Origin of the sequence: Leptospira terpstrae serovar Hualin str. LT 11-33 = ATCC 700639 (assembly GCF_000332495.1) — a bacterium.
In the GTDB taxonomy this organism is placed as follows: domain Bacteria; phylum Spirochaetota; class Leptospiria; order Leptospirales; family Leptospiraceae; genus Leptospira_A; species Leptospira_A terpstrae.
Window position 1 is genome coordinate 857,384 of the sequence record NZ_AOGW02000010.1, and the last position, 115,343, is coordinate 972,726.

Below are 115,343 nucleotides of genomic sequence, written 5' to 3' on the forward strand. Positions count from 1 at the left end.
TGGCAATGTGCATAGTTTCATTATTGATCCCGATCACTGACTGGGAAATTTGTTCAATCGCCCGTTTTTGTTCGTCGATGGCCCCACGAATGGACTCAGATTCACGACCCACTTCGGCGGAACGTTCATCGACTTCCTGGTTGTAGTTCAGTTGAGACTTGGTTGCCTCCGAAAGGCGTTTCATCACACTTTCTACTTCTGCAATGTCTCGGATGATGAGATTGAGTAATTCCACAGAGGAACGAATTCCCTTGGCCCCTTCCTCAAGTTCCTTACTGTTTTTTCCAATCATATCCTCTATGGCCTGGATGGAATGCGCTGTTTTGTCGGAAAGTTTCGAGATCTCCTCGGCAACAATGGCAAACCCTCGCCCCGCCTCTCCTGCTCTTGCGGCTTCAATGGCAGCATTCAATGCAAGTAAACTGGTTTGGTCAGAGATTTCATCAATGATGCCAATGACTTCTTTCATTTCAGAGGAAGACTCTAAGATGACATTAATCACTTCCTTCATTTGGTTTAAGGACTCACCACCGAGTTTTGCTTGTTTGGTAATATTTTCTGTATTGGCGAGAGCGGCCTTGGTATCCTTTTCAATTTGAATGGCTCCTTTAGAAAGCTCTAAAATCTTTTGGTTAAATTCCAAAATATTGTCGTGTTGTTTGACAGTGGAAGCAGCTGTAGTTTCCATACTGGCTACTACTTCCTCTGTGGTGGCGGAGATCTCTTCTGCCGATGCAGCCGTTCCTTGGGCCATATCAGAAAAACTAGCAGAAGACTCACGTAATCCCTCAGCAGAAGAGGCAATCTCTTCAGCCACCGTTTGGATTTCGCCAAGAGAGTTTCTGATGCTTTTTACGAAACCATCCAGTGCCAAATTCATTTGTCCAATTTCATCATGGTTTGTGAGTGTAAATGATTCTGTTAAATCACCGGCAGCCATTTTATCTAAAATAGCTACAGAGGATTCTAAAGGGAATAGACGTTTTTTAAGAAACCGAAAGATTCCAAAGACAACAAGGGCTGTAATCAAAAACACAACGACAAGAGCAGTGACAGCTACCTGAATGAATCCTGAATTCATATCGGACTTAGGAAGCACCACTCCGATAATGGTATTCCACTCTTCCAACCGTTTGATGAGAAAAGCAAAATCTTTTCCATTTTCTGTATATTCAAAGTAGGCTCCATCTTTGGCTTCGAGTATGGGCCTTCCTTCTGGAATTTTACTTAAATCCATTTTTAGAATTTTTGATTTATCGGGACCAGCAAAAACAACTCCCTTCGTTGTAATGGCAGTTACATAACCATTGGCACCAACGTGGATCCCTTCTCCCATACGTTTCGATACCTGTTCTAAATTCAAAGCGATCCATAAAATCCCGACAAGTCTACCTTGGTCTTCAATAGGAAATGAAACTAGACTCACAGGCAAACCAGTGATAGGTGACTCCTGGACAGAGCCAATTAAAAACTTTTTCTTTAATGCAACAACCACATGGTCACCAGTTTTTGACTCTTCTAATTGGTAACCTATTGAACGGGGAATCCCAGCTGCAAATATCTTAGCATTTTGGATGGGAGCAGATAAAAAGATATTTTCGTATTCGCCATTCGCATCTTGCATAATTCCCACAAGGAGATTGGTGGCAAATTCGGACTTTCCTGATTGGAAGGATTCTACGATCTCTCTTTGTTTGGAAAGTAAACCTGCAATCCGCAGTTGTGATTTATAATAATTAGAAAGTTCGGCACCGGCACTTTTGCCCGCGTTTTCCATTTCCCCTCGGTAAACTTTGACAAGAAGTCCCCAATTCAAATACAAGATGAGAGTAGATACAACCGCAGATAAGATGAGGATGGATAGGAATGTATAGAGACCGAGGATGTATTTTAAACTTTTCATATGGCACCGTATGTGACGTGTCATTACACCGAGTTTTTAAAAAATGGAAAGGATTTCTTGGAAAAATATTTCTAAATTTGTGATTGGGAAGGAGTTAAGAATCGAGTCATAAGTAGTATAAACTTAGTACAAGTCTCTAATATTCAAAATCTCTGGAAAATGGATAGGGCAAAAAAAAAGGCCCTGATTTGACATCGAAGGGCCCTAAAAACCAGACTTACACAATTTAGCCTAGTTATACTTTCGAATTTTTAGAAGATTTCCCCTGAATTTTTTTTAGCCAAATCAAAGAAATTTTCTTTGTGACGAGGCCCCTTGTCTCTTTTTTCAAAAAACCGATGGTGGGTGTGGCTACTTTGAAGGATTCACGTTCCAAAACGGGCTCAATGCTGTATCCCGGACCCGCAAGTTCCTGCAGTTGGCCGAGTTTTTCGGAAGGTAGGATAAGAAGTCTTTCTGGTTTTTCTGACCAAAGTTTGTCTAGTTTATCTCGATCATAGACGTTTCTAAAGTTTCTTTCCGCATAAAAACCATAGGAACGTTTGGAATTGGACAACCAAAAGGTATACACCACGGGTTCGTTTGGTTCAAGTTCTTTAATTTTGGCTCCAAATTCTTTAGCAGGTTGGAAACTGGTTAGGAGTGGATAAAACTGTAAACTAATCGCACTGAAAAACAAGGTGGCACCCACAAGAGTCACTAACACTTCCAAAGGAATGAGTTGCGCCGACAACATGATAAAAAGGATTCCAATGGCACCAAATACATAGTAAAGAATTCCGACATCTGCCACAAAAACGGGAATGAGAAAGTAGCCAACTAAATAGACAAGACCTGCAATTAAGAAGGAAGGACGAAGGCGCTCCACACTAGAACGAAACAAACTTTCTTCGGCAATTTTTCCGAAATACAAGGCTGCCCCTGGCAATACCCAATAAGTGTATTGTGGGAGGGGAAACCTGGAAAAAGAAATTAAGAATAAAAAGAGAAATACCCAAAACGGAATCACAAAATCGATTTCTTTGTATTCGTTTGCTCGAATTTTACGAAGGATTTCCTTCCATCCCAAAGATTTAATATAGTTGTAAGTGCGAAATGCGATGTAAATAATCATCGGCACCACTCCACTAAAGAAAGCCCAAGAAAAAGATTTATAAAAGTAGAATGGATCAAACTTCACATCATACATCTCTTTGTAAAAACGACCAAAGGACTGGATCCACAAAAAGAAGGATGGGCCATAAGAATTAAAACTTTTATAAAGTAAAACACACCAAAAGGCAGGAAGAGATGCGAGGACAAAAATCCCCGTGGGAACTCTCATCGATAATAACAACTTCCAATCCCTGCGAAATAGAATGTCCCCGCCAATAGATAAAGCAGGAATCACAACAGAGATTGGACCTTTGGTGATAAATCCCATGGACATCATAAGATACATTAAATAAAAATAATTAGGATTTTTCTTTCTTCCTAAATAGTAAAAGTGATAGGTAAAAACCAAATAAGCAGTGAGATAAACATCGATTTTGGGATCCACAATCATGGCATAAAAACCAGGAGCTAGTAGATACGCAAAAGATGCCAGATAACCTTGTCTTTCCTTTCCGCCTGTTAAAATCGTAATGCGATAGATAGAAAAAACAGAAAGTAAACTGAGAAGAATTGCAGGAATCCGAAATGCAATATTACTAATTCCGAATAGAGAAAAGGATGTGGCTATTGTCCAAAAGGTAAGGATGGGTTTGTCTAAATAACGCCTTCCATTATCGAACAAGGTAAAAAAATCACCAGATAACACTAGTTCACGACTAATGCTAGCATACTGAGAACTATCGATATCGATTACATCCAACGGAAGTGTAAATAAAACAGGAAGGGATGCGAGAAGTAAAAGAATTCGATAAAAAATTCTTTCGGAGGGAGCAAGGTTTTCTTTCATTCTAAAGCACCAATTTGTAAGAGGCATTGTCCAAATCCTTTACAGGAATTGGGTTCTTGGTCATAACATTGAAGGATATCACTATTGTGTGTGGTACATCCATCCATACATTGGATTCGGCCAGTACGTTTGACATCTGGTGCTAAGGTAAGTTTCAGTTCTTCCTCAGTGCAAGTGACAAAGACTTCACATGCCGCTTGGCATTTTTTTTCTACGATATCTTGGCAATTCCCAAACAAGATAGCTATCGCAAGAGTTAAGATCCATTTACCGTGTTTCACTTCGAATTCCTTTTAGAGCTAACATTCCGCAAGCACCATTAATGTCCCGGCCAGGACTTCTACGGTTGAGAATGGGGGCTGTTGTTTTTGCTTTGAGATGCATGACAAAATCTTTGACCTCATCGTCTGTGGGTCTCCGCCATCCTGTAAAATCAGTATTCAGAGGAATTACATTGATTTTACATTTATTGACCGAACGTGCAATTTTTGCCAGGCGCTCCGCATTGTCACGACCCATATTCACATCTGGGATCATTACATATTCAAATGTAATGGCACGGTCAAGTTCCTTAGTGAATCTTTTAGCCGATTCAACTAGTTTGTCTAACGGATGTTTATCGTTTACATCCATGATCGAGGAACGGGAATTAGGGTTGGGATGATTGAGAGAGATGGCAAAATTAAAGGGTTCTTTGTTTTCGATAAATCGATTGATTCCTGTTGTCACACCTGCAGTGGAAATAGTGATTCGGAGTGCACCAAGACCAAAACCTTCTTTGTCACGGAGGATATGGGCTGCCTTCATCACAGAGAAGTAGTTATGCATAGGTTCCCCCATTCCCATAAATACGATGTTTGTGGCTCGGTCTCCCACAAGTCGTTCCACTTGCAAAATTTGGTCTAGGATTTGCCATGTATGAAGGTTGCCTTTGTATTCCAAAAGTCCTGTGGCACAGAATTTACAATTGAGAGTACATCCAATTTGGGAAGAGATACAAATGGTTTTACGACCCCCATCTCCTGAAGGAATCCAAACGGCTTCGATCTCTTTGTTTTCACCTACATAAAAAGTAAATTTACGAGTTCCGTCTTCTTTGGACGCAAGGTCCCTTCCAAGTTCAATTTCAGGAAAGGAAGTATGTTGTTTTAATTTTTCGCGAGCTTCTTTGGATAGGGTGGTGAACTGGTCTAAGTTCGTATAACGGCTCTTATAGATACCTGTATAAATTTGTGCTGCTCGGTATTTTTCCAGACCTAAGGAAACACATAACTCTTCTAGTTCTTTTTTGGTTTTCCCTTTGAGAACCGGTATTTCCTCTTTCATTTGTTTGGATGATCCACCTTTAGCCAATCTTTTCTGCGCCCCCCGTAGGGACAAGGATTTCCGGCAATTCTCTAATTCATACTCCAGATTCGGCTACGGAACAAGTCTAAAACGGAAATCTTGGCCACTTCTTAGTGAAATTACTGAGGCCAAATGGACATTGACTTACATACATTGATTCAAAAGCCTAGTATCTAGTGAGGAAAAATTACGAATGAATAGCGACGCCTTTATGGAATATGCCTTTATCGTCATGGTCGCGCTGATAGGAATCGAGATATTTGTTTCCTACATCAAAGGAAAACAATATTACCGATTGAATGTTCTCATTGCAGACGTGAGTACTGGTGTGATCTTTGCATTGATTGGAGTGGTCATCCTCCTCGGTGCCTTGTATGTATATGACCAAGTGGAAAGAAACTTTTCTCTCTCAACGCTTGGGTACAATTTTTTTCCACTGGAAAGCCCATTTCGTTTTTCGCCAAGTTTTTCTGTAAACTGGAAGGCTCTCGGAGCTTGGAGTTTTGCAGTTGTCTTTGCTGATTTTATCTATTACTGGTTTCATAGACATTGCCACGAAATCAATTTATTTTGGGCCACCCATGTCACCCACCACTCCACACAAGAAATGAATTTATCTGTGGCTTTTCGTGGAAACGGGTTACAAAGAATATTCGAATATATTTATTTTCTATCTATGGCAGTCCTTGGAATTCCCTGGCCAATGTTTTTACTCAGTCATAGAATTCTAAAAGTTTACCAATTTGTGGTCCACACTCGTTTTGTTGGGAAGTTAGGATTTTTAGAAGAGTTTATGGTGACTCCTTCCAACCACAGAGTTCACCATGGAATCCAACCAAAATACATTGACCGCAACCATGGTGGTATCTTTATCGTTTGGGATCGGATGTTTGGATCTTTTGAATGGGAAGCGGAAGAACCTATCTATGGTTTGACAAAACCAGTGAATTCTTTTAACCCCATCACGGTAAACCTACATGTATTCAAAGATATGTTCTTTCAAATTCTGAAATGTAAATCTTTGGGTGATGTATTGAAAACGGTATTTGGACCTCCTGGTTGGAAACCAACATACTTAATTACACCTGCGGATGCAGCTCCCGAACCGAACAAAGTGGTCAAATATGATCCAAAACCTCCGATGGGAGTTATGATTTATGTGGCACTCCAAGCGGCTGTACTTATGGCAGTGGGTCTTGTGATTTGGAAGGTAGCAAAAATCAATTTAGAAAAGGACATGGTGACATTGGGAATATTATCCATCGTGATCGTCTTTAGTCTGTTTTCTATCGATAGGACAATGGAAATGAAACGATGGTCGAGAAGGACAGAAGTAGTTCGAAACGTTCTCTTTATTCTAGCTTTTGTTGCGGCACTGTTTTATTCCAATATTCCAAATATTGAGATCTTTGCCATTCCACTCATTGGCCTCTCGTTTGTATCCTTAGTTTGGATAGTCATCAAACGAAAGACCTTCTTTGATTTGAGTAATATTTCTAATACTTGGTATTAGATTTAATTTCTTTAAGAACGGACTCCGAAGGGAACAAATGGTTCGACTTCAGGAGTTCGTCTCCTAAATTTAAAAAAGCTTTCGTTTTATCCCCATGTTTTTTGCATAAATTGATATCTCTGTAACAAAGCCCGATGTCCACAAACGGTGGTTTGATGGTCTTTGTTTCCCCCTGTCCACCAGACACTGACTGGTAATACAAAAAGTCATCTTCAATCCATCCAAATATATTCCCATAGGCAAAATAAGCAGACTGTCCTTTCACTTTCCTTAAATCCCGACCCATCACACTAAAATAAACTTCCCTTTCCATAAAACCAAGGATCGTAGGAATTAAATCCAACTGGGAAGTGATGTCTTCTCTCAGTTCCGGTTTGATTTTACCCGGGGCATAGATCAGTAGAGGAACATTGCGATCTTCGTAATAGTTGAGAAAGCGGTGGTGGCTATGGTCTGAAACAAAAAAGAAAATAGTATCCTTAAAGTAAGGAGCTTTTTTTGCTTTTTCCATATATTCATGCAGAGCAAAGTCTGCATAGTGGAGAACGTTTAAGTATTCACTGTCTTGAGTAGTCGATTCAAACAATCGATACTTTTCATCTGGCACTTTGTATGGATAGTGAGTGGTTCCTGTATGAATGACAGAGACAATTGGTTTACTAGGCTTTACCTCTAACAACCTTCGATGCATGGCGTCTAGTGAAGCTTCATCCAAATAACTCCAAGGCCCCGTTTTGTATTCTGGATTTTTTTCTAACTCACTTTTGCCGACGAGAGTATCAAATCCCCAATGGTACATGATACTTCCTTTATTGTTAAAACTGAGATCAGTTCCCGTAACAAAAAGAGTTTCATAACCGATTGTTTTTGCAATATTTCCAAGCCCTGAAAAACGATTGAGGATTTGCGGGGTGCGAACCGCCGTGAGGCCTGGTCTGTCGGGAATTCCTCCCATAAGAGCCATAAGTCCATTGGTAGTCCTTCCCCCACTCGCAAAAAAATTCTTAAAGAACATCCCTTGCCGAATGAGTTGGTTAAAATACGGTGTGACTACTTTTCCTTCGACTTGGCCAGTTCCAATGATATCAATAAACTTTCCTGTCCAACCTTCCAAAACAATCACAACAATATGTGGTAAGGGTTTCGTTGTATTGAGAGTGTTTTTCCGAAGTAAAGGATATTCTTCACTCACAAAAATAGAACCAGGATAAGCTACTTCCTTTTGGACGATGGCACTGGCATCATTCAATTTCATAAAATGACGGTCGTCCACTTTGGTCATTTTTAAGTCGGTGATCACAGTAAAACCTGGGTTAAGGACTAAATCGTTGATGATGGTTTCTTTGGTGATGATGGCATCACTTGTCCTTAGAGGACTCGTTTGAATTCCTCCGCGAATCCCAAGAATAAGAAGTGCCAATACTACCAGAAATTGGAGCCCCGCCCACTTATAGTGTAAATTTACATGCGAATAAGGAAACTTAGATTGGATTTTATAAATTCCAAAACTAATGCCACCTATGACAAACAGGCCAAGTAAAAACAAAAAAGGGTTTTGAGAAAAAGCAGATCCCACAAGAGGCAACATTTCAAAACCCAGATATGCAAAAGCTTCGTATCCTAAATGTTTGTTTCCATTCTCATAATAAATCAAATCCGCAATGAGAAGAAAAAGAAGTAGGATGATTAAAATGACGGGGAAAGTTCTCCATACAGCCCGATAAATACGGTTACGGTTGAGAAAGTGTAAAGAAGAATACAACAAGCTCGCGCCAAGTAACACACATAAGACGGAAATATCAAACCGTGCGCCTTTTAAAAATGCTTTGAATAAAATCCAAATGGATTTGTCATGGATCCGGTAAGAATACATGGTAAAAAAAGCGACCCGGTAAATAGTAAGGAATACAATCCCAAGTCCCGCCAAAAGCAAATGAAACCGAATGTAAAACGGCAGTTTTGAAAATAGTTTTTTCATAAATAAAAATTAAGAAACGTCCATAAAGTTAATTCAGTATAATGGTTAGTGCCAATTTTGGTTAAGGTTTTACCACTTTATATATGGTTCCTGATTGGTAGTCTGCTACAAAGATTTCTCCATCATTGTCCCGTCCAAAAGTCGGAATGAGTAAGTTCCATTTTCCAAGTGCAACGGTTTCCGTTACCCTAACATTCTCTCCCGGTTTTGGAACAGGAATAGCCCAAATTTTTCCTTGGATAAAATCACCAAACACATACATTCCTTTCAAACTGGGAATGGCAGAACCTGTATACACATATCCACCAGTGATGGATTGGCCTTCGTCTCTACCATATTCATAAAAAGGAGGTTGGTAAAGTGCCGTATTACAGCCGTCAGTAAAACAATGAAAACCTTCCGTTTGGTTCCAACCGTAATTTTTACCAGAAAGGATGATATCTACTTCTTCATAGGCATCTTGGCCCACATCAGCCACAAGCAAACGTCCGTCAGGTGAAAAACTCATTCGCCAAGGATTACGTATCCCATAGGCAAAAATTTCCGATGCGTAACCGGATTTTCCGACAAAGGGATTGTCTGAAGGTATGGAATAAGGTTTTTTAGATTCTTTGTCAGCGGTCACACTGATTCTTAAAATGGATCCAAGTAAGGTATTTGGATTTTGTCCATGGTTTTTGGGATCGGCTCTCCACCCTCCATCCCCAAGTCCAATGTACAAATGACTGTCCGGGCCAAACGCCAATTGTCCCCCATTATGATTAGGATAAGGTTGTTCCACTTGCAATAACACACGTTCGTTTACGAGTTTCATAGTCTCGTAATTGGTTGGGTTTTCCACTTCCCATTCGGAAACAATCGTGATGTCTTTGTTTGCAATCGACTTAACATAATTGGTATATAGTTTTGGTTGTTTGGAAAACTGTGGATGGAAAGTAAGACCAAGAAGACCTTCTTCGCTATCCGTAATGACTGGAAATTTTGCAAGCACTCGGCTTGTCTTTTTTTCTCTGTGAAAGAGTATAAGGTTCCCTGCTTTTTCTAAAACAAAAAGAAAGGGTGTGTCCCCTGGGGGAAACTGGATGTCCGTGGGTTCTTTTACCTTCACGACTTCTTGTAGTGAGATAGCAACTTGTTTGCGTTTGGCATCCAGGCCGATAAAGAGGGGTTTTGATCCGAGGACTTGGCCATCGGTTTCATACTTCTTATTGAAGTTTTTTAAAACGGTCCTGCCTAAATCATCACAAGAAATGGAGACAGACAAAAAGGAAAATAAAACAAAGATTTGGATTTTCATAGTACTTAAGGTTCCAGTCATAAGATAATTGACTTGGATTTGTGTCCGCAATCAAAAAACTTAGGTGAGATCTATGAAACTCTTTCGAATTCTTTGTATCCCTATCTTCCTCTACTTTGCTTATTTGCAATTGAATGACCCTGACCCTTACCTTTGGTTCCCTATTTACGCTATTGTGGCAATCATAGCGCTTGTTGGATTCTATCGTATGGTGCCCAAGTTCGTTGGGTGGATTCTTATACCAATTTATTTAGTTTTAGCCGTATATTTTTACACACAAGCTCCCTACTTTGGAATGGAAGTGGAAGAAGTCAGAGAGTATTTAGGGCTTTTGATTGCAAGTGCTGCAGTGGCAGTTCTTGTCTTTAAACGGTAGAAACTACCGCCTTTTACGAAAAGTTACAAAATACTTTGTATCAGGAAAACTAAGGAAAGTGAGTAGAGAATGAATTTGCCGACTATTTTTCGGCAATGACCTTTCCGTCTTCCAAAATCATTTTGATGAGTTTTGTCATCTCGACAGAGTATTCCACATCTAAATGTTTGGTGACTCCTTCGCAAAATCCGTTGATAATGAGTAACTTGGCATCGTCTTCGGACATACCCCTAGATTGTAAGTAAAACAATTGGTCATCATCAATTTTGGATACCGTGGCTTCGTAGTTTAGAGTTCCCTCTTCCCCAGAAACATCGTTGTAGGGGTAAGCATGCGACTGAGAGCGGTTGTCCATCATAAGCCCATCACATTTGATATGACTGTAAGATCCTTTACTCGATGGTTCAAACTTAACAAGCCCACGGTAGGAATTGATTCCCCCATCGAGTGCCACTCCTTTGGCAAGGATATTGGAACGAGTATTTTTTCCCACATGGATGATCCGAGCACCAGTATCTTGCACTTGCCCACTTCCAGCAAATGCTAAGGATAAAACATCCCCAGTGGAATGATCACCTTTTAAGATGATCCCTGGATATTTGATGGTATTGGCTCCAATATTACAATCGGTCCAAGTGATGTGAGCTGCTTCTTCGCAGATCCCCCGTTTCACGGTCCAATTGTACATATTCTTTTTCCAATTTTGTATGGTGGTATAAAATATCTTAGAGTCTTTTTTGGCAACGAGCTCTACGACGGCAGTATGAAAATTGGTTCCTTTGTCCTGAACCGAAGTACATCCTTCGCTGTATTCCAAATGAGCTCCTTCATCAGCGATGAGGAGTGTGCGTTCATATTGTCCGGAACTAGCAGCTGTTACTTTAAAATATGCTTGAAGAGGCATGGGAGTTTTAACTCCCTTAGGAATATAGGCAAATGATCCACCACTAAAAACTGCTGAGTTAAGGGCAGAGAATTTATTATCCCCAATGGTAACTACGGTTCCCAAATACTCACGAACGAGTTCCGGATATTCTTTGATGGCAGTGTCAATGTCGCAGAAAATAATTCCGAGATCAGTAAGTTCTTTTTTTACGTTCGCATAAATGGTTTCGGAATCATTCATGGTTTCGATTCCGGCCAGGTATTTCCTTTCGTGTTCAGGAATTCCTAATTTTTCAAAACTACGTAGGATTTCTGGATCCACTTCGTCCCAAGATTTTTTTTTCTTTTGGTTGGAACCTACATAATGTACATAGTCATCGATATTAATATGAAACTGAGGTATGAATCCCCAAGTAGGCATTGGTTTTTGTTCATAGACTTCGAAAGCCTTCAAACGAAATTCAGCAAGCCAACTTGGTTCGTTTTTGATATGGGAGATAGATTCTACAACCTTACGAGTGAGGCCCTTTGGAAAATTATCAGGTTTATAAAATTCAAAAGGTGCCTTGTCTAAACTGGCTGTAGTTTCCATACATTCTCCCTTCTCTATTTCAGAGAATCTTTAATTAATTTACGGAAGCGAAGTAAGCCTTAGACCCAGTAGGATCTGCTTTCATCGTTTTCTTTCCTTCGTCCCAGTTTGCAGGGCAAACTTCACCGTGTTTTTCCACAAATTGGAAAGCTTTGATGAGGCGCACTGCTTCTTCAATGTTACGTCCTACAGGAAGGTCGTTAACAGTTGCTTGGCGAATGATACCCGCAGGATCAATGATAAAGGTCCCGCGAAGGGCAACCCCAGCATCAGGGCCTGACTCGATCAAAACTCCAAAGGATTTTGCGATCTCTTTTGTTTTGTCAGCGATGAGTGGGTATTTGATCTCACCAATACCACCTTCTTTTCGGGCTGTTTTTTTCCAAGCTAAGTGCGAAAATTCGCTATCAACGGAAACTCCCAAAACTTCGGCTCCGATCTTTTTAAAATCTTCGAGTTTCGCATCGTATTCAATAATTTCTGTCGGGCAAACAAATGTAAAATCGAGTGGGTAGAAAAATAGAACCACCCATTTTCCTTTGTAATCGGACAATTTGATTTCTTTAAAACTATCCCCGATCACTGCTGTTGCTTTAAAATCTGGGGCATGTGATGTCACTTGTGGCATAAAGTCACTCCTTAGAATTATTCTAAGTACAATCCTTAGATTCTGTCTAGATGTTTTTGGACGAGCGACAGGTTTTCCAATGACCATTCTTCCCAAGTGATAGATTCGACAAACCGCCTATCATGGCTAACCACCACCAATGCGGTTTGGAGGGTCTTAAGTGAGCACTCGAGTGCCTCTAAAGAATTTATATCCAAATGGTTGGTTGGTTCGTCTAAGAGAAGAATTTCTGGGCTCTCTTCCAGGTGAAGAGATAAATATAACTTTTTTATTTCTCCCGGACTAAAACTTTCTGACTCTGCAAAACGTTTTGGATCTGTTCCCAACCGGTGGATTCCCGAAAGGACCTTCGCTTTTGCGTCCGCTGGAAGGTTTTGAAATTTCCACTGCAAACTTTGGACCTCTTCTTTCGAAAACTCTTGGGGTAAATACAAATAAGGAATTTGTTTTTCTTCGCATTGATTTGCTAAAAACCGAAGGAGTGTAGATTTACCAGTTCCGTTTTTTCCAGTGATCGAAATTTTTGATTCAGGTTGGATTTGAATATGAGTATTCAAGTTTAGTTTCATAAATCCAAAATCAAAACAATCTTCTTCCCATAAAAACAAATGTTTCCTTTTGGAAATTTCCGTTTTCCAAGTTATCCCCAAATTTTCTTTTTCAGGAAGGTTTACAAAGATTTCATTTTCTTTTCGTTCGGATTGTTCGTATCTTTTTTCTAACTGATTTTTGAGTCGGCCAGCTTGACCATCTTTTCCACTCACACGCGCTAAGTTCTTTTTAGAACGACCATCATGATCATGAAGATCCAAACCTTTTTTGGATCTATGTTTGTGGGAAAGACTCGCCTCTTCTCTTCTACGTTTGAGTTCTGCATCTAGTTTTTTTCTTTCTTTCCGCCTAATTCCCCAATCGTGAACTCTCTTCTCGGCTTCTCTTTTCATTTCCCTTTTGCCTTCGGAATAATTTCCTGGCCGTTGCGAATAAAAATTCTTTTCTAAAAACACACAAGAAGTTGTAAGATCATCTAACAAAGATCTGTCGTGGCTAATGAGGATTCCAATTCCTTGGTAATGTTTCATAGCACCCTGAATGATCTGGATACTTTCAAAATCTAAATGGTTTGTGGGTTCATCCAAAATCAAACTCGCAGGTCCATAGGACAAAGCCATAGCAAGGAGGATCCTTCGTTTTTCTCCAAAACTCAAATGATCATATTCTTCTAAAGATTTGATTTTGACCTTCAAAAGATTTTTATATTTTCCTGATTCTTTGGAATTGTCATAAAGAAAATCTGATAGTTCTTCTTTGGAAAGATCTGTATCTTGGGAAAGGTAATAGACAGTTTCATTTCCAACCACAGTTCCTGAATTTGGTACCAGTAAACCTGCAATGATTTTGGCAAGAGTGGATTTTCCACTCCCGTTTTTGCCAACAATTCCCGTCCAACCTACACTAAAATGAAGGTTTAGACCTTGGAATAAAAGCTCGGATTGAGAATCGTAGAAATAATTTAAATTGTGAATGGTGATATGTTGGGACATGCGACAAGCTCCTTTGGTTTCCATTGGGGAAATAAGCAAACAAGTCTTGTCCTAACGAGTTAGGAGAAAGATGGATTTAGTATTTTAATATTTGTTTGCCTATTTTTGTGTTCGCAATCTCATCGGTTTGCACCTCTCTTATCTATGTTAGACTGTGAAAAAAGAAAAAGTTGTCAAGAGTTTAGTTTCCCTTAGCCATAAGGAATTTTTCCATAAACTCTGTGATGTCGCGAATGTTACGATTGATCATCTTACGAAGTTCTGGAGGAATATTTTGTGATTTGATCACTCGGTAGTAGTTCAAAGCATTTTTTAACATCTTACGACGAGCAAACTCTTGTGCTTTCATAAGCATAGGTTTGTATTTATAATACGAATATTCCATAATGGAATAGTTCTTCGACAATCGAAATGCATGGGGAATCTTTCCAAAATCATAAGTCAGTGTTAAAAAGGGCGCGTCATCTGCTTCGGGGGGTTTTAGTTCCAAAACCCCGTGGATGATTTTTTCTGGTTCGTCCTCTGTGGCTTTTTCGGCCATTTCATCCAGAGGAATGGGCGATTCTTCATCCGCAATCTCGCCTAAGTTTCCATCAACGATTTCAATTTCAGGAGCCTCTGCGTCTTCCAGAGTGGGCCCGTCGCCCGCACCTGCATCTTCTTTAAGTTTGCGGTCCCGAAAGACTTCATCTGCATCGGGAAGTCCTATCCTTAAGTCTTCACTAGTTAACGGCCGATTGGTGAGTTCTACTTGGATCGGTAGATCGGTTTCAATGATGGTCTCTGACTTTTGTTTGTTTGGATCTACCGCTTCTGGCAGGTCAGTCTTTGGAGAAATGAGTTTCTCTGTTTGTGGATCAATTGGATCAGGTAACTCTAATTCTTTCCGTAAAGCATCTGTTGTTGATTCTAACCAATTGGGTTCCTCATCCGTTCGACCCTTTTCTTGTGGATGAAGAAGAGGTTCTTTTTCATCCCTACGCAAATCATTTGGATCAGGAAGATTAATGGGTTCAAGACCCCAATCCTCTGGAAGTTTTAAGTTTGGTTGGTCAGGAAAGTAGGGTTTTAGTAAATCATTAAGAGAGGCTTCCTCTCCTTTGGCTTCTAGTTCCTTGGCTTTCTTTTCGATCTTCTTTAAAGCTTGGTTCTTTAAAAAGTCTTCTCGCTCCTGAAAGCGGTCTTTTTTCCTTCTGTCTTCACCAGACCGTCTGTCTTTTCTTCCTGCAAGATTGGTTCGCCTGTCCGCATTCTTTCTACGTTCGTCACCAGACCTTCTGTCTACAAGGGGAAGGTCTTTGAATTGTTTCCAATCATTGGAAAAGAAAGTATCTTCAGGAAGGTCAAGCTCCGATACATCCTTTTTTGAAATCTGGTCAGCAAGCGTCTGTAAGTCGAGAGGTTGGCGCGGTCCTGCCGGAGTATTTGGACTTCCCAATCCACTTGGGATTCCAGGCATATCCGGAGGAACATAAAAGGGTCCAACAATTCCTGATCCCGGTGGTGCCATGGGAGCCCCAGGCATTCCACCGGCAAGTCCTCCCGTCGTCAAACCTTGGTTTAACGATTGTAAAAGTTGGTCTTGATTTTGAATGACCTTGGGATCAAAACCGGGTGCCTGAGGGGAGGATTGTAAAAACTGGTATACAATCGGATGGACCAATTGGTTTCCACCTGCCACATTTTGGTTAACCTGGGGACTAGAGATGGAAGCGTCAGAAGGTAAAGAAGGTTTTCCTTGAGGATATGGCGTATCTACCGTGTTTGGTGGCAAAGGAGGCGGAGGTAAAGCGGAGCTCTGTTGTGGAGAAGATTGTGGCGCTTGTGGAAAGTTAGGTGGAGGCGAATTTTGGGCAAATTGGATGGCACGAGCAATCGATTCGGCAAAAAGTTCAGATACTTCCTTTAGAGCACCTACAAGATCTGTAAGGTCTTTGTCAGGTTTTGGACTCACACCAGGTTTTGGTTCTTTTTTCTTTGCCTTTTCTTTTCCTAGCGGATCCTGTTTGGATTTGTCTTCCTTTCCTGGATCTCCTTGTTTTCCAGAAGAAGGATTGTCTTCTAAAAACTCTTCTAAGTCCTGAATGTTTTTCTTAATTTTTTCTTTGATCTCTTGGTCAGGAATGCGGTTTCCTGTCCGCTCAAAGATCTCAATTGCTTCCTCTACTTGTTCTGCTTCAACAAGAGCCTCTGCATTGAGGAGTGGTCTTCTATGAAAGGAATACTTTGAATTTTTGGAAATGATATCATCAGCGGAAAAACTAATATCAGGTGTTTCACGTCTTGGTCTATCTCCAGAAGAGGAAGATTCTGAACCTTCTTCCCCAAATTCACCTAACGGTAGATCGCTGAGAGACTTAGGCTGTTTTTGTTTTTCACGCCTACCACCTCTTCCGGACTTTGGTTCTTTCCCAGAACTAGGCTTCCCAGGTTCTCCTGGTTCTTCATCGCTATCCGATTCTAAATCAGATAATCTTTCCGAGAGGGGTTTTGGTTTCGATTTAGGTTCTTTGGAATCTGTTTGAAAATTTAATTCTTCTCCGCGCCCACCGGAATTTGATCTTTCTTTTTTTGGAGATTTTGATCGTGGCTGTGTTTCCTGAGCTTCTACCGATTGTCTTTGTTTTTGTCTTCGTTTTTGGCGTGGACTTAAATCAGTTTCGGACCTGCCTCCCCCCTCGCTCCCAGCGATATCATTGAGGTCGGCACCTGCGCCGGAAAGACCGAGTAACATCATGAGGGTGGTTAACATAAAAGGGTACTACTCTATATTTTCGAGGTTTCCTATACAGTAACTTAAGGTCGAATCAAAGAATATTCAATTTCCTAGCATTTTACGCACGTCTTTAGGCCAAAATGACTGCAAGTTCTTTTTCTGCTTGACACAAGAGAAATTCTTGCGTTCCATGGTGGCATGAAATCCGTTGCGAAAAAAAATCTCAGCTTTGCCTCCTCACCGGACAATGCAGACGGGTTGCAGTTGAAAATCACATTTGACGAAGACACAAAAACTGCCTTTGGTGATTACACCTGCCCCGAAAAATACCAGGGTTTACCGGATCAAATCCACCCAGGAATTATATCCACTATCCTAGATGAAATCATGGTTAAGATCAATGAAGCGATGAATTTTGAAACCACTACAGGTGAATTAACCATACGTTTCCTTCAACCTGCGAAAGTGAATGAACCATTACACTTACGTGGATGGTTTGTGAAAAAGAACAAAAAAATCATAGAAAACAGGGCTGAAATAGAAAATGAGATCGGCAAAATAGTGGCCCGCGGAAAAGGTAAATATATCGAAGCTGAAGACTGATTTATGCCGGTGTGGTGGAATTGGTAGACGCAGTGGATTCAAAATCCACCGATGGTAACATCATGCCGGTTCGATTCCGGCCATCGGTACCAACAGTAATTTAGTTCGAATCTCTCTCGCAAGCCTTTTGATAAAAATCTTCTTCGATGGTATCAATGGCTTGTAAGATTAGGGAGATTTCTTCTTCTTTCATCTGATCAAAGATAGCTCTTCCCTCTTTTAGAATCGAAACTCCCAGTGTAATTCCTTTTTTATCTTCCACTGTATACAAATTTCCCTTTGATTGCATCTTTATTAAGATATCTTCCATGATCAGTATGATTTTGCGAACAAGGTCTGCATCCGAAAATACTTTGAAGAGGGCACCAATGTCTTTACGAAAGGCATCGGCTTTCTGTTTTTCTACTTTTGCTATGAGGGAATCCATGGCAAATTCAGATTCCAATAACCTTAACTTGTTTTCCCTTCTATCCAGTTCCATCACAAGCTCTTCTTCAAACTGATGAGCTGTCACATAAGAATGGAGAGCAGCAAGCCCCGCTTTTAATGCCAAAGGAAAATGTTTTCCAAAACGAAAGATAGACATAGCTAAGTTACCAAGGATTCCCCAAATTTTTGTGGGATGGTTTACGAAGCCAGATAACGCATCAAAGGCGGCATCCAATTCCTTTCTTTTAGAATATTCGGGATAAAGGTATTCTAAAAAAAAATGGAGTAACCTATCGATTGTATTACGAGGAATGGATCGAAACTCTGGATACAGTTTTAAATTCTCTTCTGAATATCTCTTTTGGAGAGATTTTTGGTACATAACTATAAGCTCTTGAAAGAGAGGGTGGTCGAGAACTTTCGAAGATTCTTTTTTTGGTTTCATAGATCGTATTTATTTATAGTACATCATCAAAATAAGTTTCATACCGTTCCCAATTTACTTTTTTACCTTTTGGATTGTAAGGCAAATTGGAATTTTTTTTCACATCCAGACCAACAAACAAAGAGTAGATACCGACTGCTAAAGAAATGGCAGTTTCTTTTTTGTTTTGAGTAAGGTATTTCATATCACGACTTCGATTGACATATCCAATTTCAATAAAGGCACAAAGAGCATTGGTATAAGTAGGAAGGCTATAGGTAGAAATATAAGGTTTCTGGATCGGACCAAGTTCTGGATACGGCGAGTCTTTTTCTTTCAATTGGATAGGAAGTCCATATTGGACAAAACGCATCAGTTCCTTGGTTACATAGTGGTTGTCACCACCAAACCCTTCCTTTCCCCCTTCCCTTCTCCACTCCTCTTTTTTTCCCTTCTCTCTTTCCCAAAACTTTCCTGTTTCCAAAAAGTCTTCATGATTTGTGGCATAAGGGCCTGGTTTCCCAATTTGTTTTTCCCAATTGGGATCATCGGCATAGCGCCAACTCACCATATTTTGGCGGTATCCTTCAAACTTAGAAATATCCGTTTCTTTCCCGTTTTTTTTCGACCAATACCCATGCAAGTAAATCCAAGTATCTGCCATGGCATTCTCTAATTTGGACCAGCCCGATTGGAAAATGAGCCAGTCCGACCAAGGACCATTCAAAAAGGTATTTTGCGATTTTTTCTTTTCTGAGATTTTTTTGATTTGGGAGAATGTTTTGAACCCAGGAGTCAGGACGGCACCCATTCCCCCGGTTTGGCCCTTACTTGCAGGATTCAAATGGAGAGACAATACTAGGTGAGGTTTTGATTCATTGATTTTAGACAATCTACCTTTTCGACGAACACCCGTTTTTGGGTCTGGAAAGTCATACAACCGATAGGTTGCATTCGGATCGTCTGAAGCCGAATCTTCATCAAAGGATGTTTCCCGTGTGAGTTTACTTTCCAAGGTAACTCGAGTAAATTCTGATTTTTTTGAAAATAGCTGCAGGTACCCTTCAAATTCTTTCCATCCTGCCTCTGTCTCGGTAAGTTTTAGGATTCTATGCACTTCCTTAGCTAAGTTAAGGACTACCTTTCTTTCCGTTAGGTTTCCGTGTTCTGTTCCTTGTTTGTATGTTTCTAAGTAAGTTTGTGTGACACTGTCATATTTGTCTCCGTGTTGTGCCTTGGGATCTTTGGCGATACCACCATGTCCTGGATCCACAACAATACGAAAGACAGGCACCGCTCCCAAAGAAAAGGAAACGAACCCAAAACCTAATATGAGGAGAAATCTACGGAACAATAAGGAAGATAAAGAAAGCACGATGAGTCATTCTCCGCACCCAGGGGAGCGGAGAAAAGAAAAAGTTTAAAGTTCTATTTTGTTTGTTGGCTAAAGATTTGGTTTCTGTTATCGCTTAAGTCTTTGCTGTATTTATCAGTGATTGCTTTTTTATCCGCCTCTGCTTCTTTGAAATCAGACAGGATTTTGATTCCATAGTCCTTGGCAATTCGGTAATGGACGATTGCATCGTAGAACCTGTCATCGCGGGACATGTCAGTTGCCAAACCCATTTGACCATATGCGATACGAAGTTTTTGTTGTCCTTCCGCAATCTCACGGTAAGGAACCACAACCTTCGATCCTTCTTGTGAAGTTTCCACCAACTGCGATTGTTCTTGGCCTGTGATTAAATCCGCACATTCCGCAAGTAAGTTCTGTGTTTTGGTATCATAGTTTTTTGAAAACTTACCAAGTAGAGTGGATATATCTTTTTCCAAAGCGACCATCGCTTTTCCCGAAGCAATGTAAGCTCGTCTGTAGTAATAACGTAAAACAACTTGGTAATCTTTTTTGATTTTGTCTAGTGCTGTTTTGGAATCAGGAACTTCATCACCAAAGTTTGCAGTGACAATCGTTAGTAGTTTGATAGCATTGATGACACGGTCTTTGTTATTTTCGGAAATGTTCTTATATTGTTTACGTTCTAAGTTGTTCCCTTGGTCTAATTTGTCGAGTTCCTCAAAGGACTCTTTCCCTTTTTCGGGCGCCCCGGACTCTTGTGCTGACACCGACAAACATACGAAACAAAACGAAAGGATGATGAAACTATTTTTTAACACGAAACTGACTCTCCTTAAACCAAGGAGCAGAATAGCCGAGATTACAAGGGTTTGACTACTATTTTTTATCCTTTTGGAAAAAGAGTAACCCATCACCTACAGGATACAAAGTATAATGAGAAACTTGGGATTTCACCTCATCCCAAAGAGCCATGACGGCCAAATCGGATGGTTTCTTTGGATCAGGTTGGAGGACTCGACCATGCCATAACATATTATCGAATAAAAAACAAGCTCCTGGGTTGGCACTTCTCCAAAGGATTCGGAAAATATCCAGGTAGGTAATTTTATCACAATCTACAAAAAAAAGATCTGAATTCTTCCATTCCTCTGTTTGTTCTTCTAAGTATTCCATCACCGAGGCAGTGACCCGCTTAACATGGATTTGTTCCCAGATCCCCATCTTTTTAGCATACTCATCCAGAAGGGCTGCCTGTGCTTCGTGGCGGTCTACTGTCACAAACTGACTTCCTGGAGAACCGGTAGCCATCCAAAGAGTAGAATACCCAAGACCAGTACCTAATTCTAAAACTTGATTTGGTTTCAGTAGGGATAAGAGATGAGATAACACAGCTCCCGTGGCCGCAGTCACAATGGGTATGTTTTTCTCTTTGGCATAATTTTCCATTTCCGAAAAAACTGAGTTAGGTTTATAGACCAAAGTAGAATCTATAAAAGATTCCAATTCGGGGATATAGATACTGGGTCGTGGTTTCATGTTTTGGGAGGTAAAAAAAGAGAAAGGCGGTCTTTTAAAATGGCTGGAACTTTTTTACGAACTAAATCGTTTAACTCACGATAACTGTAACGTTTAGAAGGATGGATAAGTACAATGGCTTCATTTTCGAAAGCTGAGGCATGTTCTATGATTTCATCGAAATGAGTGTGCCCCCATTCCCTTGCCCGACTCACATCCCTTTTTTCACAATAATAGGTGCATTCCATAAAGAGAATTTTACTCTTACGAACATCTTCATTTTCCAATACGTATTCAATTTTTGTATCCCCAGAAAAGGAAACAAAGGGAACTGAAATTTCTTCTGTTGGGTCTTCCCCCAAATCCTTTTTATTCCGAATTTCTTCAGAACTGAGACTAGTCCATTCTTTCTTTAACTTTCGTTTGGTTTCATAAACCGTATAACCTTGAGAAGGAACTCTATGAAAACTTTGCCATGGCTTAAAAAAATACCCAGGTTTTAAATCCACCCTGTCCCCGAAGTTAAGACCAATCAATTCGCAATCATATTCAAAATCTTCAATTTCCGAATATAATTTTAGAATTTGTGACATCTTAGGTTCTAAAGATTTAGGAAGATAAATTTTAGGAACAGGGAGTTTACGAAGGCTCCTTTGTGACACATAGTAAGGGATTCCGCAAGAATGGTCTAGATGGGCATGTGTTAATAAAATTTTTCCAATATGAATTTTGTCAGGATTGATAAATCCAAAATCAAACATGAAGTCAAGGGAAGGACAAATGATTGATGTCCGAATCCCTCCTTCGGACAATCCTTCAAATTTGGTTCCTTTGTATTCGAAACTAGCAGTTAACATTAATCTTCCGGATTGATCACTTTGACAGATCCCTGAAAGGAGGATTCCAAAGTTTTGGGACCTACAATAGTCACTAATAATTTGTTTGATTGGAAGTACAGTTTGCCCACTCTTTTTAAGTCGGCTAGAGTTAAGCGGTCGATTTCCTTTCTAAAGTTTTGTAAATATCCTTCAGGCATTTTGTGGTCACGTCTTCTCACTTCACTGGCAAGAGTTCGTTTATCATCTTCAAATTGAAATACAAACTGGTTGATAATGGCGTTTTTGGCCCGAATTAGTTCTTCTTCGGTTAAGGAATCAATGAGTTTTGGTTGGATGAGTTCTCGCATAAGGGAAAGTACTTCTTTTGCAGATTCTGTTTTTGTCATTGCAAAGAACTGAATGGTTCCATAGTTTTCCTGAAACTCAGTATTACTTCCTGCAGAATAAGCAAGGCCTCTATTATTTCTGATTTCTCTCATATAATAGGAATTAAACCCTCCGGCGCCAATGATATAATTCAAAACTTGGACGGCATAAAAATCAGGATGTTTGTGTTCAGGAAGGACACCTATCATAGAAATAAAAGTTTGGTTTACATCTTTTGCTACCAAACGAATTTCCTTTCCTTCTTTTTTTACATTTTCAGATAATAGAGAAGGAGTGATCTGTTCAGATTCCAGTGCTTTCGATCCTTCCAACAATTTAGGAAAAAAATTGTCCCATGACTTCAAATCAAAATCACCAGTCACAAGAAATCTACGTTTGGGTTCACTCAAAATTTCTTTTTGGAACTGGACGAGGTCAGTGAGTTTTAGAGATTCCAAGGAAGTAAGTTGCATGGAAGAACCTGCAATGGTTCCACGAAACAAAGCTTCCTTTGCCTTTCTAGATCCAAGTGCCGTAGGGTTATCATTTCTACGTTTGATCTCCTCACCTAACTTTCCCTTTGTGGTAGAAATCAATGATTCATCTAAATTTGGTTCGGCAAAAAAAGACTGTAAAACAGGAAGGACTTCCTTCTCGGTGGATTTAAGATAAGAGATACTAAAAACAGTTTTTTCGTAATCGATTGAAACAGAAAAAGAAGCTCCATAAAACTCCAGTGTTTCTAAAAACTTCTCTTTTGGATACTTAGCAGATCCCGACAATTCCCAACTATCTTCTAATAACCTGGCAATTTCGACAGACCTTTTGCCTAAATGTTTTTTACCGTGGTAAACATAAATATCTGCATACACAATAGGAAATTCCGCATTTTTTAAAGAGAACACCTCAACACCGGAAGGTTGGTCTACGGAGGTGATTTTCGGAACTTCGAACTCCAATGGTTTGAATTTTAGATCCCGAACAAATTCTCCCATCTCACGGGCAGCAAGTGCAGAAAAACTAAGAGCTAATAATACTAAAAAAATACGTTTCATTCTGATTTTTTCCTTACATCTTCCAAAACACCGACAACAACTTTATCTTTAGAGAGATAAGTGGGAATGAGGGTTTGGATATCATTGGATGAAGTTTTCATGATAGCTGAATATTGGCGGAAAAGCCCAGTCCAACTTCCATATAACAACTGATAGTAACTAAGTAGATCGGCAATACTTCCATTTTCATCTAAAGTTTTGATAAAGTCTGAAACCATTTGGTTTTTTACTTTGTCCAACTCCTCTTGGGGAATTCCATTTTCTTTTATCTTTGCTAATTCTTCCCAAATGATTTTTTCGATCAGTTCTGGTTTGGCATCCTCTTTAGGTTTGATAAAGAATACAAAATAATTTTGGTATCTTTCACCCGGATAACCGTTGGCAGCTCCTACACTCACTGCTATCTTTTCTTCCAAAACTAATCGTTTGTACAACCTCGATCCCGTTCCTGAAGTCAGAATAGTGGATAATACATCAAAAGAGGAATTATCTTTATGAGGATAGGGAGGTTTTAGCCATCCAACCATCATCTGACTTCCGGAAGGATGATAGACTTTGAATCGTTTTTCTCCAGGGAAAGATTTTTCTTCCACTTTATATGTAGATCTTGGTTTGCCTGGTTTTAGATCCGAAAAATATTTACGAATTATAGATTCTGTTTCTTCAAAATCAAACTGTCCAACTATGGAGATGACCATTCTATCGGGAGTGTAGTGTTTTTGAAAGAATGCTTTAGTATCATCTATTTTTAAAAAGGGAAGGCCTGTGGAATAACCAATCACAGGTTTTCGATAAGGATGGCTTTCAAATGCTAAAGAAAAAAACTTTTCCCGCAAAACACCTGCTCCACTATCGTCAGTGCGCATCCGACGTTCTTCAATCACAACGTCCCTTTCCGTATAATATTCTCTTAAGATAGGATTTTTTAACCTGTCTGATTCAATCTTTGCCCAAACTTCAATTCGATTGTTGGGAAGTTGGATTTGGTAGTTTGTAACATCTTGTGAAGTATAGGCATTGAAACCAACTTCACCATTTTGTTCATAAATATAGGAATCTTCATTTTTTACGATAAAGGCATCTTGGAGTTGGATGAGATTTTTTAACCTGCGATTTACGGTTTCCGCTTCCTCTTGCAAAGTAGAAGGAATGGTTTCTCCCCTTGTCGTAAGGTCACGAATTTTTAGTTTCAGATCATCCAGTTCTGTTCCCCAAACTTCGATTTGTTTTTGGTATTTTTCTTCTTTTTCGAAGTCGGTAGTTCCCACTGTTTTTGTTCCCTTAAAGAGCATATGTTCCAAAAGGTGGGCGGTCCCTGCTTCTTCGGGAGTTTCGTCGACTGCTCCCACTAGAAATTTGATGTAGAGGGCTACGGTAGGCGAAGTTCCCCTCTTCATCAGCACAACAGTCAGACCATTGTCCAAATGAATGGTTTTTATCTTTTCGCGAAATTGGGATTCAGAGGTTCCAAAGAATTGGTCCTGGGAAAAAAGAGGTAAAAATTGTAGAGAGAAACAAAGGAAAAAGATTCGTAATTTCGACATCATCTACTAGTCTTGAAGGTGGAAATGGTTCGTAAACTTCTAATTTTAAGCCTCTTTTGTTCCTGCCGCCTCTTTACCATTGCCGATCCCAGTTATGTGGAACGTGCACTCCAGAATGAAACCGATGTCGGTTTTATCTCCCGCGAATTCTTTCAAATCAAAGTGGAAATCCCTGTGACTTACAAAGAAGTTTCTGGTGTAGACAGAAGGAAGGATTGTAAACAAAGAGCTTTTGTGGAAAGAGAGACATTGAGTTTGCCTTACCTTCTTCAAGTCCAAAGGCAAAAACATAAATTCGGAGAAGGGATAGAAGAATATTCGAAATCGCTGGAAGGGAAAGACAGACAAACAAGACTTGTCGCCAACGCCCCTCAAATCACAACAGCAACAGGCAGTCAAACAGCAGCCACACCTACTGCTACGACAGCGCAACAAAACCCACAATCCACCCAAGGCCAAACCACTACAAATCCATCACAAACCCAAACCTTGGGCCAGGGCCTAGGCGAAGTTAGGGGGAATCCCCAAGGCCAAAAAGACAACCCTGTAGAGAACTTACACAACTTTGCTTGGTTCTTCGATGGTCTTACCCTATACAAAGAAGATTACTCTGATCGTACAAAATGTGCTTTCCTATTCCGCAACATCCAACCTAAATTAATGGAACGTGTGGAGAAAACTCCCATTTCTGAACCTAGGAAATTGTAAATGAACAAAACTTTAACAAGGATTATCCTTTCTTTCGCTATTGCTATTCTCGTTTGGAATTGTAAATCCAAAGAAACCAAAGAAGTTGTGCCACAGGCCAAAGATACAGAAAACGAAGTAATTCTAGAGTTTACGAAAGCAAAGGAAGGATTTATTTCTGAAACTTTGTTTCAAGTTGCAGTGTCTAGTGTTTTGGAATCAGAATCTGCAAGGGCTGAAGAAGCAAAAACCATTGCCGAACAAAAGTCTCTTAACTTATTAAAAACATATACCATTCCCAATCTTTCCGATAAGGGAAGGAAAGAACTCCGTGAAATTTCGAAAGAAGGAAAGATTGTGGATAAAAACGTTTCTATTGGTGGAAGGTATTTTTTCTTATACCAAATTCAAAAAACCAATTTGAAACGTCTCGTTACTAAAGACTTAGAATGATTTAGAACTTAAATAGAAAACGATTTGTTTACTTTAGCAGGTATACAAATGTTTTTCACAAAGTTACAATAAAACAACTTCGCATCTAGTTGTAACTTACCCTTACCTTCTACTTGGAAGGTTAAGGGTTTTAAGTATTCAAAGTATTCTGGTTTTTTGTGGTGCACTGGCCCCTTTAGTTTTAAATCTGCATTCAAAACTTTAAGACCCTCAGTCCCGGATAAAAATATCCGATGCGGTGCTTCCATTTGGAACCCGAAGTCTTTTGGCAAAAACAATTCTAATTCGAACTTACCAGGTGATTTCTGTTTGATTGAAATTTCGATCGGGTGAGTTTCTAATGGATCTGCCGTAAGCTCATTCGTCCCAAAATTACTACTGGCAAACCCCAAAAGAGAAATTACAAAAAGAAATCGAATTTGTTTCATACAACGATTAGACTTATAAAACTTTCCGTAAAACCACACAACGATTGGAATTTGTACCTTTTTCGTTATTGGAAACTTGCCAACAATTCGAAAGTTTTGTGAAACTCTGCGTATGAACATAGGTTTTGTTCCAAACAAGACCTGTCCCTTCCGCCATCCGAACCACATCCTCATCCAAATACAGAATAGAATTTCCTTTTTTGACTTCCCCTACTTCCATCACCATGTAAGCACCTTTTTTAAGAACTCTTGCTGACTCTTTTAAGGTAGATCGAATGAACTCATTCCAATCATTCAAATTACTGAAGATGCTGAGTTTTCTATCTTTTGACTTGCTAATGTCCAAAAACCAATGCCTCAACCAATTGTCACCTTCATAGTCCACCTTATCTAGAAAAGGTGGGGAAGTCACAATCAAATCTACAGATTCAGAATCTAAGTTAGGAACAGAGTTTGCTGAATTCAGTGAGTATAAATTATTCTTAGAGAATTCATGGTAAAACGGTGGAATGGGAAGAGCCAAATCACGTTTCATCTTTTGATAGATTCTTGGTTTGATTGGCCGGTATTCTGGAGTTTGGCCACGTTTGATATTATTTTTTGCCTGCGCTTCCGGAGGAATCGACACTTGAGGAAAAGTGTATACAGAAAAAAATCCAGTGCTATGTCCATGTAACCGAGACAAGGCGATTAGAGAAATGAATTTCATTTCTACTGACGGATCTTCTGCCATACATTTTTTTAGGTTTTTGATCTCCTTAAGAGTACGCGGATGGAAAAAAGGTAAGAGATTTACATCAAAAGGATCATCCTCTACTTCCGCTTCTAAATTCAATGAATTTAACTTCTTTTCTAAATCTTCGAGTTTAGGTACGTATTGCCTAGCACTCGCAAGAAAAATAGACAAAGGATGGATGTCATTATGTACTGCCACATGCCCTTCAATATTAGCTTGAATCGCAGTAGTCCCTCTACCACCAAACGGATCATATACGACTCTGTTTTTCTTTTTTAAGAATTCCTTCATAAAGAAAGAAGGAAGTTCCGGTTTAAATGATGCTCTATAACTTACAGTATGATGAATTGGATGTCCTTGGCGTTGTTTTGCAGTCCAAAACTCACCAAATACAATCTTATCGGAATCCTTTAATAGTCTGCCTGCTCCTGCCATCCTTTGCAAAAGCCTCCTCTCTCTTTATAGAAAGATCGGAGGAAAGGCGTTCTTTACGTTGGATTTTTATTAAAACCTATGGGACATAGTCTTTGTAATTTGGGAAGAAGGATTCTATCTCTGCCAGTGGTTTTGATTTGATCAGGATTTCTTTCCCAATTCGATCATCCATATAACTTATGCTATGTGCATGTAATAATTGACGATCAAACCCAAGTTCTGCAAGTAAGGAATCAGTAAGTCCTGAATTTACAAAATCCAAAAACATTGTCTCTCTTGGTCCATACAATTTATCCCCAAGGATCGGAAATCCTAAGAAAAGTAGACTGGCTCGAATTTGGTGGATCCTACCTGTAATTGGTCTGACAAGCACCAAGCTAATATTTTGCGATTCGTTGTATTTCAAAGGAAGGAAATTTGTTGATACTGACTTGGCTTCTTCAAATTCCAATGGAGAAAATTTCATTTTTTTGCGAATCGCCGAATCCAAATCACGACCAATAAAACCCTTAAGGACAACTTCCTTTGGAAACAAACCTCGAACGACTGCAAGGTATTCTTTTTTTACAGTTCTTGATTCAAATTTCTTTTGGAGCCAAGTGCGGCCCGCTTCCGTTTTGGAAAAGATCACAATCCCTGAGGTTTCCCGGTCAAGCCTATGTACAGGAATCGCTATAGGATAAACCTTCTCCAAAAGATTGAGTAATGTCTTTGTCCGGTATCTTCCCGCTGGATGTATGGGTAAGTTTCCTGGTTTGTCTACAAAAAGAAAGTCCTCTGTTTCCTCTAGAATGGAATAGTTCGTATCAACATCGGGTTCCTCGATTCGACCAGGTATCGGTTCATAGGTTAAAGTATCGCCTTCTTTCAGAACCAATTGAGACGGAGCAATGATGTCTTGGACTTTGACCCGACCTGCTTCTAGTAAATAATTCCATTCTTCCGGGTCGTGGTAGGGAAATTTTGTGGTGAGAAATTCAAAGACAGTCTTACCCGTATACGGATAACGAATCAATGACTTGTAAGTAGTCATTCCTTAAGATTCAGAGATGGGTTCATCCGAAGAAAAATCGGCATCCATGGCACCACCAAAAGGATCCCCTGGTTCATCCACAGCTCCCACGGAGGTAGACTCCGTTGTTTCTTCAACTAATTCAGACGACTCTGCAGTTAGTGGTTCCAAAGGAGCGTTAGCCAATTCTTCTGCTTTTTCTGCATCTAAAAAGGCACCAAGAATATCTAAATCTTTTTCTGTTAGGTTGTAGAACTGGCAACCGACTCGAAAATTTGTTTCTTGGTTACGGATGTTTTTTATGATTCCGCGGATTGTAACACGTTTGCCTTCTTCTAAGTTTAAATCGAAAAGAATGGTACCATTTAAAGTCACAGACCTTGAAAAAGAACGGGAGGGAGCATGGATAAAACTAATACCACCCATACTTAAGTCCATTACCTGACAAACATCCCTGGATTCCTGGAATACTCCCGTACTAATAATATCTCGACTCACAGCATTCGCGAAAGTTTGAATTTGTTTGTAAATTTCAAAGTCGAGAGGTTTTTCTGCTAAAACCTGGACATAACCTAAATGGACATAACCTTTATATTTAATAGGAACGCAGATTTCTGAAGTGTATGTATCTGGAATTTTAGAACTATCGAAAATTCTTAAATACTCATCAAATGGAAAAAAATCAGCTGAGGCAGTTGATTTCTCCTTACGATCAATGATAAAAATATCTTTATCATAATGATGCATGAGTCTCAATCGGTTGTCCATACGACCGGCAAAAAAAATAGAAGATAATGGAAATGCTTTTGTTAGTTTTGCTCGGTATGCCAAAAGAATAGTATCCACTTTTTTATCATCAAATCCAATAGCTTTGGAAACATCATTTACGTTAATGATATTCGATACAACCATTCCTGTTTGGATTTGGCTTGCTTCTACCCTGGCACCCTGTCTTGATGCGGCTGTAATTTTAATCTTAACAGGTGTTAAAATTTCGATTTCATTTCCATCGCCACCAGCGACAATAAAATGTGCTAAAAACTTACTGCCATTATGAACCACTGTTAAGACGCGGTCCCGACTGGGGAATTTAAGATTGGTGCGAATGATGAGAGCTTTATTTTTTAAGGCAATGATCTTTACTGGATATTCTTTTTCAGAATTAATAATATAGGCAGGAAGTTTACCGAAAAGTGCAGTAATTACCTTTAAAATACCATCGGGGTCTTTGATTTCCTTATCCATAGTCAACCGTGAAGTTTATGAAGCAACATAGATCGCTTAATGTCCACCAAAGTTTTGGCTCCGGTAACACTCATTGATTGTTTTAGTTCTTCCGAATATTTTTGTAAAAGAAAACGAATTCCCGCATCCTCACCACCAACTAGGGAAATGGCTACAGGTCGTCCAAGAAGAACCGCATCGGCACCAAGCGCTAACATTTTAAAAACATCCATACCCGAACGAATTCCACCATCTACAAGGAGAGGAATTTTTCCTTTTACCACTTCGGCAATTTTCGGAAGCACACGAGCGGTTCCCGGCATTCCATCCAAAACTCTACCTCCATGATTTGAAACAACAATGGCAGAAAAACCACCTTCTACTGCCAATTTTGCATCTTCCGGATTCATGATTCCTTTAAGAATGAAAGGAAGTTTTGTTTTTTCTTTCAAACGAACCAATCGGTCCAAAGGTCTTGTAATGCTAGATAAATTCTTTTGCACCATCGTTTTGAAGTTTACTGCATCAATGTCCATCCCAAGAGCGAACACTCCGTCCGCTTCAGCTTCAGAAAAACGATCGATTAACATTGATTCATCTTCCCTTGGTTTACAAATTAAAACCCCTTTTCCAGAAGACTTCTTTAAAGCCTCCAACATAATTTTGTATTTATCAGGAGAAGCTCCATCACCAAGCCAAGCAAGACTTCCATTTTGAACAAACGAACGAACAACTAAATTTGCATAATCCGCATCGGTCATGACAAAGTTCATATTGGTTCCTACTCCCGTCATAGGAGCCGCCATAATCGGAGTTTTTAAATCAAACCCCAAAAACTTAGTTTGGATTTCGGGCACAACATGATCACGTATATAACCAGGTAAGATAGAGTATTCCAAAAGAGCTTCGCTATTGTCATGGAAGGTTTCCATTCGACCCACTCCACCCATTCCTGGGATTCCGGAGGCACAATTACTACCATCACATTGTTTACAAACCCAACAAATATCTTTACCAAACCGAATCCTTGCTTGGTCACCTATTTCTTTTTCTGTGATTGAAAATTGTTCATCTACTTCGAAACGAATGGTTTCTTTTACCTTTTCAAAAACAAGTTCAGCATCTTTTAAGTTATCTGCAACAATGATGACATGCCCCGACTTATCGATATTATTTGTGGGTTCTTTTATGATATCACCGGGTTTGGATTGGATAAAAACCTCAGAAACTCCATCAATTTTTTTAGTTTCTTCGACTCCTCCAATTGAAATCAGTTTACCCGGTTTTGAAAGTAACGACCGTTCGATGGAAATGCGTGAAAAAACAGGATCTAAGTTATCCGGGGTTTCTCCAAGTGAAATCAAAAGGGCAGCGCGGTTTAAATTCACACCTGTGGACAATGGGTAAGTAAAGGCTGACATAAATCCGCCGGAAAGCCTAGCTGCAATTTCACCAATTTTTACGCCATCTTTTGTGACTTTGATATCACCTTTCCCTGCTCCTAGATGAATTCCGAGAGCTCTCATCCCCCCAGCCATCACTCGTTCCACTTCATCCAATATCTCTTTGGACATCGCAGAAGGCATGTTATGCCCTACTTCAATAAAATATGGTTCTCTTTCGATGATTCGATCGGCAATCCCAGTCATTCGGATTTGGCCTTGAAAGGCCAAGGCATCGACGGAAAGTTCGGGACCTTCCATATACTCTTCTAAAATTAATTCCCCTGTAGGACAAAATCTTTTCGCATGACGAAAGGCAGTCGGAAGGTCATCTTTGTTATTGACTTTGATTACGCCACGGGCCCCCATATTGTCAGCAGGTTTCATTACCAAAGGAAAAGTTAATGAGTCAAGTGCATCTTTGGCATCTTGCAATGACCAAACAGGCGCAAAACGAGGGATAGGCATACCGAATTCTTTTAATCTTTGGCGCATCTTCACTTTGTTCGATGCCGCTTCTGCATCCACAAACCGAATACCGGGAAGTTGTAAAGCAGAAGCCACAGCAGCGACTGTCATACTGGCATCCGTGCCAGCAGTGATCACACCATGAATGGAAGAATTTTGTGCAAACTTTTTCGACTCCCGAACCATTCCCTCTACATCTTTTGTGGACATAACGATGGCTTCATCAGCGATTTGAAAACCAATGGATGCGGGATTCATATCGGCAACCACTGTATGCAGTCGCATGGTTTTTGCAGTTTGGATGATGGGGACTTGTAACAATCCCCCACCGATGATAAGGATTGTTTTTCCTTCTACCGATTTCAAATGGTAACACTCTCCGCCAAAGCAACAACAGTGCTCTTTTTTACCTTACGAGTGATGGAACCTTTTTGTATAATTCCACCTGCAAATAGGTAATCACCATTTGTTGGATAAAATGTTGCCGACTGGCCAGGAGTGACACTTTTTACATCCTCTAAAAATTCCACTTTCCAAGTATTTCCAAGTGAAGTCACCAAACAATAAACAGGTGCACTTCGGTAACGGATTTGGACTTTCATTTCTTTGGATTCGCCCACTTCCATAGGGTTTAGTGCTTGGTAGGTAATTTCTTCTAATACAAAAGATTCTGATACGGTTTCTTCTTCTTCGCCAAGAACCACAGTTCCATCATCTTCAATTGCGAGAACATACAATGGATTTTTCCAAGCAATGCCAAGACCTTTTCTTTGGCCAATTGTAAAACCTTCTTTTCCTTGGTGTTTGCCAATGATTTGGCCAGAAGCCAATTTAAAAAAGCCAGGAGTGAACTCCATCCCCTTCTTCTTTAAAAAAGAGCGATAATCATTTTCAGGGATAAAACAAATTTCTTGTGATTCTGGTTTTTCCGCAACAGGAAGACCCATCCGTTTTGCTATTTCACGTACTTCTGATTTATCCATCTCCCCTAAAGGAAAAACTGTATTTTTTATATTTTCTTGAGACAAACCGTACAAGTAGTACGTTTGATTTTTTTTCATGTCCACTGCATTTCGAATGGCGTAACGTCCATCCACTTCAATCACACGGGCATAATGTCCCGTTGCAATCTTTTCTATACCTAAAGTTTTTGCTTGTTCAAAAAGAGCACCAAACTTGACGAAGGTGTTGCATTCCACACATGGGTTGGGAGTCCTTCCATCTTTATAATCATTAATAAAACGATCGATCACTCGTTCTCCAAACACCTTTTCCATTTTGATTACATAAAAAGGAATGTTTAAAGAAAGTCCGACATCCCGTGCATCACGAATGTCTTCTGGAGAACAACAGGATTTTTTAGTGGTATCGCAGGCAGGAGCCTCGTATTCCCAAGTACGTAGGTTCACACCGATCACGTCATAACCCGCTTCCATAAGAAGTCCTGCAGCTACTGCGCTATCTACCCCACCACTCATCGCCACTATGATTTTTTCTTTTTCTTTCACCTTAGTTTTTGGTATGAACAATTCCCACACGACCCCGAGTGAAGTCCCAGAACAAAGGACGTGTCCGAAGTATGTCAAGACCGATCACCCAAACCTCTTCCTTATCCTTGTCCCCCGGCAAATGGAAATTCTCAAGTGAAATTCCTGTGAGAAACTGGGCTTGTTTGTATTCTTCTCGAAATCCGGATTTAGAAAGTAAAACGAGAGGCTCCGCTGCCTCCCAATGGCTCAAGGTAAGAATTTGGTTTCCAGGCAGAAATACCCTTTTTTCACCGATGTATTGGTCATTCTCCCCTTTCGGTAGGAAATTTAAGGAAGCTCCTGTATCCATATGGGCATAAGAAGTGAATGCTTTGGGGTATTCGAACTTCACATATATGTGTTCTTGCTTCTGTTTCGTGGAAAGAATTTTTAAATTAGTTCCTAAATAAGCATCTGGGTGAGAACAAAATGGAGAATCACCAGGAAACCAAAACATCTCAGTACCAAAGTAAAATAGACAAGTTCCTTGAAATACATCCAGACCTAGCAAACCTTGGATCCCTTTCGGTAAAATTCCTTCCCCTCTTCGAATATCGATTTTCCTTTCCCCTATTTGGAATTCCGAAGAATAAGACCCATCCTCATTTTCATAAAAGCTGATATCGGAACCTGTGTCCCAAAGAAACGAAACGTTGGAATCTCCCCTTTGAAATCCGTGGAGGATTAAGGCAATTCCAGTATCTAACACTTGTATTTTGGTATGAGGAGGAAGGGTAATAGGAAAGGGAAACGTCGAAGGCGAATGCAGTTGGTTACGTATTGGTGTCTGGTTTGGCGAACAAACACCTAAACTAAATAGAATACAAACTAAACCAACTTTTTGATACAACGAGAATTGGGGCATCTTGTGTAATCTACAATACAATCACGGTATTCAATCCCCGTAATTGTATCCTTTGTCTTGTATTCGATAAAACAAGAATAAGGTTTGAAATTGTACGAAGAAAGACCCAAGGCACGATTGCGAATGGATTCATATACATCGGAAGGAACCGATGGTGAGAGGTCGTTGAGTAGGTATGCCGGCTCTGCCATACTCTACCCATCGGCAAAATTCCTAATCTTTATAACAAATTGTGCGGTTTCGACCAGAATGTTTCGCCTGGTATAAGGCTTTATCTGCCCTTTCAATCAGATCCTTGTTGTTTCTGTCGGTCGTACGGAAGCTGGAAACACCTACAGACAAAGTGACCTTAAGATCAGCTCCGTCATTGGGATTTTTGACAACCATGGATTCCACTGCTTTTCGGATCTCTTCTCCTTTTAGCATTGCTTCTTCTTCGGAAGCACCTGGCATGACTAGACAAAACTCTTCCCCGCCGTATCTTGCCGGAATGTGGTGGCGCTGGGCTGCACCGATTACTTGTTTGGCGACCTCGATAAGAACTACATCACCAGCTTGGTGGCCATAAGTATCATTAAAACGTTTGAAATGATCCACGTCAGTAAAAAGTAAACATAACTTAGTTCCCTTTTTACGACAACGATCCATTTCTTCTTTGAGTTTGGTTTGGAAATAGTGATGGATTTTTAATCCCGTCATCATATCTACAGTGGCCAATTCATACAAACGAGCATTGTCCACTGCAATCCCTGCGAGGTTAGCAAGGGTAGTCATAAATTCTTTTTCATCTTCCAAAAATTCTTCGGAAGTCATTTTGTCCCCGAGAACAAGAAGGCCATTGACTTTTCCTTTGGCATTCAGAGGCACAAGGATTTCTGCACCCATCTTACGTAGATAAGTAATGTCAGGGATAGACTTGAGTGATTCCATCTGCAGGATTTGGTCCATAGTGATGGCTTTTGGTTTTTCTTCAAAATAATGAATGAGGGGACTATCAATTTTGATTTCGTAGTTTTGTTCTTCCGAGCTTAACTCAAAACCTTTGATAGATTGTGGTTCTAATTTAAACAACCCCAAGTCAATTTCAGGCTCTAAATACATAGCTGCATGAAGAGTCTGCAACTGCGCCAAACAAATATTTAGAATGGCATCAATTAAATATTTATAGTCTAGCGTGGAATTCAGGGCACGAGAGATTTCCAGTAGTTGTTTTTGGTCGTAGATTTTTTTTTCGTAATGCTCAAAAACGATATCAGTGTTTTCTTTAAAAGACAAAACGCACCGCCAGAATTCTGTATAAGATAGGAATCATTCGTCTTTTTTGACTACTGTAAAGTAAGATTTTGGCGGAAATCGATAAATTTCCGATCGGAAGAAAATAGCAAAGTTTTCATATCGTTTACGTTGACAATTTACCAATCTTTAAAATAATGGTTTTATACCGCGCGGTGGAGCAGCTGGTAGCTCGTTGGGCTCATAACCCAAAGGCCACAGGTTCGAATCCTGTCCGCGCAACCGTTATTATCCTTTCCCCAATTCCTTACTTCTCTCCGTCGCTCGTTTGATAGCATCTCTTACGGCGGTTGAGAATCCTCCCCTTTCCAAGGCATCTAAACCATGAATGGTGGTTCCTCCGGGCGAAGTCACCCAATTTCTTACTTCCATCGGATGAATGTTCTTATCTTCCCCGCGTAAAGACTTAAAATACACTAATGTTCCTTCGATTGTTTCCATAGCCAAGGACAAAGACTCTTCATAACTCAAACCTTCTTGTAACCCCCCTTCTGCCATTGCTTGCAAAAAGGTTAATACATAAGCCGGACCAGAACCGGAAAGACCAGTGACTGCATCCATTAACGATTCTTTTGCAACCCGAATCGTTGTTCCCATTCCATAAAACAATCGTTCTACGCTTTGTGCTGCAGAATCTTCACAAAAGTACGCCAAAGCCCCTCGTTCAGATACCAGTGGTAGGTTTGGCATCACTCGCACCGAGTGAGATCCTTTCGGAGCCGCTTCAGAGATTTGCAAAAAAGAAATCCCTGCAGCTATGGAAACAAAGGTAGAAGGTTTAGAAAATTCTTTTAGAACCGGAACCACAAGATTAGGTTTTACTGCGATGACTACTACTTCCGCCTCTTTACTGAGTACTTCGATTGTATTCACGAGAGTCACTCCTGAAACAGGGGATTCCTTTAAGTTCGGATCAAATCCAACGACTTTGGTTCCTTTTTTTACAAGAGCTGCGGCAATCGCCGCTCCCATCTTTCCAAGACCCACAATTCCTACAGTTTCAAATGGATTCCTTTGCATAATTCCTTTCTCCAAAAATCTTTGATCCGATTCGCAAATAGTCAGATCCTAACTCGGCGGCAAGTTCATAATCACCACTCATCCCCATAGAGAGTTTTTTCTCCGGGAAGTAAGAATCTCGTAATTCCTGAAGCATAGAAAATACTTCCCGGGTTTCTGCCCAGTCTCCCGTAGACGGACCCATTCCCATAAACCCTTCCCAAATACAATATTCATTTTGGTAACTTGCCAGTGTACCTTTCATGGACCGAAGAGTTTCAAATCCCATCCCATGTTTTGTGTTTTCTTCCGTGAGGTTGGTTTGAATCAAATAACGGATTGTTTTTTTTTCTTTTTCGGCACGTTTGAGAAGTTCCTTTAAAGTTGAGATACTCCCTACTCCATGAGTGTGAGAAAAAACACCAAATAACTTCCGCAAGGTTCCTGATTGGACAGGTCCAATATGATGTAAATGAACGGAACCTTCAGACTCAGGAAACTCTTCCCTTAGTTTTGTGAATTTAGATATCGCTTCCGGGATATAGTTTTCACCGAATTCGCGGATGCCTTGTAAATAGGCTTCTCTCACCACTTCGTAAGGTTTGGTTTTGGAGACAGCAATGACTAAAGGAGATCTCTTAGGGTATAAATCCCTTAGAGAGTTTTGAATGGAGAAATACAAAGAACCGTAATCGGACACGATTACTTAGCTAACGCTTTTTCTAAAGACTCAATGCGACGTTCGATCTCAATAAACCGTTTTTCGTTTCGATCGTTTTGCGTTGAAAGTTTTTGTTCTACAGTGCGCATCCGAACTTCCATGGTGGAAGATCCAGTTTCCTCATATTGGTTCTTTTGGGTTTTTTGAGAATAGGATGTCTTTTTAGATTTGGTTCCTTGTCGCTTTTCAGAAACGGAACTATACTTTTTTGTGCGATTTTGTTGTGGGTTAGTCTTAGATGTTTTGGGTATTTTTGAATCTGTTTTTTTTGTCAGTTTTACTGAATCCTTCGTATCGACTTTTGGTTGTTTGGTGGTGGAAGTAGAATCCATTCCTTCAGAGACTTGGTCTTCTTTAGGAGATGGTTTCTTTGTTTTTTTAGTTTCTTCTTTGGGAGAAAAAGACTCTTCCACTTGGTCTAACTTTTCTTGCAAACTTGAAGATGGATTTGTCTTTTCTTTTGTTTTGGTGGATGCAGCAACAGATACCGAACGCGGACGTTCTGTATCTGGTTCCATATCGTCTAAACTAGGTAATTCGGGAAGTTTGGAACGGTCTTCTGCGGAGTCTTTGCCATCATTTTTTGCAAAGTCTTCTTTGGGTGCAGGGATTCCAGGAGATTCTCTTTCGATTTGCCGATCCACCATCTCCACATCTCTATTTTTTCCGATGGTTTGGAGCTTTTGGTAAATTTCGTTTCTATAGATAAATGCAAAAATGAACGATGAAAGAAGTAGGACCACTAGAATGGCAGTTGTGAGTATTTTCAAATTGTCGCGGCGGCCCATGACGTGCGGATTCCTTTCCTTTGATAAGAATAGAGTACACGTTTTTGGTCTTTCGAAAAGTGAGAAATCATGAAAACTGCAAAAAAATTCACTTTCTCTTTGGGTTTCCTACTCATGATTTCCAGTCTTTTGTCTCTTCCGAGGCCCCATGATCCGGATGAAGCAGGCCGAGTCCAAATTTTAAAATCCGCACTCACCATCGATTCCAGTTACCTCCTCTTCCTTGTGGAAGATTTTGAAGGAGAAAGGCCTTGGGATTTTTACCGAGTTGATTCCTTTTTGGCAGTGACTCAGTTTGCCGCTTCCGTTCCCAAATCCGAAGCATTTTTACAAGAAACAAAAATCTTAAAAGAATCAGGATACCCGAACCTCCAAAACCAAACCAGTTTCCTTCTGCAAAGTTATGTAGAAAATCCAAGACTGGACCACTGGGAGGTTCGGCCCAAAGAACCCATTCTTTTGCCATTGGGAATGCCCATCCAAGGAATCCTTTGGGTGTATTCGGAAGGCCATCATATCAATTTAAGTATGGGTCTTTCTCAAAAAAAATCTAAGGATTTGTATTTTGATTTGGGCACTTTGAATTTTGTAGGCTGGAGGCGATTGGAATTTACGATTAGCCTTCCCAAAGAAAACACGAGACTCATCCAGTCCATGTCATTTCCGATTTCTTTTGCCTCCTTTCGATTGAAAAGCCTTGCTTCACAAAAGAAAGGAGAGTTTCATTTATACTTTGACAATTTGAGTTTTGTCATAGATAAAAGAACTTTCATCTACCCTGGTTCGGAAGTAAACGATACATGGGGTAACAAACGCTAAATGGTATATTTTTTTTACAACATCCTTGTTTTTATTTTATATTCTGTCCTAAAGTTTCTTTCTCTATTTGTAAAGCCAGTAAGGGAGGAACTAGAAAAAAGAAAACGTTCCTTAAATGAAATTTTTTCAAAATCTGCGAATGGAAAATTTGTAGTTTGGCTCCATGCTGCCAGCGTCGGAGAACTAGACCAGGCGCGCGCACTCACGGAAACCATTCGTAAAAAACATAAAAATGTATTTATCATCCAATCGGTTTTCTCTTCTTCTGTGAAAGAAATATCCTTTAACGATCCCTTGGCCGATTTGTATTTTTATCTCCCACTGGATAGGCCACATGCCTACGACAGAATCTTTACTTTTTTCCAACCAAAAGTCCTACTCGTGATGGCTTGGGATACTTGGCCCAATCTTTTAAAATCAGCCTCTCGGAATGGAACCAAATCATATCTTTGTTGTGCCAGTTTGTCCCAAGAGTCTTCTAGAAAAAATCCATTTGTGCGAACTCTAACAAAAACATCCTTCCAATACCTATCAGGAATTTATCCAAGTCATGAACTGATGGCAAAAGAATTTTCTGGCCTCATTTCCAAAAACACAGACTTTACCGTATTAGGTGATACTCGATTCGAATCGGTTCTTGGAAAGTTAGAAACAAAATCCCCGAACCCAGTGTTTACTCAGTTTGTTTCTGAACAAAAAGATTTTTTAAACGAAAACAAACCTGTCATCCTCGGTTCTACTTATGGAATCTGTGAAGACCATTTTACGAGTTATTTGAAAAGCAATACAGATGATTTCTATTACTGGATTTTTCCTCATAAATGGGAGAAGGATCGTATGGAAGATTGGATTCCTACTTTAAAACAGTATGGAACTGTGGGTGTGTTTTCCAAACGAACGAAAGGGGAAGTAATGCCCAAATTCCTTCTTTTTGATCTTATGGGAATCCTGGCTTTTGCTTATCAATATGGAAGTTTTGCCTATGTGGGTGGGGCTTTTACCCACCGTGTCCACAATACCATTGAACCTGCAGCCCTTGGCCTACCCATAATCACCGGTCCAAAAATCTCCAATGCTCCGGAAGCCATCGTTATGCAAGAATTAGGTGGACTATTCAAAGCGGAATCAAAGGATAAATTGATCCAAAAATTTTCACTTTTAGTCAAAGACAAAACCTTAAGAGAAAAGATGGGAAGTGAGAATCGAAACTTTGTTGTAGAAAATAGAGGTGCGTCGGATAAGATTTATAACCGAGTTTTCTCTAATGTCCAAAATTAAAATTGCCGCCGTTACCCTGAATACAACCCCCCTGGACTTTCAAGGGAATTATGAATCCATCGCCAAGGCAATCACAAGTCCAGAAGCTAAAAATGCTGATTGTCTTCTTTTTCCTGAGCTTTGTATTTCTGGGTATGGATGTGAAGATGCCTTTTACAAACCTTATGTTTGGACAAGGTCCGAGGACATCTTAAGAGAACTTAAAACACTTGTCCCCCACCAAATTGTAATGGTTGGTCTCCCTGTCTTTGTGGACTCATTTTTATATAATTGTATGGCTGTTCTTTATGGTGGCAAGGTGGTAGCCCTTGTCCCAAAACTCAATTTAGCAAATACTGGCGTACACTATGAACGGAGATGGTTTCATTCCGAATCAGAATTTATAAACAAAACCATAACCTATTCCGGAGAACAAGTTCCCTTTGGCCATTTCATCTTCCAAACTCAAAACTGGAACTTCGGAGTCGAGATTTGTGAAGACAGTTGGTCTGTACAAAAACCTGCCTCATCATACAGCCTCCAAGGAATTGATGTATTATTTTCCCCTGGGGCATCTCATTTTGCCATGGGAAAACAAAACATCCGTAGACAAATTTTTACGGAATCTAGTCGAAACCAGTGCAATTTACAAGTGTTTACCAATCTTACAGGAAACGAATCGGGTAGGATCATCTTTGAAGGCGGGGCCATTTTTGCCTCTCTTGGAAACTTAGTAAAAGAAGGACCAAGACTTACCTTCACTCAATTCCATGTCACCTCTTACTCGTTTGATCCTATGGAGATTCGTGCGGCCAAAGCTCGTTCCTTTCGAGACCCCAAACCAAAATTACAAGTAGGTGAGTTTACAAAAATCAATCTAGTTACGGTCACACAGGCAATCGGGAAAGATTCCCTTGGCTTTTCTGTCTTGGACAAAAGAAAAGAAACGGAAACAAATGCGGACGAAAATAGTAATTTCATTCATCTATCATCCTTTGAAGAATTCACAAGAGCCGTTTGTTTGGGACTTTTTGATTATTTAAAAAAATCCAGAACCAAAGGGTTTACCCTCTCGCTATCGGGAGGAGCGGATAGTGCCACTTGCGCCCTACTTGTCACAGCCATGAAAGAAATCGCCAAACAGGAAAATGGTGGTTCTATTTTTTCTTCTCTAGGAATTGAAGAAAAAAACCTACTTGTCACTATCTACCAAAAAACGGAAAACAATTCTTCTTTAACCGAAGAGATAGCAAAGACACTTTCGGAAGAGCTGGGTTGTTCATTTTATTCCATCTCTATTGACCGCGCTGTCGAAACTTCAGTGGAACTAATTGAATCGGTTCTTGGCAAAACTCTAAACTGGAAAGAACACGATTTACCTTTACAAAACATCCAAGCAAGAGTTCGTTCTCCCCTAGTTTGGTTACTTGCTAACTTAAACGGACATTTACTTTTATCCACAGGAAATCGTAGTGAGGCCTCTGTCGGTTATACAACCATGGATGGAGATTCTTCGGGTTCCATTGCTCCACTAGCAGGCGTTAGTAAGGAATTTTTACTGGACTGGTTGGATGATATCCAGAATGGAAATAACCGTTTCCTTTCACCGAAAGAATCTATCCGCACTTTACGAAATACAAAACCCACAGCAGAATTAAAACCATTGTCCGAACACCAAGAAGATGAAAAGGATCTTATGCCATATCCGATCCTACAATCAATCGAAAGAAAACTTGTTTTTTTGGCACAAACGGAAGAAGATTGTTTGGAAAATTTAAATCAAGAATTCCCTTGGGAAACTTCAGAAAACCTATCTGGGTACCTAAAGAAATTTAAAAAATTATTTGGCATCTCCCAATGGAAACGAGAGAGGCTTCCCCCCTCGTTTCATTTGGACGAGTACGGCCTAGATCCAAAATCTAGTTACCGTTATCCCATCCTTTCGAAAGAAACTTAATTCGGTGCAGGAAGTCCCGCTTTGGCAAAAGCGCCAGCGGCTTCCTTTTCCACTTGTTCGTTTTGGTATTGGATATTTTTTAAAATCTCTTGGAACTTTTTATCCATTTCAGGATCATCTCCTCCTTGGGATTCTATCAAGTAGTTGATAATTTCCAATCGGTCTTTTCCTTGTTTTCGAACATGATTGTAATACAAAGAAATATCGGTTGCATTTGGTGTTCCACCAAACACTGAGTTTGTGGCTCTCGATAATTTTTGGTTAAATTCCGATTGTTTCTTTTTGTCCTCTGGGGTCAAACGTTTCGGAATCAAATCATTATCCGGAAATTGTTCCCGAAGTTCATCAAAGGCTTGCATGGCCTCTGGCGGATAAGGTTTTCCTGTTTGCGGATTGATAGGCATCTCACCTGCTTCCGATCCTGCGAGGTTGCCATCTTCTTCATAACGCATCCCACCTGCATTGTAATAATCGGAATCGAAGATGGATCCGGAGTCTTCTCCACGCACCCCCAAACGATTGGTTCCTTTTGGATTGTTCGATCCTCCCCCAAATAGGGCAAGAGCCTGCGAACTTCTTTCTTTTTTACGGCGAGCTTCTTCCTCATCCTCCCCACCCATTACGAGTAGGATCAGAAAAAAAAGCCCAATGAGTGAAATGGAGACGAAGAGTAATTTTTTTTGGATTCCCATAGATTGAATTCCTGAAAACTTGGAAGGGAAACGAGAAATAGAATGCGTTTTCCCTCTTTACATCCAATTTACTTAATCTGCATATCTTTTCTCTCCTTTTTTCAATGCGGAATCAATACAGATACGCCTGTAGCTCCGTTTGTTTTTTTGGTTCCGCCGAATGTTCCGCAAATCCTTTCCGTTGTGGCTATAAATAGTAATATCACCAACGACTACCAAACGGATTTTTTAAACTTTAATGCGGATCCAAGACCGGAGTTCCTCCTTCGGTATTATGTAACCAACAGAGAACCTCAATTTTTAGGTTATAATCTTTATGTGACCACAGCCTTTCCGGGGATCATCCAGACCATCCAAGGGGAATGGTTGGAAGATGGGGTCCAACCAAGTTTTCCTCACCTACCTTATGAGGCCTCCACCTCGTCTTCCAAGGTAGTGACCAAACGGATTCGTTTTGCTGTCCCACCTCCAGGGGCAGAATTCTTTCAAAAATGCCAAATCTATAACTTTACCTTACGTTCGATGCTTACGGGTGGCCTGATCTCCAACCCGTCCACTCCCACAAGCACCTGTGCCATTCCCAATAGAGTCAATGATATCCAAACTCTCTGTGCAACTGGGGCCGGCTGTAATACCACATTTTGTGCCAATGCGGCTTGCGGCACACCCAGTTCCTGTGCCCTAGGTACCGCATGCAATCCTTGCACCAAAGGAAATAATGAACTCGGCTGCACTTGTCCTGCAGGTCAATCTCCTCCAGGATGCCAATACGTTGGCCCATAAACGCGAACCAGGCTCTCTCTATGTTGTGGCCACTCCCATTGGAAATTTGGGAGACATTACTCTACGTGCCATAGAAATCTTTAAGGAAGTGGATTTGATTCTTTGCGAATCAGCAAAGGAAACCCGCTCCCTTTTATCTCGGTTGGAAATCTCCACCCCAGTCCTTGCTCTCTACAAAGATAGCTCAGAGTCTCCCTATTCCAGTGTCCTCGACCAACTGGCACAGGGAAAGTCGATGGCCCTGGTCTCTGATGCAGGAACCCCAGGTGTTTCCGATCCTGGTAGCCAAATGGTTCGAACGGCTCGTGAAAAAGGAATTCGAATTGTTCCCGTTCCCGGTGCTTCGGCACTCACTGCTTTACTATCTGTTTCTGGATTTCAGGTCAATCCCACGTATTTTTTGGGGTTCCTCTCTGAAAAACCGAGTAAAAAACGCCGAGAATTAGAAAGAGCCTCTGAAATTGATGGGCTCGTAGTTTTCTACGAATCGGTCCATAAACTTCCAAGGCTATACCCAATGCTTGCCGAGTTCTTTCCAGAAACGGAAGTGCTTGTGGGAAGGGAGTTGACAAAGACCTTTGAAGAGGTAATTTACTACGCAAATCCTAGGGATCTGCTAGCAAATCCGCCCAACGCCAAAGGCGAGTTTGTTTTTCTCTTAAATCATCGAAAAAAAACACTTAAGGGAAATTCAGATTCCACCGATATGTGATGTAGGAAGAGGACTAAATATATGAACGTCGACAAAGTAGGACGAGTTGGTGGTTACGGGTACGAACCAAAAAAACCACAAGGGCCAAGGGAAACAGAAGCACAAGCTCCTGTAGATACGATTTCTATCTCTGATGCTGCCAAAAAAATTGCATCGGAAGCGAAGCTCCAAGCAGAAGTAAAACAAATCGCAAAACAAATTGTACAAGCTCCTCCAGAAGAAGATCGTACAGAAAAAATTAAAGCGATCAAAGAACGATTGAAAAACGGTGACTATGACAACCTCTCCACAGAGATGTTGGATAAAATCTCCGACCAAATCGCGTCAACTTTTCTCGGACAGCAGTAAAAAGGACGGGTGGTGAGGGATCCTTTTTTATTGTCCTCTCCGAGGATTTCTCTTACTCCGTTTATTCATAATTAGGGGATCGTATGCCAGTCCTCCCCGAATGGATCAATTTTCAATTTCCTCCTAAAATTCACTTCGAAATCGATTGTGGATACAAACTCGGATCTTTTGTAAAAAACATTGGATCTCGAGTGGTTCTTATCACCACACAGAAAGAACTAGAAAACGCCGAAGAACTTTCCATTATCAAAACTAGTCTCGAAAAACACGCGGAAGGTGTAATCATCTATGATGATATTGTAGACCGAGTTCATTTTAAAGATTTAGATTCCTGTGCCCACTTCCTAAGAATTTCCAATGCTGATTGTGTTGTAGCTTATGGTTCTTTTGAATCAGTAAACGCTGGTAAGGCGGCTTCTCTCCTGGCGACCAATGATTTGTTTGCTGAAGAATTATTGATAGGGAAAAAACAACCAAAGAAAAAAGGTCTGCCCTTAATCGTTGTTCCAACAAAACCCCTACTCGGGAACGAATGTTCTCCTTTCTTTTCTATCGTAGATGACAAAGATAAAAATAGAAAGTATTTCGCACATGAATGGGCATTCCCAGAACTCATTGTCTCCGATCCAAAAATTGGTGCGGGTATGTCTAGTTCTGAAACAGCAAAAACAGGAATTTCCATTCTGTCGGCTGCTGTGGACAGTATCCTTTCAAAATATGCGAATGAAATCACCTCTTCCACTGCCTTACGTGCCATTGAACTTATCTCCAAAAACATAGTGCCTGCCATCCGCGAACCAAGAAACTTAGGACCGAAGAACTCTATTTATGCGGCAAGTTTACTTGCAGGGATTGCACAATCTACAAGTAGTCTTGGACTATGTTATGCCCTTTCTCTTGCAGTGACTACAGTAACCAATTTAGATATTTTTCAAAGTATGTCGATCCTACTCCCACACGTTATGGAATACAATCTCACCTCCTCTGCTGGTAAGTATGTAATGATTGCCAGAGCCCTTGATGAAGATGTGACCAATATCTCTGTCATCGAAGCTGCGATCAAAGCTGTGGAAGGAATTCGTAAAATCTATTTAGAATTAAGAATTCCGCAAAGGTTGTCTGAATACGAAGTGAAAAAAATCGACTTACCTGGGATTGCAACACTTGCAGCAACTTACTCGTTTCTTGATTGTCTTCCTAGAGAACTCCCCAAAAATGAAATCGAAACCATCCTTGTGGCTGCGTTTTAGGTTCCCTTGATCCAACTAACGGAATTCGAGAAAAAATTATTAGAAACTTTTGCACTCAGTGATCGTGATGCGAGACGATTGCAAAGGGTCATCCAAGACCTTTCTATCGTTGTGGGGATGGAACATGAAGAGATTTATGACTTCATGCGTTTTGGAGTCGAAAATGAGTTGGAAATTTTAAAATCTGATTATAATTGGGAGCACTTTAGAATTAGAATTCAGAAAAAACTGAAAAAATCCCCTCCCCTTTGATTTACAGACAAGGAAACAATTACCATTTTTTCTTAAGTACAGCGGACTCTGTTGCTAGATTCCAATCGACCATTCAACCTTTTTATCCGATACCCCTGAAAAAAATACCGGAACTCCCATCGGTAACAACAGACCCCATTCTCATTCCTCAGTTTCTATATTCCTTACAGTACAATAGACAATCCTTTCCTCCGATCCCTGTAGTAACACCTACTTACCTAGGAAGTAAAAAACCTCTAAAAGAGGTAGAAACCAAACAAATACAGGGTTTTGGATCCTCCATTTCAGAAATTGGGGGAATCAAAAATTCTCCGTCTTGTCTCTTTCGCACCAAAAGAGACAAGTTCCAATCCGCAAAGTATCTTTCACTCCGAGACATCATCAATCCCGAACTATCAGAAACTTTAGTGTCTGAAAAAATAGGAACTCTCTACTTCGATGCTAAAAGTAAAACTTACCTCTTTCGCTTGGTATCCATTTTATTTTCAGGAACTCCCAAAGAAGAAGAAACCATTGTCGCCAATTTGTTTCGTCATGAACCAGAGTTTGCCAAATTCTTAAACAAACAGATGTTTACTATAGAAATGGTTCCTTTAATCCATGGACCCTTTTTACAAGAAATCTTACGTCATCATGAGGAAAGGTATATCAAATTCATTTTGCCAAAACTTTCCAAACCTGTTTTAGAAGTAGTACGATCTTCAATCTCCAAAAACAAAATGAAACATATTTTAAATGGTCCCTCACAAAAACCACCGGAAGGAGAAGATTTGATTAAAGTCATTGAAACGGAAACTTTCAAACGTTTTGCAAGAAACATTTACTACGAAAAAGGTTCCATTTTTACTTATAAAGAAAAAGGAGAAGAGGAATTCAAAGAAGTGATACCATTTACAAATGCAGAAAAAATCAACTTTTTTGTCTTAGGATCTTCTCTTAGTTTTTATGGGAAAACAGAGACAAAACTTTTCTTTAAAACAAAAGATTGGATCGAATGTTTACGATTTGATTTTTTTTTGTCACGTAAAGAAATCGAAACTTCCGAGTTCCATAGACTCCCACCGGAATTAATCATTGAAATTCCTTACTATTCTACAGGAATTTTTCTTGTCGGTGGTGGTATTACAAAAGAAAGAAAACCTTTTGAATTTTCCCTTTTGTGGTTTGATTACTGAAGTGGACTTTAGAGGTTCTAATTTTAACTCGACTTTGAATTCTTGATTTTCTAAAATCAACACATGCCAGAGAGAACAAACCAAAACTTTTTCAAACAGGGATTTCCATTCTTCATCGCTAGTTTGTTATTTGCTACTTACTATATTTTTTTGTATCTTGTTCCTACGCCACCATTTGAGACTTCTCAATTATTTACCTGGATAACAGAATGGAAGATTTATATTCAAATCGCCGATGAAATTTTAATTTTTGCCACCCTCTCTTTACTTCCTTGTATTTACACTTTAATTAATCCCTTAAAAGAGAACCACTCGCCTAGTGCTTTATTTGCCTCTGCTTTATTTTTTTTACTTCTCGTTCCTATGTTAGTTCTAGTGGATTTACTTCTTGGACGACTTGTGTATCCTGTGAACAATTATCCAATGTCAGTTGACACGATTGTTTTTACTTTAAGTTTGATCACAGGAACCATGCATATGATCTCTCTTGTTTTGGCCTTAGCGATTTTATTGTATGGGTTTTCTTTTAGAAAAAAACCATGGGGTGGTTTGTTTTTTTTATTGGGGATTTACGGATTTGTATTTCAAATCATCGCAAGTTACCCCTGGCTCATTTCACCAGGGGTTCTTCTTTTTTGCCAACTCAGTTTTCCTATTTGGCTCCTTTCCTTCGGTTTTTATTTTCTAATGAACGAAAACAAACTTCCAAAAAAGAATCAAACGGACCTTAGCTAAATTGTAATGTTACTAATTTTCGGTTTGTTTAATTTCCCGTTTTGACTCGAGTGATGGCCCAGTTCCATTTATCAATTTCTTCTTTTCTTTCACTTTCTTTCATCTTAGGAACAAACTGAGTGGTTTTCGTTTCTTCTTTTCTGAGACTTGCCACCGATTTAAAAAATCCTCTTTCTAATCCAGCAAGGTAGGCGGCACCAAGAACCGTAGTATCAACGTTTTGTGGCCGGATCACTTTTGTTCCAAGAATATCTGCTTGGAATTGCATAAGCCAAGCATTGGAAGTGGCTCCCCCATCGACTCGCAAGAATTTCAATGGTTTACCCGTTTCTTTTTCCATAGCATTGGCAAGTTCATAGGATTGTAAAGCAATGGCTTTTAGAGCAGCTCTAGTGATCTGGGCTGGTGTTGTGTCACGAGAAAGTCCGAAGATAGCACCGCGTGCTTCCTGGTCCCAATGAGGAGCCCCAAGTCCAGCGAAGGCAGGAACAAAGACAATATCATCTTTTGTTTTGATAGCTTTGACCAATTTTTCCGAATCTTTGGAATATTTAAAAAATTCTAAATTGTCCCGGAGAAACTGAACGACAGCCCCACCAATAAAAACGGATCCTTCTAAACAATACACTGTTTTTCCCTCTGGACCTAACGCTAGTGTGGTGATAAGGCCTTGGTTGGAAATTCTAAATTCATCACCCACATTGAAGAGTAAAAAACAACCAGTCCCGTATGTGTTTTTTGCTTCTCCAGGTTCTGTACAAAGTTGACCAAAAAGAGCCCCTTGTTGGTCACCCACAAGAGAAGAAATTGGAATTCCATCAGGTAAGGATTTTACTTGAGAGGTGAAACCAAATAGATTTTTGGAATTATATGCTTTAGGCAACATTGACATAGGAACTCGTAAAATATTACAAAGTTCTTCATCCCATTCTTTGGTTTGGATATTAAAAAGGAGAGTTCTTGAGGCATTGGTATGATCAGTTTTATGTTCTTTGTGGCCTGTTAGTTTGTATAAAAGCCATGTGTCGATAGTTCCAAACAACAACTCTCCCTTCTCTGCTTTCGCACGAGCACCTTTTACGTTATCCAGAATCCATTGGATTTTGGTTCCTGAAAAATAGGCATCAAGAACAAGTCCTGTTTTGTTTCGAAAGTTAGAATCTAAACTTTGTTTTTTTAATTCCTTACAGATATCTGAGGTTCTTCGGCATTGCCATACAATAGCGTTGTAAACAGGTTTGCCTGTCTTTTTATCCCAAACCACAGACGTTTCTCTTTGGTTTGTAATTCCAATGGCAACAGCATCTTTTGGATTTAGTTTTCCATTTTTTATGGCAGCAACAATAAGTTTCTGTGTTTTTTCCCAAATCTCTTCTGGGTCATGTTCTACCCAACCAGGTTTTGGATAGAATTGTTTGAATTCTTGGTAAGCAGAAGAAATTACTTTTCCATTGTCGTTAAAACAAAAGGTACGAATCCCTGTAGTGCCTGCATCAATTCCGATAATATAATTTTTTTTTGCCATCTTAAACCTCTATCTCCAAACCTTCATAAGCCATAATGATTTCTAATTTACCATGAGGATCAAACATCTCTTTGTATTTGAGAGCACGCAAATAAACCAAATCCAACTTTTCATCGTCGTAGGATGGATCATGATGAAACATGACTAGTTTTTTTACCTTAGCACGAAGGGCAATGTCTGTAGCAATGGATGCCGAACTATGACCCCAATCAATTTTTTGTAAAGATTCTTCAAACGTGTATTGTGTATCAAAAACAAGTACATCCGCATCGCGGAAATAATCGATATAAGTATCAATATTTTCCATCTCTTCTAAATTGAATTCCGCATCGGAGGCAAAGATGATTGCCTTTCCCTCTTCCATAAACCGATAAGAAAAACTTCCGCCCGGATGACGTACGGCTTTACTGAAAGCCTGGATATGTGGGCCTAGAGCGATTGTCTCTCCTTCTTCTAAGTATTGGAAGGTTTTTTTAGCCGCATAATGATCAAAGGATACTGGGAAATGTGTGAATACAAATTGGTGTTCTAATCTTTTTTCTGCATCGTTCATACAAGAAATAAATTCAAAATGATTTCCTGGTAAAAAGAGAGGAACAAAAAATGGAATTCCTTGGATATGATCCCAATGTGTATGTGTTAAAATCCAATAGGCATGGCCAGTGCCTTTTCCGAAATCAGAAGCCATAATTTGATTTCCCAGTTCCCTAAGACCAGTTCCCCCATCAATGATGATCAGGTTTCCTTCTTTGTCGCGAATTTCAACGCAAGTCGTATTACCACCGTAAGTTGATGAGGAAGAAAAACTTAAAGAATCTAGAAAACTATGGATACTCTGTTCGTTTTGAATGTCAGTAGGACTTGCCAAAGAAAGAATTTTTTCTATTTTATGTTTAACACTTTCAGGCCGAATGGGTGAACCAATGGAACCGCGGACACCCCAAAACTTGATTTTCATTGCTCTTTTTCTAGAGTCCTTTTTTGAAAAATCAAACGTTTTTTGATTGTATTTGACTCTTTCAGATGTTGTCTTAACTGAAGTTATGTTTCAGTATGAAATCAATCGAGAAAACGATAAGGCCATCGTCCATTTGAATGGATCCTTGTCCCTAAGAGACACTCCGAAATTTCGAACCGATTTAAAAACACTGATTGATTCACCGGAAGTCCAAGAGCTGGTCTTAGACTTTAAAAATTTGAGTTATCTAGATTCATCCGGAATCGGAATCCTACTCCATTCTTACAGTTGGACAAAAGAAAAAAAGAAACAGGTTCGCATCATCCATTTATCCGCTGAAGTTCGAACCATATTTACTGTTGCCAATTTACTGGATATCTTCCAGCTAAAAGAAGAAACCTAAACTCGGTAATCTTGTATCGTTTGAATGAGAAACGAAACAATCCCAGAAAACACATAAAACCCAACTGCTCCATACATTACATAGGGCCAACGGTAAAAACCGATAGCGAGCAATAAAAGTCCAAGACCTACAATACTAATCCCTAGTTTTTTCCAAGAAAAAAGTCCCCGGATGGCCACTTGTGGTTTGCTGTATCTTAATGTGGAAACCATAAGAAGAGCTGTAATCACAAAAAACAATACTGCCGTCCATAATGGAACTTGAGATACAGAAAATACTAAAGGAAAAATTCCGATGACAACTCCGGCTACAGGAGAAGGAAGTCCATTGAATGATTTTGGATCGTGAGCTACATTAAAACGTGCCAACCGATAAGCCGCACAGATCGGATACAAAGCGGCAATAAACATCCCCAAAGGAAAATAGTCAGGTTTGTCAAAGATATCCAATTTGATATCATAAAAGAACATTTTGTATGACAAAAATCCGGGCGCAATTCCGAAAGTGGTTAGATCTGCTAAACTATCTAAATCAGCACCAAGTTCACTTGTACAGTTAAGCGCACGCGCAGCCATCCCATCAAATCCATCGAATAACGCAGCTAAGATGATAAACACTCCTGCTAGCGTATAAAGTTCATGGGAATTTGGTTGCGATGGATTTGTTTCGGCAACAAGTAACATAGAAACAAACCCTAAGGTTAAGTTTCCGAGAGTGAGTGTATTTGGAATCCAGGTAAGTTTTAGTTTCATATTATTTGTTCAAAGTTTCGCTTGGGGCTTACCTTAAAGTCGAGCCCCACAAAAGATTTTTGTTTCCAAAGGTGGTATCCAAGACATGCCACCATCGCTCCGTTATCTGTGCAGTAAATTTTTTTGCCAGGATAAAATAGGTCAAATTTAGACCTGTTTTTTTCCGCTTCCAAACACTCCCGAAGGGTCCCGTTCGCAAGTACCCCTCCGGCTGCCACTACAGTCCGAATTCCCGTTTTTTGAATGGCTTTGCGGATATTGCGAGTGACCAATTCAAAAGCAGTCTTTTGGAAAAAGTAGGAAATTTTTTCCACAGGAGGGGCTATGGAATTTGCCTTCAAGTAGTAGAGAACAGCAGTCTTAAGCCCACTATAAGAAAACCGAATCCGATCTTCCCCATCTTCCTTTAAAAGTTTAGGAAAAGGATTCACTTCCGCCTTGTCTACTTGGTAGGCATTAGCTTTGGCCTCTAGATAGGGACCACCGGGATAAGGAAGGTTTAGAACTGCACTCACCTTATCGAAGGCTTCTCCGAGAGAATCGTCCTCCGTGTCCGCAAGGATTTGTAAATCACCAAACCCCCTGTATAAATAAATAGAAGAATTTCCGCCAGAAAGAAGTACTCCAAGCCAAGGAAATGGAGGAAGTTCTCTTTCCAAACCAATCACAGCCAAATGTGCCTCGAGATGGTTGACTGCAACAATCGGAACATTATGAACCAATGAAATACAACGTGCGAGTTGTGCCCCAATCATCAGAGACCCAACTAACCCCGGATAGCTGGTAACTGCTACGTATTCCAAATCAGAAAATTCAACGCCTGCCTCTTCCATGGATACAGATAGTATTGAATTGATTTTTTCTAAATGGGCTCGGGAAGCAATCTCTGGAACCACTCCCCGGTAAGGGGAATGGGAATCAATTTGGCTATATACTTTTAGGGAAAGTAGTTCCCTACCATCACGAACGATGGCAACGGAAGTTTCATCACAGCTAGATTCAATTCCTAACCCGTAGGCCATTACTTCAAAACGCGAATGGCTTCCGCAAGTTGGGTATCTAAATCCAATCGAGGTTTTGAATTGGAAGAACCAGCTCTCATTTCATTGAATAAAAAAATACGGCAAACCGAATCCGAAATCGTAAGATTTTCTTTTTTTAAAATCGCTGCAAAATCAGATAAAGCAACGTCGTTGTATTCAGCATGTGTTTCTAAAAATGGGCGAATTAAATTCTTTTTAAAAAGTTTTTCTAAAGCATACTTTTCATCTTCACTAGCGGCAATCGGATTTATGATATAGTCAGGTGTGATTCCTTTTCCGTGAATGGACACACCGGATGGAGTGTAGTATTTTTGAATGGTAATCGCAACTCCCGTTCCCCCAGAAAGCGGAAAAATCGACTGCACACTTCCCTTTCCAAAACTTTGGGTACCTACAACCACAGCGCGTTTCTGATCTTTTAACGCACCTGCTAAGATTTCAGAAGCACTGGCAGACCCGCCATTCACAAGAATAGCAATAGGAATGTCTAAAAACTTTTTCTCTTTTTTATCTGCTTTATAACTTTTGACGAGTACACCACCGCGACCTTTCACAGATACAATCTCTGCCTCAGGTGGTAAAAAAAGATCAGCTAGATCAATTGCCAAATCCAAAAGCCCACCAGGATTCATTCTTAAATCAATCACTAGTTTTTTGGCACCAGCTTCCTTCAAATTGGTAACTGCTGTTGCAAATTCTTTGGCTGTGGTTTCTTTACCCATAAACTGAACAAGTTTGATATAACCTGTTTCTGCCTCAGGCAAATAATGGGATCTTACATAACGGATTTGGATCAGTTCTCTAACTAAGTTTACAACAAAAGGATCTTTGATTCCCTTTCTTTCTATTTTCATAGATATGGAAGATCCAACTTCTCCTCTCATCATTGCGATAGATTCCGATAGAGAAACAGATTTGGTGCTTTTACCGTTGATCTCGGTGATTTTGTCTTGGGGTTGAAGACCGGCTTTCCATGCAGGAGTTCCTTCAATAGGTGCAACAATGATAAAGGCATTTTCTTGGAAACTAATCTCAACACCAATTCCACCAAAACTTCCTTTGGTTTCATTTTGTAATTCACCGAATTCATCGGTATCTAAAAATCGAGTATGAGGATCACCTAAACTCTGTAAGGCTCCAAGGATTGCCCCAGTATAGATTTTTTTCTCTTCTTGTGGGTCCACATAATCATTTTCAATATAAGATACAACTTCATGAAGAATTTGTAAGTATTTTTCCCCATCAGTGGAAATGGCCTTTACTTTCTCTGTGCTAACAACAAAAACAAGTGTCACCAAACAGAGGGTAATACTTCCCCAAACCAAACGTTCGGATATTTTGATTTTATTCATTTCCATAAATTGACTCGTATAGGGCTTTGTTTTCTTTTTTTAACATTTCTTTTGCTTCTGGGATGGACAACCGGTAAACTTCACAAGCTTCTTCGAAAAGTGCAATGTCTGTAGGAGTGGGTCTTTTGGTATCAGCCATAAGTCCTGTTTGGATTCGATTTTGAGCAAACCGTTCCAAGACACGTTTTAAATCATAGGCATCAATTTCTTGTTTTTTGGGTGCGCAAGAGAGGATAAGGGAAAGAAGGAGAAATGTTGGGAAAGAGAAGAGATGTTTCGACATCCCTTCTAAACTCACTCCCAACCAAGGTTTGGTCAATCAGTAAATGCGATAGAGTCCGATTAGTTTCCCAATTATCGTAGCCTTTTTGGTACGAATGGGTTTTAGTTTCACGTTTCTTGGTTCCAGACGGATCATATCTGGTTCTTTATAAAACACTTTCAGGGTAGCTTCGTTCTCAATCATGGCAACTACGATTTCCCCATTCCTCGCTGTGTCTTTTTTTTGGATGATCGCAATGTCTCCATCACTGATACCAGCTTCCACCATAGAATCTCCTTTCACTCGTAAAGCAAAGGTTCCCGGTTTGGTCGCGAGATCTTCTGGAACTGCAATGTATTCTTCGATATTTTCTTCGGCAAGGATGGGAGATCCCGCTGCCACTTGGCCAAGGAGGGGAATACCCGAAGCACGAACGAGAAGTGCCTCTTCCCCATTTCCTTTCAGTAGTTCAATGGCACGGCTTTGGTTTTTAGAAGTACGAATATAACCTTTTTTTTCAATCGCCTTTAAGTGGTCATAGGCCCCTTTGGCGGTGATTCCGAACTGGTCCCCAATCTCACGGATGGTGGGAGGGAAACCCTTCTCGCGGACCGTGTCCGATATATATTGTAGGACAAATTCTTGTTTTTCCGTGAGGTCTTTCATACTAAACAGATAACTAGGAAATGGGCGTTATGTCAACAAAAAACTAGGAGTTATAACTTTAAATACTCACTTTTCAAAACAAAACTTCCCTCTTCTACGATGGCTTCCCCTGATTCCACTCCATTAGTAATCTCAACCCAATTGTCATAGATTTTTCCCACGCCAATTTTTTTGGCAGAAAAAGAACCGTCAGTGTTACGAACAAAGATATAATTTTCACCTTCAATTTTATGGATACAATCAGCAGGGATCACCTTCGCTTTGTTTACCGAAGATTCTACCATAGCACCTACAACAGTTGCAGTTACACTTTGACCTGGACGTAACCTTCCTTTTGAATTTCTTACTTCCAATCGAATCTCTGCTGTTTTTTTGATCGGATCAATCACATCTCCCACATGGGAAACCACGGCTTTTAATGATTCATCTTTTGAACCTATGGGAATTACTTTTGCTTCATTGCCAACACGAATGGAGGCTAAATCTTTTTCATAAACTTCTAAATTGATCCAAAGTACAGATAAATCAGCAACTGTGAATAAATTGTCACGAGCATTGACCGCCTGACCAATGATAGCTTCCCTCACTGTAACTGTTCCAGATATAGGAGTTCTAATGTATAGATTTTTAGAATTATATTTCCCTGCTTCTAAGTTAGTAATTTCTGCATCATTCAGACCTAAGTTTTCCAAAGCATTTCTGGATGTTTCCATTTCCGCTTTGACAGACTTATAATCCATTAAAGAGATTTCATATTCTTTGGCAGAGGTTACCTTTCTTTCATATAAATCTTTCGCTCGGTCCGCTTGGACTTTTAAAGCTTCTAGTCTTGCTCTGGCTTTTAAATAATTTGCTTCTGTGGTTCCGAGTTCAACCGATTGGATGGAAGCAAGAGCCGTGCTTTTTTTCACATGTTCCCCTTCCTTCACAAACACCTGATTGATTCGACCACTCACACGGGAACCAACTTTAGCCACACTATTCATATCATAAGAAACAGTTCCCGGAAGTTGGAGTTCCTCTTCGAGAGCTTTTTCAGCCAAATAAACCAACGAAAATGGATGATTCTTTTGGATTTCCTGAGAGATCATGAATTTTGATTTATCATCAGTCAGTGCTTCTGTTTTTTTACCGGCACCAAAAAACTTGGAATAGCCGAAGTAAGCCAAACTTCCCACGAGCACAAGTATGCTTAAGGATCTAATATTCTTAAAATTGAATTCTGTTTTCATATAAATTTAAAACTCCGAGCTATCCATCTTTCCGATAGAAGCCTTGTATCCTTCCAACGCATTGTAATAGAGGTAAATGATTTCATAATAACTACGAAGGACACTGAGATAGTTTTTCTCAGCTTCTAAAAACGTAACTAAATTGGATGCACCTCTAATGTATGCAAGCCTTGACTTTTCCTGAACTTCTTTGTTTTTTTCTAGAAGTCCCATTTTTTGGTAATCCAATAATTGAGATTCCCGTGCCTGTAACTCTTTGATCGCAGCAGAGATTTCCGAAACGATTTCATTTCGTTTGGCATCTACATCAAATCCTAGTTTTTTGTAAGATTCTTCGGACTTTAGAATTTCCCCTTGTTTGCGATCAAACAAAGGAAGTGGTGTTGCTGCATATACGCCCGTTACATTTTCATTTCCTTTGTTTAAAAACTCGATACCAAGTGTTAAAGGTGGGATGATTTCACGTTTTTTTAATTCGATATTCATTCGTTCTTTTTGTTGGCGAATTTTTAAAGCCACTAAGTCGGGTCTTTCTTCAATATCAAAATCATTTAAATCAATTCCAAACTCTCGTGTGGAAATAAACTCCAACCTTCCTTTGATACTTAGTGGAGAATTTACATCTGAAATTCCAATAAGGATCCTTAGGTTTTTTACCACTTGGGCTCGTAAGATACGGGCATTTCTGTATTCCCGTTCAATTTGAACGCGTTCCAAAGCCAAACGGTCATATTCTAAAAATGAAATGTCTCCCTTTTCTGCCCTTAGTTTTGTAAGGTCCAAAAGGTCTTGGTAATTTTCCAAAAATTCTTTTTGGTAATTGATCTGCTCTGTTACATAGAGGTAAGTCCAAAAGTTTTGTCTAAGGCGCAACCGAAACAATCGGTCAAAGTCCCGAAAACTAGCAATGGTTCCTAAAAACTCTTGTTTGGCGACCTTTTCTCTTTGAGGAATCACCCCGCTCATGTCAAAAGGTTGGTTATAAATAAAGGAAGTTTCTGGTCTTCCGGTGGCTGCGTTGGCAGAGGCCCCCATAAACTGCTGTTGCATATTGACAATGGGATTATAATACAAACTTGCAGTAATGATATCACCCCGAGCCATACCAATGTTTTGTTTTTCCCTTAAATAAAGAGGATTGCTCGTGACAGCAAAATTTTCTAATTCATCCAGGTTCCATTTTTCTTTCGAATCTTGGGCTCTAGAATCTTCTCCTAAGAAAAACAATTCATCTTTCGAATGGAGTTCATACACTGCCTTTTCTTTTGGAAATACAGCAAAAGACTGAATCGCCAAAAGAGATAGGATCAAAAACTTCCTTATTTGTTTCATACAGTTACAAATTTCTTTATATAATCTTCGATTCCAAACTGGATGACTTTAATCGCTTCTGCTCTATCATACACTTCTGTAATTTCTACAGTGCCTGTGGAAGGAGAATTAGGATCCAATTTGTAAGTCAAAAAGTAATGGTGGAGTTTGTTGATGAGAGCTTTCGGAACTTCTGAGATATCTTTGATTTGACCGAACACTTCGTCCCCTTTGAGAACAGCGACGATTTTGTCATCAGCTTCACCTTTATCAATCATCCGAAGTCCCCCAATGGGAATCACAGTCAAAATCATATTTCCATGTGTGATTGGATTTACACTCAGAACACAAATATCAATAGGATCTCCATCACCAATGATATCTGGCCTACCAACTACATCAGAACAATGTTTTCCAGAAGCTTCTCCAGAAAATGTTCTAGGGATAAATCCATATAGAGTCGGCGAACGGTTGCTATATTTTTGTGGTCTATCGACACGAATGAAACCTGAAGCTTTATCAATCTCATATTTTACAGTGTCTTGTGGGGTGAGTTCAATAAATACATCCAACTCATCGGGAGCTTTGGGTCCCAGTTCCAAACCGTGCCAAGGGTGTGCTACGTAATAATTCGGTTTCATTTAAGTCCTCTTTCTTTTAGATTTCTGATTTTGTTTGTTTGTTTTGGAATCATCTTCGTTTTGGGACGAATGATCTTCCACTTCTGTGTAATGATGAGAATGCCCATGGGAATCATGGATTTCTGAAGCTTTGTATTTTTTCATTTCTTCTACAAAGTAATCATTCATCTTACGTTCTCGTTCCATTTGTCGGATTTCTTGTCTTTGCGCCAGTTTCACTAAAAACTCAAAGGCAATCGGTAAAAGAAACCTAGAAAGGATGGTTGCGACAAGAACACCACCCATAACCACCGTTGCCAGCGGTCTTTGCACTTCTGCACCCGCGCTGGAAGCAATGGCCATTGGTAAAAATCCAATGATTGCCACAAGTTCTGTTGTAGCTACTGCTCTAAGAGTATACACAGCAGCTTCCACTACCGCTTTAGACGGATCTCTTGTGACTTTCAATTGGTCTTTTAATGCAGATGCATACACAACCCCGTTTAACACCGATATACCGGCAGCAGCGATAAATCCTACCCCTGCTGGAATGGAAAAAGGAAGACCCCGGATCACAAGAGAAAGTATTCCCCCTGAAAGGGATAATGGCACTAAGATAAAAACTCCCAATGCATAATAAACACTTCCAAAAGCAATAAAGAGCATTGCAAAAATGATGGCACCTGCAATAGGGATTACAACGGCCAATCGGTTTTTGGCACGAGTGAAGTTTTCGAACTGCCCACCCCAATCCACATAATACCCTTGCGGAAGGTTAGATTCAATAGACTGAGTGGCAGCTTGTACATCATTCACAAATCCTATCATATCTCTCCCTCGAACGTTTACTTCGACAAGAATCCTACGTTTGAGACCTTCGTGATAAAGAGCCGCAGGCCCTTCTGTCATCATAATGTCTGTTACCTGAGCTAGCGGAACAGTCCCACCGAGCTCTGTCATTACGGGAACATTTTCAATGACTCCGATATCGGTTACATCCGCATCCAAACGCACAATGAGATCAAATCGTTTGTATCCTTCATAAACTTTTCCTGCATTAGCACCTACACGTAACGTTTCAATGGTTGTGAGGACTTCTTCTGCTCGAACCCCATAACGAGCCATATTTCCCCGGTTCATTTTGATCTCGAGTAAGGGAAGGCCGAGGAGTTTTTGAACTCTTAAATCGGCAGCACCTTGGATTTTTTTGATTTTGGAGGCATAGTTGTCAGCAATCGATTTCAGAGTTTTTAAATCGTCACCATAAATTTTGATTACGATATCCGCTTTGGAACCAGATAACAAGGCATTGACGCGGTTTTCAATTGGCTGCGACAAACTGATGTAGGAGGAAGGAACATTTTTGTTCACCGAATTTTTCATGAGTTCCATGAGTTCTTCGCGGTCTTTGGCAGAAACCCACTCCTTACGGGGTTTCAGTTTTACCATCATCTCCCCTTCTTCCGATCCAATTGGTTCAGCGGCCGACTCACCTCGACCTTGCCTTGAAACAACACTTACCGCTTCAGGAAATTTCAGAATCACCTTCTCCATTTCCAAATTCAAGTCACGTGAATGGTTGATGGCAGTGGAAGGCAACCTTTTGATATCAATCGCAATTTCTCCTTCGTCAATCCTAGGCAAAAATTCCGAACCGAGAGTGGAGGCTAAAGCAAAAGAGAGCAGTACAACACCAATACCTGCATAGGTAAATTGACGTTTGAATTTCATTCCATAAGTAAGAACTTCCGCATACTTAGTTTGGAATTTTTCCCAAAAAGCAGACTCATGTAAAATCGGTTTTTTATAGATATAAGACATGAGTGCAGGAAAGGTTGTGATCGAGTAAAGAAGTGCTGCACCTAATGCGAAAGCTACGGTAATCGCCATGGGACGAAACATCCGACCTTCCACCCCTTCCAGAGTCATCAATGGCAAGTATACGAGTAAAATAATTCCCACACTAAAAGCCGAAGCCCTGACCACTTTGATACAAGACTCCATGATCACTTCTTCCATCCCATCTTCCATGTCTTGGGCTGATGTCTTTGATAGAAGGAAACTTTTGCGAAGTAAAAATCCATGAAGAGTGGACTCCAACATCACAATGGAACCATCCACAAGAAGTCCAAAGTCAAGTGCTCCCAAAGACATTAAGTTTCCGACAATGCCAAAAGCATTCATAAGAATGGTGGCAATCATCATAGAAACAGGAATGGCAAGAGCTACCGCAAAGGCACCCTTCACTGTTCCCAATGTTAAAATAAGACATACAAGAACAATAATAGCCGCTTCTACTAAATTGGTAAATACAGTTGAGAGAGTTCGACCAATGAATTCAGAACGATCATAATACACTTGAATCTTCATCCCAGGAGGAAGTCGGGATTCAATTTCTTTCATCTTTTCTTTGACTCGGCTTACCACTTGGAGAGAGTTGCTACCAAGTAACATCATTGCCGTTCCACCCACCACTTCTCGTTTTCCGTTCATAGTGCTCAGACCAAAACGTAAAGCTGGCCCTGTTTCCACTTTGGCAATTTGGCCAAGAGTAAGTGGAATACCATCTCTTGAAGTGCGAACCGAAAGTCTTGAGATATCATCAATGGATTTAAATTGGCTTTCCCCCCGAATCACAAACTGCTCTTCGCCTTTTTGGATGTATCCACCACCAAGGTTGACGTTGGCACCTTCCAGAGCTTCTGTAATATGAGAAAGAGTTAAATTATGAGATAACAAACGTTTGGGGTCAATTTTGATTTGAAACTGTTTGGCGTCTCCCCCGACAACGTTGACATCAATGATTCCTTTGACAGAACGAAGTTGTCTTGCTACTTCCCATTCCATCACAGTTCGGAGTTCTTCTGGAGTATGGCTTTCGGAAACTAATGCAAATTCATAAATATCTCCAAGACCAGTTGCAATCGGCGAAAGTTCCGGCCTTCCATAGGATTTGGGGATAAAGTTCTCTGCTTGTTTTAATCTTTCGTTTACAAGTTGCCTTGCAAAATAGATATCCGTTCCATCTTCAAAGATAACAGTAACAGAACTTACACCTGTTCTTGAAATGGAACGAATTTCAGTCACTTTCGGCATCCCGTTAAACTCAAGTTCGATGGGATAAGTGATAAATTGTTCCACTTCCAATGGAGAAAGGCCAGGAACCGAAGTCACTGCTGACACCTGGACGTTAGTTACATCGGGAATGGCATCAATAGAGAGATGAAGTGCATTATAAAAACCAACGATGGTGAGTGCTGCTGTCAAAACGAGTACAGTGGCTCGTTTGTGAATGGAAAACTTAATGATTTTTTCTAACATAATTCCTATTTGAAATTCAATACATTGCAGAGACCAAATTTGGACTCTACTTCTAGACTAATCTACATGCAACGATTAAGCCAAAAAAGGTGGTGGGAGGTAAAGAAAGTGAAATAAGATAGGAATTTCAGTAAAAAAGACAGGTTCTGTAGAAATTGTAGACCAACGGATGACAGAAATCTTCACAAGGGACTGTTCCCTACGGGAAGGAACTAATTTCAAAACTTGGTTGGATTCTTTAGAAGATGTAAGAACACGAGTCGTTTCTTCCAACTCGTAGGATTGGTATTGAAAGTCCAAATCTTCGAGTGGGGAAACAAACCGGTCATCGACCAGATTCAGATTGATGAAAACCGCTAAAAGCAGGATGAACCCTGACTTCCAGAAGCGCCTAATTTTCACTATTTTTTCCTACACTTGAGACCCAGGTTCAAGAATTGAAGTAGGGACACAAGAGAAAACACTGAAAATATGAACTTTTTTCCATTTCCTTTTCGTTACAAAAACGATAGAGTTGCCAAAACTTAACTGTCAAACAAGACTATCCCTACCGATGAAAGACGAATCTATAGACACCATCATTAGCGACGACATCACGTTTCGCGGAACCCTTTCCTTCAACCAAACATTAAAAATCAAAGGTCAATTCAAAGGCACGATCACATCCCAAGGTAAACTCATCATTGATGAAACTGGTGATGTAGAAGCCGATGTGGAAGTAGGAAGCCTTGTAGTCCACGGAAACCTCAAAGGAAACGTAGACGCAAAAGAAAAAGTGGAACTTAAAAAAAATGGTAAGGTCGTTGGGGACATCAAAACACCGGGACTCGAAGTAGAATTCGGTTCCAAAATTATCGGCAATTGCATCATGTAACCAAGGTTCACTTCGGACCATTACTTGCCGAAGTAAGAACCAAAGTTGATTCTAAAAGGCCCCTATTACGTTACTTAGTCGATAAACGAGAGGGCCTTCGTAACATCCATCCCAAGGAACTTCTTTGTTCCGACTTTTCTTGTTTGCACTCTCCCTTTTCTCTTCCTGATCTATTCGATGCGGTAGAACTTTTACTCCAGTTTGCTCGCGGTGGCAAAAAAATTCTTTTGTATGGAGACCGTGATTCGGATGGAGTGAGTTCCACTTGTCTCCTTGCTTTCTTTTTAAGATCCCATCCAGAATTTTCTCACTGTAACTTAGAAGTGATGGTATCTTCCGAAAGTGATCCATATGGCCTTTGCAAAGAAGCTCTAGTCAAAATCAAAAAAGTAAAACCGGACCTTCTTGTCACACTTGATTTTGGTTCGAGTCAGGCCGATGAAATTGAGGAATTGACGGGCATCGGGATTCGTGTGATAGTACTCGACCACCATGAAGTGCCTGTGCGAATTCCCACTAACTGTGCTTTGGTGAACCCAAGAAGATTGGACTCCATCTATCCAGAAAAAAAAATTTGCACGGCGGTTTTGTCGTTTAAATTAGTTTCTGCGATTCTTTTCCGTCTGAGTGAAGAGTTTGGTCGAATCTATGCGAAAACAGTAACAGATTCAGATTCAAAAACAAAAGATACTATCTATTTCCAAAATGGTTTATCCATCCCTAAAGAATCTATAGATAATTCAAAGATTACAGAGAATTCCATCCTACCTTATCCTGAAGATTTTTCGATGAACATTCCTGTGGATGAGGAAAGAAAACTATTCTACTACCAATGTTCGAAAATTCCTGATTTTTTTGCCGGGCTGGAAGAAGAAACAGACCTGGCCGGAATTGGAACCATTACCGATATGATGCCCCTCACGGGCGAAAACCGACATTTTGTAAAATTGGCCTTACAATCTCTCACCAAACTCTATGTAGGTGATAAAAAACGAAAAGGATTATCCGAACTCTTAAAGGAACTAAAACTAAATCCTCACGGAATCACTACCAAGGATTTAGGTTGGTCCATTGGTCCTGTTCTCAATTCTGCGGGAAGGATGGGAAAAACAGAAGAAGCTGTCTCTTTACTTCTTTCAGAAACAACAACAGAAGCCAAAACAAAGGCCAAACAACTTCTTTCCCTCAATGAAGAACGAAAAGAAAGAACCAAAAGAAATATGGACCGAGTGGAACGGTATTTTGCACGGAAAGCAGAACGAACTACAAATGAAATTGTTTTTTGTTACGAACCCGATATGGAACCAGGTGTCAGTGGAATTGTTGCCACAAGAATGGTAGATACCTATAAAAAACCTGCCATCTTTTTAGCACCTGACAATGGAGATGCGAGAGGAAGCATTCGTTCCTATGGTCGAGAAAACGTTCTGGAACTTTTAGAATCACTTTCCAACCATTTTTTACATTTTGGTGGCCACCCGGAAGCTGGTGGATTTTCTATCAAACTCGAAAATATACCCGCATTCGAATCTGCTTTGTATCCTACTGCAAAAGAGTGGTTAGCAAAGGATAAGGAAAGATCCACAGTTCATACAATTGAAACTGATTTTACAGTTCTAACAGAAGAAATGGGTGAAAAACTTCTGAAAGAGTGGAAGGACCTTGAACCCTTTGGACAAGGGAACCCCGATATCAAACTTGCAATTCGAAATGCCAAAGCTATCCACCTAACACCACTCAGTGCAGGAAAACATGTACGGTTTCATTTGATTGGGAGTGGCTCTTTAAAGTATATGGTTTGGAATAAGGGAGATGAGTTCCAAAAATTTATGTCAGAACATGGAAGTTTTGATCTTGTGGGGTGTTTGGAAGAAAACTTTTACCAGGGAAGGACCACCCTCCAATTCATTGTCGAGTGGTTTGGAATTGCGGCAGAAAACTCTGCCGTCTCATAGAATCAAAATTAATTCGAACGAGCTTCTCCTAACAAAAACTTTGTATTAGGCGTTAATCAAAACTTTAGACTCGTCTACGTAGACGGGAGTCCAACCTGAATTGTCTTTGAAGTAACGAACTGCTTTGATTCTTAAATTTTTGTCGAGAGTAAACCAGTGGTTGGTATTGGCAGGGATGGAAAGGAAATCTCCCTTACTGACATGAACTTCAAATCTCTCTCCATCGATAATAAATCCAAAAATTCCACTGCCATCAATGATATAACGCACTTCTTCATCCGTATGGATATGAAGTTTATCAAACTTTGCTAACATATCCTGAATTCCAGGAACTTCATCATGAAGGACCACGAGATCATTGGCCTTATAGCCATGTTCTTTTTTCAATTGGTCAAATCGGTATTCTAATCCAGAAAGGACTTCGTTTTTTTCGGCATCGTTTAGGCCCTTTTGTCCGAGGATCAAATCCAAAGACTCTGGTGTTTTATAGAATTCATACACAAGTCCCTTGGAAACAAGGAACGCCTTGATCGCATCTGCATCTTGGAGAGTTTCTGTCTTTCTTTGAATGGTTGCCATATGAAATTACCTACTTATGGACTACCCTCTAGATCCCGGCAAATGGATCAATCTGTTTTTCGCTATCCTGGAACTATTTCTGCTATAGCAGATTTATATTAAGGCACCTGGCTGGAAGAAGAGCCAACCCACGGTAAAAAACAAACTAAGTAAAAATACCAGAAATCCTAAGGTCGGCATCGCGGGAAGATCCCGAACCCCAGCCACGGAACCTGTTTCCTGTTTCATATAGGATTGGATCGTGATTTTCATGTAGTAATAAAACGCCACACAGGAGTTTGCTACAGCCCCAAAGAGGAGAATCCTGTTGAATAACAAATCCGATTCTGCAATCTTTTGCAAAAGGAAAAGTTTGGTCCAAAATCCAATGAGGGGAGGAAAACCGGCAAAGGATAAAAAGATAATCGAAAGTGAAAGTGCCGTTAGCGGGTGTTCGCCACTCAAATGAGCAATTCCATTGACAGTCACTTCATGTTTCCCCTGTTCTAAATAGGAGATAATGGCAAAGGCAGCTAAATTCAAAAGTGAATAAGAAAAGAGGTAATACAATGCCTCAAGGCCAGCCCCACAGGTGATTCCGGCTACAATATAACCAGCATGGGATATTGAAGAATAGGCTAACATCCGTTTGAGATTCTCTTGTTTTAGAGCTACAATGTTTCCCCAAGTCATGGAAACCAAAGCAATGACACCCATGAGGTATTGCCATGAGTTTCCCATTTCACCCAAAGGGATATGGTTGAATAAAACGATAAAAAGCCCAAGAGCCGAAGCTTTACCTGCACTTGCCATAAAACCAGTGATAGGTGTTTGTGCTCCTTCATATACATCAGGTGTCCAGGAGTGAAAAGGAACAAGAGCAGCCTTAAATGAAACTCCCACTAAAAAGAGTCCAAATCCTAATTTAGAAAAATTGGACTCATACCCTTTTAAAAAAAGTCCTCGAAGGGCACTATCTAAGTTAGTTGTACCGGATCCTCCGTATAAAAAAGCAATTCCAAGTAACATAAACCCAGAGCTAAAGGTTCCGAGTAAAAAATACTTCATTGCACTTTCTAAAGAGGAAACAGAAGTTCTCGCCATTCCAATCATTATATAAAGGCAAAGCGAAAGAATTTCTAAACCCACAAAGATGACGATGAAATCATATCCTGAAGTTAAAAACATCATTCCAGATAAACAAAAAAGTAAAAGAGGAAAAAACTCTGGAAATAAGGTTTTATGCTGCGATAAAAAGGGAGGAGCAATGAGAAGAGTGATGAGCCCAGCGATCAAATAGATTCCACTAAGCCATACAGTCAAAGGACTGATCGATATTTGTGATCCAAAAAACTTACCGTAACCTGGAGAGCTAGTCGTATGATACAAAGCATACATAGCGCCAAGAATTCCGAGAACAGAAAGAACCCATAAGGGTTTAGAGTCTTCTTCTTTTGGAACAAGGAACTGAACTACAAGAGATAGTAAAGCCACTCCGCAAAGAATGAGCATGGGAGAAATTGCGATTAGGTCATTGGAAGAAGGAGTATATGACATGGGTTAGTTTCCTATTGACTCTTTCGGTGTTGGTTCCAATTCAAAATCAGACTCAATGGATTTTTCCAAATTGTCTAAATTTTCATTCAAATTTGGTGGATTTGTTTTTAAGGAAACAAATGAAGGAAGTGCATATTTCGATTGGAAAGGTCCAAGTCTTTCTTCAAATGAAAGTGGTTCTTTTCCCAAACTAGAATAATCAGAAAATTGCCTAGTCGCTGTTCCACCAAGAAAATCTTTTTGGCTGTCTTTTCTTTCTGCAATGGACTGAATCGAAGCAGAATTCAAATAAACATTTGATGAGGATTGTAAAATTTCTAAAAAAGGTTTTGGATAGATTCCAATCCAAAAGATAAAAACAACGAGAGGGGAAAGAATCCCTACTTCACGAAAACTTAAATCTTTGTATGGTTTTGCTTGGATGGTTTTACTTACACCGAACAAGAATCGTTTCACAAACCAGAGAAGATAGAGGGCACCAAGGACTACTCCTGTGGCAGCGATTCCACCTAACCAAACATTGGATTTAATTGCTCCCATAAGGATCAGAAACTCACCTACAAATCCATTGGTTCCAGGAAGGCCAACGGAAGACAAAACTGCGATGAGAAAGAAAGTGGAAAACACAGGCATTTGTTTGGCAAGCCCACCAAACTCAGCAATGTTTCTAGTATGAGCTCTTTCATAGACCATACCAATCATAAGAAAGATCATACCCGTGGAAACACCATGGGATACCATCTGTAACATTCCACCCACAACACCTTCATTTGTGAAAGAGAAGAGTCCCAAAATACAAAAACCTAAATGGGATAAAGAACTATAGGCTATGATTCGTTTGATATCTGTTTGGACAAGAGCTGCCATGGAACCATAAACAATACCAATGACAGAAAGGATTTGAATCCAATTTTGTGAGAACAAACTTTGTTCTGGAAAAAAAGGAATACAAAAGCGAATGAAACCATAAGCTCCAATCTTAAGTAATACTCCTGCCAAGTCTACCGAACCAACAGTAGGTGCTTGGGTGTGGACATCGGGCATCCAAGTATGAAAAGGAAAAAGAGGAATTTTTATCGCAAAAGCCAAAAAGAAACTAAAAAACAAAAACCATTGCAAGGGTTCCGAATAGAGGCCAAGACTTGCTGTCGCTAAGGATTCGATTGACGTTTTTCCCGTTTTGAAGTAAAGGGTGAGAATCCCACCTAACATAAACAGTGAGCCGGCCATGGAGAATAAAAAGTATTTGAGAGCAGCTTTCGTTCTTTCTTCCCCACCCCAAATTCCAATCATAAGGACCATCGGTAAAACCATTAGTTCCCAAAATACATAATAAAGAACCAAGTTGCCAGAAGCAAAAACTCCAAGAACTGCAGTTTCTAATACAAGAAGGCAAATATGAAACTCTTTGATTTTTTTCGGAATATTCGACCAAGAGGCGATACTCGAAAGAAAGAACATAAAAGCAGTGAGTGCAAAAAGTAAAAGGGAGATACCATCAAGTCCCACATGGTAATCCACACTGAGTTTCCCAGATAAAATCCAATCGGGAATCCAATGGACAAATTGTAATCCTGACTGGAAAGGATCAAAAAAGAAAAACAGTCCCACAGAAAGAATGGTTGTGAATGCAGAAGAAAGAGCAGAAATCACTACCACAGTCCCTACTCGTTTCTGGAATACGATGAGTAGTGAGGATACAATCGGTAAGAAGATAATAATTGAAAGAATTTGTTCCGGCATCTTACACCCCCCTCGTTAATAAATACACTAAAATACAGAATGTACCAATGACTACATACAATGCATAATCACCAATAAAACCTGATTGGAGACGGCGAAGGCCATTGGCAATGATACCAAAACTTCCTCCGATACCTAAGAAAAATCGATCGATTACTTTGATATCCACAAAGAAAGCAACCCCCCTGGAAAGAAAAAGAAAGGGGCGAACAAAAACAAAATCATAGATTTCATCGATATAGTATTTATGAAATAGAATCTTACGAAATCCAGTGTGGTCTTCGGAAACTGGGGATCCTTTTCTTTGGTAAAGAAAATAAGCAAGGATAAGTCCAACAGTTCCAATGGCTACAGAAAAACCAGCAAGGGAAAGTTCCACTTCGTGTATTAAAGATTTATGATCGGCAAGGCTTCCCTGCTCTGATGCCAATTCATACCCTTTGTTCAATACAGGAGCAAAAAATCTTTCTAAAGTATCAATATGTAAAAAGAAGTGAGGAGTTTGTAAAAACCCAACAAATACCGCACCCAGTGCTAAAACAACTAAAGGTAAAGTCATAGTCCAAGGAGATTCATGAACTTTGTGGTGTGGGTCCGTATTGTCTTTACCAAAGAATACAACGAATACTAGACGGAACATATAAAACGAAGTAAAAAAGGCAGCTACAATTCCCATAGTCCAAAGGATAGAACCATAGGCTCCATAAGTGTAAGCTTTTTCTAAAATCAAATCTTTGGAGAAAAATCCAGAGAAAGGAAAAAAACCGGCAATGGCTAAGGTTCCTAGTAAAAAAGTAAAGGAAGTGATTTTGATTTTACCAAAGAGCCCACCCATGTGTTTGATATTCTGCTCATGGTGAAGTGCATGAATCACAGAACCAGCACCCAAAAATAACAATGCTTTGAAGAAGGCATGGGTCATTAAATGAAATAAACCCGCTACATAACTCATACTTCCCATTGCAAGAAACATAAAACCAAGTTGTGAAACCGTCGAGTATGCCAGGATCTTTTTGATATCGTTTTGTAAAGTACCAATCGTTGCTGCAAATAGCGCTGTTATCGCACCAATGATAGCAATAAAAAGTGAAGTCTCTGGTGCGAGTAAAAATACAAAATTGAGTCTTGCGATTAGAAAAATCCCGGCAGTCACCATGGTTGCCGCATGGATCAGAGCCGACACTGGTGTAGGACCAGCCATTGCATCCGGAAGCCATACATAAAGTGGGATCTGAGCCGATTTTCCCATGGCAGCAATAAAGAAAAACAAGGCCACAATATTAGCGTAATTTGCAAACTCACTCATCTCACTTAAGTTAGTTTGTAATTGTAGGTATTGTAAACTTCCACCAATCCAAAAAAGAAATCCGGTTCCCAAAATAAAACCAACATCTCCAATTCGGTTAAGGATGAATGCCTTCATACCAGCTTCTGCCGCCGAACTCTTGTCATAGTCAAACCCAATGAGTAAGTAAGAAGAAAGCCCTACTCCTTCCCAACCAAGAAAGGTAAGCACTAAGTTATCACTGAGTACGAGGTTTAACATACAAAAAATGAATAAATTCAAATAAGCAAAAAATCGGTTGTATCCCAAGTTCCCTTTCATATAACCCATCGAATACAAGTGGATGAGAGACCCAATGCCGGTAATGATGAGAGTCATATAAAGAGAGAGTTGGTCGATTTGGTATCCAAAAGAAGATTTAAAATTTCCAACAACGATCCAATCAAAAACTGGAACCAAATGGGGGGCAGTTCTTTCCATTGGTCGGAATTCGTTAAACGCACCTAAGGTGATAAGGAATGGCAGAAATACCGCCAAAGTTCCAATGGAGCCTGCAAACCGATGAGGAATTCGATCCTTCAACAGACCATTATGCAAAAAACCAAGGAGAGGAAGAAGAACAACTAACGGAAATAAATCTAACATAGGATTACCATCTCATCGATTGGAGTTCATCCACATTGGTGGATTTTTTATGCCGAAAAATGGCAATGACAAGTGCAAGTCCAACCGCTGCCTCAGCCGCAGCAATTGCCATTACAAAGAATACAATCGTTTCACCAGAAATATGGGAAAGAGCTTTTGAAAATGTAACAAACACTAAATTTACCGAATTTAGAATCAGTTCCACAGACATAAAAATGATTACAATGTTTCTGCGAATGAGGACACCGAGAACCCCAATGGAAAACAATATTCCAGCAAGTCCAAGGATATAGGAAATGGGGATGCCGTTTACGAATTGGTTCATAGGACTGTATCCTTAGTTTGTTCTACTTCCGTTAATCGTTTTTTGGCGAGGATCACCGCACCAAGGACTGCCACAAGTAAGAGTATGGAGATCATTTCAAAAGGGAGAATATAATCTAAATAAGTGGAGGCACCAACTGTTGCCACATTCCCTTTCGCATTCACAGTGCCTGTTCCTTGGATGGGATAGGAATACTCAGTGAGTGCATATCCCTTTCCCATTTGGTCCGAATGAGGGACACCTGTGGTAAGAGCCGAATACAATAAAAAGAAAAAACCAAAAGCAAATATTGAAAGTAAAACCAAACGAATGGGGTGTTTTCTGTAACGCGATAAGGTTTCTGCTCTTTGTGATAGTAACATCAAAACAAAAACAATTAACACCATAATGGCACCTGCATACACTAACACCTGCATGGTGGCAATGAAAAGGGCTCCCATAATCCCATAAATCCCCGCAAGGGCAAAGAAGGTAAAGACAAGGGAAACCGCAGACACAACTGGATTTTTTTGGAAAACAACACTAAGCGCTGTAATCACAGTGACCGTTCCAAAAAAGATAAATAATAAAAAGGATGGGGAAGATTCTAGGTTCATATAAATAATTTCATCCATCCTTCTTTCCAATATACCGTATAAATTGCTGCAAACATAACAGCAAATAGGCCCCAAGGAATCATCTTCTTCCAACCCAGTTTCATGAGTTGGTCATAACGAAAACGCGGAAGAGTCCAACGAACCCAAATAAATAGAAAGGCAAAAAATAAAACTTTCAAAATGAAAAAGCCAAGTCCAATAAAAGCTTGGTAATGGGAACCCGCACCTAGATGGAAAGGAACATTGTATCCGCCAAAAAAAAGTAAGGTGGTAAGGCAAGACATGGTAATCATGTTCATATACTCAGCCAAAAAGAAGAGGGCAAACTTAAAGGCACCATATTCCGTATGAAAACCCACAACCAGTTCTGATTCGGCTTCCGCTAAATCAAAAGGAAGGCGATTGGTTTCTGCAAACATAGCAGTCACATATATAAAAAAGGCTACAAAACCTGGTGGAGACAAAATGTTCCACATATCTTTTTGAGAATCACTAATGTCTGTTAATTTTAATGACCCAGTCATAATGACAATCACAACTATGGAAAGGCCCATCGGAAGTTCGTAACTAATCATTTGCGCTGTAGAACGAACCCCACCTAACAATGAATATTTATTATTACTTGACCAACCTGCAATCATTATCCCATACACAGATAAGGAAGAAATTGCCAACATATACAAAACACCGGAATCGGGATTGGCTATTTGTAAATCTATTGTAGCCACACCTGTCAGTGCCGTGAGCCATTCGGGTGCAGGAAGAGTTCCACCAAAAGGAATCACAGCCCAGGCCATAATGGCACAAGTCATCGAGATTGTGGGAGCCAAAAGATACATACCCTTGGAGACATTTTTAGGGAAAATTTCTTCTTTTGCGATGAATTTGATTCCATCGGCAAGAGGTTGGAATAGTCCAAATATTCCGGCTCGGTTGGGACCAGGACGATCCTGAATGAATCCAGCAAACTTCCGTTCGGCGAGAGTATAATAAGCCACACCGGTTAGGATTACAAAAAATAATGAGAGGATTTTAATTCCCCAAGCAAGTAATAGAGCCCAGTCCATAATGTTTCGGTGACCTTTAGTGAGAGACGCTCACTTCCTTTTTCAATCGAGCCGAGAACTCTCCTTTAAACTTTGTCATGGTTGGTCGAACAGCCATCACACATGCATCTGCTAACGGACAAATGGTGGTTCCACCTTCCATATTTCTAGACAAAGAAAAAATGAGTTCTACATCTTTTTCAGTTCCTTCTCCAGTTTTGATTTTATGGAGAAGGTCTTTCACCCAATGTGTACCTTCACGGCAAGGTGTACATTGGCCGCAAGATTCATGAGAATAAAATTCTGCCAAACGGTATGTCGTTTCCACAAGATCTGCAACTTCAGAAAGAATAATCACAGCACCGGAACCTAACATCGATTTTAAAGAAGCAATCGATTCATAATCCATAGTGGCTGACATTGCTTCTTCGGCAGTGAGAATAGGAGAAGAACTTCCTCCGGGAATCACTGCTTTTAAAGTTTTATCATTTTTAATTCCACCACAAATATCATAAATGAGTTCCTTCATAGGAGTTCCCATTTCTACTTCATAAATTCCTGGCTTTTTCACATGTCCACTGACAGCAAATAGTCTAGTTCCTGGCGATTTTTCTGTTCCAATCTTTTTGTATTCTTCACCCGTCATACGGATGATATGCGGAACGTTACAAAACGTTTCCACATTGTTCACCACTGTGGGGCAAGAATATAGACCGGAAACTGCTGGGAAGGGAGGTTTGAGGCGTGGATGGCCCCTCCTACCCTCAAGGGAATTGATTAGAGCCGATTCTTCCCCACAGATATAAGCACCCGCTCCGGAATACACCGCCAAATCAAAGTCATACCCGAGACCCATGATATTTTTACCAAGAAGACCTGCTTTGTAAGCTTCTTCCACAGCCTCTTCCACCACACGAATCCCTTTATGGAATTCACCACGGATATAAATGTACCCTTGGTGGGAATCAATTGCTTTGGCAGCAATGACCATCCCTTCGATAAGCATATGAGGGAGTTTTTCAATCAAGAGTCGGTCTTTGAATGTTCCCGGTTCTCCTTCATCTCCGTTACAAATTAAATACTTAGGTTTGTCTGTTTTGGGAATGAATCCCCATTTGTTTCCTGTGGGAAATCCAGCTCCACCACGGCCACGAAGACCTGAGTTTTTTACATCGTTTACAATTTGTTCGGCGGTCATCTCAGAGAGAGCTTTTTTTTGGCTTTCATACCCTCCGACAGTGCGGTAATGGTTTAAGGTATGGGAATCAGGGGCACCAATATGAGTTGTGAGTAAGTTCTTTAGTCCCATTTTATACCTGCTTATCCAATTCAGCGAGAATGTTTTCTATGATCTCTGGAGTTAGGTTTTCATAATATTTATCATTGATTTGAGCCACTGGCCCAAACCCACAAGCACCGAGGCACTGCACTTCATCCACAGTGTATTTTTTGTCAGAAGTAGTTTCTCCTGCTTCAATTCCTAATTTAGAACAAACATGTTCCGTGATGGAATCAGAACCCGAAAGATAACAGGAGATGTTTCCACAGATTTGAATATGAAACTTCCCTACGGGTTTTTTATTGTACATGGTATAAAAGGTAGCAACACCATGCACTTGTGCGAGAGATACGGGAGCTCCGATTCTTTCGGCAATGTAAGACATTCCTTCTTGATCCACAAAACCTTTGTCAGCTTGTAATAAAAAAAGACATGGCAAAATTAACGAACGTTTACTCGGGAACTGCGGGATCAACCTTTGGAATCGTTTTTCGGAATCTTGTGAAAATTGGTAAGCCATTAACAATCTAACTCCCCTGCAATCACATTGAGTGAAGACATAGTGGCAATGGTATCAGCAAGTAAACCACCCTTAACAAGCTCAGGAAAAGCTTGGTAATACCAAAAACAAGGGCGTCTTACATGCACTCGCCAAGGAGATTTTTCCCCTTCGGATACAACATAAAATCCCAATTCGCCATTGGCAGCTTCCGTTGCCATATAGTATTCCCCGGGAGGCACCTTCACTCCATGCATAATGATTTTAAAATGGTATATGAGTTCTTCCATATTATGATACACCTTGTCCTTTGGTGGGAGAAAGGTGTGTGGAACATCAGCGTGGTATGGGCCTTCAGGAATTCCATCGATCAGTTGTTCGATGATTTTCATCGACTGGCGCATTTCTTCCATACGAACTAGAGTGCGGTCTAAGGCAGATCCGTCCCCACCTACGGGAATGTCAAAATCCACTTGATCATAAAACATATAAGGATCATCTTTTCGAACGTCCCAAGGAACTCCTGCAGCCCTAAGGTTCGGTCCAGAAAATCCATATGCGATAGCTCTTTCCGCAGAAAGCCCGCCAATTCCGGCAGTTCTTTCATTGAAAATTTTATTGCGAATGAGAAGTTCTTCAAATTCATCTAAGGCAGGTTTTAAACCTTTGATAATAGTTTTGATTTCCGATTGGAATTCAGGATAGATGTCTCTTTCCATTCCACCCACACGACAAAAGGTTGTAGTGAGCCTAGCGCCTGTTAGCTTTTCTAAAATTTGGTAAATGTTTTCTCTATGGTGAAATAAATGCAAAAGTCCAGAAAACGCCCCTAAGTCCACACCCATAATTCCGTTGCAGATGATATGATCCATGATCCTAGAAAGTTCCGAAATGATCATTCGGACATAGGTAACACGATCCGGAACTTGGATTTGCATCATCTTTTCTACGGTAAGGATCCAACCAATATTATTAAGCGGAGTGGATACATAATTCATTCGATCCGTACAAACTAGGAACTGATTGTAATCATAACGTTCGCCTAATTTTTCAAAACAACGATGGACATAACCAATGACTGATTCTGTATCAACGACTCGTTCTCCATCAATTTGAATTACGTTTTGTAAAATTCCGTGAGTGGCAGGATGGCTTGGACCAAGATTGACAAGAAGGTGACCTTCCGGTAGGTCTTTGAATTTTTTGCCAAAGTGTTCGGCTGTTTTTTCGTACATTACCATAATGATTCCTTACCGCCTAACCGGTAATATCCTCGCTCACATGAATGGTGAGTAAGTCTTCAATGAGATAATCTTGACCGGGACCCTCTAAAGGATAGTCCTTACGAAGAGGATGGCCGACGAAGTTATCAGGCATAATGAGGCGTTCCAACTGTGGATGATTGGAAAAGGGAATTCCCATCAAGTCATACACTTCTCTTTCAGGCCAATTGGCCGCAGGAAAAATTTCAGCTAAACTAGGAACCTCTTCCCCTTCGCCCACAGGAACTCGGAGTTGCAAACGGAAGTGTTTGTTTTTCGGAGAACGAAGTAAATACACCACTTCGAATCTAGGTTCGCGTTTTCCAAGCCAGTCGATAGAAGTTAGGTCATTTAAATAAGTGAAGGCAAATTCCGGATGATCCTTTAATGCTTGTACAACGGTAGGGAGTGCTTCCTTTTGAATGCTAAAATAAAGTAAATTAGTGTTTATGTCCCTTTGCGGGAGTAATACATCAGAAAACCGAGAGTTTATGTATTCAGTAATGGTATCTTTCATGCGACTACGAGAGGTTTATTGCGTTCGTTAATTTCTTCGATTTTTCTCATGACTTCTTGGCGTCTTGCTTCCAATCCTTGGCCTTGCACTTTCTTTTGAAGTTTCACAAGAGCATCGAGAAGAGCTTCTGGTCTAGGAGGGCAACCAGGAACATAAACATCCACAGGAAGAATTCGGTCCACACCTTGTAACACACCATAGGTGTGAAACATTCCACCGGAAGAGGCACAAGCACCCACAGAGATCACAAATTTTGGTTCCGCTAATTGATCGTATATCTGGCGTAATACGGGAGCCATTTTATAAGTAATGGTTCCGAGTACCAAAATCATATCTGCTTGGCGGGGAGAAAAGGAAGGTCGTTCCGCACCAAAACGAGCAATATCATAATCGGAACAAGAAGTGCTCATGTATTCAATTCCGCAACAAGCTGTTGCGAAAGGATAAGGCCATAAAGAAAAACTTTGTCCCCATTGGACTACATTGTCGAGTGTTGCGACTTGGAACATATCGCCAAACATCTCTCCCGGTTTGGATAATGTTTCTGTTAATCCCATTCCAGTGCTCCTTTTTTCCATATATAGTATAGACCGACAACAAGTATGAGTAAAAAGAAAAACATCTCTAGTAAGAAGAAGGTTCCAAGACCAGCTTCTTTAAAAGTGATTAAGTTCACTGCCCATGGATATAAAAAGACCGCTTCAATATCGAAGAGAATGAAAAGGACGGCAACAAGATAGAACTTAATGTTGAAGAGTCCCCTGGCATCACCGTAATACGTTACCCCACATTCAAAGGTGTCTTGAGGTTTCGATTTTTTCTTCGGATTGATGAGGAAGGCAAGGGTCAAGATCAGAGCGGAGAAGCCGACTCCGAGCAAAAGTTGTAGAAGGATTGGCGCGAAACTATCTGGTGCAGAACCCATTCCTTGAATGATCTCATCCTTATTTTGAATTGTCAAGGCGAGATTCTTTTCGAACCATTTTTCTCATTCAATGCGTAATAAATCATTAAATTGAGAATGGCTCTCAAAGATTGACCCACGATTTTCTGGACTCTAATTCCACCCTATTTCTAAAACAAAAGTTCAGGATCAAAATGATAGTTTTGGGAAATGGATTTTGGTAGAAAAAGAAACTCGATGTAAAAAGAAACTCAAGTGATTACTTCCCGGGTTGAATTCCCCGTAACCCATACCCCTTTCTTAGAATCTTTGCCATTTACATAAGCAAATATACGTTATAGCGAATTATTCGTCTGTAATAGCGAATTTGATCTTGCCTGCGCAGAAACAAAATCCTCCCCTATTCAGAAAGGAGTCAGGCTATGTTTACAGAAACGAGACCCAGTTACAACCCCTACGAAATTTCAAGAGAGTCCCATGAGATTTTAGAGTCACTCTCTTCTGTCGTTTTATCTCCTGCATCCGGCGATTTTTTTCAAACCCGAGTGTTTCGGCTCGCTCATGTGTTCCACCTATCAACCGTTTGGATCGCAGAATGGAAAAAAGAAACCTCGCAGTTTCAAACTCATGCTTTGGTTCATTTGGGAGAACTTTCGGCACCAAAATCCTATAATGGTAAAATTGCACCTTGTTCTGAGGTGATAGAATCAAAATCCTTTTTTCATACAATCAGCCTTGAAGATCGGTATCCGGGATTCGAATCTGTTTTATCTGTCAAAGGCAGTCACTATTTAGGTTATCCTTTGAAATCTAGATCAGGAGAAATCATTGGTGTCATTGCCATTCTCAATCGAAAACCAATTCCACATATCGATCGAGTGATTCGAATCTTAGAGTTACTTTCTGTAAGAACAGCTCAAGAATTAGAAAGACGAAAGTCAGATACTTACATTTCCCATGCTATAGAATCAGTCTATGCTCTCAGTCATTCCTTAAAAGAAATTCATAGATTAACAACTTCTCATTTCGAATCCATCGAAGATTTATTTTCAGGTTATCTCAAAACGGGTTTACAGTTATTCCATTTCCCTTTGGGGATCATAAGCCAAACCAACCAAGACAAATATAAAATTCTAAAAGTGGAAGGAGATTCAAAAGGAATCAAAAAAGGAGATTCATTTCGAATTGTTGATACATTTTTTTCGAAAGCAAACCAAACAAAAAAAACAGTATTTTATGAAGATATATTTTCTTCAGAAGAGAACCTTCAAAAAACTCCATTTTTCAAAGAGTATGGATTAGTTAAGTCAATTGAAGTTCCCATACTCATTGATGGAAAAGTAGAAGGATCTATTGGTTTTTTCTCAGAAGAAGTGGGAGGTATCCCGATCGAAAATCATTTTATCGAAGTGATTGAAGTGATGAGCCGAAGTATTGCCTATGAGATTGAAAAAAGAGAAGCTGCGGAAGAACTCAAAAAAATTAAACTCCACCAGGATGGAGATTATTATTTAACTTCTCTCCTTGTGAAACCTTTAGGAGGAACTACGATTGAAAGTTCCAATGTAAAAATCGAGTTTTTAACCAAACAGAAGAAAGAATTTTCTTTTCAAGGAAAACAAGGAGAAATTGGAGGAGACCTTTCTGTAGCACATACAATCCTATTACGAGAAAAAAAACATACAGTCTTTATCAATGCGGATGCGATGGGTAAATCTCTCCAAGGTGCCGCAGGGGCTTTGGTTTTGGGAGCAGTATTTCGGTCCATTATCGAAAGGACAAAAAACAGAGAAGAATACCAAATCAAATACCCCGAACAATGGTTACGTGAAGTATTCGATGAATTAAACAAAACCTTTGAAAGTTTTGATTATACGATGCTTGTTTCACTCATTCTTGGTTTGGTGGAAGATGAGTCCGGTTTATTGTATTTTGTCAATGCAGAACATCCCCATATCATATTATACAGAGATGGAATTGCAAGTTTTATCAAAACTAAATACAGTTACCTAAAAATTGGGGCTACCCTTCCCCAAGAAAGATTTGCGATCAATATTTTCCAACTACAGAAAGGAGATGTGCTCTTTGGTGGGTCTGACGGCAAAGATGATATCTTAGTACACGGAGCTTGCAGTGGAGAACATTTTCTTAATACTGACGAAAAATTATTTTTAGAACATGTAAGAAGAAGAGAAGGAAATCTTTCGGGTATTGTTCGCTCCATCCAACAAACAGGAGAACTCACTGACGATTTATCCCTTTTTCGATTGGAGTATAATCCAGAATCTGAGACGGAAGAAAAAACAGCCTCGACCCAAGATGGTTTAGAACAAATAACAAAATTCAAACAAGAGATCAGAAAGGGGAATTTGATAGCAGCCCAAACTCTTTTGGAAAGTGCATATGAACTAAACGACAGGAATTTGGAAGTTTTGCAAAGTTTGGTGAAATTTCGAATAACAAATAAAGAATACGAACAAGCCGTAAAGTACGGTGAAGAGTATTTATCTTTAAAAGCAGATAGCAACCACATCCTATTGTCACTTTCTTTTGCTTATCAAAAGTTAGGAAAAATTAATAAAGCAATCGAATATTCGGAAAGGCTCATCCTCCGCGAACCGCAACATCTAAAGAATACAACCCATTTGGCTGTTTTGTATGGCAAAAAAGGTGACTTTGAAAAAGCCAAAGAATTTTTAAACTTTGCCATCGAATCCACAAATGACAAGGAACAGTTAGAAAAATTAGAAAAGTATCTATCAAGAATAGAACATGTGCATGCGAAACAAAAAAGTAAATATCAATTAGAATGAGTAACGTTCCTAATTTATTTTTTATCACCCCAATGTTTTCGCAACTGGTCCTTTAGATTCTTTTCCATACCTTGGTTTGTTGGTTCATAAAACTCGGGAGGGTTTGGATAAAAGGAATCAGGAAAGTATTTTTCTCGAACAAAATGATCCGGAAAATCATGGGGATACTGATAATCTTTTCCAGCTCCTTCATTTTTATGAGTAGCAGTAGGAGCATTACGCAAATGGTTTGGAATTTGGAATTCTCTTTTTCTTTCCCTAACCATTTGTAATGCTTTATCAATAGCCAAATAACTAGCATTAGACTTAGGTGCTGAGGCAAGGAAAGTAGTACATTGGCTCAAAGGAATTCGTCCTTCCGGCATCCCGACTCTTTCCACTGCTTGCCAAGTGGCAATAGCAAGAGGAAGTGCGTGAACACTGGCATTTCCAATATCTTCACTGGCAAAAATCACAAGCCTTCTCGCGATAAAAAGTGGGTCTTCCCCACCTTCGATCATCAGTGCTAAATAAAAAATGGCTGCATCAGGATCACTTCCTCGAAGGGATTTGATAAATGCTGAGATAATATCATAATGGCTTTCGCTATTTTTATCATAAAAAATAACATTTTCACCCAAAATTTCAGCTAACTTAGATTCGGTGATTTTTTCGGTATCGTTAGTTGCATTCAGAATACGTTCTAAATATCCGAGAAGTTTTCTCGCATCCCCAGAACTTCTACGAAAGAGTTCTTTTTTTAAATCTTCAGGGAAAGTTTGTTTGTGGTTTAATTTTGTTAGACAAGATTCAAAAATATAGTTTTCCTCGGCTTCGGATAGAGAAGTGAGTCGGTAAACAAGCATTCTCGATAGAAGAGCTTTATTCACACGAAAACTAGGATTTTCTGTGGTTGCAGCAATGAGAATGATCTCACCTTCCTCTACTGCAGAAAGAAGTGCATCTTGTTGTGAGGAAGAAAACCTATGGATCTCATCTAAAAACAGAACGATGGTTCCGCGTCTCTTGGCTTCGTCTAAAACCTCTCTCACTTCTTTTAAACCACTGGTCACACAACTCAAATACCGTTTTTCCAAACTCCAAGATTGAGTTAGTAAATGTGCAAGCGTTGTTTTTCCAGATCCTGGTGGGCCGTAGAACAGAATAGAGGTGGGTTTTGGAATGGATTTGAGAGATTGTACGACTTGGGTTTGTCCCACAAACTCTGACCAATTTTTGGGTCGCACCGCATGGGCTAAAGGGACTTGTTTGTTTTGAGAAAAAAGGGAATCCAATTTATCTTTTTTCCATTTCTTTTTTTACCGCCATATAACAATTGTATATGGTTTCATTACAAACATCACAACCAGAATTACAACAAATGAGTGACCTCTCAGATACTTTTCCATCCACCAAATTTTTAACGAAGGCAGCCGTGCGGTCAGGTAAAAAGAAAAATCGAACTTTTTCTAAAATGATTTCGTCAACAGGTTTTGGAAACAAACGTTCTTCTGACATCTATCCTCCAGTAATCCATCCTAAATACATTGCATAAAAATAAACAGTGACTCTAACAAACCGAAAGAGAGAACCTAACAAAAACAAAGTATAACGCATCTTAAAGGTTCCCACTGTGTAAGCCATCCATGAATAAGGAATGGGTGTGAGAGCACTTAAAACTACAGCTCCAAAACCATACTTTCGAAGATATGGGAGGAGTTTGTCTTCATAATGCAAAACCATCTGTCTTCCTAAATGAAATTTGGGGATGAGATACAAACCGGTAAAATAGGCGAGAGTACCGCCGATGATACTTCCCAAGGACATGGAAAGGATGGTGAAAAGTGGATCCATCTCACCCGTGATCGCTAACATAAGAAAGGCGTCGGGAGGTACAAAGGCAGGAAGACTATCCGAAAGGATCATGCCGAAAAAAAGTCCCCAATATCCAAAAATTCGGACAAAGTGTTCGCTAAACCCAAGGAGTTCTTTGCGGAAAAAAAATGCCAATCCAAAAACAATGACAAGAACTATGACTATGGAAAGAATAGTTTGGTAAATAAGGCTACGTAGGTTGATGGGAGTTTCTTTTTCTTTAATCATAAAATAAAATTTTAGTTCCTATTTACCTATACTAACAAGGAAAAGATAAAACTTATCCTCCATTCTCTTTACGAATGAGATTCCGGTTGGTTCTGATCCAATCTTCTGTTTTGGAAATGGATTCTTTGATGAGTGAATCCAAATGATTCTTTTCTTCTGAATTGAAGTTTTGTAATACAAAATCTGCCACTTCCATTCCCCCTTTTTCTGGTTTTCCTACCCCGAATCGCAACCGGTGAAAATCTTGTGATCCTAGTTTTGCGACTATATCTTTTAGTCCATTGTGGCCGGCAGTTCCGCCCCCAATTTTATTTTTTATTTTCCCAAAGGGTAGATCCACTTCGTCTTGGATGACCAGTATCTGGGTAGGAGGGATTTTATACAAATTGGCAAGGGTTTGAGTGGATTTTCCAGAAAGATTCATAAACTCTAAAGGTTTCAGAAGGTGTACTTTGTCCCCTTCCCATGTATGCGTTGTCTCTAAATACTTTTTTGAATCTTTAAACGAAACACCAAAACTCGAAGCCAAAGCATCTAAGATCATAAAACCAATGTTATGGCGAGTATTCTTGTATTTATCCCCTGGATTTCCAAGGCCCACTATGAGAAAATGAATCATACGTTTCCGAGTAAAATATGTAACAATCGTTCTGTGGCTTTTACTGCAGCCACTTGTTGGTCAGAATCAATTCCAATGGTACGAATGGGATGAGTATCACCATCTCCTTTCCAGGTAATCACAGTTTCCACAAGGGCATTGGTATTCCCACCAGGAGGAATCCTCACTTCATAGTCATAAAGTTTAGGAATTTGGATATTTAATTCTTTTAGAATTTTACCAAGAGCATTCATAAAAGCGTCATAACCACCATCGCCTTCTCCATTCGCTTCATAAAATTTTCCTTGGTAGTTGACTTTTACTTCTGCCTTGGGTTTGACACCGAGCCCACTAGTCACAGTACAAGTTTCGATACGAAAACTAGCTTCTAAATTTTCGCCAGTGATATCAGAGATGATATAAGGAAGGTCTTCTTTAGTAACCGTTTTGTTTTGGTCACCTAGTTCAATGACTCGTTCTAAAACTTTTTTTTCAATTTCTGGAGAAAGAACCATTCCCAGTTGTTTTAAATTTTCAGTGATGCTTGCTTTCCCAGCTAACTTACCTAATGCGTAGACTCTGGCTCTACCAAACCTTTCTGGTAAAATTGGATTGGCATATAAATTTCCTTTTTTATCGCCATCGGCATGAACCCCTGCGGTTTGCGTAAAAACATCTTCTCCCACAATGGGACGATTATCAGAGATTCTTTTGCCGGAAAAAATCTCAACAAGTCTAGATGCATTTGTGATTTCTCTTTCTACAACGGAAGTTCTGAATTTTGTTTTGTCATGTAATGCAGTGACCACAGCTTCTAGAGGTGAATTTCCAGCCCTTTCCCCCAGTCCATTAACAGCGACATGAAGGCCACGAGCTCCTGCTTCTACTGCTTCCAAACAATTGGCAACAGCTAAATCATAATCGTTGTGACCATGAAACTCAAACCATAATTTCGGGAACTCTTTCACTAGATCTGTAATGGATGTTCGCACTTCCAATGGAGAAAGTACTCCAAGTGTATCTGCTAGATAAAATTTACTTACAGGGAATTTGGATACTACACCTAAGTATTCTAAAACGTAATCTCGTGAATGTAAATAGCCATTGGACCAATCTTCCATATAAACATTCACTGTAATTCCAGAAGCCGTTGCATTCTCTACAGTCTTTTGGATGTCTAAAAAATGTTCGGCAGGAGTTTTTCGTAACTGATTGGTTAGGTGATTCAGGGAACCCTTTGTCAAAAGGTTAAGGACTTTAACACCTGTTCCTTTCATCCATTCTACAGTTTTATCAATATCGACAAATCCCAAAATTTCGATGCGATCCAAAAGACCTTCAGATTTAGACCATTCTACAATTTTTTTGACTGCTTCAAATTCACCAGGTGAAACACGAGCACTGGCAATTTCCACACGATTGGTTTTTAAATCTTTTAATAGATGTTTGGTGATATTTAATTTTTGCTGCCAAGAAAAAGAAACACCATTGGTCTGTTCCCCGTCTCGCAACGTGACGTCCAGGATTTCTATAGAAGAGTTAGATTCAGTCATGATTTCAATCGGTTGATGTATTCTTTGGACGGAGCGAGAATTTCCACAATCGTACTGCCCGGGTTGGACCGAAACATCGGATCGGTCTCTACTAATTTCAGAAAATCGCAAGTCGCTACATAGTCAATCGCCATTCGCCGGAGAATTCCTTCTCCAATTCCATGTAAAATTTCCACATAGGATTCCCCGTCCATAAAGGCATCATGGAGTTCTCGTTCTAGTTTGATACGAGCTTCTTCGAATCGGAGTTTTCGGATGTAGATGGTACGCACCTTACGTCCAGAAAATGGGACTTAGGTCAAATTGCAACAGAAACGAACTGCATCGAGCAATTCCCTGGTGTTCCAGGGTTTGGAAAAAATGGCATAAGTTTTAGCCTCTTCCTTCACTCGGTTGATGGCATCACGATCCGCATGACCGGAAATTAGAATGGATTTGATATGAGGGTATTTTTGATGGACTTGGATGAGGAATTCATCCCCACGCATTCCAGGCATCAGCCAATCAGAAAGAATGAGAATCACTTCCACTCCCGATTGGCAAAGATCATCGATGACTTCCATAGCTTCTTCGGGATTTTGTGCGGTTTCGTACGTAAAACTGCCACCAATCTCCCGTTTTAGTTCTTGTACGAGGGAAAGAAGAAGGATCGGTTCATCATCAACACATAGGATTGCGTTTTTCTCATGTTGTACTTGCGTAATGTTCAATCTCTTTCCCCTTCTATTACCTTTGGCAAATACACTCTAAACTCAGTCCCCAAGTCATCTGACGTGAATTCGATTGTACCCTTCATTTTTTCTACGATTTGTTTACAAATGTCAAGCCCAAGCCCAATCCCTTCGCCATGTTTTTTTGTAGTAAAAAAAGGTAAAAAGATCTTATCGTGTATCTCAGGAGCAATTCCTTTTCCTGTATCCTGAATGGAAGTGATTACAGTATCTGCATTCGAAGTGACTGTAATTTTTAATTTTCCGCGAAAGTCCATTGCTTGTAATGCATTGTTTATGAGATTAATCCAAACTTGGTTCAGTTTGTCCCTTTCCGCCAAACAATAGTCAGATGTAGAATAAGATTTTATGATTTCAACATCGTTCTTTATTTTCGATTGGTATAAAGTAAGGATAGAATCCATTTCTGTAGGAATATGAACATTTTGAAATTTTGTTTCTGTTTCTAGCCGATCCGTATGCAAATAGTGTTTCAAAGCATTTACCACATGAGATGCTTTGTCAGTGGCCGTTTGCACCACATAAACCAATCGATATAAACTGCCGAGAATCAAAACATTTTGTAAAATAATTCCAGACCTTGGCTTCTTTAGGATCGTTAGAAGTGGTTCATCTAATTGTAAAATGCCTAAGGAAGTTAAATCTTCTATGATTTCTTCCGGGTTTTCTACTTGGTGTGAGTTTAAAATTCCCATTCGTTCTTTTTTTTCTGCACGATTGAGTAATCCGGAATTGCGAGAACCAAAAGCTAATCCCAAATGTAAAAAATAACGAAAGTCTTCTCTCTCTGAAGCATCCAATGATTCTAAAAATGCAGGTAAGTCGATGATGTCATTTTTTAAGATCTCAGACATAGCGCGAACGCTAGAAGTAATAGCACCTAGGGGAGTATTGAGTTCATGAGTAATACCTGCGGCAAATTGACCAAGGGCAGCCAATTTTTCACTCATCAAAAGTTGAGTTTGAGTTTTATGCAAATCGATTAGAATTTTTTCTTTCGTTTCAATCATTTCCACTAGACTTCGATTACTCTCAATTAACGCTTCCGTCCTTTGGCCAATTTTTTCCTCTAAATTAGAATTGGTTTCCATCACCAAACGTTGGCTTTCTTCTACTCGTTCAAAACTCTGTTTGAGCTCTGATGACATAAAACGAAAGGCTTCTGAAAGATCTTTAAGTTCTGCGATCATACTTTCGTCTACGGGATAATTCCAATCACCTTTTGCGAATGATTTGGAAGCTTTGGCAAAGGAGAGAACTGGTCTTGTCACAAACTCAGCAAGAACAGCAGCTAAGATCAAACTGAGGAGGATTGCCCAAGCAAAAACCATCGCTGATTCACTGTTTCCCGTAATGACTCCGCTCAAATAAAATGAATAAGGAAACAAAGTGATAAGATACGTTTTTTCTTTGATTGTGGGGTGAGTGTAAATGGTGACCATTGCATTCCAGTTCTCACGCGAAAGAGGTCTTTTTGTCACAATGGCAAAACTAAACTTCTTTTCAGTTGTATTGATTTCGTTACCTAACTTCTTAAGTTCCACTCGCACTGTTTCTAACAATCTCGATTTGCCAAGTTCAGTAGAAAGGGATGCTAATGGATTCAAATGTTCATCGAGTAAAAATACCCTTCCTTGATCATTGACTTTAGAAACATCCAATACTTTTCCTAAGCCTTTTGAATCAAAATAAGATTTGTTAGTTGGTGGAATCGATATTAAATACTGATCTAAACTAAGGCTAATATTTTTTGACCATTGTCTATGTAACACTTCCACCATTTGAAATGCAGAGTTTTCAGCATTCTTAAGAGTAACATAGGCGGTGATACCAACAAGGATCAAAACCAAACAAACAAAAGGTGTAACTATAAATAACTGCAAAGAAATTCCTGTTCTTGGTTCTAAGTCAAGTTCGGAATGGTTCCATTCGCTTGGTCCCGACTTCCAGATGGTTTGAGGATCGGAAAGAGTGACTTCTTTGACTTGGCCGGGGACTTCTGCCCAAAATAATCCAAACCTTCTCACAAGAGGAAAGGTGACAAACATGGCAAACGGAGCCAAAATCCAAGTGAGGCCTGTTGTGAACAATAATGCAGAGCTGATTGTATGGTATGAGATTTCTGCACCAAACTGTTCGGAACATATATAACCCCATAAAAAAGGTTCGAGTAGTAAAAAGATCAGCACGAATAAAAAATAATAAACCCAAATCCGAAAATTACGAAAGTCAGGTCGCTTCCCAATCATTTGATAGGAGAGCCAAAACAAACTGGGGTTAATAAAGTAACCGGGTAACCAGTCCCATAAAAATTCGGGTGGCACACCTTCTATTAAATCAGAAAGTCCATAAGCAAAAGGAACTGCAAGTAAAGCCGGATATCCAAAAAAATTCAAACATAGAAAAACAGAGAGATCCTTTAGACTTTCTAATGTTTGTGCTCCCGGAATCAGAACGATAGAACTTCCTAAATATCCCGTGAGAAAAATTGAAACAAAGGTAATGAGAAACCAATAAAAACTAGTGAGATTCCAATTCCAAACTTCTCTAGAAATCCGGAAAGTTTTTCCATTCCGAAACGTAAAACCAGTAAAAGCGAATATAGAAATAATGGAACCTAGTAAAAAGGAGAACCGACCCCAGACCTCTAAAATAGGCAATGGGATGTTGGAAACTAGGTGCTCTATCCAAACAATAATTTCCGCCATAGCCCGTGAATGGTAACGAACTATGGTTCTAAGTAAAGCAAAAACTTTTTTACCTTGGAGGCAAGAGAAGAAGGGAATTCAGTATCTAAACTAGAAAAATTCACCCACTTACTTTCTACATCAAATTTCTTTGCCAAGTCCTCTACTTCTTTCACTCCTTTTATTTGGTGAGTTAGAACAGAAAAATCCATCTTGTGGTGGGTGATTGTATGTTTGAATTGGCCGATCGGTTTTGGATGGATCACGATGTTTTTGAGTGATAAAAAGAATGGTGTTGGTTCATAAGCTTCAGCGGGAATTTGCCCAATAAATCCATAAGGCAAATGGAACATCTCCTTCAAAAATCGCATTTTTGGTTCCCGCACAAGAAGGATGTTTTCTTTATCCAAAAAAACCAAAATCTCTGCACTCAGTTGGATTTGTTTTTTCTCTTTTTCCCTGAGAGGAATCTCTGCAGTCAATTGATGAATCCTTGCAAAACAAGAATCCATAAGGGGGCATAACAAACATTTGGGTGAGTCGGGAAGGCAAATTGTGGCCCCGAGTTCCATCATGGCTTGGTTGTGGTCGCCGGGATGTTCTTTGTTTAAAAATCCATCGGCTTTCTTTTGTAATTCAGAGTCAGCTTTGGTGCTTAAGATATTTTCTCTATACCCATAATAACGAGATAACACTCGCTTAACATTTCCATCCAAAACGGCTAAGGGGAGATCATAAGCTATGGACAAAACGGCCCTTGCAGTATAGTTACCAATTCCTGGAAGTTTCAAAACAGAATCTAAATCTTTAGGGAAAGATCCATTGTAGTTTTGAACTAAAAAGATTGCAGCCTTTCTTAAATTGCGTGCCCGACTGTAGTATCCAAGCCCTTTCCAATGAGCAAGAACCTCCTCTTCTTCTGCGGAAGCTAAAGATTCTGGTGTTGGGAATCGTTTGATAAATGCTTCATACAAAGGAAGCATTGCGTTAACTCGCGTTTGCTGAAGCATCACTTCAGAAACCCAAATAGGATAGGCTTGTTTTTTCTTTCGAAATGGGAGGTCCCTTTTATGGGCTAAATACCACTCGTATAGTTTTTTTTGAGGAATCAAGTTTCCGAGTCTTGGATACTATAACGAAGAAAGGTATTACAACTTCCCTCTTCTGTATAACGGACTAAATCGTAGTCCAAACGAGTGGAACGGAAGAATTTGGAATGAGCTAATCTTTCTCGAATCTCTTGGCGAATATGGTCCCGAGCTTCTTGTCGTTTGTCATAATGGGCTGGGGAAAGGATTTCACTTTTATAAGACAAACTTCCTTCGCGATAAATCGCCACAGTCACCTGCACCCTGTATTTTCGTTGTAATCCTTGTTTAACTTCAGTATTCATAGTATCCAAAAGTGCAAGTTATCTTCCTAAATTGATTTTCGGTCCCTGGGGGATGGAAATTGAAACCTACGGATTTTTTTCATACTGCTTGCCCAAAAATTCGAATTTAATTTCCTAGATAATGAGAACATAAGATTCAAATGAGCACCAAATATAACGAATCGCCATTTTTCTATAAAAGACGCCCAACCAGAGAAGTGATGGTGGGTGGTGTCGGAATTGGAGGGAAAAACCCAATTCGTATCCAATCGATGATCACATCTAACACAAGAGATACGGAAGCAAGTATTCAACAAATTGCTGACTTAGAAAAAGCGGGTTCCGAAATCGTTCGCCTAACAGTGCCAAGCCAAGCAGACGCAGACAATTTACCAAACATTCGAAAAAGAATGAAGGAACTCGGACTCACAGTTCCCTTAGTGGCAGATATTCATTTCACTCCACAAGTAGCACTGAAATGTGTAGAGTGGGTGGAAAAAGTAAGAATCAATCCCGGCAATTTTGCAGACAAAAAAAAATTTGAAATCATCGAATATACTGATAAAGACTACAGCGAAGAGTTAGAAAGAATCGAAGAGGTTTTTACTCCTCTTGTTTTACGTGCAAAAGAACTGGGTGTGGCTATGCGGATTGGAACAAACCATGGTAGTCTTTCCGATCGAATTATGAACCGGTTTGGGGACACTCCTCTAGGGATGGTAGAATCTGCTTTAGAATTCATCCGAATTGCAGAAGGAAATTCCTACAAAGACATCGTTGTTTCTATGAAAGCATCGAACCCACAGGTAATGATCCAAGCCTATCGTATGTTAGTTTCCAGATTTTATGATTTGGGTATGGATTATCCTTTGCACTTAGGAGTAACGGAAGCAGGGGACGGAAAAGATGGTAGGATCAAATCTGCCATTGGGATTGGAAGTTTACTCGAAGATGGACTAGGAGATACGATTCGAGTCTCTCTCACAGAAGATGCCATCTATGAAATCCCGGTAGCAAAAGAACTTGTACGTAAATACAACGAAAGTTTGCAAAAGGAAATAGAAACGAAAACAAATACCGTTAGCTCACCTTCAAAGCCAAATCCCGAAGAAACTCGGGAAACAATCTATACGGAATTTCGTGACCCTTTCCAATATTCTAGGTTCTATTCCAAAGAATTAAATTTAGGGGATACAAAACTCGGAGACACAAGTCCAGTTCGTATCGAAATCTGTTTTCCTTTTTTCGGAACGGAATCCGTAGAGGAAGTTTTAAATCTCATCCAAAGAGAATCCAAATCAGGTCGCATTCCAGAAATCCTCCACTTCAAAATTGATTCTGAATTGGATTTGTTATCTCTAGGAACTATGGTTCGTCGCGGATCTTTTCCCTTGCCAGTTTCTGTGGAATTATCCCAGGAGTTGACTTACCAATATGATAGTTTGGCCGAAGACCTCTACCGCGTTCAAAAGTGGGTGATCAGTCCTAACCTATTTTTCCAAGAGTCAGAAGAATCTTGGGATGACCTTTTGGATTTTGTGACTCGGTATGCAAAAGACAAACGTTGTGTGGAATTGAGTATTGATTCCAAAGATATCCACCTAACAGAAAAAATTGTAAAAGAATCGAAAAAACGAAAAATAGAAAACCTACTTTTCTCTGTAAAAAATGGAGACTTACTCAGTGTTCGAAAATTGGCATTCCATTTAAGGGAATCTGATTATCCCATAGCCCTTGTCACTCATTCCAAAGAAAAAGAATCACTCCTCTACGAATCTTCTATCCAAGCAGGCGGAAGTTTACTCGATGGAATTGGAGATGTACTTCGTTTGTCTTATGGGGATGGGGAACCAGAAGAATCTCTGCATTTCAGTTTTGATGTCTTACAAGCGACTAGACTTCGTCTGACTAAAACAGAATACATCTCTTGTCCCTCTTGTGGTCGTACGATGTTTGATTTACAGTCCACAACTGCCATGATCAAAAAAAGGACAGGGCATCTGAAAGGGGTGAAGATTGCTGTGATGGGTTGTATTGTGAATGGCCCAGGAGAAATGGCAGATGCCGATTTTGGATATGTCGGTGCAGGAATTGGTAAGGTTCATCTCTACAAAGGGAAAGAAATTGTAAAAAAAGGAGTCTCCGAAGAGGAAGCTGCAGACCAACTCATCGATCTCATTCGTGAAAATGGAATGTGGAACGATCCTGAATAAAAAGTAGTTCCCCTCAATCCGCGGATGTGAACCATTTCCTCCGTGGAAGAAAAAGAAACTAAAGAAATCCTCTCAAGGATTCAATCTATGGAAAGGGAACTCACTTTTTTAAAAGAAAGAGTCCTTTCTCACACAAGTCCCCAAACTCCGAAACAAGTGACACCTCCTGTGTCTGTGTCGACCCCCACCGTTGTCCACCAAACAGACGTTCCATTAAACGATGGGCCCAATTGGTTTGTCCAATGGATCGGTGAAAATTTATTTGTAAAGCTCGGTGTATTTTCCCTCCTACTCGCCTCCATTTGGTTTTTCTATTTAGCGATAGAAGAGTATTGGATTAATGAATCCGTTCGAATTTGGATTGGTCTTGTTTCCGCGATACCCATTCTCGTTTATGGATACCGAGTCCGAAATACAAGACCCTACCTTTCCCCAAGCCTTCTGGGTCTTGGAATCGCAGTCCTCTTTTCTGCCTACTATTCTGGGTACTTGTGGTATGATTTGTATTCTACAGAAACCTGTTTTGTGGGACTACTCATTCTCAGTTTCACTGCAGTCGCTATATCACATGCAAAAAAAAGTGAAGTGTTATTTGGATTTGCCTCTCTTGGTGCTTTTCTTGTCCCGATCCTCCTTTCCACAGGACAAAACTCTTATCCATTTTTATTCACCTACTTACTACTTTGGAATGTCCTATTCTTTTGGGTTAGAAAAGATACTGGTTGGAAAGTCATTCCTTTACTGCTTCTTGCGGCAAACCACCTAATCTTCGTTGGCTGGGCCAATGACCATTTGGTAGATGCCAAACCATTTTTTCCCATCGCTTTTCAAATCGGTGTTTTTGTTTTATTTCTCTTGAGAGAATTCCAAACATTAGAAACCACAAAATCAAAAGAACCTATCTTCACCTTGGTTACCATAGGTTTTACCTTGGGACTCGGATTTCTACAGTCCTTTTGGGCATTCACTGTTTTTTATCCAATGGCAAAACCATTTTTACTGACACTACTCCTGCTCTTATTTTACGGATTGTATGAACGTTCTCTCAGGCGATCATCTTTGAGTTTAGAGAAGAAAAAAATCTATGATCTCATTGGATTATTCGGCCTACCGTTTATAGTCAGTTTGATAGTCATTGGAACCACAGGAAAACTACTGGCCTTTAGTTTGATTAGTTTTGCATTTCTTGTGACCGTTGCGTCCACCTATTCCAAACAACTTTATATGTATTTTGCGGCATTTCCCGTTTGGTTCTTTGCCCTTTTTTATATCTTTGCCTTTACCTATCGTTCTCAAAACGAAATCCCTTTTCTCAATGGAAGGTTTTTGGTGTTTGCCGCGGGATCAGTTTATTTGGTGCTTTCCTATCTTTATAGTAGAAAGTTTTCTGAGTTCTCTAAAATCTTTTTATACGCTGCTTATCCGTATTGGTTACTCGGAACCTTTGTAGAAATCTATCTTGGTTTTCCTGAAGAGAAAAAACTATTCCTCTACACTCTCAGTTTGATTCTGTATGGACTCGTGGCTCTATCCGTTGGATTTGGAAAAAAAATCCAGTCTTTACGTTATGTTGGATTTGGATCTTTGGCCCTTGTCATCATCAAATTCTATCTTTACGATTTCTGGAATTTGAGTTTAGGATATCGAATTTTGGCAGGTTTATTCTTAGGTGTAACTCTTATCGTAACCGGAACATTATACAATCATTTCAAAAAGGAAACAAAATGAAGCTCATATACTTACTTCCCATTCTAATCTTTTTATCAATCACAACACAAATTACAAGTAGACCACTTGCTGTTCAAAACTTTAAATACAAAAAAGATTTAAAGATTTCGGGGAATCTTTCTCCTAACGGAGTTATCAAACTTATGTTAGATGAAGACATCTATAAACATTCGTTTTATGGAGACCTTCGAATTACTCACAATGGAGAGATTGTACCCTACCATATCCAAAACGCCGAAGAAATTTCCAAAAATACCGAAAAAGTAAAACCAGAACTACTTTTCACAAAAAAAGATGATTTAGAAATTTATGTTTTGGAACTACCCAAATTACCGGAAGGAATGAATTACACAAAACTTTCTGTATCTAGCGCCTATGACTATGAAACATCCATTACACTGAAGTTAGGTGACAACCCAGATAGTTTTATCGATTCCAAAACTGTTTTTCTTTATAAATATGGAAGCCAATCCTCTGGAGAAATTGACCTAGGAGGCACAAAACATCGATTTCTTCGATTGGAAGCAGAGCCAGGTTCCGATCTAAAATTCCCAACCGCCCTTCGTGCGAAACAAAGCAAAAATTTGTATTATGAAAAAACGCACGCTGTGGCAAATCCAATCCTTGCCGAAAACCATTGCCAATTTTTATTTCCGAATGAATCACAATCAGCATTTCAAATTCTAAAATTACAATTTGAAGAAGGAAACTGGGAACGAAGGGTCACTGTCCGCGGGAAAATCGATAAAAAAGAATGGGATACTGTATTTGAAGGAACAGTAAGTCATAACAAATCGGAAGGAAATTTTACAGAAATTCCTTTATCTCGAACCATAAATTCGGAATTTGAAATCCAAATTTATGACGGAGAAAATGAAACCCTCCACCTAACTAACGTAATTTCTGTGCAGCCACTTGAGGAAATTTATTTTTTCGCCAACGCAGATGGGGATAAAGAAGGATATTCACTCTACTATGGAAACCCTTACCAGTGGCCAGCAAGTTTTGATTCTTACTCCTACCCTTCCGGTGAGGAACTCAAAACCAATGAGGTAAAAACTGGATCTCTCCTTGCTGAATCAGAAAATCCTGATTTTGGTTTTAGTATCCTTTACCCACCTACTTCTGGTTATCTGGCAACTGGATTCTTTTATTTAGGTGTAGCCGCATTGTTATTTCTTTTATTTTCAATTCTCAAAACCAAACGTTCTGTTCTTGCAGAATCAGAACCCAAATAGAATCAAGTGCAGACCCTCACGAAGAATGGATTTCTTCGTGAGACTTCTTCTTTTCCCATGATTCCAAAATAGGATTCATCATGGAAAACCAGAGAGGGGGAAAAAGCGCAATGAGAATCATTACTTCATACCCAAAGGGCAATTGTGGGGCTTCTTCAAAATGACGAAGGGTTTGGTAACGCCTGCCTGCATTGGCATGATGGTCGGAATGTCTTTGTAATTGAAAAAGAAGAGCGTTGGATGCAAAATAATTTTGGTTCCAGGAATGGATTGGTTGCACTTTTTCATACTTACCATTCGAAACTTCGTTACGTTTCAAACCATAGTGTTCGATATAGTTTGTTAACTCCAATAAAGAAAAGGCCACAAAAGATTGTAAGAGTAAAAATCCTAGTACATCCAAACGAATGCTGTGACCACTTAAGAGAGATCCCATAACCACCATACCAGATAAAAAAAGAATCGTGACAACAGCATACCATATCATTTCATTCCGATAGTGCCAAACAGTTAGTCCCAATTTGGACAAACGTTTTTTCTCTAACTCCCAAGCAGAAAGGTAAGCTCCAAAAACCGTCTGAGGATAAAATTGATAGAATGATTGGTTCTTTTGAGAGGAAGCTGGATCACTGGGAGTTGAGACATGGGTATGGTGCCCCCGATTGTGTTCGATATAAAAATGCATATAACATACAGTCATATAAATCATTTTAGAAAGGAATTGTTCATACCGAGTATTTTTATGGCCTAACTCGTGTCCTACCGTGATGCCGACCCCACCAGTTACAATTCCGACAGCGATTGCAAATAGCAAAAACTCTAAAGTAGTGTGAGGAAATAATGAAATTCGATAAACTGACCAAATTACGAAAGTTAGCTGAATATATGCCCAAATTTGCGTTAGGTATCGAAAATAGGAATCGTTTTGTAGTTTTAAAAAATGGGAATCTGTTGGATTGGAATCATCTCGCCCCAGTATTAAATCAAGGACCGGTAAAATGATAAAAACCGTAAAAGGGACGATCAAATACGACAATCCTCCCACTCCTTCTGCAAGAACTGTCAAAATCGGCAAAACATAACAAAGTAAAAAACTAAGTCGTTTGGTAAGAGTCATAAAGTTACCTTCCTTATTCTTTGCTTTGAAACAATACCTTCAAATTCTCCAATCCTTCAAACAGTGCGGGCCAACCCGTTTCTTCTGTTGCATTATTTTTCAAAAACAAAGCACCTAGAAAAAAAGACAAAAAAGCCTTACCACTCATTACACTGGAACCAGCAGGAAAAAATCGATCCAAAGCGGTTCGATACGAAGTAAAGGAATCCTCAACAAGCTCTGTCAGTTCTGTCGATTCACTCAGTTGCCTCTTTACATCCACAGCAAGTAACATCAGGTTCATAAAATGTGCCTCACGCGAAGCAACAAAGTTCATAATGTCCGTTAGCCCCGAATGATTTTCAGAAAGCTCCGTAATCTCTTTGGCATCAATGGCAACCACTTGTCTTACCATGGAGGCAAAAAGAATTTCTTTCGTTGGAAAGTAATGATAAAGAGTTCCGGTAGAAACTCCGAGCTCTTTTGACAATTCACGCATAGAAACTGAAGAAACTCCCTTGGAGACAAAAATAGGCATACACTTAGTCAAAAGTTCAACCCGGTAAAGATCGTGATCGACTATCTTTGGCATCTGAGGTATTCTCGCTTTATATCGAACGATTGTTTTAAATAAATACTTTTACCACAATTTGTCCATCTTTTTTTCTCAAATGCGACGGATTCCCATTTTCTCAGATTTTTTTCCATAAAACCCTGGTCCTTCTCCTAGCCATTTTTCCTCCGACCCCTGCGGGTTGAGGGAATAGGCACAAGTACGAAGCAATAATGGGAAAACTCAAGCGAGAAACAGTGTGGGAAAACTTAGGACTTTGCCTTATTTATGCCCTAGACCGAAAGATCGGAAAAGGTAGCGGAAAAGAAAGGAAAGTTACTTAGAAAAAGTAACTCAATTACCTTTTCTAAGGAGTTGATTTTTTACCCAGTGCGTAAATAGTACCGTCCAATAGAATGAAACTAAAAGTAAGGAATCTATGAATCAAAAAATCTACAGCCTCATTGTGATCGCACTATCTTTATTCCTCGTCCAATGTACGGGAACCAGGCCAGATTCATTGGGAATCAAATCGGAAAGATTGGGTGATTGTCCAAAAACACCTAACTGTGTTAGTAGCTTTGCCGATCCCAATGACAAAGAACATTACAGAAGTCCAGTTCCTTATAAAAAGCCACTAAAGGATGCCTATTTGGTATTGAAAGGAAGGTTGGAGAATTCTCCGCGAACCAAGATCATCCAAGAAAACCCGAATTACATTAATGCTGAGTTTACATCTAGAATCATGCGGTATGTGGATGATGTGGAATTTTATTTCGATGAGAAAAATAAACTCCTTCACTTCCGGTCCGCTTCCCGGTTAGGGAAATCGGATTTTGGAGTGAACCGAAATCGAATTGAAACCATCCTAAAGGATTTAGAAATCTAACGATTCTCCGTTAAGTTTTCTAAATCCTTTTCTTCTCGATATCGATTTTCTATGATTTTCTGTGAATTTCTTGAAGGGAATTCACAGAAAATCCTTTGTCTTTCATTTCCACCAAACCATGAATCAATGCCTTGGCAGCTTGTGCTGTTGTCAAACAAGGAACCTTATATTTAATCGCTGCTTGGCGAATGGTAAAAGCATTTTCCCTAGTGACTCTTGACAAAGGAGTATTGATGATCAAATGGATTTTTTTCTCTTTGATATAATCAATCACGTTCGGGAAGTAACCATCGTAAATTTTGTTAATCTTACTAGAAAGGATTCCATTATCGGAAAGAAATTTATGAGTTCCTTCTGTTGCGATAATATTATAACCTAAGTTGGATAAAGAACGCACCGACTCGAGTAAATCTTTCTTAGTTTTATCATTAATGGTCACAAAAACTGTACCGTGTTTCGGTGGTTCTTCTCCCGCCATTATTTGAGCTTTTACAAAGGCTTCCCCTTTAGTGGCGGCAACACCCATAACTTCTCCGGTAGATCTCATTTCGGGACCGAGGATAGTATCCACACCAGGAAATTTGCTAAATGGTAATACCGCTTCTTTCACGGTAATCATTGGTGCAGAAAATCGTTTTCCTAGTTTAAAGGATGCTAACGGTTCACCTAACATCAATCGAACGGCAATTTTTACAATGGGAATTCCAATTGATTTGGCAACAAAAGGAACGGTTCTTGAAGCCCGAGGATTGACTTCTAAAACATACAATGTGTCTTCTTTGATTGCATATTGAACATTGATTAAACCTTTAACATCCAACTCTAAAGCCAAACGGTAAGTGGCTTCTTCAATTTCTTGCAACATACGTTGTGAAATATTTTGAGGAGGTAACACACACGCAGAGTCACCAGAGTGTATTCCTGCTTCTTCAATGTGTTCCATGATACCTGCAATGAATACGTCTTTTCCATCACAAAGTGCATCCACATCCACTTCGACTGCATCTTGCAAAAAGGAATCTACAAGAAGTGGTCTGTCTTCCGATACTTCTTCTGCTTCTTCCATGTATTTGTCTAGTTCAGACTCTTCATTGACAATGAGCATTGCCCTTCCCCCTAACACGTAGGAAGGTCGAACTAAAACTGGGTACCCAATTTTTTTTGCGATCTCTCTTGCTTTGTCTTTAGAAGCAGCAATTCCATTGTCAGGTGACTTTAAATTCAATTTTTCCAAAACTTCTGCAAAACGTTTTCTGTCTTCTGCTCGGTCAATGGAATCTGGACTTGTTCCCATAATGGGAACCCCTCGTTTTTCGAGTGCCTTTGCCAACTTCAACGGAGTTTGTCCACCTAACTGAACAATGACACCATCAGGTTTTTCTTTTTTAAATATTGCCATCACATCTTCAAGACTTAATGGTTCAAAATACAGTCTGTCCGAAGTGTCATAATCGGTAGATACAGTTTCTGGATTGGAATTGACCATAATGGATTCCACTCCTGCTTCCTGTAAGGAAAAGGAAGCATGGCAACAACAATAGTCGAATTCAATCCCTTGGCCAATTCGGTTGGGCCCACCACCTAGAATCATTACTTTCTTTTTAGAAGTTACATCAGATTCATCTTCTTCATCATACGAGGAATACATATACGGAGTAAACGCTTCAAACTCACCGGCGCATGTATCGATCCGTTTGTATACGGGACGAATGTTTTTTTCTTCTAAGTATTTTTCAATGGATTCCTCTTCTTCACGAAGAGTTTTTTCTACCTTGGCTTTAGTAATTTCAATGGCAGCACCACTTCTTACTTGGGCAAGGATTTGTTCTTCTTTGGTAAGGAAGGCAAGTTGGCGGTTCGAAAATCCGGCCTTTTTCATTTCTTCAAAAATGGCCTTTCCTTCCTTACGGAATTTATTTTCTAATTGATACAATTCTTCAAACTGGTAAAGAAACCAAGGATCGATTTTACAAATCTCAAAAATTTCATCTACACTCATCCCAAAATCAAAAGCCATCTTTACATAAAAAATTCGTTTGTCTGTAGGACGTTTGACTTTAGCAGTAAGCCAAGTTTTTCTTTCTTCTTTGGGGATGGATTCCCATTCCAAAAGTTCTTTTAAATATCCATCACTTCCAAATCCAAACCGGTCTGTTTCCAAAGAACGAAGTGCTTTTTGAAAACTTTCTTTGAAGTTACGACCTATCGCCATCGCTTCACCGACCGCCTTCATTTGAACTCCAAGAGTTGTATCAGAACCTGGGAATTTTTCAAAAGCAAATCTTGGAATTTTGGTCACTACATAATCGATGGATGGTTCGAAACTTGCAGGTGTTACGCGAGTGATATCATTTCTGATTTCATCCAAAGTGTAACCGATGGATAAAAGCGCCGCAATTTTTGCGATTGGGAATCCTGTTGCTTTCGATGCCAAAGCAGAAGACCTTGAAACTCGTGGGTTCATTTCAATTACAATGACATCCCCATTTTCAGGATTCACCGCAAATTGGATATTGGATCCACCTGTTTCTACTCCGATTTCTCTGATAATGTCAATGGACATATCACGGAGGCGTTGGTATTCCTTATCGCTTAATGTCTGTTGTGGTGCGACTGTAATGGAATCCCCTGTATGAACTCCCATTGGATCTAAATTTTCAATGGAACAAATGATGACTACGTTGTCCGCTAAGTCTCTCATCACTTCCAATTCAAACTCTTTCCAACCCATCACTGATTCTTCCACTAACACTTGTGATATGGGGGATGCAGAAAGGCCTTTTTGAGCAATTTCTTCAAACTCAGATTCTTCGTAACAAGTTCCACCGCCAGTTCCCCCTAAGGTAAAGGCTGGTCGGATAATGATTGGAAATCCAATTTCATCTTTAGCTTTCCTAGCAGCTTCCATATCGGAGACCATAAAGGATTTTGCCACTCGGATTCCGAGTTTTTCCATCGCTTGTTTGAATAATTCTCTATCTTCTGCTTTCCGAATGGCTTCTACTTTTGCTCCAATCAGTTCTACACTGTATTTTTCCAAAACACCTTCTTTATGAAGTGCTAAAGCTAAATTTAATGCAGTTTGTCCACCAACTGTTGGTAAGATGGCATCCGGTTTTTCTTTTTTGATGATTTTTTCTAAAACGGGAACCGTGAGTGGTTCAATATAAGTGGCATCGGCAAGATCGGGATCTGTCATAATCGTTGCCGGATTGGAATTGACGAGGATGACTCGGATTCCTTTTTCCCGGAGTGCTTTGGTGGCTTGTGTTCCGGAGTAGTCAAATTCACATGCCTGCCCGATGACGATAGGTCCGGATCCGATGATCAAAATTGATTTTAAGTCGTTACGTTGCGGCATAGTTTCCTCTTTTTTCCTTATTTAGTTTTCATTAATTTCTGATAAAGAACTTGGTATTAAATACTCTCCTGCGAGAGTCGCATCTTCCCATTGGATCACTGTTTGATAGAGCAAATTTTTCATTTTTGCTGCTTCAGGGTGATGGGGGTAAAGATTTTTCCTATTGAGTGGATCTTTTTTTCGATCATACAACTCAAAGACCACACCTTGTCGTGTGGGAATATAAATTAATTTATAATTAGAATTTTGCAGTGATCGATGTTTTGAAAACGCAATGGTTTCTCGGTATATTGGATCTGTGATCATGATTTGGTAGTCTTCTTCGGGAACTACCTGATGGAGAGATAAAATATTGGGGTAAGGAATTCTTTGTTTTTGAAAGAAATGGTCTCCCGTATCAGAAAACCAAATTCCAGTTTCTGCATAAACAGAGCGCTCTTCTTCCCAATTCGATTTTCCGAGGACAGGGAGAAGCGACTTTCCAGGAAACTTTGATTTGGTGGAAATTCCAAAAAATTCCATTAAAGTGGGATAGATGTCTACACTGGATGTGATTCCAAAAAACTCGTGTTCTGTTTTTGTTTCTACTTTTGATTTCGGAAATTTAATGAATAAAGGAACATGGGTTACGGCTTCTCCGCGGAGGTGTTCTCCGTGGCCTTGCCCATGTACATCTTCATACAAAGCCTCGCCATGGTCAGCAGTAAGAATGATGATGGCTTCATCATAAATTCCTCGGGCCTTTAATTCCGATAGGATCTCACCAAACTCTGCATCAAAAGCATAAACCGCACTATCAAAAAGACCCCGAATTTGATTGGTTTCCCAATCGGTGGGAACTGCCGAATTTGTGGGATCTACAAACTTTAAATACTTATACTTCCCATAGTAGTCTGGATTCGTAAATGATTTGTAATAAGGATAAGCAGGTGTGTATGGAAAATGAATGACACTAGAAAAATAAGTTACAGAATAAGGAGCATCACCTTCTCGTTTGGTGATCGAACGAAATCGGTCTAGAATTCTACTACCATCTCCCCAAGTGGACAACCCGTCCATTTCCTCTAAATACATTCCCCCAGAAAACCAAGACCCGGTAAGAAATGGCAAAAGGAATAACTGTGATTCTGCTGTTCTCTGAACAGTCATGATACGAGCGTTAAAGTTTGGTGCGAGAACTTCATCAAATCCAAAGTTTGCACGGGGAAAAATATCTGCGGCAAAACTTCCGACCGCATAACTCCTGTATCCTATTCCCTTCAACATTTGTTGGATGGTTGGAAATGAAGCCGAACCAATCCTTTGTTTTTCTTCTAACGAAGGAAACATATCGCGAACTTTATGACTCATTGAATATTGGCCCGTCAATAGATCCGCCCAACTAGGAAAAGTGCGTGGAATGGTTGTATGGTGGTCATGAAATACAAAACTTTCTTTGGAAAAGGAATCAATATTGGGTGTGATACTTTTCCCACCAATTTTAAATCCAATCTTATCATATCGCAATGAGTCAGCAGAAAGAATAAAAATGGGAGGTTTGCAATTCTCTTTCGAATGAGTGAGGGCGCTCATTTGATTCCAAACATTAGGAACTAAGTATAAAAATCCAAGAAATAGGATTAGCAGTCCGTAGGTTTTAACATGAATTCGTTGGTATTGTTTTCCTTGCCAAAACAAAATCGCAAAATAGAAAATCCCTACTAAATAGAATCCTGAGGTATGAACGAGTCCAAGGACTAACACATGCAAAAGGGCAAAAAAACTTTCTTTGGTTTTGTGAAGGTAAATCTGCCGTAGAAGTAATATGAAAAAACCAAAAAGGATCAAACCCAAAACCAAACTAAAGTAACTAGGACTTGTATGATCTGTTAGAAAATAAAGAAAAGAAGCAAAGGAAGGATATCGGAAAAAAAAGAACTCTCCATATATCTGCGGAAAACTTACCATCGAATGACAAAGAGCCAAACACTCAATAAACAAAACCCAAAACGATAATACATACCAAGAAACTTCTCTTCTGATTAGAAAATGATAAGTTAATGATACCAAAGAAAAGAGGGTTAGATGCAAAAAAAGAGAAATAGAAAAAACTTTAAATGTGGTGGAGAGGTAAACTCCAAAAAAAGCACCTAAATACTGTTTGAGGAAGTCACCAACGTCGACTCCCATAATGGTAAAACTTGTATTAAAAATTAAAAAAAATAGATAAAAAAAAACCGTAAACCAAAGGGAGATTTTAAGGATTCGGATGGGGAAAAGAGGGGCTTGGTTCGGACCCATTAGAGTCATCATTCCAGAACCCCCGATTCCGTAAACTTTTCCTAGTCCCCGTTTTCCGAAATCCTCACAGTTTCATTCGGCCATTCCGCATGGGTTTCTGGAGAATACATGGCTTCCACCCGAGTGGCTGGCATCTGGAAACTACCCGAATGGTTCAACCGAAAGCTATGTTCCAAAATATGTGTCCCTTTCGGGAGGTATTCAAAATACGCTCTGTACTGAGAAAGGGTTTTTTCTTCAAAACTCAAGTAATAGGAGGTATCCCCCGTTTTTCCTTCTTGCGAGATGATAGACTCTCGGCCAAATCCACGACCAAGGGGGAGTGATCCTGGAGGGATCGGGTCTTCTACGACTACCCAGGTTTTATCGGAGTCCGCTTGGATCTCAATGGTAACGCGAACGGTATCACCCTTGGAGAGGATTCCTGGTTTTGCCACTTGGACCGGTTCAAATGTTCGTTTGATTCGGTATCCACTGGAGATCGGTGCTTTCAGAGGAAGGATCGAATTGACTGACCACTCCACCCAAGGTTTTCCTTTTCCTTCATAACTGACAGAAACAGATTCTGGTGTAGTCCCGATGGTTTGTGTTACCGTTTGTTTTCCGTTAGGTTCTAAACTCAAAACCTCTTTTGATGATTGGATTTTTAATTTACCACCTGTGACTTTTTCTGATTCCAAAAGTTTACTCACTCGTTCAAAAACCAAAATGGAATACGCATTGCCTAGAGTGGTATCATAACTTCCCCTCTTTTGCATTTTGACAAAACCTTTGATAAGGCGTGGCATATCTTTTTTATAACTTGGTTCTGAGAAGGCCCAAAGTAAAAGTTTTGCCATCGTATAATCACGGCTTCCTAAAATCCACCAAGGATTGGTAAAACCTGAATCAGCCACCACAAGTTCTGAACCTTGGATGTTAAGCCTTGACCGTAAAACACTCGCCAAGCGAGATTTCACGGAACTATCTCCCCCATTCACCCTCCCCCAAATCTCTGAAAGGTCAATGAGAGAAGCTGTTGGTAAAAACTCCAGTCCATCAAAGATAGGTCGCACAACTTCCCATTCATAAGTTTGGTATCGGGTTAGGGCTTCCCAAACAATGATCTTTCGAACCACTGAGTCAGCTCCGAATTTGTAACGTTCGCCCTGCACACGTCCTTCTAAATAACCCTGTAGGCCTGCAATCATTCGCCCCAAAGTATCGTCTGGAATTTTTTGGTTTGAGAGACTTGCCGAGGTAAGAACATAGGCGGTAAGAATTTCACTTCCATGTTCCATACGAGCAAAGTATTTCACAAGCCCATCATAATCCAAAAAGGAGTTTAAGTCGCTAAATACATCACTCCACAGAACTTCTGATTTAAGTCCTATTGCCTTAGAAACACGTTGTTCCATACAATAGTAAGGATAGGTTTGAAAGTAATTTTGGATTCCACTTAGGCTTGTGAGAATGGTAGGAGAAGCTTTCCAAACCATCTTACCTGAGTTTGGTTTTGATCCTTCCGGCACCTGTACCGATTCTTTGATCGGAGACTCATATAAAAAGAGCCCTGCTTGGTAGACCCTTTCTGAGTCCACAGGGAGTATTTTTTGTTCCACTGTAATTTGATCAAGGATTGTTCCATTGGGAGCGGATACTTCTAAACTAAACTTTCGTTTGGTGGTATTTTCTGGAACCGTAAGATCCCAATAAACCACTTTCGTTTCCCCGGAAGCCAAAATAGCAGATTTTGTTTCTAGTTCTTCTTTTACTTCTGTTCCAGTTTTTAAGTCAGTGACGGAAAGGCGCAACCGAAGTTGTTCTTTTGTATCTCCTGCATTGCGAAGGGTTACCTCGTGGCGAAGTGTGTCACCCAACCGAACTACAGGTGGAATGCCAGAAAAGGATTGGATCTTTTGTGTGGTTTGGATTTTGGCAAAACCGGTTCCAAACTCTTTAGAGCCCGAAGTGGCAACGACGACAATTCGAAAACTAGTTAAAGAATCATTTAATGGAAAACTAAACTTTAATTTTCCATCCTTACCCACAATGGCTTTTCCCTTCCAATAGAGTAAGGTATCAAATAAAGAACGAGTGGATTGTTTTCCCCCTCCTCCCCCTTCCGGTTTCGCTTTGAGACCAAAATGTCTTTTTCCAATGATTTGCGATTGGGCAGTGGAGGTTCCCACCAAATGGGGCCTTGTTCCCATCATCACATCAAGTAAGTTCCAAGTGGGGTTCGGAGAAAGTTCTAGAAGTGCTTCATCCACCACCGCAAGTGTCACCTCCGTAGATTCTAAAGGAACTTTACCATCTGAAGTTTTGATCTCCAGTTCTACATTGGCTGTTTCTCTGACTTGGTAGAGTTTTTTTTCTGGGTTCACAGCAACGGACAGACTGTACGGTTTGGATCCTACCTTTAACATGGTGAGACCAAATCGGTATCCCGGCTTTGCTAAATCGACAAGACCTGTTGGTTTTGGTTCTCCCACACGACCTCGCACAAGAAAGACAGAAACAAAAACATTGGGAGCATATTCCCTTTTGATAGGAATGGAAATCACAGGATCTTTTCCTGAAACCGGTGTCACAAAATAATCCAAAACCCCTTCACGTTCTAAACTCACAAGAGCAGTCGCTTCCCGAAAAGGAGAGCGGATTTGGACTTTGATGGTTTCTCCCACATCAACACTTCGTTTTTCAGGAAGGATGTCCATGCGGTTGTGATCGCTGACATCAAACCAAGCTTCTTGTTTCGAACTCACCCAAACACTATATCCAGAATTGGTTAGATTTCCTTGGTTATCTTTGGTTTCTGCAAGAAATACAATGTCACCTACTGCAGGTGATTTTCCTTCACAAATTAAAATTCCTTTGGAATCTGTTTTCCCTTCGCAGAATTCTCCGAGTTTTGTAACTTCTTCATAATGTTCATACGCGTAAAACCCACCGACAAGACGTTTGCGGTTGGAATAAAACTCTCTTTTGTAAGCTGTGACTTTTATTTTTTGGGAGCTAAGTGCTTTATCTTTTGAATCAAGAGCCACTAACTGAAGTTTCACGTTATCTTCTGTGAATAACCAACCATCTGGTAAAATTCCCAAATGCACTTCCGCAGGAGATACAGGAAAACTTCTGGATACTGTTTGGATTTCTCCCGATGGATCAGCATATTCCATTTCGACTTGAAAACTCCCATACCCAGGAACAGGTTTTAATCCACTAAATGTATATTGTAAAAAGCCTTTTTCATCGGTTTTCAGTGAAGTAGAAAGAACTATTGGTTTTGCTTCTTCCACTTCTTCTTCATCATACCCACTAGACTTCCACTTTCCTTCTTTGATTGTTTCAGGGGAGAAAGAAAAGGCAGAGTATTCTTCTTTTGGAGAATAAGAACTAGCGACCACTTGGGAACGGATTTTTACAGGGAAACTTCCAGCTCCTCCTCCCGAAAGGTATTCAAGTCCAAATAAAACTTTAGATTCTTTAGGAGAAACTAACTCTTGTTTATTTCCTGCAAGTTGGATATTGCCTTTGACTACAGGAAGACGAAACTCTTCCACACGAAACTGTGCGACAGTTTCCCCATAACTTGAGTCATCATTTGAATAGGGATAATAAACAATATACACCCCATGTTTGGCAGTTTTTGGAATTTTGAATTCAGATTCGGAATGACCGGGAAAAGACCAAACGAGAGGTAAAGGATAGGCTTCGCCAGATCCTTCATGTTTGATAATGACTTGGGAGGGATTGTCATTTGGATCGGCAGGTGTTAGTCCTTTATTTCCAAAACCACGACGAACATGTTTTAGGTGGACGGTTTCCCCTTTTTTAAATAAGGTCCGATCAAGAACTATGGATTTAATTTCCTTAGAAGAACTAATAGTTGTGCTTGGCAATTGATAACGCCAACTTTCTATCCCTTTGTCCCAGGTGCTTGAGGTAAAACTTATATCATCATTTTTTTGGACAAAAATAGTTAATCCAGAACCTAACTCATGATAACCGCAGTAAGGAACTTCTTGGAAACTTAAATTTCCAAAGAGCATACTCCCATCTTTCCCCGTGATCCCTGCCCCCCGCAAATTTCCCTTACAGTCTAATATTTTAATTTGGACTCCCGCTTCGGGAAGCCCTTGGTCCAGGTTTGTCACCCAAACAAGGCTTGTATCCTTTCCCCATTTGAAATGAGCCGAAAGATTGGTAACAAGGGCCGCACTCGATACATACATCTTTCCTTTTTTTTCAAGGAGGCTATTGCCAAGGATATCACTCGCAAGTTCTACGACATAAAACCCTGGAGTTTCGAGAGGGATTCCCACCACTTCCATTGGTTTTTTGCCATTGGGTTTGGGTAGAGAGAAAGTAGAAATTCCTGCACTTGTCGGAGGATTCTGAAAAACCGACTGTTCACGTTCTCTAGAAGAAAGGATTTGGAACCATTTTTGGATTTCCAAAATATCCATGGTTTTTTGGCTTTTTCCACCAACACCAAGGGAAATGGATTTTATCGGAAGGTTTGCTTCTAAATTGCGAAGTGTGACAGGTAACGCTGGTTTGGCTTTCGATTCTAAAATTCCAAACTTGGCACCAAATTTTGCCAGTGGCGGGAACTCATCGGTTTTAAACTTCAAAGGAAAGGATGCAGCATTCGACAAACTTCTGTTTGTTTCATCTTCGAGTTCAGGAATTCGAATTTCAAATTCGCTATTTTCAGGGAAAGGTCCAGGGAAACTCACCCATTCATAAAATTCATTTCCTTTTTCTGCTAAGGGAGATTGTGGGTATTCTTTTCCGTCTTTGGAAACTAATTTGATTTTTTGTAATAAAGAGCGAGAGACCGCCGAACTAAAAGAAAGCGAAACGGGAAGAATGGGAATACAGTCTGCTTTTGCATTCACTCTCTCACAACTAAACCGAACAGAAAATACAGGTCGTACGGTAAAAGAAAGAACTTCATCCTCTCGGATTTCGCCACCCCAAACCGACTTTGTTCCTTTTCCTAAAACTAATTGGATTTGTCTTTCTGGTAAAAAGGTTTGTTTGGATTTTAAAAGGAGTGTTTCTTCTCTGTCTGTATCTCCCGTAGACTTTAAGATGGCTTTTCTTTCGGAACCAGAAACGATTCCAATGGGGATCCGGTTTCCCAGTTCTTCCGAACGAAAGTAGGTATACTTCTGAAAAGAGGATAGGTCTGGTTTTGCATCTAAGTGCAAAACAAAAATTTGGTCTTCTGTGATGGAAGAGCCCTGGTATGGAGAAGAATACTGAACCGAAGGTCCACCGGTATGAAACGAAAAGTTACGTTCCCCTTGAACGATATCTCCACTTAAAGTTTTGGTTCCCTCTTTTAATTGGAAGGAACATTCCACTCCCCCGGGTACTTCTTTTTCAAATTCATAAACCCAAGTGGTAGAGTCTAGAAACCGGCTCGTTCCAGGTAGTGGACATTTGATTTGGAAAAGATCCACTTTGGGACGGATGTCTCCGAGGGAAACCATAGGTTTAGTGAACCGCACGGTGACTTGTTTGGGCTGTTTGACAAATCCATTGGGAGTGAAAAATTCTATCGTTGCCGGTAGGGATTGAGAGTCATCCGAACGAACCAAAAATAAGGAAAGGAGGAGGAAAAGAAAAAGCCAGCGCTTTGCAAACATGATGAGAATTTAGAAACGGGAAGTGGATTGGAAAGAAAAAAAAGAAAATCAGGGATATTGACCCCTCCCTGCGGGTATCATAAGGAGAAACATCTATGAACAGAATTTAGACCAGGAGGATAAGAAAAAGGTTTACGGTTTTTCTGGAATCAAATCCGAATGCTCTCATTTTTTCGCCTTAAAACTTAACGGAAAAAGCCATTAAAAAGAAATCTTCTTTTTTTGAGGTTTGTGACTCTCTATAAGCAAACACAGAATCAGCGGACCTCCGGTAAACATATTCGAATCGAAGTAATCCTGGATCAAACGTGAGAATATCAAAGGTAGTGGTATACCCGTTACTCATAAATCCATTCCGAGTGCCAGTATTCACCATCACCTGAAGTGGGTCATAAAAACGTTCGATTCGAAAACTCAATCGGTATTCTGGAGTCAACTTAAAACTTGCCCAAAATGTTCCGTGATACCATTGCCTATAGGCATTCGATTTTGTTTCGCGATAATCACCAAGATTTGGATCATAGGCACCTAACCAAGGTTCATAAACAAAACTTTGTTTTGATTTTTGAGCACCTACATCAAACTGACCGACTAAACTAATTCTATCAGAAAGTATCCATTCCAAAATTGTATTTTGATACAAACGTATTTGTTTTCTTTCATTGTTTGGAGCTTCATTTCCAGCGAATTGGTTAAGAGTTAAAATTAAATTTGAATTAAAGATATACTTTATCTGGCTACCAAAGGATTTATCTTTATTGTTATCTGTTATATTTTGCCATCCATTTAACACCTGCAACTGTCCGCTCAGTTTATCGGTAAATTGGTGAGTCAATCGAACTCCAGAAGAATAATAAGGAACATAGTCTAAGGCAAATGCCCTCGTGTAGTTCACATTATTCTGCGAAATCCAAGATTCGTGCCCGATATTTCCAAAAAATATCCCCATATCAACCCAGGTATCGCGACCGATTTTAAAACCAGTATAAGCTTCTTGAATATTTTTTACTGAATTTTGATTAGAATATTTTTCTGTTGTTAATTCAGACGCATAATTTGCGTTTACCGAAGTTCCCCACTGGAAAGCAATTCTTCCTCTATAGTTTTTCTCTTCGATTTTTGCATCAATATAAGCTAAATTTATATTGAACTCATGATTACGCACCGCTTGTGTTGTGAAGTTTCTTTCTGTATCTTTCGGAAGGTTTCGATTGTATAAATAATACGAATCGATAAAGCCGCCAAATTGAAAGGATTTTGGTAGTACTATTGTTTTTGGAATAGGTTCTGAATTCTGAATATTTTCTTTTCCATTACTTTCTTCTGCCATGATCGGCGAAAACATAACAAACAAAACCAAAGGAATAAAGTAAAAAGCAAATTTCAGAGAAGATATGCTTTCTATTTTCAAAAAGGCTAAAACAAACATTTGATTCAACATCATAGAATCAAATTACACTATTTGAATGACAATTACAATGTCTGGGAGATTATCGTTTTTGTTTTCACCTTAAGAAATGATTAAGAAAGTAAAACCTATGACGGATTTAGGTATCCCATTACCGATTCAAAACAAAAAAATCTGCAAGTTAACCGCTCACCCAACGATAACCGATTCCTGGTTCTGTGAGAAGAAAGTGCGGGCTACTCGGCGAATCTTCAATTTTTTTTCTGAGTTGCGTGATATGAACTCGTAAGGAATTCATTTCATTGAGGGCCTGATCTCCCCAGATTTTTTTTATCAATACATCATGAGTGATCACCTTACCAGAGTTTTTAATTAGAAAGGTGAGAATTTGAAATTCGGTTGGTGTCAATCGAATCTGAATGTTGTTTTTGATTACTTGGTAGTTAATAAAATCCACTACTAAGTTTTCTTTTTCCCAATTGGATGGTGCCTCTTCTGCCGGAAGTCTCCGCAATGCGGTTCGAATTCTTGCCAAAAGTTCTCCCATACTAAAGGGTTTGGTAATATAATCATCGGCACCAGAGTCAAGTAAGGCAATCTTATCTTCTTCAGAACTCATAACAGATAAAACTATAAAAGGGATTTCAGAAAATGTTCTTACTTCGTTGATTACCTCTAAACCACTGCCATCAGGTAACTGCAAATCGAGTAAAACAAGTTTTGGCGAGTGTAAAGCTACAGATTCAATCGCTTCTTTTTTAGAAATTGCTTCTATGGTTTGGTATCCTTTTGCCTCAAGTGCAACGCGTAACATTTTTCTGATGGCACTATCGTCATCCACAAGAAGGATCAAATCTTTCTGCATAGACATTCTTTACTATACAGAATACGGCATGTCAATGAGAAAGCATGCCCCTCCTTCCTTACGATTCATCGCCTCGATGGTTCCCCCGTGTAATTCGATGATAGATTTAGATATAGCAAGCCCAAGTCCTGTACCAATTTTTCCAGAAGATTCGCCCCTATAAAACTTTTGGAAAATACGAGAAGAATCTAGCGGTAGGCCATTCCCATTGTCTTCTACGGTCCACCGGATACTCTCTCCTTCCTTTTTTAAAGAGATCCAAATGACTGATCCGGATGGAGTATACAAACAAGCGTTATACAATAAATTGAATATCGCATGGGTAAAAAGGACTCGGTCAAGATCAACAGGGAAATCACAATCATTCAAATGAACCTTTATGGAATGGTTTACCTTATTTTTCCCCAAAAAAGAAATAGAATCTTGAATGATATCGGAAGGATAAACTTTTTCCTTTTTCAATGTTAAATAACCTGATTCAATGCGACTGATATCCAAAAGATTCCCAAGTAACAAATTCAAAACAAGAGAACTTTCCTGAATTTCTTCCAATAAACTCTTTCTCGCAACAGGATCCGCATCAATTTCCGGATCGAGTAAAGCAGAGGCAGAACCCCTAATTGAAGTTAGTGGAGTTTTCAATTCATGTGAAAGAGAATTAAAAATTAAATTGTATAATTTTTCCGATTCTTTTAATAAAAAATTTTTCCTAGAATCTTCAGATAAAATATCGCGATCAAGAGCCAATGCCACTTGATTTGCCACCGTGTTTAAAAGTATTTCCTGTTCCAAACTAGGTTGTTCTGTGGCCTTCACATTGATCACTCCCGTTATCCCTCCGGGAGAAAGAAGTGGATAGAAAGTTGTTTGCGATAAAGACAAAGTTTCAGTGTACATCCCTGCTGGTTTCCCATTTTTAATGGTCCAAGAGGCGACTGCTAAATCTTTCGAATCTGTAATCGCAGGAGTAAACTCACCTCCTTGGTAAAAGTGAAGATTGACTGGGAATGGAAAGATTCTATTAAAAAAGGAATCTCCTGTTTTAATAATTTCTGAAGCAGAGGATGCCTTTGATAAATTTTGAGTGAGTTCATAAAGAATCGAAAGTTTTTCTTCTCTTGACCTCAGTTTTGTTTCATTTTTTTTAAGTCGTGCGGTGAGCCCCCCGTTAATCAATGCGATCAACATAAAGATAATAAACATCAAAGCATCTTCTAACTTGGAAATATAAAAAGTATAAAGCGGGGGAATAAATAAAAAATTCCAAAAACAAGCAGATAAAATAGCAGCAAGGAGTACCGGACCACGACTAAAAAACATACCAAGCAGGGCCACGTAAAACAAATACAAAATCGATATTGTCCAATATCCAATATAGGAAATTAAAAGCTGATTGAATAAGGTAACAAGGGACGTGAGAGCAACTATGGATGCATATTGCCGAATTCCAGAAGAAGGGATTAATTTTTTATAAAAGTCAAATTGAAACGGTCTCTCATCTTCAAAGGGAACAATGATTACTTCCACATTTCGAATTTGTTTAATGATTTTTGTTGAAATATCCTTTTGGAATGGATTTGAAAAAAAACGTTTTTTGGATCCACCGATCACCAAACGATGGATGTGTTTTTCTTGAACTGCGGCCAAAATTCCCACAACCGGATCCGATTCAAACGAATGGACCACTTCAGCCCCTAACTCTTTTGCAAATCGAATATGGGATCGAATCGAATTGGCAAAATCTAAATTTCGATCTTCTTCATTTTCTGAAAAAACCGCAAACAATTCAGAGTTTCTCTCAAGAGACAATCTTTTTGCATTTCGAAGGAGAGTTTTCGAATGAGGACTGGCTGAAATGGCAACCATTATCCTTTCTCTTCCTTGGGGCATTCTTTTTTCTACATACTTTGCGGTGTAAGTCAAAGACAATTCCCGAAGATATGTAAGATTTTCTTTGCGGAAAAAGTTTTCCTTGGCTGCGATTATTTTTTCAGGTATATATACTTTTCCTTCAGAAAGCCGTTTCAACAATTCATCCGGAATAATATCAATTAACACGAGTTCGTCTGCTCTTTCTAAAATACCATCGGGGATAGTTTCTTTTACTGGGCTTTGGATGATTTTTTCGACTGAATCCACTTGGCTCTCTAAATGTTGCACATTCACAGTGGAAAGGACATGAATACCGGCATCCAGTAGTGTAAAAATATCTTGGTATCTTTTTTTATTGACTGAGCCAGGAATATTCGTATGAGCTAGTTCATCAACAAGCACATAACTTGGTCTCTCTTTAAGAATGTTTTCCACATCCATTTCTTCCCAAACCTTTCCCCGATATTCAATTTTTTTCAGGGGAATCCATTCAAGACCATCTACTAATGCTTTGGTATCTGGTCTTCCGTGGCTTTCGACTACACCAATCCGAACATCTTCTCCTTCTTCTTTCAAGTGATGGGCTTCGGTTAACATGGCATAGGTTTTACCAACACCAGGAGACATTCCAAAATATACTTTCAAGAATCCTTTTTTCTTTGGTTCTTCTTGGTTAGCAAGTGATAGAAAATCTTCAGGACGTTTTCCTTCATTCATGATTCATTTGTATCCAGGATAGATTTAATTGATTCACATTAACCCGTTCTCGTCCTATAAAACCGAAGAGAGGGTATTCAGTGTTTTTTTGAATTAATTCATTGATCATACTGGAAGGAATTCCCCTTTCTTTTTGAATCAATTGTGCCTGTTCCAAGGCGCAAGGAACCGATATATGTGGATCTAACCCTGAAGCAGATGTATAAAGTAACTCCAAACATTTTTCAATAGAAATCCCATCATTTTCTAATTCTTTTTTGCGTTCTTCAACTAAGTTTTTTAATTCTAAGCTAGAAGGACTTAAATTAGAAGCACCACTTGGCAAGGTTGCGTAACTTAGGGCACTCGGACGATAACGAAACATTGATTTCGCTGAAACTTGTTGTGCCAGTAATTCAGAGCCAACCACTTTTCCATATGACACCAATACACTTCCGTTTGCTTTGAAAGGGAAAAATGATTGTGCAAGCCCAGTGATAGATAATGGGTATAATAATCCAAAAACTAACAATGACAAAAAAATAAATCGGATCGCGATTTCCCATTGGTTTGATGCTTCATTCGATTTCATTAAAATCCTCCAGCTAAAATTAGGTCGATGAGTTTGATTCCGAAAAAAGGTAAAATCATTCCTCCCCCTCCATAGATCATCACATTTCGAAACAATGCTTCGTCAGGTGACTTAGGTACATACTTCACACCACGGAGTGATAAAGGGATGAGAGCCGGGATTATCAAAGCATTAAAGATAACGGCAGATAAAATGGCATTATCGGGATTTGATAAATTCATAATATTCAAGGGAGCTAATGGTACAAACAGAGCCGGAAGGATTGCAAAGTATTTAGCAATGTCATTGGCAATACTGAATGTCGTGAGTGCTCCCCTAGTCATAAGGAGTTGTTTTCCAATTTCAACTATTTCTATGAGTTTACTCGGATTACTATCCAGATCAATCATATTGCCAGCTTCTCTGGCAGTTTGTGTTCCCGTATTCATTGCAACACCTACATCGGACTGTGCAAGAGCTGGAGCATCGTTTGTTCCATCCCCAATCATTGCAACCAAATATCCATTAGCTTGCTCTTCTCGAATTCGATTTAGTTTTGCCTCAGGAGTTGCCTCTGCAATAAAATCATCTACACCAGCTTCTGCTGCTATGGCTGCTGCAGTGAGAGGATTGTCTCCAGTGATCATCACGGTTCGGATTCCCATCCTTCTTAAATAAGCAAAACGTTCCTTGAGTCCTCCTTTCACAATATCTTTTAACTCGATGATGCCAAGCAATTGGTTTCCTTCAGAAACAAGAATTGGTGTGCTTCCCTTTCTTGAAACTTCATCCGAAACCATTTGCATTTGTTGAGGAATTGTTCCCCCGAGAGATTCAATATGTTTTCGAATCGCATCAAAAGCACCCTTTCTAATATTTCTAATTTTTTTTCCATTTTCCGAAATCTCAACTCCACTCATACGCGTGGATGCTGAAAATGGAATCCATTTTACTTCTAAAGACTTTAGGTTTCTTTCACGAATCGCATATCGTTGTTTTGCGAGAATGACAATGGATCTCCCTTCTGGAGTTTCATCTGATAGTGATGAAAGTTGTGCGGCATCTGCCAACTCTTCTTCAGTAATCCCTTCGGATGGAAAAAATTGATTCGCTTCCCTATTTCCAAGTGTAATCGTACCGGTTTTATCCAATAACAGAACATGGATATCTCCCGCCGCTTCCACTGCTTTTCCACTTTTAGCAATGACATTATAACGAATCAATCGCTCCATACCGGAGATTCCAATAGCACTTAAGAGAGCAGCAATTGTCGTTGGGATCAAACAAACAAAAAGTGCGAGCCATACCGAGAAATTAAAATTCCAATTTTGACCGATTTCATTGCCTACAAATTTTGCAATGGGAACCAAAGATAAAACACCTAAAAGGAAAAGTATCGTAAGAGCAAAAAGAACAATGCCAAGAGCAATTTCATTTGGTGTTTTTTGTCTTGAGGCTCCTTCAATCATACCAATCATTTTATCGATAAAACTTTCTCCAGGTTTTGTTGTGATTTTAACATATAAATAATCAGAAATCACACGTGTCCCACCTGTTACTGCAGACCTGTCACCACCACTCTCTCGGATGACGGGAGCCGATTCCCCTGTCACAGCAGATTCATCCACACTAGCAATTCCAGAAATCACTTCTCCATCACCAGGAATTGTAAACCCTGCCTCAACAAAAACAATATCATTGATTTTTAATTCGTTTGATGGTGTTTCAGTGAATACTTTGTCCCCAACTGACTCTACTTTTTTTGACATTGTTGAAGATCTAGTTTTTCTTAAACTATCAGCTCTTGCTTTCCCTCTACCCTCTGCAATGCTCTCTGCAAAATTAGCAAAGAACAAAGTGAATATAAGCCATAGAAAGATGGGAACTTCGTTACGAAATGAAATACCAGCTAACAAATAGTATAGAATTTGTAAAAAGAGAATCAAAGTTCCTATCCAAACAGTGGCCATCACTGGGTTTGAAAAAGCATTTTTGGGAGAAAACTTTTGCAGTGAATTCCAGAAAGAAGTATTCAAAAGTTCTTTAGATATCATATTATTAGAATTTACCATACATTCCTCTTAAAAGAAAATTCCGTTCTCTATCATTATGTGCTCCAAGATCGGGCCTAATGCTAAAACGGGAAAAAAAGACAAACCACAAACAACTAGGATCACACTGAAAACTAGGAATCCAAACAACATTGTGTCCAATTGAAAGTTTCCTTCTGAAGATTTGGTCGTGATTTTTCCACCCAAACTGCCAGCGACCAAAACTACTGCATAAATTACACTAAAACGTCCAACTAACATAGATAATCCTAAAGATAAATTTCCCCAAATGGTATCAGCAGAAAATCCAGCAAAAGCAGAACCGTTATTTCCAGCAGCAGAACTGTAAGCATACAAGATTTGTGATAAGGCATGAGGTCCTTTTGCCGAATAACCCGATTCCAAAAATATCGTAATTGTGGTTCCTGCTAAAATGCAAACCGTAGGTGCAAGGATTCCGAAAAGAGTCCATTGAATCTCATAACTACCAATTTTTTTCCCAAAGTATTCTGGAGTTCGTCCTGTCATAAGTCCCGATAAAAACACGGTGAGGATTAAGAATAAAAACATTCCATACATACCGGTGCCTACTCCTCCAAAGATAATCTCACCTAACATCATTTGGAATATAGCTATCCCTC

Annotated in this window: 99 protein-coding genes and 2 tRNA genes (2 of these 101 running past the window's edge); 25 read left to right on the forward strand and 76 right to left on the reverse strand. The window is 39.7% G+C overall.

The window, feature by feature from the left end; genetic code table 11:
• From LEP1GSC203_RS12490 to rlmN, 4 genes are all read right to left on the reverse strand, one after another.
• Positions 1-1,903: the 5' portion of a methyl-accepting chemotaxis protein gene (locus tag LEP1GSC203_RS12490; RefSeq protein ID WP_002973917.1), read on the reverse strand. Its footprint begins 98 nt before the window's first position; only the first 1,903 of its 2,001 coding nucleotides appear in the window; its start codon is at positions 1,901-1,903; its stop codon lies beyond the left edge, outside the window.
• A 235-nt stretch (positions 1,904-2,138) separates the two neighbouring features.
• Positions 2,139-3,845 carry an ArnT family glycosyltransferase gene (locus LEP1GSC203_RS12495; RefSeq protein ID WP_002973567.1) on the reverse strand — a complete coding sequence of 569 codons (1,707 nt, stop codon included), beginning with the start codon at positions 3,843-3,845 and terminating at the stop codon, positions 2,139-2,141.
• Complete coding sequence (locus tag LEP1GSC203_RS12500) at positions 3,842-4,126, reverse strand: Cys-rich protein (protein WP_002973710.1); 285 nt, start codon at positions 4,124-4,126, stop codon at positions 3,842-3,844. The genes LEP1GSC203_RS12495 and LEP1GSC203_RS12500 overlap by 4 nt, the downstream gene beginning before the upstream one ends.
• Positions 4,113-5,171 carry a 23S rRNA (adenine(2503)-C(2))-methyltransferase RlmN gene (gene rlmN / locus LEP1GSC203_RS12505; RefSeq protein WP_051064169.1) on the reverse strand — a complete coding sequence of 353 codons (1,059 nt, stop codon included), beginning with the start codon at positions 5,169-5,171 and terminating at the stop codon, positions 4,113-4,115. Before rlmN ends, LEP1GSC203_RS12500 begins: the two co-directional genes overlap by 14 nt.
• Positions 5,172-5,385: 214 nt before the next feature.
• Between rlmN and LEP1GSC203_RS12510 the strand changes: the two genes are divergently transcribed.
• Entirely contained in the window at positions 5,386-6,705 is a 1,320-nt protein-coding gene (locus tag LEP1GSC203_RS12510; protein ID WP_002974320.1) for a sterol desaturase family protein, read from the forward strand.
• Here the strand turns inward: LEP1GSC203_RS12510 and LEP1GSC203_RS12515 are convergent.
• Together LEP1GSC203_RS12515 and LEP1GSC203_RS12520 are read right to left on the reverse strand one after the other, a co-directional pair.
• Positions 6,689-8,683 carry an LTA synthase family protein gene (locus LEP1GSC203_RS12515; protein WP_002973717.1) on the reverse strand — a complete coding sequence of 665 codons (1,995 nt, stop codon included), beginning with the start codon at positions 8,681-8,683 and terminating at the stop codon, positions 6,689-6,691. The two genes, LEP1GSC203_RS12510 and LEP1GSC203_RS12515, sit on opposite strands and share 17 nt — an antisense overlap.
• 61 nt (positions 8,684-8,744) lie before the next feature.
• A complete protein-coding gene (locus LEP1GSC203_RS12520) occupies positions 8,745-9,980 on the reverse strand; it encodes a PQQ-dependent sugar dehydrogenase (protein WP_002974454.1) in 1,236 nt (411 codons plus the stop codon).
• Between the two features lie 73 nt (positions 9,981-10,053).
• Between LEP1GSC203_RS12520 and LEP1GSC203_RS12525 the strand changes: the two genes are divergently transcribed.
• Positions 10,054-10,356, forward strand: a complete 303-nt coding sequence (locus LEP1GSC203_RS12525) for a transmembrane 220 family protein (protein ID WP_002974186.1) — start codon at positions 10,054-10,056, stop codon at positions 10,354-10,356.
• Between the two features lie 82 nt (positions 10,357-10,438).
• On the opposite strand, the gene sufB is transcribed toward LEP1GSC203_RS12525, so the two are convergent.
• From sufB to LEP1GSC203_RS12545, 4 genes are all read right to left on the reverse strand, one after another.
• Positions 10,439-11,833, reverse strand: a complete 1,395-nt coding sequence (sufB, locus tag LEP1GSC203_RS12530) for a Fe-S cluster assembly protein SufB (protein ID WP_002974163.1) — start codon at positions 11,831-11,833, stop codon at positions 10,439-10,441.
• 34 nt (positions 11,834-11,867) lie between these two features.
• Complete coding sequence (locus LEP1GSC203_RS12535) at positions 11,868-12,461, reverse strand: peroxiredoxin (RefSeq protein ID WP_002973954.1); 594 nt, start codon at positions 12,459-12,461, stop codon at positions 11,868-11,870.
• A gap of 35 nt (positions 12,462-12,496) precedes the next feature.
• Positions 12,497-14,005 carry an ATP-binding cassette domain-containing protein gene (locus LEP1GSC203_RS12540; protein WP_002973820.1) on the reverse strand — a complete coding sequence of 503 codons (1,509 nt, stop codon included), beginning with the start codon at positions 14,003-14,005 and terminating at the stop codon, positions 12,497-12,499.
• Between the two features lie 181 nt (positions 14,006-14,186).
• Positions 14,187-16,757 (reverse strand): hypothetical protein, encoded by a 2,571-nt coding sequence (locus tag LEP1GSC203_RS12545; protein ID WP_002973712.1) that lies wholly within the window; start codon positions 16,755-16,757, stop codon positions 14,187-14,189.
• A 162-nt stretch (positions 16,758-16,919) separates the two neighbouring features.
• Between LEP1GSC203_RS12545 and LEP1GSC203_RS12550 the strand changes: the two genes are divergently transcribed.
• Positions 16,920-17,324 (forward strand): PaaI family thioesterase, encoded by a 405-nt coding sequence (locus LEP1GSC203_RS12550; RefSeq protein ID WP_002973585.1) that lies wholly within the window; start codon positions 16,920-16,922, stop codon positions 17,322-17,324.
• A gap of 5 nt (positions 17,325-17,329) precedes the next feature.
• Positions 17,330-17,416: transfer RNA gene (locus LEP1GSC203_RS12555), tRNA-Leu, on the forward strand.
• 8 nt (positions 17,417-17,424) lie between these two features.
• On the opposite strand, the gene LEP1GSC203_RS12560 is transcribed toward LEP1GSC203_RS12555, so the two are convergent.
• The 7 genes from LEP1GSC203_RS12560 to LEP1GSC203_RS12590 are packed head-to-tail and all read right to left on the reverse strand — an operon-like array spanning position 17,425 to position 24,856.
• Positions 17,425-18,198 carry a hypothetical protein gene (locus tag LEP1GSC203_RS12560; RefSeq protein WP_002974201.1) on the reverse strand — a complete coding sequence of 258 codons (774 nt, stop codon included), beginning with the start codon at positions 18,196-18,198 and terminating at the stop codon, positions 17,425-17,427.
• A 13-nt stretch (positions 18,199-18,211) separates the two neighbouring features.
• Positions 18,212-19,552: a hypothetical protein gene (locus LEP1GSC203_RS12565; protein WP_002974214.1), complete on the reverse strand. Its 1,341-nt coding sequence runs from the start codon at positions 19,550-19,552 to the stop codon at positions 18,212-18,214.
• A gap of 53 nt (positions 19,553-19,605) precedes the next feature.
• Positions 19,606-20,352, reverse strand: coding sequence for a hypothetical protein (locus LEP1GSC203_RS12570; protein WP_002974134.1), 747 nt, complete (start codon positions 20,350-20,352; stop codon positions 19,606-19,608).
• A 58-nt stretch (positions 20,353-20,410) separates the two neighbouring features.
• Positions 20,411-21,070 carry an O-methyltransferase gene (locus tag LEP1GSC203_RS12575; RefSeq protein ID WP_002974034.1) on the reverse strand — a complete coding sequence of 220 codons (660 nt, stop codon included), beginning with the start codon at positions 21,068-21,070 and terminating at the stop codon, positions 20,411-20,413.
• Positions 21,067-21,906, reverse strand: a complete 840-nt coding sequence (locus LEP1GSC203_RS12580) for an MBL fold metallo-hydrolase (RefSeq protein ID WP_002973694.1) — start codon at positions 21,904-21,906, stop codon at positions 21,067-21,069. Before LEP1GSC203_RS12580 ends, LEP1GSC203_RS12575 begins: the two co-directional genes overlap by 4 nt.
• Positions 21,906-23,309 (reverse strand): M16 family metallopeptidase, encoded by a 1,404-nt coding sequence (locus LEP1GSC203_RS12585; protein WP_002973662.1) that lies wholly within the window; start codon positions 23,307-23,309, stop codon positions 21,906-21,908. Before LEP1GSC203_RS12585 ends, LEP1GSC203_RS12580 begins: the two co-directional genes overlap by 1 nt.
• A complete protein-coding gene (locus LEP1GSC203_RS12590; RefSeq protein WP_039937826.1) occupies positions 23,306-24,856 on the reverse strand; it encodes a M16 family metallopeptidase in 1,551 nt (516 codons plus the stop codon). Before LEP1GSC203_RS12590 ends, LEP1GSC203_RS12585 begins: the two co-directional genes overlap by 4 nt.
• A gap of 21 nt (positions 24,857-24,877) precedes the next feature.
• Here LEP1GSC203_RS12590 and LEP1GSC203_RS12595 point away from each other — a divergent pair, with 21 nt between their 5' ends.
• Together LEP1GSC203_RS12595 and LEP1GSC203_RS12600 are read left to right on the forward strand one after the other, a co-directional pair.
• Positions 24,878-25,561, forward strand: coding sequence for a hypothetical protein (locus LEP1GSC203_RS12595; RefSeq protein ID WP_002973602.1), 684 nt, complete (start codon positions 24,878-24,880; stop codon positions 25,559-25,561).
• Complete coding sequence (locus LEP1GSC203_RS12600; protein ID WP_002973714.1) at positions 25,562-25,993, forward strand: lipoprotein; 432 nt, start codon at positions 25,562-25,564, stop codon at positions 25,991-25,993.
• 8 nt (positions 25,994-26,001) lie between these two features.
• On the opposite strand, the gene mpl17 is transcribed toward LEP1GSC203_RS12600, so the two are convergent.
• From mpl17 to LEP1GSC203_RS12645, 9 genes are all read right to left on the reverse strand, one after another.
• Positions 26,002-26,421 carry a cell surface protein MPL17 gene (gene mpl17 / locus LEP1GSC203_RS12605; protein WP_002974350.1) on the reverse strand — a complete coding sequence of 140 codons (420 nt, stop codon included), beginning with the start codon at positions 26,419-26,421 and terminating at the stop codon, positions 26,002-26,004.
• Between the two features lie 13 nt (positions 26,422-26,434).
• Positions 26,435-27,592 (reverse strand): DNA methyltransferase, encoded by a 1,158-nt coding sequence (locus tag LEP1GSC203_RS12610; protein ID WP_002974446.1) that lies wholly within the window; start codon positions 27,590-27,592, stop codon positions 26,435-26,437.
• 76 nt (positions 27,593-27,668) lie between these two features.
• On the reverse strand, positions 27,669-28,625 hold the full coding sequence (locus LEP1GSC203_RS12615) for a pseudouridine synthase (RefSeq protein WP_002973879.1): 957 nt from the start codon (positions 28,623-28,625) through the stop codon (positions 27,669-27,671).
• Between the two features lie 3 nt (positions 28,626-28,628).
• The gene (locus LEP1GSC203_RS12620; protein WP_002973741.1) at positions 28,629-29,849 is read right to left on the reverse strand and encodes a PilZ domain-containing protein; all 1,221 of its coding nucleotides are present in this window, start codon (positions 29,847-29,849) and stop codon (positions 28,629-28,631) included.
• Between the two features lie 2 nt (positions 29,850-29,851).
• Positions 29,852-32,104, reverse strand: coding sequence for an alpha-hydroxy-acid oxidizing protein (locus LEP1GSC203_RS12625; RefSeq protein ID WP_002973645.1), 2,253 nt, complete (start codon positions 32,102-32,104; stop codon positions 29,852-29,854).
• Positions 32,101-33,246 (reverse strand): tRNA 2-thiouridine(34) synthase MnmA, encoded by a 1,146-nt coding sequence (gene mnmA / locus LEP1GSC203_RS12630; RefSeq protein WP_002974521.1) that lies wholly within the window; start codon positions 33,244-33,246, stop codon positions 32,101-32,103. Before mnmA ends, LEP1GSC203_RS12625 begins: the two co-directional genes overlap by 4 nt.
• Position 33,247: 1 nt before the next feature.
• Positions 33,248-34,132 carry a hypothetical protein gene (locus LEP1GSC203_RS12635; RefSeq protein ID WP_002974394.1) on the reverse strand — a complete coding sequence of 295 codons (885 nt, stop codon included), beginning with the start codon at positions 34,130-34,132 and terminating at the stop codon, positions 33,248-33,250.
• Positions 34,096-34,323: a hypothetical protein gene (locus LEP1GSC203_RS12640; protein WP_002974255.1), complete on the reverse strand. Its 228-nt coding sequence runs from the start codon at positions 34,321-34,323 to the stop codon at positions 34,096-34,098. Before LEP1GSC203_RS12640 ends, LEP1GSC203_RS12635 begins: the two co-directional genes overlap by 37 nt.
• 22 nt (positions 34,324-34,345) lie before the next feature.
• Positions 34,346-35,407 carry a sensor domain-containing diguanylate cyclase gene (locus LEP1GSC203_RS12645; RefSeq protein WP_002974167.1) on the reverse strand — a complete coding sequence of 354 codons (1,062 nt, stop codon included), beginning with the start codon at positions 35,405-35,407 and terminating at the stop codon, positions 34,346-34,348.
• 167 nt (positions 35,408-35,574) lie between these two features.
• Between LEP1GSC203_RS12645 and LEP1GSC203_RS12650 the strand changes: the two genes are divergently transcribed.
• Positions 35,575-35,647 (forward strand) — tRNA-Met (locus LEP1GSC203_RS12650).
• Between the two features lie 6 nt (positions 35,648-35,653).
• Here the strand turns inward: LEP1GSC203_RS12650 and proC are convergent.
• The 3 genes from proC to LEP1GSC203_RS12665 are packed head-to-tail and all read right to left on the reverse strand — an operon-like array spanning position 35,654 to position 37,933.
• A complete protein-coding gene (proC, locus tag LEP1GSC203_RS12655) occupies positions 35,654-36,445 on the reverse strand; it encodes a pyrroline-5-carboxylate reductase (protein WP_002974006.1) in 792 nt (263 codons plus the stop codon).
• A complete protein-coding gene (locus tag LEP1GSC203_RS12660; RefSeq protein ID WP_002973921.1) occupies positions 36,426-37,124 on the reverse strand; it encodes a YggS family pyridoxal phosphate-dependent enzyme in 699 nt (232 codons plus the stop codon). Before LEP1GSC203_RS12660 ends, proC begins: the two co-directional genes overlap by 20 nt.
• 2 nt (positions 37,125-37,126) lie before the next feature.
• Positions 37,127-37,933: a hypothetical protein gene (locus tag LEP1GSC203_RS12665; RefSeq protein WP_002973705.1), complete on the reverse strand. Its 807-nt coding sequence runs from the start codon at positions 37,931-37,933 to the stop codon at positions 37,127-37,129.
• Between the two features lie 69 nt (positions 37,934-38,002).
• On the opposite strand from LEP1GSC203_RS12665, the gene LEP1GSC203_RS12670 reads away from it, so the two are divergent.
• Genes LEP1GSC203_RS12670 through nadE form a run of 3 tightly spaced genes read left to right on the forward strand, consistent with a single transcriptional unit; the run spans position 38,003 to position 41,966 of the window.
• Positions 38,003-38,752, forward strand: a complete 750-nt coding sequence (locus LEP1GSC203_RS12670) for a flagellar filament outer layer protein FlaA (protein WP_002973633.1) — start codon at positions 38,003-38,005, stop codon at positions 38,750-38,752.
• On the forward strand, positions 38,753-40,030 hold the full coding sequence (locus LEP1GSC203_RS12675; protein WP_002973827.1) for a 3-deoxy-D-manno-octulosonic acid transferase: 1,278 nt from the start codon (positions 38,753-38,755) through the stop codon (positions 40,028-40,030).
• Positions 40,017-41,966, forward strand: coding sequence for an NAD(+) synthase (nadE, locus tag LEP1GSC203_RS12680; protein ID WP_002974111.1), 1,950 nt, complete (start codon positions 40,017-40,019; stop codon positions 41,964-41,966). Before LEP1GSC203_RS12675 ends, nadE begins: the two co-directional genes overlap by 14 nt.
• On the opposite strand, the gene LEP1GSC203_RS12685 is transcribed toward nadE, so the two are convergent.
• Entirely contained in the window at positions 41,963-42,658 is a 696-nt protein-coding gene (locus LEP1GSC203_RS12685; RefSeq protein ID WP_002974233.1) for an LIC_20245 family lipoprotein, read from the reverse strand. The genes nadE and LEP1GSC203_RS12685 overlap by 4 nt on opposite strands.
• Positions 42,659-42,700: 42 nt before the next feature.
• On the opposite strand from LEP1GSC203_RS12685, the gene LEP1GSC203_RS12690 reads away from it, so the two are divergent.
• The 7 genes from LEP1GSC203_RS12690 to LEP1GSC203_RS12720 all read left to right on the forward strand — a co-directional run bounded on the left by LEP1GSC203_RS12690 (position 42,701) and on the right by LEP1GSC203_RS12720 (position 47,913).
• On the forward strand, positions 42,701-43,441 hold the full coding sequence (locus LEP1GSC203_RS12690) for an LIC11073 family putative lipoprotein (RefSeq protein WP_002974128.1): 741 nt from the start codon (positions 42,701-42,703) through the stop codon (positions 43,439-43,441).
• The gene (gene rsmI / locus LEP1GSC203_RS12695; RefSeq protein WP_002974112.1) at positions 43,431-44,153 is read left to right on the forward strand and encodes a 16S rRNA (cytidine(1402)-2'-O)-methyltransferase; all 723 of its coding nucleotides are present in this window, start codon (positions 43,431-43,433) and stop codon (positions 44,151-44,153) included. The genes LEP1GSC203_RS12690 and rsmI overlap by 11 nt, the downstream gene beginning before the upstream one ends.
• A gap of 21 nt (positions 44,154-44,174) precedes the next feature.
• Positions 44,175-44,501, forward strand: a complete 327-nt coding sequence (locus LEP1GSC203_RS12700) for a flagellar biosynthesis anti-sigma factor FlgM (RefSeq protein ID WP_002973649.1) — start codon at positions 44,175-44,177, stop codon at positions 44,499-44,501.
• A gap of 83 nt (positions 44,502-44,584) precedes the next feature.
• Positions 44,585-45,751 carry an iron-containing alcohol dehydrogenase gene (locus tag LEP1GSC203_RS12705; RefSeq protein ID WP_002974314.1) on the forward strand — a complete coding sequence of 389 codons (1,167 nt, stop codon included), beginning with the start codon at positions 44,585-44,587 and terminating at the stop codon, positions 45,749-45,751.
• Positions 45,752-45,757: 6 nt separating this feature from the next.
• Positions 45,758-46,003: a hypothetical protein gene (locus tag LEP1GSC203_RS12710; RefSeq protein ID WP_002973882.1), complete on the forward strand. Its 246-nt coding sequence runs from the start codon at positions 45,758-45,760 to the stop codon at positions 46,001-46,003.
• On the forward strand, positions 46,000-47,178 hold the full coding sequence (locus tag LEP1GSC203_RS12715) for a hypothetical protein (RefSeq protein WP_002973743.1): 1,179 nt from the start codon (positions 46,000-46,002) through the stop codon (positions 47,176-47,178). Before LEP1GSC203_RS12710 ends, LEP1GSC203_RS12715 begins: the two co-directional genes overlap by 4 nt.
• A 63-nt stretch (positions 47,179-47,241) precedes the next feature.
• Positions 47,242-47,913 (forward strand): hypothetical protein, encoded by a 672-nt coding sequence (locus LEP1GSC203_RS12720; protein ID WP_002973746.1) that lies wholly within the window; start codon positions 47,242-47,244, stop codon positions 47,911-47,913.
• 28 nt (positions 47,914-47,941) lie between these two features.
• Here LEP1GSC203_RS12720 and glpK read toward each other — a convergent pair whose 3' ends face one another.
• Complete coding sequence (gene glpK, locus LEP1GSC203_RS12725; protein WP_002974381.1) at positions 47,942-49,438, reverse strand: glycerol kinase GlpK; 1,497 nt, start codon at positions 49,436-49,438, stop codon at positions 47,942-47,944.
• A gap of 1 nt (position 49,439) precedes the next feature.
• On the reverse strand, positions 49,440-50,396 hold the full coding sequence (locus tag LEP1GSC203_RS12730) for an MBL fold metallo-hydrolase (protein WP_002973805.1): 957 nt from the start codon (positions 50,394-50,396) through the stop codon (positions 49,440-49,442).
• Positions 50,397-50,481: 85 nt separating this feature from the next.
• Between LEP1GSC203_RS12730 and LEP1GSC203_RS12735 the strand changes: the two genes are divergently transcribed.
• A complete protein-coding gene (locus LEP1GSC203_RS12735; protein ID WP_002974005.1) occupies positions 50,482-50,799 on the forward strand; it encodes an STAS domain-containing protein in 318 nt (105 codons plus the stop codon).
• Here LEP1GSC203_RS12735 and LEP1GSC203_RS12740 read toward each other — a convergent pair.
• The 10 genes from LEP1GSC203_RS12740 to LEP1GSC203_RS12785 all read right to left on the reverse strand — a co-directional run bounded on the left by LEP1GSC203_RS12740 (position 50,796) and on the right by LEP1GSC203_RS12785 (position 61,760).
• Positions 50,796-51,551: a CDP-alcohol phosphatidyltransferase family protein gene (locus LEP1GSC203_RS12740; protein WP_002973985.1), complete on the reverse strand. Its 756-nt coding sequence runs from the start codon at positions 51,549-51,551 to the stop codon at positions 50,796-50,798. The two genes, LEP1GSC203_RS12735 and LEP1GSC203_RS12740, sit on opposite strands and share 4 nt — an antisense overlap.
• Positions 51,548-52,573: a tRNA (adenosine(37)-N6)-threonylcarbamoyltransferase complex transferase subunit TsaD gene (gene tsaD, locus LEP1GSC203_RS12745; protein WP_002973874.1), complete on the reverse strand. Its 1,026-nt coding sequence runs from the start codon at positions 52,571-52,573 to the stop codon at positions 51,548-51,550. Before tsaD ends, LEP1GSC203_RS12740 begins: the two co-directional genes overlap by 4 nt.
• The gene (locus LEP1GSC203_RS12750; protein ID WP_039937990.1) at positions 52,573-53,937 is read right to left on the reverse strand and encodes a S41 family peptidase; all 1,365 of its coding nucleotides are present in this window, start codon (positions 53,935-53,937) and stop codon (positions 52,573-52,575) included. Before LEP1GSC203_RS12750 ends, tsaD begins: the two co-directional genes overlap by 1 nt.
• A 1-nt stretch (position 53,938) precedes the next feature.
• Positions 53,939-54,229: an LA_1448 family UV-C exposure upregulated protein gene (locus LEP1GSC203_RS12755; protein ID WP_039937992.1), complete on the reverse strand. Its 291-nt coding sequence runs from the start codon at positions 54,227-54,229 to the stop codon at positions 53,939-53,941.
• A gap of 36 nt (positions 54,230-54,265) precedes the next feature.
• On the reverse strand, positions 54,266-54,874 hold the full coding sequence (gene lexA / locus LEP1GSC203_RS12760) for a transcriptional repressor LexA (RefSeq protein WP_002973753.1): 609 nt from the start codon (positions 54,872-54,874) through the stop codon (positions 54,266-54,268).
• A gap of 50 nt (positions 54,875-54,924) precedes the next feature.
• On the reverse strand, positions 54,925-56,106 hold the full coding sequence (locus LEP1GSC203_RS12765) for an efflux RND transporter periplasmic adaptor subunit (protein ID WP_002973847.1): 1,182 nt from the start codon (positions 56,104-56,106) through the stop codon (positions 54,925-54,927).
• Between the two features lie 6 nt (positions 56,107-56,112).
• Positions 56,113-57,438, reverse strand: a complete 1,326-nt coding sequence (locus LEP1GSC203_RS12770; RefSeq protein WP_002974393.1) for a TolC family protein — start codon at positions 57,436-57,438, stop codon at positions 56,113-56,115.
• On the reverse strand, positions 57,435-58,058 hold the full coding sequence (locus LEP1GSC203_RS12775; RefSeq protein ID WP_002973771.1) for an inorganic pyrophosphatase: 624 nt from the start codon (positions 58,056-58,058) through the stop codon (positions 57,435-57,437). The genes LEP1GSC203_RS12770 and LEP1GSC203_RS12775 overlap by 4 nt, the downstream gene beginning before the upstream one ends.
• Entirely contained in the window at positions 58,059-61,358 is a 3,300-nt protein-coding gene (locus LEP1GSC203_RS12780) for an efflux RND transporter permease subunit (RefSeq protein ID WP_002974156.1), read from the reverse strand.
• 75 nt (positions 61,359-61,433) lie between these two features.
• Positions 61,434-61,760, reverse strand: coding sequence for a hypothetical protein (locus tag LEP1GSC203_RS12785; protein WP_002974338.1), 327 nt, complete (start codon positions 61,758-61,760; stop codon positions 61,434-61,436).
• A 151-nt stretch (positions 61,761-61,911) separates the two neighbouring features.
• Between LEP1GSC203_RS12785 and LEP1GSC203_RS12790 the strand changes: the two genes are divergently transcribed.
• Together LEP1GSC203_RS12790 and recJ are read left to right on the forward strand one after the other, a co-directional pair.
• Positions 61,912-62,232, forward strand: coding sequence for a bactofilin family protein (locus LEP1GSC203_RS12790; RefSeq protein WP_002973855.1), 321 nt, complete (start codon positions 61,912-61,914; stop codon positions 62,230-62,232).
• On the forward strand, positions 62,220-64,187 hold the full coding sequence (gene recJ, locus LEP1GSC203_RS12795; RefSeq protein WP_002973980.1) for a single-stranded-DNA-specific exonuclease RecJ: 1,968 nt from the start codon (positions 62,220-62,222) through the stop codon (positions 64,185-64,187). The genes LEP1GSC203_RS12790 and recJ overlap by 13 nt, the downstream gene beginning before the upstream one ends.
• 45 nt (positions 64,188-64,232) lie before the next feature.
• Here recJ and LEP1GSC203_RS12800 read toward each other — a convergent pair whose 3' ends face one another.
• The 13 genes from LEP1GSC203_RS12800 to LEP1GSC203_RS12860 form a co-directional block, all read right to left on the reverse strand.
• Positions 64,233-64,766: a cupin domain-containing protein gene (locus LEP1GSC203_RS12800; protein ID WP_002973612.1), complete on the reverse strand. Its 534-nt coding sequence runs from the start codon at positions 64,764-64,766 to the stop codon at positions 64,233-64,235.
• Positions 64,767-64,859: 93 nt separating this feature from the next.
• On the reverse strand, positions 64,860-66,302 hold the full coding sequence (locus LEP1GSC203_RS12805) for an NADH-quinone oxidoreductase subunit N (protein WP_002973605.1): 1,443 nt from the start codon (positions 66,300-66,302) through the stop codon (positions 64,860-64,862).
• A gap of 3 nt (positions 66,303-66,305) precedes the next feature.
• Complete coding sequence (locus LEP1GSC203_RS12810) at positions 66,306-68,045, reverse strand: complex I subunit 4 family protein (protein WP_002973588.1); 1,740 nt, start codon at positions 68,043-68,045, stop codon at positions 66,306-66,308.
• Position 68,046: 1 nt separating this feature from the next.
• The gene (nuoL, locus tag LEP1GSC203_RS12815) at positions 68,047-69,975 is read right to left on the reverse strand and encodes an NADH-quinone oxidoreductase subunit L (RefSeq protein WP_002974514.1); all 1,929 of its coding nucleotides are present in this window, start codon (positions 69,973-69,975) and stop codon (positions 68,047-68,049) included.
• Positions 69,976-69,979: 4 nt separating this feature from the next.
• Positions 69,980-70,300 carry an NADH-quinone oxidoreductase subunit NuoK gene (nuoK, locus tag LEP1GSC203_RS12820; protein WP_002974388.1) on the reverse strand — a complete coding sequence of 107 codons (321 nt, stop codon included), beginning with the start codon at positions 70,298-70,300 and terminating at the stop codon, positions 69,980-69,982.
• On the reverse strand, positions 70,297-70,914 hold the full coding sequence (locus tag LEP1GSC203_RS12825) for an NADH-quinone oxidoreductase subunit J family protein (RefSeq protein WP_002974489.1): 618 nt from the start codon (positions 70,912-70,914) through the stop codon (positions 70,297-70,299). The genes nuoK and LEP1GSC203_RS12825 overlap by 4 nt, the downstream gene beginning before the upstream one ends.
• Complete coding sequence (gene nuoH / locus LEP1GSC203_RS12830) at positions 70,893-71,963, reverse strand: NADH-quinone oxidoreductase subunit NuoH (protein ID WP_002973618.1); 1,071 nt, start codon at positions 71,961-71,963, stop codon at positions 70,893-70,895. Before nuoH ends, LEP1GSC203_RS12825 begins: the two co-directional genes overlap by 22 nt.
• A 16-nt stretch (positions 71,964-71,979) precedes the next feature.
• On the reverse strand, positions 71,980-73,251 hold the full coding sequence (gene nuoF / locus LEP1GSC203_RS12835; protein ID WP_002973795.1) for an NADH-quinone oxidoreductase subunit NuoF: 1,272 nt from the start codon (positions 73,249-73,251) through the stop codon (positions 71,980-71,982).
• Position 73,252: 1 nt separating this feature from the next.
• Positions 73,253-73,741: an NADH-quinone oxidoreductase subunit NuoE family protein gene (locus LEP1GSC203_RS12840; RefSeq protein WP_002973725.1), complete on the reverse strand. Its 489-nt coding sequence runs from the start codon at positions 73,739-73,741 to the stop codon at positions 73,253-73,255.
• The gene (locus tag LEP1GSC203_RS12845; protein WP_198008573.1) at positions 73,741-74,961 is read right to left on the reverse strand and encodes an NADH-quinone oxidoreductase subunit D; all 1,221 of its coding nucleotides are present in this window, start codon (positions 74,959-74,961) and stop codon (positions 73,741-73,743) included. Before LEP1GSC203_RS12845 ends, LEP1GSC203_RS12840 begins: the two co-directional genes overlap by 1 nt.
• A 16-nt stretch (positions 74,962-74,977) precedes the next feature.
• Entirely contained in the window at positions 74,978-75,499 is a 522-nt protein-coding gene (locus LEP1GSC203_RS12850) for an NADH-quinone oxidoreductase subunit C (RefSeq protein ID WP_002973961.1), read from the reverse strand.
• Positions 75,496-76,056 (reverse strand): NADH-quinone oxidoreductase subunit B, encoded by a 561-nt coding sequence (locus tag LEP1GSC203_RS12855; protein WP_002974150.1) that lies wholly within the window; start codon positions 76,054-76,056, stop codon positions 75,496-75,498. Before LEP1GSC203_RS12855 ends, LEP1GSC203_RS12850 begins: the two co-directional genes overlap by 4 nt.
• The gene (locus LEP1GSC203_RS12860) at positions 76,047-76,424 is read right to left on the reverse strand and encodes an NADH-quinone oxidoreductase subunit A (protein ID WP_039937993.1); all 378 of its coding nucleotides are present in this window, start codon (positions 76,422-76,424) and stop codon (positions 76,047-76,049) included. The genes LEP1GSC203_RS12855 and LEP1GSC203_RS12860 overlap by 10 nt, the downstream gene beginning before the upstream one ends.
• Positions 76,425-76,825: 401 nt before the next feature.
• On the opposite strand from LEP1GSC203_RS12860, the gene LEP1GSC203_RS12865 reads away from it, so the two are divergent.
• Entirely contained in the window at positions 76,826-79,216 is a 2,391-nt protein-coding gene (locus tag LEP1GSC203_RS12865; RefSeq protein WP_002973957.1) for a GAF domain-containing SpoIIE family protein phosphatase, read from the forward strand.
• 14 nt (positions 79,217-79,230) lie between these two features.
• Here the strand turns inward: LEP1GSC203_RS12865 and LEP1GSC203_RS12870 are convergent, their stop codons facing one another.
• Genes LEP1GSC203_RS12870 through LEP1GSC203_RS12915 form a run of 10 tightly spaced genes read right to left on the reverse strand, consistent with a single transcriptional unit; the run spans position 79,231 to position 88,260 of the window.
• Positions 79,231-80,490, reverse strand: a complete 1,260-nt coding sequence (locus LEP1GSC203_RS12870; protein WP_002974244.1) for a replication-associated recombination protein A — start codon at positions 80,488-80,490, stop codon at positions 79,231-79,233.
• A gap of 1 nt (position 80,491) precedes the next feature.
• Complete coding sequence (locus tag LEP1GSC203_RS12875) at positions 80,492-80,713, reverse strand: hypothetical protein (protein ID WP_002974217.1); 222 nt, start codon at positions 80,711-80,713, stop codon at positions 80,492-80,494.
• Positions 80,714-81,298 (reverse strand): YqaA family protein, encoded by a 585-nt coding sequence (locus LEP1GSC203_RS12880; protein WP_002973561.1) that lies wholly within the window; start codon positions 81,296-81,298, stop codon positions 80,714-80,716.
• Between the two features lie 52 nt (positions 81,299-81,350).
• Positions 81,351-81,917 (reverse strand): aminoacyl-tRNA hydrolase, encoded by a 567-nt coding sequence (gene pth / locus LEP1GSC203_RS12885; RefSeq protein ID WP_002973677.1) that lies wholly within the window; start codon positions 81,915-81,917, stop codon positions 81,351-81,353.
• Positions 81,914-83,449, reverse strand: coding sequence for a (R)-citramalate synthase CimA (cimA, locus tag LEP1GSC203_RS12890; RefSeq protein ID WP_039937832.1), 1,536 nt, complete (start codon positions 83,447-83,449; stop codon positions 81,914-81,916). The genes pth and cimA overlap by 4 nt, the downstream gene beginning before the upstream one ends.
• Positions 83,446-83,721 carry a Smr/MutS family protein gene (locus LEP1GSC203_RS12895; protein ID WP_002973894.1) on the reverse strand — a complete coding sequence of 92 codons (276 nt, stop codon included), beginning with the start codon at positions 83,719-83,721 and terminating at the stop codon, positions 83,446-83,448. Before LEP1GSC203_RS12895 ends, cimA begins: the two co-directional genes overlap by 4 nt.
• Positions 83,722-83,742: 21 nt before the next feature.
• Positions 83,743-84,159 (reverse strand): response regulator, encoded by a 417-nt coding sequence (locus LEP1GSC203_RS12900; protein WP_002974436.1) that lies wholly within the window; start codon positions 84,157-84,159, stop codon positions 83,743-83,745.
• Positions 84,156-86,888: a sensor histidine kinase gene (locus LEP1GSC203_RS12905; protein ID WP_002974116.1), complete on the reverse strand. Its 2,733-nt coding sequence runs from the start codon at positions 86,886-86,888 to the stop codon at positions 84,156-84,158. Before LEP1GSC203_RS12905 ends, LEP1GSC203_RS12900 begins: the two co-directional genes overlap by 4 nt.
• A gap of 20 nt (positions 86,889-86,908) precedes the next feature.
• Positions 86,909-87,979: an A/G-specific adenine glycosylase gene (mutY, locus tag LEP1GSC203_RS12910; RefSeq protein WP_039937835.1), complete on the reverse strand. Its 1,071-nt coding sequence runs from the start codon at positions 87,977-87,979 to the stop codon at positions 86,909-86,911.
• On the reverse strand, positions 87,976-88,260 hold the full coding sequence (locus LEP1GSC203_RS12915) for a hypothetical protein (RefSeq protein WP_039937836.1): 285 nt from the start codon (positions 88,258-88,260) through the stop codon (positions 87,976-87,978). Before LEP1GSC203_RS12915 ends, mutY begins: the two co-directional genes overlap by 4 nt.
• Positions 88,261-88,400: 140 nt before the next feature.
• On the opposite strand from LEP1GSC203_RS12915, the gene ispG reads away from it, so the two are divergent.
• From ispG to LEP1GSC203_RS12930, 3 genes are read left to right on the forward strand one after another with little or no spacing between them, the layout of a single operon-like run.
• Positions 88,401-90,452 carry a (E)-4-hydroxy-3-methylbut-2-enyl-diphosphate synthase gene (ispG, locus tag LEP1GSC203_RS12920; protein ID WP_002974114.1) on the forward strand — a complete coding sequence of 684 codons (2,052 nt, stop codon included), beginning with the start codon at positions 88,401-88,403 and terminating at the stop codon, positions 90,450-90,452.
• 42 nt (positions 90,453-90,494) lie between these two features.
• Complete coding sequence (locus LEP1GSC203_RS12925) at positions 90,495-92,180, forward strand: DUF2339 domain-containing protein (RefSeq protein WP_002974002.1); 1,686 nt, start codon at positions 90,495-90,497, stop codon at positions 92,178-92,180.
• Positions 92,177-93,418 (forward strand): hypothetical protein, encoded by a 1,242-nt coding sequence (locus tag LEP1GSC203_RS12930; RefSeq protein ID WP_002973976.1) that lies wholly within the window; start codon positions 92,177-92,179, stop codon positions 93,416-93,418. Before LEP1GSC203_RS12925 ends, LEP1GSC203_RS12930 begins: the two co-directional genes overlap by 4 nt.
• Before the next feature lie 16 nt (positions 93,419-93,434).
• On the opposite strand, the gene LEP1GSC203_RS12935 is transcribed toward LEP1GSC203_RS12930, so the two are convergent.
• Both LEP1GSC203_RS12935 and LEP1GSC203_RS12940 read right to left on the reverse strand, forming a co-directional pair.
• Positions 93,435-94,535: an alkane 1-monooxygenase gene (locus LEP1GSC203_RS12935; protein ID WP_002974269.1), complete on the reverse strand. Its 1,101-nt coding sequence runs from the start codon at positions 94,533-94,535 to the stop codon at positions 93,435-93,437.
• A gap of 13 nt (positions 94,536-94,548) precedes the next feature.
• A complete protein-coding gene (locus LEP1GSC203_RS12940) occupies positions 94,549-95,052 on the reverse strand; it encodes a TetR/AcrR family transcriptional regulator (protein WP_002973715.1) in 504 nt (167 codons plus the stop codon).
• A 454-nt stretch (positions 95,053-95,506) separates the two neighbouring features.
• Between LEP1GSC203_RS12940 and LEP1GSC203_RS12945 the strand changes: the two genes are divergently transcribed.
• Positions 95,507-95,956: a DUF1499 domain-containing protein gene (locus tag LEP1GSC203_RS12945; protein WP_002974003.1), complete on the forward strand. Its 450-nt coding sequence runs from the start codon at positions 95,507-95,509 to the stop codon at positions 95,954-95,956.
• Between the two features lie 49 nt (positions 95,957-96,005).
• On the opposite strand, the gene carB is transcribed toward LEP1GSC203_RS12945, so the two are convergent.
• The 9 genes from carB to kdpA all read right to left on the reverse strand — a co-directional run.
• The gene (gene carB, locus LEP1GSC203_RS12950) at positions 96,006-99,317 is read right to left on the reverse strand and encodes a carbamoyl-phosphate synthase large subunit (RefSeq protein ID WP_002973635.1); all 3,312 of its coding nucleotides are present in this window, start codon (positions 99,315-99,317) and stop codon (positions 96,006-96,008) included.
• A gap of 21 nt (positions 99,318-99,338) precedes the next feature.
• Positions 99,339-101,597: a sulfatase family protein gene (locus LEP1GSC203_RS12955; protein WP_002974252.1), complete on the reverse strand. Its 2,259-nt coding sequence runs from the start codon at positions 101,595-101,597 to the stop codon at positions 99,339-99,341.
• Between the two features lie 41 nt (positions 101,598-101,638).
• Positions 101,639-107,239, reverse strand: a complete 5,601-nt coding sequence (locus LEP1GSC203_RS12960; protein ID WP_002973889.1) for an alpha-2-macroglobulin family protein — start codon at positions 107,237-107,239, stop codon at positions 101,639-101,641.
• 178 nt (positions 107,240-107,417) lie between these two features.
• Positions 107,418-108,680, reverse strand: coding sequence for a porin (locus LEP1GSC203_RS12965; RefSeq protein ID WP_002973658.1), 1,263 nt, complete (start codon positions 108,678-108,680; stop codon positions 107,418-107,420).
• A 148-nt stretch (positions 108,681-108,828) separates the two neighbouring features.
• Entirely contained in the window at positions 108,829-109,512 is a 684-nt protein-coding gene (locus LEP1GSC203_RS12970; protein WP_002973642.1) for a response regulator, read from the reverse strand.
• A gap of 12 nt (positions 109,513-109,524) precedes the next feature.
• Positions 109,525-112,101, reverse strand: coding sequence for a sensor histidine kinase (locus LEP1GSC203_RS12975; RefSeq protein ID WP_002973765.1), 2,577 nt, complete (start codon positions 112,099-112,101; stop codon positions 109,525-109,527).
• The gene (locus LEP1GSC203_RS12980; RefSeq protein ID WP_002973871.1) at positions 112,094-112,672 is read right to left on the reverse strand and encodes a potassium-transporting ATPase subunit C; all 579 of its coding nucleotides are present in this window, start codon (positions 112,670-112,672) and stop codon (positions 112,094-112,096) included. Before LEP1GSC203_RS12980 ends, LEP1GSC203_RS12975 begins: the two co-directional genes overlap by 8 nt.
• Positions 112,672-114,723 carry a potassium-transporting ATPase subunit KdpB gene (gene kdpB, locus LEP1GSC203_RS12985; protein WP_039937838.1) on the reverse strand — a complete coding sequence of 684 codons (2,052 nt, stop codon included), beginning with the start codon at positions 114,721-114,723 and terminating at the stop codon, positions 112,672-112,674. The genes LEP1GSC203_RS12980 and kdpB overlap by 1 nt, the downstream gene beginning before the upstream one ends.
• 9 nt (positions 114,724-114,732) lie before the next feature.
• On the reverse strand, positions 114,733-115,343 hold the 3' portion of the coding sequence (gene kdpA / locus LEP1GSC203_RS12990; protein WP_002974188.1) for a potassium-transporting ATPase subunit KdpA. It continues 1,027 nt past the right edge of the window; 611 of the gene's 1,638 nt are visible here — the last part of the coding sequence; the start codon falls outside the window, past its right edge; the stop codon is at positions 114,733-114,735.

Coding starts and splice junctions, on each gene's coding strand:
- LEP1GSC203_RS12495 (WP_002973567.1), bottom strand. CDS start 3,845: ATGAAAGAAAACCTTGCTCCCTCCGAAAGAATTTTTTATCGAATTCTT.
- rlmN (WP_051064169.1), bottom strand. CDS start 5,171: ATGAAAGAGGAAATACCGGTTCTCAAAGGGAAAACCAAAAAAGAACTA.
- LEP1GSC203_RS12510 (WP_002974320.1), top strand. CDS start 5,386: ATGAATAGCGACGCCTTTATGGAATATGCCTTTATCGTCATGGTCGCG.
- LEP1GSC203_RS12515 (WP_002973717.1), bottom strand. CDS start 8,683: ATGAAAAAACTATTTTCAAAACTGCCGTTTTACATTCGGTTTCATTTG.
- LEP1GSC203_RS12520 (WP_002974454.1), bottom strand. CDS start 9,980: ATGAAAATCCAAATCTTTGTTTTATTTTCCTTTTTGTCTGTCTCCATT.
- LEP1GSC203_RS12525 (WP_002974186.1), top strand. CDS start 10,054: ATGAAACTCTTTCGAATTCTTTGTATCCCTATCTTCCTCTACTTTGCT.
- sufB (WP_002974163.1), bottom strand. CDS start 11,833: ATGGAAACTACAGCCAGTTTAGACAAGGCACCTTTTGAATTTTATAAA.
- LEP1GSC203_RS12535 (WP_002973954.1), bottom strand. CDS start 12,461: ATGCCACAAGTGACATCACATGCCCCAGATTTTAAAGCAACAGCAGTG.
- LEP1GSC203_RS12540 (WP_002973820.1), bottom strand. CDS start 14,005: ATGTCCCAACATATCACCATTCACAATTTAAATTATTTCTACGATTCT.
- LEP1GSC203_RS12545 (WP_002973712.1), bottom strand. CDS start 16,757: ATGTTAACCACCCTCATGATGTTACTCGGTCTTTCCGGCGCAGGTGCC.
- LEP1GSC203_RS12550 (WP_002973585.1), top strand. CDS start 16,920: ATGAAATCCGTTGCGAAAAAAAATCTCAGCTTTGCCTCCTCACCGGAC.
- LEP1GSC203_RS12560 (WP_002974201.1), bottom strand. CDS start 18,198: ATGAAACCAAAAAAAGAATCTTCGAAAGTTCTCGACCACCCTCTCTTT.
- LEP1GSC203_RS12575 (WP_002974034.1), bottom strand. CDS start 21,070: ATGAAACCACGACCCAGTATCTATATCCCCGAATTGGAATCTTTTATA.
- LEP1GSC203_RS12580 (WP_002973694.1), bottom strand. CDS start 21,906: ATGTTAACTGCTAGTTTCGAATACAAAGGAACCAAATTTGAAGGATTG.
- LEP1GSC203_RS12585 (WP_002973662.1), bottom strand. CDS start 23,309: ATGAAACGTATTTTTTTAGTATTATTAGCTCTTAGTTTTTCTGCACTT.
- LEP1GSC203_RS12590 (WP_039937826.1), bottom strand. CDS start 24,856: ATGATGTCGAAATTACGAATCTTTTTCCTTTGTTTCTCTCTACAATTT.
- LEP1GSC203_RS12595 (WP_002973602.1), top strand. CDS start 24,878: ATGGTTCGTAAACTTCTAATTTTAAGCCTCTTTTGTTCCTGCCGCCTC.
- LEP1GSC203_RS12600 (WP_002973714.1), top strand. CDS start 25,562: ATGAACAAAACTTTAACAAGGATTATCCTTTCTTTCGCTATTGCTATT.
- mpl17 (WP_002974350.1), bottom strand. CDS start 26,421: ATGAAACAAATTCGATTTCTTTTTGTAATTTCTCTTTTGGGGTTTGCC.
- LEP1GSC203_RS12610 (WP_002974446.1), bottom strand. CDS start 27,592: ATGGCAGGAGCAGGCAGACTATTAAAGGATTCCGATAAGATTGTATTT.
- LEP1GSC203_RS12615 (WP_002973879.1), bottom strand. CDS start 28,625: ATGACTACTTACAAGTCATTGATTCGTTATCCGTATACGGGTAAGACT.
- LEP1GSC203_RS12620 (WP_002973741.1), bottom strand. CDS start 29,849: ATGGATAAGGAAATCAAAGACCCCGATGGTATTTTAAAGGTAATTACT.
- LEP1GSC203_RS12635 (WP_002974394.1), bottom strand. CDS start 34,132: ATGCCCCAATTCTCGTTGTATCAAAAAGTTGGTTTAGTTTGTATTCTA.
- LEP1GSC203_RS12640 (WP_002974255.1), bottom strand. CDS start 34,323: ATGGCAGAGCCGGCATACCTACTCAACGACCTCTCACCATCGGTTCCT.
- proC (WP_002974006.1), bottom strand. CDS start 36,445: ATGCAAAGGAATCCATTTGAAACTGTAGGAATTGTGGGTCTTGGAAAG.
- LEP1GSC203_RS12665 (WP_002973705.1), bottom strand. CDS start 37,933: ATGGGCCGCCGCGACAATTTGAAAATACTCACAACTGCCATTCTAGTG.
- LEP1GSC203_RS12670 (WP_002973633.1), top strand. CDS start 38,003: ATGAAAACTGCAAAAAAATTCACTTTCTCTTTGGGTTTCCTACTCATG.
- LEP1GSC203_RS12675 (WP_002973827.1), top strand. CDS start 38,753: ATGGTATATTTTTTTTACAACATCCTTGTTTTTATTTTATATTCTGTC.
- nadE (WP_002974111.1), top strand. CDS start 40,017: ATGTCCAAAATTAAAATTGCCGCCGTTACCCTGAATACAACCCCCCTG.
- LEP1GSC203_RS12685 (WP_002974233.1), bottom strand. CDS start 42,658: ATGGGAATCCAAAAAAAATTACTCTTCGTCTCCATTTCACTCATTGGG.
- LEP1GSC203_RS12690 (WP_002974128.1), top strand. CDS start 42,701: ATGCGTTTTCCCTCTTTACATCCAATTTACTTAATCTGCATATCTTTT.
- LEP1GSC203_RS12700 (WP_002973649.1), top strand. CDS start 44,175: ATGAACGTCGACAAAGTAGGACGAGTTGGTGGTTACGGGTACGAACCA.
- LEP1GSC203_RS12705 (WP_002974314.1), top strand. CDS start 44,585: ATGCCAGTCCTCCCCGAATGGATCAATTTTCAATTTCCTCCTAAAATT.
- LEP1GSC203_RS12720 (WP_002973746.1), top strand. CDS start 47,242: ATGCCAGAGAGAACAAACCAAAACTTTTTCAAACAGGGATTTCCATTC.
- glpK (WP_002974381.1), bottom strand. CDS start 49,438: ATGGCAAAAAAAAATTATATTATCGGAATTGATGCAGGCACTACAGGG.
- LEP1GSC203_RS12730 (WP_002973805.1), bottom strand. CDS start 50,396: ATGAAAATCAAGTTTTGGGGTGTCCGCGGTTCCATTGGTTCACCCATT.
- LEP1GSC203_RS12735 (WP_002974005.1), top strand. CDS start 50,482: ATGTTTCAGTATGAAATCAATCGAGAAAACGATAAGGCCATCGTCCAT.
- LEP1GSC203_RS12740 (WP_002973985.1), bottom strand. CDS start 51,551: ATGAAACTAAAACTTACCTGGATTCCAAATACACTCACTCTCGGAAAC.
- tsaD (WP_002973874.1), bottom strand. CDS start 52,573: ATGGCCTACGGGTTAGGAATTGAATCTAGCTGTGATGAAACTTCCGTT.
- LEP1GSC203_RS12755 (WP_039937992.1), bottom strand. CDS start 54,229: ATGTCGAAACATCTCTTCTCTTTCCCAACATTTCTCCTTCTTTCCCTT.
- lexA (WP_002973753.1), bottom strand. CDS start 54,874: ATGAAAGACCTCACGGAAAAACAAGAATTTGTCCTACAATATATATCG.
- LEP1GSC203_RS12765 (WP_002973847.1), bottom strand. CDS start 56,106: ATGAAAACAGAATTCAATTTTAAGAATATTAGATCCTTAAGCATACTT.
- LEP1GSC203_RS12770 (WP_002974393.1), bottom strand. CDS start 57,438: ATGAAACAAATAAGGAAGTTTTTGATCCTATCTCTTTTGGCGATTCAG.
- LEP1GSC203_RS12775 (WP_002973771.1), bottom strand. CDS start 58,058: ATGAAACCGAATTATTACGTAGCACACCCTTGGCACGGTTTGGAACTG.
- LEP1GSC203_RS12780 (WP_002974156.1), bottom strand. CDS start 61,358: ATGTTAGAAAAAATCATTAAGTTTTCCATTCACAAACGAGCCACTGTA.
- LEP1GSC203_RS12790 (WP_002973855.1), top strand. CDS start 61,912: ATGAAAGACGAATCTATAGACACCATCATTAGCGACGACATCACGTTT.
- LEP1GSC203_RS12800 (WP_002973612.1), bottom strand. CDS start 64,766: ATGGCAACCATTCAAAGAAAGACAGAAACTCTCCAAGATGCAGATGCG.
- LEP1GSC203_RS12805 (WP_002973605.1), bottom strand. CDS start 66,302: ATGTCATATACTCCTTCTTCCAATGACCTAATCGCAATTTCTCCCATG.
- LEP1GSC203_RS12810 (WP_002973588.1), bottom strand. CDS start 68,045: ATGCCGGAACAAATTCTTTCAATTATTATCTTCTTACCGATTGTATCC.
- nuoL (WP_002974514.1), bottom strand. CDS start 69,975: ATGTTAGATTTATTTCCGTTAGTTGTTCTTCTTCCTCTCCTTGGTTTT.
- nuoK (WP_002974388.1), bottom strand. CDS start 70,300: ATGAACCAATTCGTAAACGGCATCCCCATTTCCTATATCCTTGGACTT.
- LEP1GSC203_RS12825 (WP_002974489.1), bottom strand. CDS start 70,914: ATGGATGAAATTATTTATATGAACCTAGAATCTTCCCCATCCTTTTTA.
- nuoH (WP_002973618.1), bottom strand. CDS start 71,963: ATGGACTGGGCTCTATTACTTGCTTGGGGAATTAAAATCCTCTCATTA.
- nuoF (WP_002973795.1), bottom strand. CDS start 73,251: ATGGGACTAAAGAACTTACTCACAACTCATATTGGTGCCCCTGATTCC.
- LEP1GSC203_RS12840 (WP_002973725.1), bottom strand. CDS start 73,741: ATGGCTTACCAATTTTCACAAGATTCCGAAAAACGATTCCAAAGGTTG.
- LEP1GSC203_RS12845 (WP_198008573.1), bottom strand. CDS start 74,961: ATGGTAATGTACGAAAAAACAGCCGAACACTTTGGCAAAAAATTCAAA.
- LEP1GSC203_RS12850 (WP_002973961.1), bottom strand. CDS start 75,499: ATGAAAGATACCATTACTGAATACATAAACTCTCGGTTTTCTGATGTA.
- LEP1GSC203_RS12855 (WP_002974150.1), bottom strand. CDS start 76,056: ATGGGATTAACAGAAACATTATCCAAACCGGGAGAGATGTTTGGCGAT.
- LEP1GSC203_RS12860 (WP_039937993.1), bottom strand. CDS start 76,424: ATGGGTTCTGCACCAGATAGTTTCGCGCCAATCCTTCTACAACTTTTG.
- LEP1GSC203_RS12865 (WP_002973957.1), top strand. CDS start 76,826: ATGTTTACAGAAACGAGACCCAGTTACAACCCCTACGAAATTTCAAGA.
- LEP1GSC203_RS12875 (WP_002974217.1), bottom strand. CDS start 80,713: ATGTCAGAAGAACGTTTGTTTCCAAAACCTGTTGACGAAATCATTTTA.
- LEP1GSC203_RS12880 (WP_002973561.1), bottom strand. CDS start 81,298: ATGATTAAAGAAAAAGAAACTCCCATCAACCTACGTAGCCTTATTTAC.
- pth (WP_002973677.1), bottom strand. CDS start 81,917: ATGATTCATTTTCTCATAGTGGGCCTTGGAAATCCAGGGGATAAATAC.
- cimA (WP_039937832.1), bottom strand. CDS start 83,449: ATGACTGAATCTAACTCTTCTATAGAAATCCTGGACGTCACGTTGCGA.
- LEP1GSC203_RS12905 (WP_002974116.1), bottom strand. CDS start 86,888: ATGGCGGAAATTATTGTTTGGATAGAGCACCTAGTTTCCAACATCCCA.
- LEP1GSC203_RS12915 (WP_039937836.1), bottom strand. CDS start 88,260: ATGAATACTGAAGTTAAACAAGGATTACAACGAAAATACAGGGTGCAG.
- ispG (WP_002974114.1), top strand. CDS start 88,401: ATGAGCACCAAATATAACGAATCGCCATTTTTCTATAAAAGACGCCCA.
- LEP1GSC203_RS12930 (WP_002973976.1), top strand. CDS start 92,177: ATGAAGCTCATATACTTACTTCCCATTCTAATCTTTTTATCAATCACA.
- LEP1GSC203_RS12935 (WP_002974269.1), bottom strand. CDS start 94,535: ATGACTCTTACCAAACGACTTAGTTTTTTACTTTGTTATGTTTTGCCG.
- LEP1GSC203_RS12940 (WP_002973715.1), bottom strand. CDS start 95,052: ATGCCTATTTTTGTCTCCAAGGGAGTTTCTTCAGTTTCTATGCGTGAA.
- LEP1GSC203_RS12945 (WP_002974003.1), top strand. CDS start 95,507: ATGAATCAAAAAATCTACAGCCTCATTGTGATCGCACTATCTTTATTC.
- carB (WP_002973635.1), bottom strand. CDS start 99,317: ATGCCGCAACGTAACGACTTAAAATCAATTTTGATCATCGGATCCGGA.
- LEP1GSC203_RS12955 (WP_002974252.1), bottom strand. CDS start 101,597: ATGGGTCCGAACCAAGCCCCTCTTTTCCCCATCCGAATCCTTAAAATC.
- LEP1GSC203_RS12960 (WP_002973889.1), bottom strand. CDS start 107,239: ATGTTTGCAAAGCGCTGGCTTTTTCTTTTCCTCCTCCTTTCCTTATTT.
- LEP1GSC203_RS12965 (WP_002973658.1), bottom strand. CDS start 108,680: ATGTTGAATCAAATGTTTGTTTTAGCCTTTTTGAAAATAGAAAGCATA.
- LEP1GSC203_RS12970 (WP_002973642.1), bottom strand. CDS start 109,512: ATGCAGAAAGATTTGATCCTTCTTGTGGATGACGATAGTGCCATCAGA.
- LEP1GSC203_RS12975 (WP_002973765.1), bottom strand. CDS start 112,101: ATGAATGAAGGAAAACGTCCTGAAGATTTTCTATCACTTGCTAACCAA.
- LEP1GSC203_RS12980 (WP_002973871.1), bottom strand. CDS start 112,672: ATGAAATCGAATGAAGCATCAAACCAATGGGAAATCGCGATCCGATTT.
- kdpB (WP_039937838.1), bottom strand. CDS start 114,723: ATGGTAAATTCTAATAATATGATATCTAAAGAACTTTTGAATACTTCT.